The 115343-nt window shown below is 36.6% G+C and carries 97 protein-coding genes, 3 tRNA genes and 2 pseudogenes (2 of these 102 only partly in view); 47 read left to right on the top strand and 55 right to left on the bottom strand.

From position 1 onward, the window contains the following. The 6 genes from IPI15_RS11835 to katG all read right to left on the bottom strand — a co-directional run. Nucleotides 1-183, bottom strand: partial view of an amidohydrolase family protein gene (locus tag IPI15_RS11835; protein ID WP_287403877.1) — the 5' end (the start) only. 279 nt of this gene lie to the left of the window's left edge; only the first 183 of its 462 coding nucleotides appear in the window; its start codon is at nucleotides 181-183; the stop codon falls past the left edge of the window. Nucleotides 184-335: 152 nt separating this feature from the next. After that, complete coding sequence (locus IPI15_RS11830) at nucleotides 336-2441, bottom strand: Tex family protein (protein WP_287403879.1); 2106 nt, start codon at nucleotides 2439-2441, stop codon at nucleotides 336-338. Nucleotides 2442-2955: 514 nt separating this feature from the next. Further along, on the bottom strand, nucleotides 2956-3990 hold the full coding sequence (locus IPI15_RS11825; RefSeq protein ID WP_287403881.1) for a PorP/SprF family type IX secretion system membrane protein: 1035 nt from the start codon (nucleotides 3988-3990) through the stop codon (nucleotides 2956-2958). 110 nt (nucleotides 3991-4100) lie between these two features. Then, nucleotides 4101-6560, bottom strand: coding sequence for a DUF5916 domain-containing protein (locus IPI15_RS11820; protein WP_287403882.1), 2460 nt, complete (start codon nucleotides 6558-6560; stop codon nucleotides 4101-4103). A gap of 251 nt (nucleotides 6561-6811) precedes the next feature. Beyond that, nucleotides 6812-8911: an ATP-dependent DNA helicase RecG gene (recG, locus tag IPI15_RS11815; protein ID WP_287420444.1), complete on the bottom strand. Its 2100-nt coding sequence runs from the start codon at nucleotides 8909-8911 to the stop codon at nucleotides 6812-6814. A gap of 141 nt (nucleotides 8912-9052) precedes the next feature. Beyond that, nucleotides 9053-11326 (bottom strand): catalase/peroxidase HPI, encoded by a 2274-nt coding sequence (gene katG / locus IPI15_RS11810; RefSeq protein ID WP_287420443.1) that lies wholly within the window; start codon nucleotides 11324-11326, stop codon nucleotides 9053-9055. 313 nt (nucleotides 11327-11639) lie between these two features. Between katG and metK the strand changes: the two are divergent. The 15 genes and pseudogenes from metK (at nucleotide 11640) to ftsZ (ending at nucleotide 30662) form a co-directional block, all read left to right on the top strand. Continuing rightward, nucleotides 11640-12895 (top strand): annotated as a pseudogene (gene metK / locus IPI15_RS11805) (methionine adenosyltransferase). 122 nt (nucleotides 12896-13017) lie between these two features. Then, nucleotides 13018-14103: an alpha/beta hydrolase gene (locus IPI15_RS11800; RefSeq protein WP_287420441.1), complete on the top strand. Its 1086-nt coding sequence runs from the start codon at nucleotides 13018-13020 to the stop codon at nucleotides 14101-14103. A gap of 746 nt (nucleotides 14104-14849) precedes the next feature. After that, a complete protein-coding gene (gene mraZ, locus IPI15_RS11795) occupies nucleotides 14850-15320 on the top strand; it encodes a division/cell wall cluster transcriptional repressor MraZ (RefSeq protein WP_287403889.1) in 471 nt (156 codons plus the stop codon). A gap of 2 nt (nucleotides 15321-15322) precedes the next feature. Next, nucleotides 15323-16228, top strand: coding sequence for a 16S rRNA (cytosine(1402)-N(4))-methyltransferase RsmH (rsmH, locus tag IPI15_RS11790; RefSeq protein ID WP_287420439.1), 906 nt, complete (start codon nucleotides 15323-15325; stop codon nucleotides 16226-16228). Nucleotides 16229-16358: 130 nt separating this feature from the next. After that, complete coding sequence (locus IPI15_RS11785; protein WP_287403891.1) at nucleotides 16359-16676, top strand: FtsL-like putative cell division protein; 318 nt, start codon at nucleotides 16359-16361, stop codon at nucleotides 16674-16676. Further along, on the top strand, nucleotides 16676-18847 hold the full coding sequence (locus IPI15_RS11780) for a PASTA domain-containing penicillin-binding protein (RefSeq protein WP_287420437.1): 2172 nt from the start codon (nucleotides 16676-16678) through the stop codon (nucleotides 18845-18847). Before IPI15_RS11785 ends, IPI15_RS11780 begins: the two co-directional genes overlap by 1 nt. A 6-nt stretch (nucleotides 18848-18853) precedes the next feature. Beyond that, nucleotides 18854-20308: a UDP-N-acetylmuramoyl-L-alanyl-D-glutamate--2,6-diaminopimelate ligase gene (locus IPI15_RS11775; protein WP_287420435.1), complete on the top strand. Its 1455-nt coding sequence runs from the start codon at nucleotides 18854-18856 to the stop codon at nucleotides 20306-20308. 240 nt (nucleotides 20309-20548) lie between these two features. Then, nucleotides 20549-21808 carry a phospho-N-acetylmuramoyl-pentapeptide-transferase gene (gene mraY, locus IPI15_RS11770; RefSeq protein WP_287403896.1) on the top strand — a complete coding sequence of 420 codons (1260 nt, stop codon included), beginning with the start codon at nucleotides 20549-20551 and terminating at the stop codon, nucleotides 21806-21808. 12 nt (nucleotides 21809-21820) lie between these two features. Then, the gene (gene murD, locus IPI15_RS11765) at nucleotides 21821-23131 is read left to right on the top strand and encodes a UDP-N-acetylmuramoyl-L-alanine--D-glutamate ligase (RefSeq protein WP_287403898.1); all 1311 of its coding nucleotides are present in this window, start codon (nucleotides 21821-21823) and stop codon (nucleotides 23129-23131) included. Nucleotides 23132-23202: 71 nt separating this feature from the next. Then, nucleotides 23203-24378, top strand: coding sequence for an FtsW/RodA/SpoVE family cell cycle protein (locus tag IPI15_RS11760; RefSeq protein WP_287420434.1), 1176 nt, complete (start codon nucleotides 23203-23205; stop codon nucleotides 24376-24378). Further along, entirely contained in the window at nucleotides 24379-25491 is a 1113-nt protein-coding gene (gene murG / locus IPI15_RS11755) for an undecaprenyldiphospho-muramoylpentapeptide beta-N-acetylglucosaminyltransferase (RefSeq protein WP_287403900.1), read from the top strand. A gap of 3 nt (nucleotides 25492-25494) precedes the next feature. Further along, nucleotides 25495-26865 carry a UDP-N-acetylmuramate--L-alanine ligase gene (murC, locus tag IPI15_RS11750; RefSeq protein WP_287420433.1) on the top strand — a complete coding sequence of 457 codons (1371 nt, stop codon included), beginning with the start codon at nucleotides 25495-25497 and terminating at the stop codon, nucleotides 26863-26865. Then, on the top strand, nucleotides 26862-27662 hold the full coding sequence (locus tag IPI15_RS11745) for a cell division protein FtsQ/DivIB (RefSeq protein ID WP_287420431.1): 801 nt from the start codon (nucleotides 26862-26864) through the stop codon (nucleotides 27660-27662). Before murC ends, IPI15_RS11745 begins: the two co-directional genes overlap by 4 nt. 54 nt (nucleotides 27663-27716) lie before the next feature. Then, nucleotides 27717-29144: a cell division protein FtsA gene (gene ftsA / locus IPI15_RS11740; protein ID WP_287403904.1), complete on the top strand. Its 1428-nt coding sequence runs from the start codon at nucleotides 27717-27719 to the stop codon at nucleotides 29142-29144. Nucleotides 29145-29228: 84 nt separating this feature from the next. Further along, nucleotides 29229-30662 carry a cell division protein FtsZ gene (gene ftsZ, locus IPI15_RS11735; protein WP_287403906.1) on the top strand — a complete coding sequence of 478 codons (1434 nt, stop codon included), beginning with the start codon at nucleotides 29229-29231 and terminating at the stop codon, nucleotides 30660-30662. A 420-nt stretch (nucleotides 30663-31082) separates the two neighbouring features. Here ftsZ and IPI15_RS11730 read toward each other — a convergent pair whose 3' ends face one another. Continuing rightward, nucleotides 31083-31532, bottom strand: coding sequence for a GNAT family N-acetyltransferase (locus IPI15_RS11730; RefSeq protein ID WP_287403907.1), 450 nt, complete (start codon nucleotides 31530-31532; stop codon nucleotides 31083-31085). A gap of 518 nt (nucleotides 31533-32050) precedes the next feature. Then, nucleotides 32051-33052 carry a YpdA family putative bacillithiol disulfide reductase gene (locus IPI15_RS11725; protein WP_287403909.1) on the bottom strand — a complete coding sequence of 334 codons (1002 nt, stop codon included), beginning with the start codon at nucleotides 33050-33052 and terminating at the stop codon, nucleotides 32051-32053. 107 nt (nucleotides 33053-33159) lie between these two features. Between IPI15_RS11725 and IPI15_RS11720 the strand changes: the two genes are divergently transcribed. From IPI15_RS11720 to IPI15_RS11710, 3 genes are all read left to right on the top strand, one after another. Beyond that, the gene (locus IPI15_RS11720; RefSeq protein WP_287420429.1) at nucleotides 33160-34800 is read left to right on the top strand and encodes a peptide MFS transporter; all 1641 of its coding nucleotides are present in this window, start codon (nucleotides 33160-33162) and stop codon (nucleotides 34798-34800) included. A gap of 88 nt (nucleotides 34801-34888) precedes the next feature. Continuing rightward, nucleotides 34889-34965, top strand: a tRNA-Arg gene (locus IPI15_RS11715). A 140-nt stretch (nucleotides 34966-35105) separates the two neighbouring features. Further along, nucleotides 35106-35215, top strand: a tRNA-OTHER gene (locus IPI15_RS11710). Between the two features lie 338 nt (nucleotides 35216-35553). Here the strand turns inward: IPI15_RS11710 and IPI15_RS11705 are convergent. The 3 genes from IPI15_RS11705 to IPI15_RS11695 all read right to left on the bottom strand — a co-directional run bounded on the left by IPI15_RS11705 (nucleotide 35554) and on the right by IPI15_RS11695 (nucleotide 37451). After that, a complete protein-coding gene (locus tag IPI15_RS11705; RefSeq protein WP_287403913.1) occupies nucleotides 35554-35814 on the bottom strand; it encodes a Txe/YoeB family addiction module toxin in 261 nt (86 codons plus the stop codon). Then, nucleotides 35805-36026, bottom strand: a complete 222-nt coding sequence (locus IPI15_RS11700; RefSeq protein ID WP_287403914.1) for a DUF2683 family protein — start codon at nucleotides 36024-36026, stop codon at nucleotides 35805-35807. Before IPI15_RS11700 ends, IPI15_RS11705 begins: the two co-directional genes overlap by 10 nt. A 273-nt stretch (nucleotides 36027-36299) precedes the next feature. Beyond that, entirely contained in the window at nucleotides 36300-37451 is a 1152-nt protein-coding gene (locus tag IPI15_RS11695) for an alpha/beta fold hydrolase (protein ID WP_287403916.1), read from the bottom strand. Between the two features lie 332 nt (nucleotides 37452-37783). On the opposite strand from IPI15_RS11695, the gene IPI15_RS11690 reads away from it, so the two are divergent. Continuing rightward, a complete protein-coding gene (locus IPI15_RS11690) occupies nucleotides 37784-38842 on the top strand; it encodes a 3-oxoacyl-ACP synthase III family protein (RefSeq protein WP_287403919.1) in 1059 nt (352 codons plus the stop codon). Nucleotides 38843-39493: 651 nt separating this feature from the next. Here IPI15_RS11690 and IPI15_RS11685 read toward each other — a convergent pair. Beyond that, nucleotides 39494-40216: a porin family protein gene (locus IPI15_RS11685; RefSeq protein ID WP_287403921.1), complete on the bottom strand. Its 723-nt coding sequence runs from the start codon at nucleotides 40214-40216 to the stop codon at nucleotides 39494-39496. 285 nt (nucleotides 40217-40501) lie between these two features. On the opposite strand from IPI15_RS11685, the gene gldB reads away from it, so the two are divergent. After that, nucleotides 40502-41515, top strand: coding sequence for a gliding motility lipoprotein GldB (gldB, locus tag IPI15_RS11680; protein ID WP_287403923.1), 1014 nt, complete (start codon nucleotides 40502-40504; stop codon nucleotides 41513-41515). A gap of 485 nt (nucleotides 41516-42000) precedes the next feature. Here gldB and IPI15_RS11675 read toward each other — a convergent pair whose 3' ends face one another. Continuing rightward, nucleotides 42001-42759 carry an ABC transporter ATP-binding protein gene (locus IPI15_RS11675; protein WP_287403924.1) on the bottom strand — a complete coding sequence of 253 codons (759 nt, stop codon included), beginning with the start codon at nucleotides 42757-42759 and terminating at the stop codon, nucleotides 42001-42003. Nucleotides 42760-42771: 12 nt separating this feature from the next. Next, a complete protein-coding gene (locus IPI15_RS11670; protein ID WP_287403926.1) occupies nucleotides 42772-43518 on the bottom strand; it encodes an MlaE family ABC transporter permease in 747 nt (248 codons plus the stop codon). 293 nt (nucleotides 43519-43811) lie between these two features. Here IPI15_RS11670 and IPI15_RS11665 point away from each other — a divergent pair, with 293 nt between their 5' ends. Next, nucleotides 43812-44675 carry a PDZ domain-containing protein gene (locus IPI15_RS11665; RefSeq protein ID WP_287403928.1) on the top strand — a complete coding sequence of 288 codons (864 nt, stop codon included), beginning with the start codon at nucleotides 43812-43814 and terminating at the stop codon, nucleotides 44673-44675. A gap of 374 nt (nucleotides 44676-45049) precedes the next feature. Further along, nucleotides 45050-46729, top strand: coding sequence for a hypothetical protein (locus tag IPI15_RS11660; RefSeq protein ID WP_287403930.1), 1680 nt, complete (start codon nucleotides 45050-45052; stop codon nucleotides 46727-46729). A gap of 8 nt (nucleotides 46730-46737) precedes the next feature. On the opposite strand, the gene IPI15_RS11655 is transcribed toward IPI15_RS11660, so the two are convergent. Beyond that, the gene (locus tag IPI15_RS11655; protein WP_287403931.1) at nucleotides 46738-47580 is read right to left on the bottom strand and encodes a WD40 repeat domain-containing protein; all 843 of its coding nucleotides are present in this window, start codon (nucleotides 47578-47580) and stop codon (nucleotides 46738-46740) included. A 211-nt stretch (nucleotides 47581-47791) separates the two neighbouring features. Between IPI15_RS11655 and IPI15_RS11650 the strand changes: the two genes are divergently transcribed. Next, complete coding sequence (locus IPI15_RS11650) at nucleotides 47792-48472, top strand: 4'-phosphopantetheinyl transferase family protein (RefSeq protein ID WP_287403932.1); 681 nt, start codon at nucleotides 47792-47794, stop codon at nucleotides 48470-48472. A 23-nt stretch (nucleotides 48473-48495) separates the two neighbouring features. Further along, entirely contained in the window at nucleotides 48496-48939 is a 444-nt protein-coding gene (locus tag IPI15_RS11645) for a hypothetical protein (RefSeq protein WP_287403933.1), read from the top strand. 22 nt (nucleotides 48940-48961) lie between these two features. On the opposite strand, the gene gldC is transcribed toward IPI15_RS11645, so the two are convergent. The 10 genes from gldC to yihA all read right to left on the bottom strand — a co-directional run bounded on the left by gldC (nucleotide 48962) and on the right by yihA (nucleotide 57915). Then, nucleotides 48962-49333, bottom strand: a complete 372-nt coding sequence (gene gldC / locus IPI15_RS11640; protein WP_287403934.1) for a gliding motility protein GldC — start codon at nucleotides 49331-49333, stop codon at nucleotides 48962-48964. A gap of 23 nt (nucleotides 49334-49356) precedes the next feature. Further along, nucleotides 49357-50574: a glycosyltransferase family 4 protein gene (locus IPI15_RS11635; protein WP_287403935.1), complete on the bottom strand. Its 1218-nt coding sequence runs from the start codon at nucleotides 50572-50574 to the stop codon at nucleotides 49357-49359. A 99-nt stretch (nucleotides 50575-50673) separates the two neighbouring features. Beyond that, nucleotides 50674-51297 (bottom strand): L-threonylcarbamoyladenylate synthase, encoded by a 624-nt coding sequence (locus IPI15_RS11630; protein ID WP_287403937.1) that lies wholly within the window; start codon nucleotides 51295-51297, stop codon nucleotides 50674-50676. A gap of 14 nt (nucleotides 51298-51311) precedes the next feature. Then, the gene (locus IPI15_RS11625) at nucleotides 51312-52793 is read right to left on the bottom strand and encodes a sigma 54-interacting transcriptional regulator (RefSeq protein ID WP_287403939.1); all 1482 of its coding nucleotides are present in this window, start codon (nucleotides 52791-52793) and stop codon (nucleotides 51312-51314) included. Continuing rightward, a complete protein-coding gene (locus IPI15_RS11620) occupies nucleotides 52794-53555 on the bottom strand; it encodes a menaquinone biosynthetic enzyme MqnA/MqnD family protein (RefSeq protein WP_287403941.1) in 762 nt (253 codons plus the stop codon). It abuts the gene before it with no gap. Nucleotides 53556-53578: 23 nt separating this feature from the next. Continuing rightward, the gene (locus tag IPI15_RS11615; RefSeq protein WP_287403943.1) at nucleotides 53579-54190 is read right to left on the bottom strand and encodes a histidine phosphatase family protein; all 612 of its coding nucleotides are present in this window, start codon (nucleotides 54188-54190) and stop codon (nucleotides 53579-53581) included. A 101-nt stretch (nucleotides 54191-54291) separates the two neighbouring features. After that, nucleotides 54292-54966 (bottom strand): hypothetical protein, encoded by a 675-nt coding sequence (locus IPI15_RS11610; RefSeq protein WP_287403945.1) that lies wholly within the window; start codon nucleotides 54964-54966, stop codon nucleotides 54292-54294. Between the two features lie 83 nt (nucleotides 54967-55049). Beyond that, nucleotides 55050-55592: a 3'-5' exonuclease gene (locus IPI15_RS11605; RefSeq protein WP_287403947.1), complete on the bottom strand. Its 543-nt coding sequence runs from the start codon at nucleotides 55590-55592 to the stop codon at nucleotides 55050-55052. Continuing rightward, nucleotides 55593-57329, bottom strand: coding sequence for a 1-acyl-sn-glycerol-3-phosphate acyltransferase (locus tag IPI15_RS11600; protein WP_287420427.1), 1737 nt, complete (start codon nucleotides 57327-57329; stop codon nucleotides 55593-55595). Continuing rightward, nucleotides 57307-57915 carry a ribosome biogenesis GTP-binding protein YihA/YsxC gene (yihA, locus tag IPI15_RS11595; protein ID WP_287403951.1) on the bottom strand — a complete coding sequence of 203 codons (609 nt, stop codon included), beginning with the start codon at nucleotides 57913-57915 and terminating at the stop codon, nucleotides 57307-57309. The genes IPI15_RS11600 and yihA overlap by 23 nt, the downstream gene beginning before the upstream one ends. Nucleotides 57916-58201: 286 nt before the next feature. On the opposite strand from yihA, the gene IPI15_RS11590 reads away from it, so the two are divergent. The 5 genes from IPI15_RS11590 to IPI15_RS11570 all read left to right on the top strand — a co-directional run bounded on the left by IPI15_RS11590 (nucleotide 58202) and on the right by IPI15_RS11570 (nucleotide 65994). Next, complete coding sequence (locus tag IPI15_RS11590) at nucleotides 58202-58837, top strand: outer membrane beta-barrel protein (RefSeq protein ID WP_287403953.1); 636 nt, start codon at nucleotides 58202-58204, stop codon at nucleotides 58835-58837. Between the two features lie 202 nt (nucleotides 58838-59039). Then, nucleotides 59040-62330, top strand: a complete 3291-nt coding sequence (locus IPI15_RS11585) for a TonB-dependent receptor (RefSeq protein WP_287403955.1) — start codon at nucleotides 59040-59042, stop codon at nucleotides 62328-62330. A gap of 251 nt (nucleotides 62331-62581) precedes the next feature. Further along, complete coding sequence (locus IPI15_RS11580; protein ID WP_287403957.1) at nucleotides 62582-64303, top strand: plastocyanin/azurin family copper-binding protein; 1722 nt, start codon at nucleotides 62582-62584, stop codon at nucleotides 64301-64303. A 140-nt stretch (nucleotides 64304-64443) separates the two neighbouring features. Continuing rightward, nucleotides 64444-65250 carry a M23 family metallopeptidase gene (locus IPI15_RS11575; protein ID WP_287403959.1) on the top strand — a complete coding sequence of 269 codons (807 nt, stop codon included), beginning with the start codon at nucleotides 64444-64446 and terminating at the stop codon, nucleotides 65248-65250. A 15-nt stretch (nucleotides 65251-65265) separates the two neighbouring features. Then, nucleotides 65266-65994: a thioredoxin domain-containing protein gene (locus IPI15_RS11570; protein ID WP_287403961.1), complete on the top strand. Its 729-nt coding sequence runs from the start codon at nucleotides 65266-65268 to the stop codon at nucleotides 65992-65994. Nucleotides 65995-66105: 111 nt separating this feature from the next. Here IPI15_RS11570 and fbaA read toward each other — a convergent pair whose 3' ends face one another. The 3 genes from fbaA to IPI15_RS11555 form a co-directional block, all read right to left on the bottom strand. Then, complete coding sequence (gene fbaA, locus IPI15_RS11565) at nucleotides 66106-67173, bottom strand: class II fructose-bisphosphate aldolase (RefSeq protein ID WP_287403962.1); 1068 nt, start codon at nucleotides 67171-67173, stop codon at nucleotides 66106-66108. 60 nt (nucleotides 67174-67233) lie between these two features. Next, the gene (gene trxB, locus IPI15_RS11560; RefSeq protein WP_287403964.1) at nucleotides 67234-68175 is read right to left on the bottom strand and encodes a thioredoxin-disulfide reductase; all 942 of its coding nucleotides are present in this window, start codon (nucleotides 68173-68175) and stop codon (nucleotides 67234-67236) included. Nucleotides 68176-68357: 182 nt separating this feature from the next. Beyond that, on the bottom strand, nucleotides 68358-68897 hold the full coding sequence (locus tag IPI15_RS11555) for a shikimate kinase (protein WP_287403966.1): 540 nt from the start codon (nucleotides 68895-68897) through the stop codon (nucleotides 68358-68360). Between the two features lie 338 nt (nucleotides 68898-69235). Between IPI15_RS11555 and IPI15_RS11550 the strand changes: the two genes are divergently transcribed. From IPI15_RS11550 to IPI15_RS11525, 6 genes are all read left to right on the top strand, one after another. Next, on the top strand, nucleotides 69236-69721 hold the full coding sequence (locus IPI15_RS11550; protein WP_287403967.1) for a DUF1573 domain-containing protein: 486 nt from the start codon (nucleotides 69236-69238) through the stop codon (nucleotides 69719-69721). Nucleotides 69722-69736: 15 nt separating this feature from the next. Then, entirely contained in the window at nucleotides 69737-70039 is a 303-nt protein-coding gene (gene yajC, locus IPI15_RS11545) for a preprotein translocase subunit YajC (protein ID WP_287403969.1), read from the top strand. A 7-nt stretch (nucleotides 70040-70046) separates the two neighbouring features. Beyond that, nucleotides 70047-70973, top strand: coding sequence for a YbbR-like domain-containing protein (locus IPI15_RS11540; RefSeq protein WP_287403971.1), 927 nt, complete (start codon nucleotides 70047-70049; stop codon nucleotides 70971-70973). Nucleotides 70974-71100: 127 nt separating this feature from the next. Further along, nucleotides 71101-72330: an NADP-dependent isocitrate dehydrogenase gene (locus IPI15_RS11535; RefSeq protein WP_353845303.1), complete on the top strand. Its 1230-nt coding sequence runs from the start codon at nucleotides 71101-71103 to the stop codon at nucleotides 72328-72330. A 442-nt stretch (nucleotides 72331-72772) separates the two neighbouring features. Beyond that, nucleotides 72773-74665, top strand: a complete 1893-nt coding sequence (locus tag IPI15_RS11530) for an amidophosphoribosyltransferase (RefSeq protein WP_287403976.1) — start codon at nucleotides 72773-72775, stop codon at nucleotides 74663-74665. Between the two features lie 4 nt (nucleotides 74666-74669). After that, complete coding sequence (locus IPI15_RS11525) at nucleotides 74670-75920, top strand: BaiN/RdsA family NAD(P)/FAD-dependent oxidoreductase (protein WP_287403979.1); 1251 nt, start codon at nucleotides 74670-74672, stop codon at nucleotides 75918-75920. A 77-nt stretch (nucleotides 75921-75997) separates the two neighbouring features. Here IPI15_RS11525 and IPI15_RS11520 read toward each other — a convergent pair whose 3' ends face one another. From IPI15_RS11520 to IPI15_RS11510, 3 genes are all read right to left on the bottom strand, one after another. Next, on the bottom strand, nucleotides 75998-76486 hold the full coding sequence (locus IPI15_RS11520; protein ID WP_287403980.1) for a hypothetical protein: 489 nt from the start codon (nucleotides 76484-76486) through the stop codon (nucleotides 75998-76000). 299 nt (nucleotides 76487-76785) lie between these two features. Beyond that, entirely contained in the window at nucleotides 76786-77526 is a 741-nt protein-coding gene (gene fabG / locus IPI15_RS11515; protein ID WP_287403983.1) for a 3-oxoacyl-[acyl-carrier-protein] reductase, read from the bottom strand. Between the two features lies 1 nt (nucleotide 77527). Beyond that, nucleotides 77528-78538: a T9SS type A sorting domain-containing protein gene (locus IPI15_RS11510; RefSeq protein ID WP_287403984.1), complete on the bottom strand. Its 1011-nt coding sequence runs from the start codon at nucleotides 78536-78538 to the stop codon at nucleotides 77528-77530. Nucleotides 78539-78694: 156 nt separating this feature from the next. Between IPI15_RS11510 and IPI15_RS11505 the strand changes: the two genes are divergently transcribed. Both IPI15_RS11505 and IPI15_RS11500 read left to right on the top strand, forming a co-directional pair. Next, complete coding sequence (locus tag IPI15_RS11505; RefSeq protein WP_353738768.1) at nucleotides 78695-79534, top strand: TerC family protein; 840 nt, start codon at nucleotides 78695-78697, stop codon at nucleotides 79532-79534. Between the two features lie 188 nt (nucleotides 79535-79722). After that, entirely contained in the window at nucleotides 79723-80904 is a 1182-nt protein-coding gene (locus IPI15_RS11500; RefSeq protein WP_287420423.1) for an IS256 family transposase, read from the top strand. A 172-nt stretch (nucleotides 80905-81076) separates the two neighbouring features. Here the strand turns inward: IPI15_RS11500 and IPI15_RS11495 are convergent, their stop codons facing one another. The 6 genes from IPI15_RS11495 to IPI15_RS11470 form a co-directional block, all read right to left on the bottom strand. Further along, nucleotides 81077-81460, bottom strand: coding sequence for a four helix bundle protein (locus IPI15_RS11495; protein WP_287420421.1), 384 nt, complete (start codon nucleotides 81458-81460; stop codon nucleotides 81077-81079). Between the two features lie 188 nt (nucleotides 81461-81648). Beyond that, a complete protein-coding gene (gene ftsY / locus IPI15_RS11490) occupies nucleotides 81649-82602 on the bottom strand; it encodes a signal recognition particle-docking protein FtsY (protein ID WP_287403993.1) in 954 nt (317 codons plus the stop codon). 168 nt (nucleotides 82603-82770) lie between these two features. Next, nucleotides 82771-82941, bottom strand: coding sequence for a DUF4295 family protein (locus IPI15_RS11485; RefSeq protein ID WP_287403996.1), 171 nt, complete (start codon nucleotides 82939-82941; stop codon nucleotides 82771-82773). Between the two features lie 2 nt (nucleotides 82942-82943). Further along, nucleotides 82944-83132, bottom strand: coding sequence for a 50S ribosomal protein L33 (rpmG, locus tag IPI15_RS11480; RefSeq protein ID WP_287403998.1), 189 nt, complete (start codon nucleotides 83130-83132; stop codon nucleotides 82944-82946). A gap of 25 nt (nucleotides 83133-83157) precedes the next feature. After that, nucleotides 83158-83406, bottom strand: coding sequence for a 50S ribosomal protein L28 (gene rpmB / locus IPI15_RS11475; RefSeq protein WP_287404000.1), 249 nt, complete (start codon nucleotides 83404-83406; stop codon nucleotides 83158-83160). 33 nt (nucleotides 83407-83439) lie between these two features. Then, nucleotides 83440-83513, bottom strand: a tRNA-Arg gene (locus IPI15_RS11470). Nucleotides 83514-83928: 415 nt separating this feature from the next. Between IPI15_RS11470 and IPI15_RS11465 the strand changes: the two genes are divergently transcribed. Then, nucleotides 83929-86724 (top strand): alpha-amylase family glycosyl hydrolase, encoded by a 2796-nt coding sequence (locus IPI15_RS11465; protein ID WP_287420419.1) that lies wholly within the window; start codon nucleotides 83929-83931, stop codon nucleotides 86722-86724. A 77-nt stretch (nucleotides 86725-86801) separates the two neighbouring features. On the opposite strand, the gene IPI15_RS11460 is transcribed toward IPI15_RS11465, so the two are convergent. Next, on the bottom strand, nucleotides 86802-87194 hold the full coding sequence (locus IPI15_RS11460; RefSeq protein ID WP_287404004.1) for a hypothetical protein: 393 nt from the start codon (nucleotides 87192-87194) through the stop codon (nucleotides 86802-86804). A gap of 901 nt (nucleotides 87195-88095) precedes the next feature. Here IPI15_RS11460 and tnpA point away from each other — a divergent pair. Continuing rightward, nucleotides 88096-88543 (top strand): annotated as a pseudogene (gene tnpA, locus IPI15_RS11455) (IS200/IS605 family transposase). A gap of 884 nt (nucleotides 88544-89427) precedes the next feature. Here tnpA and IPI15_RS11450 read toward each other — a convergent pair. Together IPI15_RS11450 and nadA are read right to left on the bottom strand one after the other, a co-directional pair. Then, the gene (locus IPI15_RS11450) at nucleotides 89428-90429 is read right to left on the bottom strand and encodes an OmpA family protein (protein WP_287404007.1); all 1002 of its coding nucleotides are present in this window, start codon (nucleotides 90427-90429) and stop codon (nucleotides 89428-89430) included. Between the two features lie 61 nt (nucleotides 90430-90490). Further along, nucleotides 90491-91501: a quinolinate synthase NadA gene (nadA, locus tag IPI15_RS11445; RefSeq protein WP_287404009.1), complete on the bottom strand. Its 1011-nt coding sequence runs from the start codon at nucleotides 91499-91501 to the stop codon at nucleotides 90491-90493. 304 nt (nucleotides 91502-91805) lie between these two features. Between nadA and IPI15_RS11440 the strand changes: the two genes are divergently transcribed. After that, nucleotides 91806-92243: a DUF2147 domain-containing protein gene (locus IPI15_RS11440; RefSeq protein ID WP_287420417.1), complete on the top strand. Its 438-nt coding sequence runs from the start codon at nucleotides 91806-91808 to the stop codon at nucleotides 92241-92243. Nucleotides 92244-92246: 3 nt separating this feature from the next. Here IPI15_RS11440 and IPI15_RS11435 read toward each other — a convergent pair whose 3' ends face one another. Then, nucleotides 92247-93077: a hypothetical protein gene (locus tag IPI15_RS11435; RefSeq protein WP_287420415.1), complete on the bottom strand. Its 831-nt coding sequence runs from the start codon at nucleotides 93075-93077 to the stop codon at nucleotides 92247-92249. A 233-nt stretch (nucleotides 93078-93310) separates the two neighbouring features. On the opposite strand from IPI15_RS11435, the gene IPI15_RS11430 reads away from it, so the two are divergent. Beyond that, nucleotides 93311-93838, top strand: coding sequence for an acyl-CoA thioesterase (locus IPI15_RS11430; protein WP_287404015.1), 528 nt, complete (start codon nucleotides 93311-93313; stop codon nucleotides 93836-93838). A 4-nt stretch (nucleotides 93839-93842) separates the two neighbouring features. Here IPI15_RS11430 and IPI15_RS11425 read toward each other — a convergent pair whose 3' ends face one another. From IPI15_RS11425 to rlmB, 5 genes are all read right to left on the bottom strand, one after another. Further along, nucleotides 93843-94316 (bottom strand): hypothetical protein, encoded by a 474-nt coding sequence (locus IPI15_RS11425; protein ID WP_287404016.1) that lies wholly within the window; start codon nucleotides 94314-94316, stop codon nucleotides 93843-93845. A 32-nt stretch (nucleotides 94317-94348) separates the two neighbouring features. After that, nucleotides 94349-94762 carry a hypothetical protein gene (locus IPI15_RS11420; RefSeq protein ID WP_287420413.1) on the bottom strand — a complete coding sequence of 138 codons (414 nt, stop codon included), beginning with the start codon at nucleotides 94760-94762 and terminating at the stop codon, nucleotides 94349-94351. 141 nt (nucleotides 94763-94903) lie between these two features. After that, nucleotides 94904-95416 carry a gamma carbonic anhydrase family protein gene (locus tag IPI15_RS11415; protein ID WP_287404018.1) on the bottom strand — a complete coding sequence of 171 codons (513 nt, stop codon included), beginning with the start codon at nucleotides 95414-95416 and terminating at the stop codon, nucleotides 94904-94906. A 141-nt stretch (nucleotides 95417-95557) separates the two neighbouring features. Next, nucleotides 95558-96475, bottom strand: a complete 918-nt coding sequence (locus IPI15_RS11410; protein ID WP_287420411.1) for a TraB/GumN family protein — start codon at nucleotides 96473-96475, stop codon at nucleotides 95558-95560. Between the two features lie 390 nt (nucleotides 96476-96865). Beyond that, on the bottom strand, nucleotides 96866-97615 hold the full coding sequence (gene rlmB / locus IPI15_RS11405; RefSeq protein ID WP_287404022.1) for a 23S rRNA (guanosine(2251)-2'-O)-methyltransferase RlmB: 750 nt from the start codon (nucleotides 97613-97615) through the stop codon (nucleotides 96866-96868). Nucleotides 97616-97696: 81 nt separating this feature from the next. Here rlmB and IPI15_RS11400 point away from each other — a divergent pair, with 81 nt between their 5' ends. Continuing rightward, complete coding sequence (locus tag IPI15_RS11400; protein ID WP_287420410.1) at nucleotides 97697-101236, top strand: M36 family metallopeptidase; 3540 nt, start codon at nucleotides 97697-97699, stop codon at nucleotides 101234-101236. 656 nt (nucleotides 101237-101892) lie between these two features. On the opposite strand, the gene rny is transcribed toward IPI15_RS11400, so the two are convergent. The 5 genes from rny to IPI15_RS11375 all read right to left on the bottom strand — a co-directional run bounded on the left by rny (nucleotide 101893) and on the right by IPI15_RS11375 (nucleotide 108312). Further along, complete coding sequence (rny, locus tag IPI15_RS11395; protein WP_287420408.1) at nucleotides 101893-103554, bottom strand: ribonuclease Y; 1662 nt, start codon at nucleotides 103552-103554, stop codon at nucleotides 101893-101895. 128 nt (nucleotides 103555-103682) lie between these two features. Then, nucleotides 103683-103973 (bottom strand): cell division protein ZapA, encoded by a 291-nt coding sequence (locus IPI15_RS11390; protein WP_287404027.1) that lies wholly within the window; start codon nucleotides 103971-103973, stop codon nucleotides 103683-103685. A 3-nt stretch (nucleotides 103974-103976) separates the two neighbouring features. Beyond that, nucleotides 103977-104276, bottom strand: a complete 300-nt coding sequence (locus IPI15_RS11385; protein ID WP_287404028.1) for a hypothetical protein — start codon at nucleotides 104274-104276, stop codon at nucleotides 103977-103979. Between the two features lie 65 nt (nucleotides 104277-104341). Beyond that, nucleotides 104342-106786: a phenylalanine--tRNA ligase subunit beta gene (pheT, locus tag IPI15_RS11380; RefSeq protein WP_287420406.1), complete on the bottom strand. Its 2445-nt coding sequence runs from the start codon at nucleotides 106784-106786 to the stop codon at nucleotides 104342-104344. 335 nt (nucleotides 106787-107121) lie between these two features. Then, entirely contained in the window at nucleotides 107122-108312 is a 1191-nt protein-coding gene (locus tag IPI15_RS11375) for an RsmB/NOP family class I SAM-dependent RNA methyltransferase (protein WP_287420404.1), read from the bottom strand. A gap of 193 nt (nucleotides 108313-108505) precedes the next feature. Here IPI15_RS11375 and IPI15_RS11370 point away from each other — a divergent pair, with 193 nt between their 5' ends. Then, nucleotides 108506-109219, top strand: coding sequence for a DUF4197 domain-containing protein (locus tag IPI15_RS11370; protein WP_287404032.1), 714 nt, complete (start codon nucleotides 108506-108508; stop codon nucleotides 109217-109219). Between the two features lie 10 nt (nucleotides 109220-109229). Here IPI15_RS11370 and IPI15_RS11365 read toward each other — a convergent pair whose 3' ends face one another. After that, the gene (locus IPI15_RS11365) at nucleotides 109230-110387 is read right to left on the bottom strand and encodes an AI-2E family transporter (RefSeq protein ID WP_287420402.1); all 1158 of its coding nucleotides are present in this window, start codon (nucleotides 110385-110387) and stop codon (nucleotides 109230-109232) included. Nucleotides 110388-110700: 313 nt separating this feature from the next. On the opposite strand from IPI15_RS11365, the gene IPI15_RS11360 reads away from it, so the two are divergent. From IPI15_RS11360 to IPI15_RS11350, 3 genes are read left to right on the top strand one after another with little or no spacing between them, the layout of a single operon-like run. After that, nucleotides 110701-111249 (top strand): RNA polymerase sigma factor, encoded by a 549-nt coding sequence (locus IPI15_RS11360; RefSeq protein ID WP_287420400.1) that lies wholly within the window; start codon nucleotides 110701-110703, stop codon nucleotides 111247-111249. A 5-nt stretch (nucleotides 111250-111254) separates the two neighbouring features. After that, entirely contained in the window at nucleotides 111255-111689 is a 435-nt protein-coding gene (locus IPI15_RS11355) for a hypothetical protein (RefSeq protein WP_287420398.1), read from the top strand. 28 nt (nucleotides 111690-111717) lie between these two features. Next, on the top strand, nucleotides 111718-112173 hold the full coding sequence (locus IPI15_RS11350; RefSeq protein WP_287404038.1) for a hypothetical protein: 456 nt from the start codon (nucleotides 111718-111720) through the stop codon (nucleotides 112171-112173). A gap of 100 nt (nucleotides 112174-112273) precedes the next feature. Here IPI15_RS11350 and IPI15_RS11345 read toward each other — a convergent pair whose 3' ends face one another. From IPI15_RS11345 to IPI15_RS11335, 3 genes are read right to left on the bottom strand one after another with little or no spacing between them, the layout of a single operon-like run. Next, the gene (locus IPI15_RS11345; RefSeq protein ID WP_287404039.1) at nucleotides 112274-112663 is read right to left on the bottom strand and encodes a putative periplasmic lipoprotein; all 390 of its coding nucleotides are present in this window, start codon (nucleotides 112661-112663) and stop codon (nucleotides 112274-112276) included. A 35-nt stretch (nucleotides 112664-112698) separates the two neighbouring features. Next, entirely contained in the window at nucleotides 112699-114099 is a 1401-nt protein-coding gene (locus IPI15_RS11340) for a sugar transferase (protein WP_287404041.1), read from the bottom strand. A gap of 5 nt (nucleotides 114100-114104) precedes the next feature. Continuing rightward, on the bottom strand, nucleotides 114105-114971 hold the full coding sequence (locus IPI15_RS11335) for a hypothetical protein (RefSeq protein ID WP_287404042.1): 867 nt from the start codon (nucleotides 114969-114971) through the stop codon (nucleotides 114105-114107). 219 nt (nucleotides 114972-115190) lie between these two features. On the opposite strand from IPI15_RS11335, the gene IPI15_RS11330 reads away from it, so the two are divergent. Continuing rightward, a protein-coding gene (locus IPI15_RS11330) for a PliI family lysozyme inhibitor of I-type lysozyme (RefSeq protein ID WP_287420396.1) crosses the window boundary here: on the top strand, nucleotides 115191-115343 show its start. It continues 492 nt past the right edge of the window; the window shows 153 of its 645 coding nt (coding positions 1-153); it begins with the start codon at nucleotides 115191-115193; the stop codon falls past the right edge of the window.

Genomic DNA, 115343 nt, shown 5'->3' with positions numbered 1-115343 from the left:
TTCCATGCTGACAGCCATACCATCCATTTCAGCAGAAAATTTTATTTCGTCATTCTCAGTTACCTTCATTGAAGATGGAGCTTCGAAAGACAATCCATATTGATCCCATGTCCAGCGAGTCTGAGCATTAATACTTGCTATTGAAGCAATAAATAAAATACTTAGTAGTAGAATCTTTTTCATCTTAATTATTTTGGTTTAAATACACTACAATAATAAATATTTTAATCAGCATTTGACATGATTTCTATATTCTTTGTCCGTAGATACCTGCGAATTGAGCAGGAATGACTATTTTCTGATCGGGAAAGTCATATTTGTTTGAAAAATTGTAATTATCGCGCTTTCTTAATGGATAATTGAATGCGATTTCTGGGAAGATCCAGGTTGATTACCTTTACCATGATTTTCTGATTGATTGATAAAATCTCCGATGGATCCCTTATAAATTTATCGGTAATTTCAGATACGTGGACCATTCCGTCCTGCTTAACACCAATGTCCACAAATGCTCCAAAATTGGTCAGATTAGTCACCTGTCCCGGGATGATCATGTCTACATACAGATCATTTATAGAATAGACTTTAGCAAACTCAAACGCTTCAGCAGTGGATCTTGGATCTACACCTGGCTTTTGCAGTTCGCGGATGATGTCTTTTAATGAAAGTTCTCCATGAGTATCGTCAATATAGCTACTTATAGAAATAGTTTTTAGAGCATCATTGCCGATGATCTCTTCCATAGATAATTTATGGTCTTGTGCAATTTTGGCAACGAGCTTATAAGACTCAGGATGCACACCGCTTGCATCCAATGGATTGTCACCATCTTTGATACGCAGGAATCCGGCTGCCTGCTCATAAACTTTTGCTCCCAATCTCGGCACTTTCAACAATTCCTTACGACTTTTAAAAGAGCCATTTTGCTGCCTATATTTGATGATATTATCCGCAAGGACCGGACCGATACCGCTCACATAGGAAAGTAAATATTTGCTGGAGGTATTCAGGTTAACACCAACATTATTGACACAACTTTCGACCGTTTGATCCAGTTTTTCTTTAAGTCTGGTCTGATTTACATCATGTTGATATTGGCCTACACCAATGCTTTTAGGGTCTAACTTAACAAGTTCTGCAAGCGGGTCCATAAGTCTGCGGCCGATTGAGACTGTTCCTCTTACCGTAAGATCAAGGTCGGGAAATTCTTCACGTGCGATCGTTGATGCAGAATAAATGGAAGCTCCGTCCTCATTGACTAGAAAAATTGGCAGTTCCATCGTATTTTCCCTTATGAATTTCTCTGTTTCTCTGCCTGCTGTGCCGTCACCAATTGCGATGGCGTCCACATGATATTTTTTTATCAGACGATCAATAATTATTGCTGAGCCGGACAGTCGGTTTGATTCATGAATATAAATCAGATCGCTGTCAAGCAATGCACCTTGTTTGCTTAAAACAACGACCTTGCAACCACTTCTAAATCCCGGATCAATAGCCAAAACTTTTTTTTCACCAAGAGGGGAGGCGAGTAACAGTTGTTTAAGGTTTTTTGCAAATACGTCTATGGCTTCCTTATCCGCTTTTGCTTTTAATTCCGTCTTCATTTCAGATTCCAAGCCGGGTTGGATCAGTCTTTTATAACTATCTTCTAAGGCAATATTGACTTGTTCTGCTGCATCAGAATTATTTTTAATAAATGCACGATCGATGCGCATTAGTGCACTTTCCGCATCCGGACCGATGGACATTCTTATGAATCCCTCATTTACTCCGCGGCTTAAAGCCAGAAAGCGATGGGACGGAATTTTTTTAATATTTTCTGAATACTCAAAATAATCTTTGTACTTAGCAGCCTCTTCTAATTTAGTTTTAATGACTTTGCCGGATACTGCACTTTCCTTCGAGAAAAGTTGTCTTAGATTTGCCTTTAAAACAGCATCTTCTGAAATCATTTCGGCTATGATGTCCCTCGCTCCTTGGAGCGCATCATCAGCAGTTTTGATATTTTCATTTTTGAATCTTGTAGCTTCCTCTTTCACATTGAAACTTCTTTGTTCCAGGAGTTTTAGCGCAAGTGGTTCTAGACCATTTTCTTTTGCCACAGTAGCCCTCGATTTTCTCTTAGTTTTATAAGGTGCGTAAATGTCTTCTAATGCAATAAGGTCTTTTGCTTTGTTCAAGGCAGCCTTAAGTGCATCTGTCAATACATTTTTCTCTTCCAGGACCTTTAGGATATAGGTTCTTCTTTCAGAAATATCAATTTGTAATTTATGGGCATTTCGTATTTCGGCTAGTTCTATTTCGTCCAATCCTCCTGTTTTGTCTTTTCTATATCTGGCGATAAAAGGTATCGTGGCCCCTTCAGCGAATAGCTCGAGGACGACTTTGATCTTTTGAAGGGGAATACCTGTTTGATTGGAAATTATTTGTTCGACCATTTTTTATAGGTAATGAGTAATGAGTAATGAGTAATGAGTAATGAGTAATGAGTAATGAGTAATGTGCAATGAGGAAATCGGGTGAAACATTCTAACTTTCTAACCTCTTAACCTTTCAAGCTATTTCACAAAGTCTCCCAAAGAAAAACAAAGTTTCACAAAGACTTAGAGTCATCTTAGGAGGTCATTCTAACTTCTAATTTCTGATTTCTAACTTTTAAGCTATTTTACAAAGCTTCACAAAGAAAAACAAAGTTTCACAAAGACCAAAAGTACCCTATGAATTTCATTCTAATTTCTGACTTCTAATTTCTAATTTTTTTATTTCACAAAGTTTCTCAAAGAAAACCAAAGTTTCACAAAGGCCAAGTGTAATCTTAGGAGGTCATCCTAATTTCTGACTTCTAATTTCTAATTTTTTATTTCAAAAGTTTCACAAAGAAAACCAAAGTTTCACAAAGACCAAGAGTAACCTTAAGATGTCATTCTGATTTCTAATTTCTAATTTCTGACTTTAGAAGGTAGGACAAAGCAAGTCATCATTCACATACAGTCCAAAGTAAGAAACAGTCAGCTCAAATGTGCCCTGATTGCGGCTATAATTAATGATGCTCGGTATTCCAATATCATAACTTGCACCTACCTGCCAGTTGCTTATCTCCACTCCAAATAATAATCCTGCAGAGTCGAAATTATATTTATTATTGACACCTGCAGCGCGACCAAATACTCCCATATGGACAGAAACAAAGTAAACATCTACTTTCAGATTAGCACCCAAAGTGGCCATGTCTTGAATACCTTGACGTTGGTACATAAATCTGGGATGGATACTTGTAAAGTCATCAAGAATAATCCTACCACCTGCGTGAAGTGTGTATTTCATTGGCAATCTGAAGGATGGTGTAGTTTCATCAGAATTTGGATCTCTCTTGTAGAAGGAAGCTTCAGGGCGGGATAAATGCGCTATGGAGGCACCAACATTGAACCCATGTTGATTGACCTGATAGTTGGCATAATTAACCCCGATTCCTTGATCGAAATAGGAGAAATTATTTTCTGCTAAAAGTTCTGCAGTAGGCGCTGTATAACCATCTTCTCCATTAAACTGATCTTCGAATGTCACGTTTGTAAAGTTGGAATTTCTTTGATTTAAACTCAGATATAATCCCCCTGAGAGAAATTGATTCGGCCCTAGTGCTTTGTGGTAAGCTCCGGAAAATCCCATTTCAGTATTGCCAAAATCAAGAATACCAGCTTTATCATGAGCGAAATAAAGTCCTGCCGAGGCGATGTCGTGGACTCTTTTATTCTTCAAACCCAGATTGAAATTGAGATCTACACTACCCGTAAATGTGCTAAATGGCTTTTCAAAGTTCTTAGACCATTGATTCCGGTAAGCCATATTTACTCTATAATTACCCTCAAAGTTTCCTGTCAGAGATGGGTCCAGTGTGATTGGTGCACCGTAGAACTGTGTCAGGTAGCGCTCTTGTGAATAGAGTGAACTTACGGATATGAATAATATGAATAGATATATAATTCTCACTAAGCAAAATATTTGGTTAAGACCTGTATGATAGCCTGTTTAATTTGACAATGTAAAACTAAACATAGAAGTTTAAACGAAGGAATTCTTTTTTAATTATCCATTAATCTCTATGATTTGTGATGCTTAACAAACTGAGCATAATCGAGAAAATAGTTAAATCTGATTGAAATACTATTGCCTTTGATCTTGTTAAGAAAACCGTTATAGGACTTCCAGTAGCGATTGGAATTGTCCGAAAAGTCTGAATTACCGCTATTCCATGCGAGAACAATGTCACTACCCGGTGCAAATCTCCAGTTGGCTCTTGCTTCAAAATTGGTAAATTCAACTACTGAAAACTTATTATTTCCGGTAGGTTCTAGTAAATTTGGTACTAAATATCCATCTAATCCAAGTTTTTCATATTTGTCGAATTTGACCTGAGACCAATAATTTCTGATTCTGAGTGAAAAGTTAAGGTTGGGATTGATGAGAATAATGGGGTTTAAGCCAAGTTCAATTGTTTTAATATCCCGTACACTAAATATAATGTCTCCCTGGTCAAAGAATTCGTTATCGAGTTGATTGGTGTATGCATAACCTACATCATTGAGCAGCTTATTAAATCCAACTGTGCCAAAGATCGAAAAATGATCGTTGAAGCGTATTCTAGGGCTTAGGTCCATGTTGTGTTGTAATCGACCATCTTCATTCCATTGTCTGTAATTGTATGAAGCATCCAATGCAAAAGGCTTCCTGTAGTCACTCGATATAAATGACCTGACCATTATATTGGTGGGATACGTATAATATCTGCTAAAATCACTCCTTCGAGGCTCGTAATAATCATACGTGATGACAGGTTCAGCGCGGATGGTGACCTGCGCGGCATTAAAATTTCTGTCAAGATAAAAATGACCTGTCTCCAAAGCAAAATTTGCAAAAACATCGGGTTTTAACTGGCGATCATATTGGACACTGAAAGAACTTGTAGATTTGTTCCGATATTTACTTTGTACGTAAGTAGAATAAGCAATATTTAGGATCGTAGATCTGTTATTAAAAATGCCCAAGAAGCCCATATCTGTAGGGTCATACCTCTTAGAAATCTCCTGATATAGTAAGTCATAAGTAAAATTTCCACTATTCTTACCTACGTCTATTACATATTTATAACCTGGTTTTGCAATTTCTTTTTCACTTATGTATGAAAAGGAACCATTACCCTTGACAAAATAATTCTGTTTTTTATTTCGGATATCAAAATCTATTCCGGATACATTTGCATCCCGGAATTCCCCTTGACGTATGACGTTGGTATTGATAAAGGAGATATAGGAATTATTCTTCAGGTTTTTATCCAGGACAATCATATTGAAATTAGAAACCGAATTGATCAGTAACTTTTCTGTTTCACCAGTTTCGTTGTCTTTTAAAGTGGCATAGGATCTGCCTTCGATGGCATTGAACACACCAACTCCAAGACCGTCTTTGTCCCGCCCGGTTAGCTTGAAAGCGTTGAGTAGTTTGTTTTTAGTAGGGTAGTCCTGGATTGATTTTCCTTCAGGGACGCCATATTTGTTGAAGTAATTGTTGTCTCCGGCAATCCTTCTAGAATAAAATAATTCTGCCCTGGAAAATAACTCCAGGCCTTCTGTAAAGAATGGTCGTCGTTCTTCAAAGAAAACTTCAAAAGGGCCGAGGTTATTTACCTGCTCGTCAAAGGAAACTTGTCCAAAATCAGGTATGAGTGTAAGGTCTAAAGTGAATGCATCATTGATACCATATTTTAGGTCGAGCCCACCTGATATTTTAAACTCTTTATTGGATTCCGGGGCATAATATGCAGAAACATAAGGGAATAGAGAAAGTCTTAGTGGAGATTGTATGTTTTTCAGCCCTTCAAGGTGGCCGCTTTGATTCAGAAAACCGGAGATAGTTGGGTCAACTTTGACCCATGTGCCTTTTTCCCTGCTTTTTTTCATCTGGCGGACTAGATTGATATTCCAGTTTTGAATGTCTTGTTTTGGGAAACGCAGTTGCGAAAAAGGAATACGCATTTCGATCTGCCATCCATCATTTACTTCTTTGGCAGCACTTTCCCAAATCCCGTCCCAACTATCATCTTCATCCAAAGAAACATATCTTGCATCTAGTTGAAGATTTCGCGGCGATACATAGAAGCCAAATCCATTGGTGCCGGCGGCGTAAGGGTCGAAGATGATGCCAATGAAATCTGTATTGTTGTAATTATCTCTTTGGGCAAGTTCTTTAAGGATGTTCTCCGGATTGTCCACCATTTTTGCATAAACATAAAAAGCTGTATTGTCGTATAACAATTTGAAATATGTAGGCTGTGAAGGTTGTCCGCCAGGGTTGGGCTCCAGCAATGTGAAATCTCCGTATTCTTTGGTGAGATTCCAGACGCCATCGGTTAAATCACCGTCTATTTTAGGTGCATCACCATCATTTATTTTGACAATGGTGCAGGTTTTTTTGACAGAATCTATGGTAGATATTTTGTCTTGAGCGGCGCAAAAAACAGGTAAAAGCAACATTAAAAGTAATAATGGGAAAAATTTAGCCATAGTAATCTTTGATCTTAAATGCGAAGATCGAAATTATAAATAAGTTAGGAAGATTTTATCGCCAAATGGTGTTGAAATGCCGACAGGATTTACAATAATTGAGGATTACTGTTTGACTTTTTGTTTTTTAAGAAGTGTTTACCTTGAAAGTATATTTTCAAATATTAAAATTGATTTGCCTGCTCATCAGATCAGGAAGTTCAGCCCGCTTTCCTCATTTATAATTCACCATTCACCATTCAAAATTTTTATCACCCAATTTTCGACCAGTCCTTATTCTTTCTGAACCTTGTACTTAAAAATTCTCGAAGGCCTTTATTTTGTGGCTTTTCTAACTTAGGATCTTCAGTAATGATCTTCATGGCGGCGTCATTGGCTGCCTTAAAGATTGCTTGATGTGTCAATAAATTGGCCAATTGAAACTCATTACTGCCACTTTGTTGGGTGCCTTCTATATTGCCCGGACCACGCAACTGCATATCGACTTCAGCGATCGTAAATCCATTATCCGTTTCTTCCATTGTCTTAACACGGGTCTTTCCATCTGCGGAAAGTTTAAAACCTGTCATGAGAATGCAATAAGATTGGTCAGCACCACGACCGACGCGTCCGCGCAGCTGGTGCAACTGGGACAATCCGAATCTGTCAGCATTTTCAATGACCATGACTGAAGCATTGGGAATATCTACTCCAACTTCAATGACGGTGGTGGCGACAAGGATGTTGGTCTGATGCTTAACGAAACGTTGCATTTCATGTTCTTTATCGGCTGCTTTCATTCTGCCATGGACGACGGAGATTTGATATTTCGGTGGTGGAAATGAAATGAATAATCTGTCGTAACCCATTTGAAGATTTTCAAGATCGACTTTCTCGCTTTCTTCAATTAAAGGGAAGACGACAAATGCCTGACGACCGATGGCTAGTTCCCGGTGCATCAACATTTCCATTTCTGTTCGTTTCATTTCATTAAAATGAAGTGTTTTGATGGGTTTTCTTCCCGGTGGCAATTCGTCAATAACACTCACATCCAGATCGCCATAGACCGACATGGCAAGCGTCCTTGGGATTGGAGTTGCCGTCATGACTATGACATGCGGGGGCAGGGGAGTGGCTTTACGCCATAGAGCGGCGCGTTGTTCCACGCCAAATCTATGTTGCTCATCTATGATGACGAGGCCCAATTGTTTGAAGATCACCGGAGGCTCGATGACGGCATGTGTGCCGATGAGGAGTTGGATGTCTCCGGACTCGAGTCGCTTAAGCAATTCAACTCTTTCTTTTTTCTTCGTGCTTCCGGTCAGCAATTCAACTTTTAATCCTAGTGGTTCGACGAGTTTTTTGATAGACCTGAAATGCTGTTGAGCAAGGATCTCCAAAGGCGCCATGATACAGACCTGATAACCATTGTCGATGGCGATGAGTGAAGCCATGAGGGCTACAATTGTTTTTCCGCTGCCTACATCACCCTGCAGCAATCTGTTGAGTTGAAAGCCAGAACCACTGTCGATCCTGATCTCTTTAATGACCCTTTTTTGAGCATTTGTAAGTTCGAACGGCAGATGGTCCTTGTAAAACGTGTTAAAGTAATGACCGATCTGTCCGAAAACGTAGCCTTTTATGTTATTCTTTCTGTATAATTTCTGGATCATCAGGGAAGCCTGATTTATAAAGAATTCTTCGAAGATCAGTCTGTCTTTTGCTCTGGCTGCTTCTGCTAGATTCTTCGGAAAATGCATTTGCCTGATAGCATCAATACGCGCAGGAAATTTATAATGATCGATCAACGCATCAGGCAGCATTTCAGGAAATTGATATGGAGTAATGGACTTCATCCAACTTTCCATCAGCCCTCTACGGAACTTCATATCAAATCCGGCACGATTCAAAGGATCTGTAGTAGAATAAATAGGCATTAACACTTCTGAAATAGCATCCTGACTTGTATTAGATTCTAGTTCTGGATGCGGCAAGCTTATTTTGTTATTAAAGACATTGATCTTGCCGTAGATCAGAAATTCTTTTCCAATGGCCAACATGGGTTGGATCCATTTAATGCCCTGAAACCAGACGAGTTCCATGAAGCCGGAACCATCAGTTACAAAAGCAACCAGACGGCCTTTTGAGCTTCCAATCAGATCAAAGTTGGTCACCTTTGCTTTGATCAATACCCACTCATCTGTTGGTTTGATGTTTTTTATCAAGGTAATATTTGTCTTATCGATGTACCTGAAAGGATATTGAAGGATAAGATCACCCACTGTTGTAACACTGAAAGCCTTTTTGAGCAATTCAGCTTTTCTTGGTCCTATTCCTTTTACATATTCTATTGGTTGATCGAGATCAGGCATTTGAGGAATGGTAAATTATAAATTACAAATTACAAATGGTAAATGATAAATTATTCTTTATGAGTAATTAATGACAAAGCTAAAAAAAATAGGTGACCATTTTATTTGACCACCTATTAATTATCATTACTTCGACGAAAATTATTTCAAATCAAAGCGGTCAGCATTCATGACCTTCGTCCATGCAGCAACAAAGTCGGAAACAAATTTATCTCCAACATCGGCACTTGCATACACTTCTGAAAATGCCCTAAGCTCTGAACTGGAACCAAATACAAGATCGGCTCTGGTCGCTGTCCATTTCAAGTCGCCATTATATCTACCTCTTCCTTCAAATAATTCCTGATCATCTGAAGCAGCTTTCCATGTCGTGTCCATGTCAAGCAAATTGACAAAAAAGTCATTGCTTAATACGCCCTTTCTTTCAGTAAGAGCTCCGTGAGAAGATTGGTCAAAGTTGTTGCCCAATACTCGCAGCCCACCAACCAGAACTGTCAATTCAGGTCCGGTAAGATCTAAAAGTTGTGCTTTATCTATCAACATCGCTTCAGTAGCTACCGGATAATTGCTTAATTTATAGTTTCTGAATCCATCGGCTAATGGCTCCATGTAAGAGAAGGATTCAACATCAGTTTGTTCCTGACTAGCATCCATTCTTCCTGGAGTAAATGCAACACTCTTGTCATGTCCACCTTGTTTTGCTGCTTTCTCTACTGCTGCATTTCCAGCTAAGACAATCAAGTCAGCCAGTGAGATTTTCTTGCCATTACCTGAACCATTAAATTCTCCTTGTATTTTTTCAAGAGTATCTAATACCTTGGAGATGGAGCCTGAAGAGTTGATTTTCCAATATTTTTGAGGCGCAAGACGAATTCTGGCTCCATTGGCACCACCTCTTTTGTCTGAACTTCTGAAAGTAGATGCAGAAGCCCATGCTGTAGAAACAAGTTCTGAAACAGTCAAACCTGAAGCATGTATCTTATCTTTTAATGCCGCTATGTCAGCTTCATTCACAAGCTCATGATCTACTGCAGGAATTGGATCTTGCCATATTAGTACTTCAGAAGGTACTTCAGGACCAATATATCTTTCTCGTGGACCCATATCACGATGTGTGAGTTTAAACCATGCGCGTGCAAAAGCATCAGCAAATTGATCCGGGTTTTCCAAAAATCTTCTGGATATTTTTTCATATGCCGGATCTAATCTTAAAGATAGATCCGTCGTTAGCATTGTAGCACGTTGCTTTTTGTCTTTATCAAAAGCATCCGGGATGATCTCCTCACCACTTTTAGCGACCCATTGATGTGCACCTGCAGGGCTTTTTGTTAATTCCCATTCATTTCCAAATAGAATTTCGAAGAAATCATTACTCCATTTTGTCGGTGTGGTAGTCCAAGTTACTTCAAGACCGCTTGTGATAGCGTCACGGCCGGATCCACTGCCAAAACTACTATTCCATCCTAATCCTTGTGATTCAATCGTCTGAGCTTCCGGTTCCTTGCCAACGTGATCAGCTGAAGCCGCGCCGTGAGTTTTTCCGAATGAGTGACCCCCAGCGATGAGCGCTACCGTCTCTTCATCATCCATGGCCATTCTTTTGAAAGTATCTCTTATGTCTTTCGCTGCAGCTATTGGGTCCGGATTGCCATCGGGACCTTCCGGATTCACATATATAAGACCCATCTGAACTGCGCCCAATGGTTTTTCTAAGTCACGACTGTGAATTTGTCCATCGGCATTGTCGTCTGATGAAACAACTCCGTGAGCTTTATCCACTCCATCAGAGCCATGTGCATATCTGTCATCACCTCCTAACCAGGTCGTTTCAGATCCCCAATATACATCTTCATTTGGCTCCCATACATCAGCTCTTCCTCCGGCAAAACCGAAAGTTTTAAAGCCCATACTTTCCAAAGCGACGTTTCCTGCAAGAACCAAGAGATCAGCCCAGGAAATTTTGTCGCCATATTTTTGTTTGATTGGCCAAAGTAGACGTCTTGCTTTATCCAAGCTGACATTATCGGGCCAACTATTAAGTGGTGCAAATCGCTGTTGACCTTGACCTGCACCGCCACGTCCATCAAATACTCTGTAGGTTCCGGCACTATGCCAAGCCATTCGTACAAATAACGGTCCATAATGCCCAAAATCTGCTGGCCACCAATCCTTACTGTCAGTCATCAGTGCATTCAAATCTTTTTTCAGGCCTTCATAATCCAGGCTTTTGAAAGCCTCTGCATAGTTGAAGTCTTCGCCCATCGGGTTAGATTTAGATGAATGCTGTCGTAGAATGTTGATCTTTAATTGGTTTGGCCACCAATCACGAGTGTGTGTTCCCCCGCCACCGACATTGTTTTTTTCTTTAGTAGCAAGATATGGGCACTTGCTTGAATCGTTAGAATTATTGTCCATTATATTTTGTAAATTATTTTTTATATTCAGGTAACGCTAAGATCAAAAAACTGTTCAAATAGAGTATAATAGTATAATAGTATTAGTAGTAATGGTATAATAGTATTAGTATTATAGTAATGGAGTATTTGGGTTAACTATAATAATCTGCTTTTTCTTGAAATCTCTGGTTTTGTTTTTATTACATGGACACCGATTAACTATTACACTGGTTAACTCTAATACTGACATACTGAAATACTGAAATACTCATATCCTTTTAATCTATTTATATTTTTATTACCTTTGCCGCTCAAATTAAAAAAACAACTATATGTCATATTTATTCACTTCAGAATCAGTTTCAGAAGGACATCCGGATAAGGTAGCAGATCAAATATCTGACGCGCTTATCGATCATTTTTTAGCATACGACAAAAACAGTAAGGTCGCTTGTGAAACGTTGGTAACTACAGGGCAAGTGGTTTTGGCAGGTGAAGTTAAGTCTGATGCATATCTTGATGTTCAAGAGATCGCTAGAGAAGTGATAAGAAAGATCGGATACACGAAGAGTGAGTATATGTTTGAGGCAAATTCTTGCGGAATATTCTCTGCGATTCATGAGCAATCTCCTGATATCAATCAAGGTGTGGAAAGAAAAAGTCCAGAAGAACAAGGTGCCGGCGATCAAGGTATGATGTTTGGATATGCAACCAATGAAACAAGCAATTATATGCCTTTGGCATTGGATCTTGCACACAAATTACTTGAAGAGCTAGCTGTAATCAGACGTGAAAATAAGGAAATTACTTACCTAAGGCCTGATGCCAAAAGTCAGGTGACGATAGAGTATGATGACAATAATAAGCCACTAAGGATAGAGACTATCGTAATATCAACACAACATGATGGTTTCGATGATAATGATGAGGCGATGCTTGCAAAGATCAAAGCTGACATCATTGCTGTCCTTATCCCAAGAGTTAAAAATCAATTAAGTACTGAAATTCAGGCTTTATTTAATGACGATATTATTTACCACATTAACCCAACAGGAAAATTCGTAATTGGCGGACCTCATGGTGATACCGGTCTTACTGGTAGAAAGATCATCGTAGATACCTATGGTGGTAAAGGAGCACATGGTGGTGGGGCTTTTTCTGGTAAAGATCCATCTAAAGTGGATCGAAGTGCAGCATATGCTACACGTCATATTGCCAAAAATATGGTGGCTGCCGGGCTTTGCGATGAAGTATTAGTTCAGGTTTCTTATGCTATCGGTGTAGCAAAGCCTTGTGGAGTATATGTGAATACTTACGGCACAGCTAAGATAGACATGACAGATGGCGAGATCGCTAAAAAATCGAGGAGGTATTTGACTTACGTCCATATGCAATCGAACAAAGATTGAAATTAAGAAATCCTATTTATAGCGAAACTGCTTCATATGGTCATATGGGCCGTGAAAACCAGATAGTAACAAAAACTTTCAATAAAGGACGAAAAAATGAACTTTCAATGGAAGTTGAATTGTTTACTTGGGAGAAACTTGATTTTGTAGATAAAATAAAGTCGACTTTCGGTCTGTAAGCTTTGCCCGCGGACATTCTACCAATAATGCATCTATTTAGAAACTTATTCATTAAGTGCTGAATAGATGCATTTTTTAACATATCAATTTGATAAAAAGCCTGACAAAATTCATTCAAAACATGTCATCAACTAATATGGCTTTTAGGTTGACGACGCTCGAAGATGATGGAAGAGAAATCTATGTTTCGGGTTCGTTTAATAACTGGGATCCTACAGATCCCAGATATCGTATGAAAAAAATCGCTGAGGGCAAATACGAGTTGAAAGTAAGTTTGCCTTCCGAAATTTCCTATCCAATAGAATATAAATATGCTAAAGGTAACTGGGAGAACGAAGAAATAACTCGTACCGGACAAAAAACAAAAAACCGCACTCTAACCAAACGGGTGAGAAGCGTTTCAGATAAAGTCGCCAGATTCAGATATAATGGAAATTCCGATTACAATCGTTTTCTTCCAATTATAGAAAAAGTCAATGATTTTTTATTTCCATCCCTACCTTCCAGAAGAGCAATTCAAGTATTATTGCCTTATAATTATTACATTAATCCGGATAAAAGATATAAGGTCTTATATTTAAATGATGGACAAAATCTTTGGGATAAATCAGCCCCTTTTGGGAATTGGAGCCTTGACCAAAAGATTGCCCAATTATCTGCAGGCGGTAAAAATAATGTTATTGTTGTTGCTATAGATCACGGTGGTCAGGAACGAATAAAGGAATTTACACCGATAAATGGGACACGGGTCGGAAAGGCCGATGGTCAAAAGTATCTTCGCGATATAGTGAATTGTGTCAAGCCTTATATTGACAGTAAATACAGAACGTTGCCGCAAAGGGAAAATACCGGAATTGGTGGTTCGTCCATGGGGGGGCTTATTTCTATCTATGCCGGAATAATGTTCCCTGATATTTTCGGAAAATTAATGATCTTCAGTCCTTCATTATGGATCATTCAGAATTCGCATATTGAGACTCTCAGATTTTTCACACCCTTTCACACTAAGATTTATTTATATGCAGGTGGTAAGGAAAGCGCATCCATGCTTCCTTCTATGCGCCGATTGAAGCATAATCTAGAAGCTCAAGATTTCTTTCAAAAAGTGATCGACGTCAAACTTACCATCGATCCAAAAGGTCGTCATACAGAAACAAAATGGGGGAAAGAAGTGGTTTCGGCTGTCACTTGGCTTTTTTATAGTTGATTTTAAGAATCATATCAATTTCAGATTTTTTAACCTATGGCTAAAGTCAAAGGCAATGGAATAATATTCAGTTGAATTTACTCTATATATTAAGAGTTCTTCAATTCTAGCTATAAACATCATGCTTCGCGTTCAATTGTCTCCATCTTTAGATGGTGGCTAATAAGAGCCTACTATTACCCTTTTTCAAAGAATAAAAAGTTATTAAAAGCAAATTAATGCTTGTAATATATTATCAATCAGATATATATAAATAGTCATTTAATAATTTAGTTGAAGCTGATCGCTTTCTTATAGCTTGCTTTTTCAATATTTTGCTTCTCATTGTCCCCTTAATATTGATTTCTTACTCATGTTGCTCTGCTATTGTGCTCTTGATGCTCAATTCTTAACAAATTCTATATTTTCTGGCTTTTAACCAACTGGATTTCGGTTCTTTATAGGGCTTTAATTGTTAAACTCCCACAATTTACCACTACCTTTATGATTTAACTATATCGTAATCTTATAATTAAACTTCATACTTAGATCACTGTTTTACACTATCTTTGATATAGATATAATTAAAATATGTTAATGTGTAATCAAAATAGTGACATTGTAGCATCTTCTTGTTGATATTCATATATGAAAAACAATAATTTGTATAATATTTGAAAATATTTGGGGGAATATGTGGAATAAAGTGGGAGGAAGGTATATTTTTGAGGCATTAGAACAGTAAATGATTTGTTAGAACCTAATTGATGCACCAACTTTACGGAGAATACGAATGTAGCGTCGATGATAAAGGAAGGATTAAACTACCTTCTGCTTTGCTTCGAAACGTGGGTGGAAACCCGCCGTATAAGTTTTTTGTCAACCGTGGTTTTGAAAAATGTTTAATGTTATATCCCGAGAAAGTTTGGGATAGAATAGTAGATAAGGTAAATAACCTCAACTCTTTCGTAACAGAGGAACGAAACTTTATCCGTTATTTTTTTAGAGGACTTAGAGATGTAGCTACAGATTCAGCTGAGCGCATTCTTCTACCAAAGCCTCTTCTGGAATTCGCGGGTATCACAAAGGAAGTTGTTCTGTTTGGTTACATGGATCGTGTCGAAATCTGGGACAAGGCTACTTATTATGAGTGGGCTGATATGGAACCGGATAATTTTGCGCAATTGTCTGATCGACTTTTAGGCAATCGGGACGAATTCTCAGTAGAACAAGAATAGATATGGATGTTTATCATCTTCCGGTGCTCTTGGAGGAAACCATTGAAGCATTAAACATAAATCCTTCGGGTATATATGTTGATGTTACTTTTGGTGGTGGAGGACATAGTAGGGCAATTCTGGAGAAGCTTGATGAAAATGGCCGCATATATGTGCTGGATCAGGATCTGGAAGCAGTTCAGAATGTGTCGGAAGATGAAAGAATGATCTTCATCCATAGCAATTTTAGACACCTAAAGCGAGTGTTAAGAGTGGAAGGAGTTACTCAGGTCGATGGTATTTTAGCGGATATCGGAGTTTCTTCACACCAGTTTGACAAAGGCGAAAGAGGGTTTTCATTCAGATTTCAGGGTGACCTGGATATGAGGATGAATCAGGCTCAAAAGCTCACAGCTGCTGATGTTGTAATGACTTATAGCGAAGACGAGCTTACTGATCTTTTTCAAAATCTTGGTGAAGTCCGAAATACAAAAACACTAGTAAAGTGTATTTGCGAAGGGCGGCTCAAAATGAAGATCAAAACCATTGAGGAATTTATTCACTGTATAGAATCTGTGATAAAAGGCAATAGAGCCAAATATCTGGCTCAGGTTTTTCAGGCACTTAGAATCGAAGTGAATGATGAACTAACGGCCCTGGAGGAAATGCTTAATGATGCCTACGATATTTTAAAAGAGAACGGAACACTAGCTGTCATTAGCTTTCATTCGTTGGAAGATAGGATAGTAAAGAACTTTTTTAAAACAGGCAACGTAGAGGGTGAGTTGGAAAAAGATGATTACGGTAATATTTACAGACCGTTTACGATCATAACAAAAAAGCCAATAGAAGCTTCGCAAGCGGAATTAAAGATCAATAGCAGAGCACGTAGTGCTAAACTTAGAGTAGCGAGAAAGTCTGAAGAGTAAATTTTACCTGAAGATAGTGGAAGTCACAAAGTACCGGGACACAAAGGACTAAGAAAACATTTTTTTATATTTTTTAAAGCAGGCTTTTCTGCTTTAGGGACTAAGGTCTCAAAACTAGAAACTACAAACGATGAAAAAAATTATTAAAGAAAATCGAAATTGGCTCGACGATTTTGGTTTGGACATGCTTAAAAGGAACATTCCCTTCATTTGTTTCCTTTCTTTACTTGGCTTATTTTACATAGCCAATTCTCACAGTGCTGAAAATAAAGTCAGCCGAATAATCTCACTGAAAAACGAAATTAAAGAACTGAACTGGGAATACCTTTCCTTGAAGAGTGATCTCGTACAAAGCAGTATCTATTCTTCCGTTCAACAAAAATTGATCGATCAGGAATTGGGATTAAGAGGAAAAAAACCTGTCCAAATCGTCGTTAACGAGCATTAATGAAGGCCCCTATTGACAATAAAAATGAGGTAGTACGCAATTCAAACATTGTATTGATTGTGTTCGGAGCTTTAGCGGTATTGACCATCGCTCAGGTGATCAATATTAGTGTTGTCAAAGGCAAATACTACAGAGACCTTGGCCGTGAATGGCATATCAAAGCAATAGATATTAATGCGGATCGTGGAAATATTTTGGCTGACAATGGTGAGCTACTTGCCACTTCAATGCCTTTCTATGACGTGTATTTCGATCCTACAGCCTCCAGACAGTATGTAAAAGAAATGAAGGAGAAGGATAAGCATTTTATGAAGAAGGAAGGAGACATTTTTGCAAAAAATATTGATTCTCTTGCTTTCTACATTTCAAAATATCTTAATCCAAATCTGAGTCAATACGAAGTTAAAAGCTGGATACTGAAGAAGAGATCGCAAAATGAACGCTATCTGTGTTTAGCAAAAGGGATTTCGCACTCTAAAATGAAGATGGTTAAAAATTTTCCATTGTTTAGATTAGGAAGAAACAAATCCGGTGCCATCTTCGAGGTGAAACCTCAGAGAGTTAGACCCTACGGGGATATGGCTTTGCGAACTGTCGGTTATATCAGAGACAATACAATGCCGATTGGTATCGAAGGTAAATACAATGAGGATCTCAAAGGAGAGGCCGGGAAAAGAATGGTTCAATACATTGCCAAAAACAGGTGGGTCCCAATAAACGATCTTACTGAAATAGAGCCACGTAACGGTAATGACGTTAGAACAACTCTTAATGTTCAAATGCAGGACATCGCAAGAAGTGCATTACAGGAAGCTCTGGAATATCATAATGCAAGTTACGGCTCAGTCATCGTCATGGAAGTAAAAACCGGAGCAATAAAAGCAATGGCAAATTTGAAAAAAGATGGAGATAAATATCAGGAAAGTTACAACTATGCTGTAGGCGCCAGTACAGAGCCGGGTTCTACTTTTAAACTAGCCTCAATGATGGCAATTCTGGAAGACAAAAAGTTAGACCTTGATTATAAAGTTGATGTCAACTATGGCAAGGCAATGGTGAGTGGCAGAGAGATGAAGGATTCTGAGGGACATGGACATGCGACACTCACCTTGAGAGAAGCATTTGAAAAGTCATCGAACATAGGTATCTCTAAAGCAGTGGTAGCAAGTTATGGTCAAAACAGAAATGATGTATTTCAATATATTAATAGAATAAAGCAGTTTCACCTGGATAAATTGACAGGTATTGATTTGGCTGGTGAGGGAAAACCTTTAATAAAGACACCTTATAATCTAAAACAACTTTGGAGTCGCACATCACTGGCTTGGATGGCACACGGTTATGAAACACAGTTGACGCCACTCCAAATGCTTACATTTTATAATGCAGTTGCGAATGACGGCAAAATGATGCAACCTTACTTGGTGTCAAGTGTATGGTCTCATGGTGAAGAAATAAAATCTTTCCTTCCAAAAGTATTAGAGGAAAAGATTGCAAATGATACTACAATACGCCTTGCAAAAGAACTTTTAGAGGGTGTGGTGTTGAGAGGAACGGCTAAGAAATTTAAAAATGATCTTTACTCCTTCGCTGGCAAGACGGGCACGGCTAGTCTAGATTATGGTGGTGTAAAGAGAGGCAGATACAGAGCTTCATTTATTGGATATTTTCCGGCAGAGAATCCTATTTACTCCATTTGCGTATCGATTACGGAGCCTAGAGATCATGGTTATCATGGATCAGAAGTTGCTCTTCCGGTCTTTAAATCAATCGCCGACAAAGTACTTTCATTCGATCCTCATTTCTTCAATATTTCATCTCCTGGTAAAAATGCAACGGCATTTTCATCTCAACTTCCTCAGGATGCAAGAGGCAATAGAAATGATTTTGTTAGCGTGTTCAATAGATTGGGAGTGCCTGTGTATACTGAAGGTAAAGCTACTGATCTAGTGATCACAAAAAGAGCTGATGCAGAAGTTAATCTGGTAGGTTACATAGATCAAAAAGGCCAGGTGCCGGATGTAAAAGGGATGGGATTGAGAGACGCTTTATTCGCTCTGGAATCGCAGGGCCTCATAGCAGAAGTAAGTGGATACGGTAGAGTATCCGCACAAAATATACCACCCGGTACAAAGGTATCGGGGCAGAAAGTATTTATTAAGTTGCAATAAGTCATCATGAACTTATCCACCTTATTCGACCTCGCCAACATACCTTTCAATGGCTCCAATGGTAACATGACCGTCAGCGGTATTGCCATAGACTCAAGAACGGTTAAAGCGAATTATGTTTTCATAGCCATCGAAGGTAGTACCCAGGATGGACATGAATACATCGATTCAGCAATCAAAGCAGGCGCCATAGCGGTAGTTGTTCAAAAAGCAGCTAACTACAATGAAGAGAGCGTTGATCTGATCAAGGTCTCAGATAGTGCTAAAGCAGCAGGTCTAATAGCCTCAGCTTATTATGGTGCTCCATCTGAAAAGGTTAAACTTGTCGGTATCACCGGTACCAATGGTAAGACGACCACAGTGACATTGTTGCACCAGCTTTTTAGCCTGATGGGAATCAGGGCAGGCTTAATATCTACTGTTGAAAATATAATTGGAACTGAAGTAATTCCTTCCACGCACACGACTCCTGATCCCGTATCTCTGAACGAGCTGCTGGCAAAGATGGCGGATGGCGGCTGCGATTATGTGTTCATGGAGGTTAGCTCCCATGCTGCACATCAGCAGAGGATCAGTGGATTGAGATTTGAAGGTGGCGTATTTACCAATATGTCTCATGATCATCTTGATTATCACAACACTTTTGATGAATACATTGCAGCCAAAAAGTCATTTTTTGATGGTCTTAGAGGAGAGAGCTTTGCTCTGGTTAATATAGATGATAAGAGAGGAATGGTGATGCTTCAGAATACAAAAGCAAAGCAATACACTTACAGTATCCGCAAAAGTGCGGACTTCAAAGGAAAGATCTTTGAAAATACACTTGAAGGACTGGAGATGGAGATAGATCAGGTTCATGTGCACCTTCGCCTTATCGGTGAATTCAATGCATATAATGTGGTCTGCGCTTATGGGGTAGCTTCCTTGCTTGGTTTTTCTAAAACAGAAATACTTACAGGGCTAAGCGCACTGGCTGGAGCAAGAGGAAGATTCGAAACCATTAGAGATATCAATAGAGGTGTCTTGTACATAGTAGATTACGCTCACACACCAGATGCATTGGAAAAGGTTTTGAAAACTATTCATGCAATGGTTACGAAGCAAGCTTCTCTGATATCAGTGGTTGGTTGCGGCGGCAATAGAGACGGGGCGAAAAGGCCTGTGATGGGTGGTTTGGCTGCTAAATGGAGCAAAGAGGCAATTTTTACGGATGATAATCCAAGAAAAGAAGATCCTGTATCCATTACAGATGCCATGCAAAGTGGAGTTGCGGCGGATGATAGAGAGAAAGTACTGATCATAAACGACAGGAAACAGGCCATCCACACAGCATTCAGGCTGGCAAAAAAAGGAGACATCGTTCTGGTAGCAGGCAAAGGCCATGAGACTTACCAGGAGATAAACGGTGTAAAACATGATTTTGACGACCGGAAGGTCATTGAAGATATAATAGGCAATTAAAGTATTGCCACAAGAAGTAGGTTCTATTTTTTAAAAAAGGTTGGAATGGACAGGTTGGTCAGATTTGAGATGGCTACCACATCGGTTCTAGTGTTAGCACATGCATTTTTGCCACCTGTTCACCTTTTTATCTAATAGACTAAGAAACACCAATTTACATTACTGAGAATAACCCACACAAGAAACCTTAAAATAAAGTACGTCTGCGAAGGCGCACTATGACTAAGTTACAAGAGCATTATGCTGTATTATTTATTTGAATATCTGTACAAAGACTTGAATATACCGGGAGCCGGAGTATTCAGGTTTATCACTTTCCGCGCAGGTCTTGCTATTGTATTGTCTCTATTCATCTCTATTGTTTTTGGAAAAAAGATAATCAACCACCTTAGAAAAAAACAAATCGGAGAATCCGTTAGGGATCTTGGCCTCGCAGGCCAAAAAGAAAAAGAAGGTACTCCAACTATGGGTGGGGTGATCATCGTTCTTGCCATCGTCGTTCCATGCTTATTAGTAGCCCGATTGGACAATGTATATGTTATCCTAATGCTCATCAGCACGCTTTGGATGGCAAGCATCGGTTATATTGATGACTATATCAAGGTGGTCAAAAAGGACAAGGATGGTCTCAAGGGTATTTTTAAAGTAATTGGTCAAATTGGTCTTGGACTAATAGTCGCCTTTACAATGCTGATCAGCAATGATGTTACCATCAGAATGACACCACAGGAAGCGCTTGCAGGAGGTTATAAGGTAGTGAAAACGGTGGAGGTTGAGGATCCAAACATGAAAGGTCAAATGGTAGAAATGGTTCATGCGAAAGCTGCAATTACAAACGTACCATTCTTTAAAAATAATCAACTTGACTACGGAAAGCTGTTTGACTTCTTTAATATGAATAGTCAGACTTTATTATGGATCGTGTTTGTCACCTCGGTAGTATTCATTATTACAGCCATCAGTAATGCTGCGAATCTTACAGATGGTATAGATGGACTTGCCACGGGCGTTTCGGCTACGATTGGAGCAGTGTTGGCAGTATTTGCTTATTTGTCCGGCAACTCAGTATTTGCAGAATATCTCAATATTTTCTTTATTCCAAATTCATCAGAGTTGGTGATTTTCAGTGCATGCTTTATAGGAGCTTGTACTGGGTTTCTATGGCACAATTCATTTCCTGCTAAAGTATTCATGGGTGATACAGGGAGTTTGACACTCGGAGGTATTATAGCTGCTCTGGCTATTGTACTGCGCAAAGAGTTATTACTACCTGTGTTGTGTGGAATCTTTGTAGTAGAAAATCTTTCAGTAATAATTCAGAGATATTATTTCAAATATACTAAGAAAAAATATGGTGAAGGAAAGCGTATCTTTTTGATGGCGCCTATTCACCACCATTTCCAAAAACAAGGCTATCACGAGGCCAAAATCGTAACCAGATTTTGGATTGTATCCATCGTACTGGCAGTAATGACAATACTTACATTAAAAATCAGGTAATTAAAATTTATTATGGCATCAATTATTATCATAGGAGGAAAAGAAAGCGGAGTAGGGGCAGCCTTACTTGGGCTTAGCCTTGGCTATGAGGTAATGGTTAGTGATGCCGGTCCAATAATTAGCCCATTTAGGGAAGAATTGAAAAGATCCGGCATTGCATTCGAAGAAGGTGGTCATAGTGAGAATCTGGCTGATACCTTTGATTTCATGGTGGTTAGTCCAGGCGTACCTTCTGATAGTAAGGTTGTGACTGATTTTAGTATTTCAGGTAAAGAGGTTATTTCAGAGATCGAATTCGCATGGAGAAATATCGGTGACGGTCAGATCATAGGAATCACCGGAAGCAATGGAAAAACGACACTTTCTTCACTGATATATCATGTCATGGAGCAAGATGATCAGGATGTAAAATTAGTTGGAAATATTGGTTATAGTTTCGCTCGAACGCTGGCTACATCAAAATCTCCTTACTATGTATGCGAATTAAGTAGTTTTCAATTGGACCAAATTGTACATTTTAATCCAAAAGTTGCCATCATTACTAATATCACACCTGATCATTTAGACAGGTATGATTATGATATGAGCAAGTATGCATTAGCTAAGTTTAGAATTACAGAAAATCAAAGTTCCGAGGATCTGCTTATCCTCAATAAAGATGATCAGGAATCGATGAAATATTTTGGAAAGATTCAGACGAATGCTCAGGTCATTTACACTTCAACTGCGGAGATCAATGAAGAGACATTTACCAGCAATAAAGGAATTACTTACGATATCAGTGAGTGCAATCTAAGAGGTAGACACAATCAATCTAATATTGCTCAAGCTATCGAGGCATTAGAGTCAATTGGATTGAAGAAAAGAGCAGTCGAGAGTGGTATCTCAACCTTCCAGGGATTAGCACACAGACTTGAATTTGTGGCGAATGTGGATGGTGTGGATTATATCAATGATAGTAAAGCGACCAATATCGATTCTGTTTGGTATGCACTAGATGCAATGAAAAAGCCTATAGTATGGATAGTTGGAGGCATTGATAAAGGAAATGACTATTCAATTCTGAGTGAATTGGTCAGAAATAAAGTGAGGTGGATGATATGCATGGGCTTAGAAAATCAAAAATTGATCGACATGTTCGGTCACGAGGTAGAAGGATATGATGAGGCAGGATCTGCTCAGGAAGCAGTTTTGAAAGCGCAGAAGGCAGCTACATCAGGTGATGTGGTATTGTTGTCTCCCGCATGTTCAAGTTTCGATCTGTTCAAGAATTACGAAGACAGAGGGGAACAATTTAAGAAGGCTATTAAAAAATTATTATAAACTTTTGGGCTGAGGACTATGGTCTGGTATCAAAAATTGGTCTTTAGGAAAACTACAACTACAGAATGAAGATGAAGGAATGGTTTAGTACGAATTTCAAAGGCGACCCGATCTTGTGGATCGTGTTGGTCTTGCTCGCTCTAGGCAGCTTACTTGCAGTTTACAGTACCACCGGAGGTTATTCACAGATTGGCAATAGTCATGGGGCCAATAACGAATACTTCCTGTTCAAACAATTAGCCTTTTTAATAGTAGGAGTGGTCCTTGCGTATTTGTGCCATCTGGCAAAATATTCAAAGTACTCAGCCATCGCTTTGCCATTTTTATTTATTTCAATTATGCTTTTAGTTTTGGTTCTATTTTTTGGAATTGAAGTAAATGGTGCAAAGCGATGGTTGCCACTACCTTTTGTTGGCCTTACAATCCAACCTGCTGATATAGCCAAATTGGCCCTCATGGTATATCTGGCCAGGACGATTTCTGGGTCTCAAACTAAAATCAAAAACGATATTAGCGTATTTTGGTCATTGCTCATACCGACACTGTTGGTTTGCATTTTAATTTTGCCAAATAATCTTAGTACAGCGGCATTATTGTTTGCTACTTCTATCATAGTGATGTTCGTGGGTCGTATCCCATTAAAATATATTGGAAGCATATTTGCCATTGGAACGACAATGTTTCTCATCGTTTTCATTATTGGTTACTACCTGCCGACTGCCACGAGGGCGCATACATGGTCAGAAAGAATCTCCACTTTTATGGGTGACGAAGAGTCTTTCCAGTCCAAGCAAGCCCATATCGCTATTGCAAATGGAGGCATCATAGGTACAGGACCCGGCAATAGTATGCAAAGGAATTTCCTTCCATATGCCCATGCAGATTTTATCTATGCTATTATTTGTGAAGAATTTGGATTGTTGGGAGCAGCAGGTGTCATGGGTATTTATCTGTTAATGTTATATAGGTGTATTCGGCTGGTGAAAAAATCGCCGAAGACATTCGGGGCCATGCTAGCCATAGGTCTCTGTATTAACATTGTCATTCAGGCATATGCCAATATTATGGTCAACGTAGGGCTAATTCCTGATACGGGTGTCACCTTGCCGATAATTTCATTGGGTGGTACAAGTTTAATTTTTACATGTATATCATTTGGAATCATTCTGAGTGTAAGCAGATATATTGAATCAAGAGATGAGGCAGCAAGTGCAGTTCAAGTTAATAACGAATTACAAACTGCTTAAATGAATAAAGTCATCATAAGCGGAGGAGGAACTGGCGGACATATATATCCGGCTATTGCTATTGCTGATGCATTGGTGGCATTGAATAAGAATGTTGAAATATTATTTGTAGGGGCAGAAGGTAAAATGGAGATGGACAAAGTTCCACAAGCGGGATATAAAATAGAGGGCTTGCCGATAGCCGGTTTTCAAAGAAGACTGACGTCGAAAAATCTAATGTTCCCGATCAAACTTTTAAGAAGCATGCGCAAAGCAAGAAGTATAGTAAAAGAGTTTAAACCTGACATAGCCATCGGAGTCGGTGGATATGCCAGTGGGCCTATTTTACGGGTAGCCAGTAGAATGGGCATCAAGACCTTACTTCAGGAACAAAACAGCTACCCAGGCATCACTAATAGAATCTTGTCCAAATCTGCTTCATCTATATGCGTGGCCTATGAAGGCATGGATAAATTTTTTCCGGCACAGAAGATTCGGTTCACTGGCAATCCTGTGAGACAAGACATTAACTATTTGGGCGGAAAAAGAGACGAGGGGTATAAGTTTTTCGGCTTGGATCCCAACAAGAAAACAGTACTAGTCATGGGTGGAAGCCTAGGAGCAAAGACACTGAATGATGCATTGACAAATGCTTTCGACTTGATATCAGCCAACTCAGATATTCAGTGGATCTGGCAAAGTGGTAGTTTCTATAAGGGTTTATATGACCATAGTCCTTTGGCTATGTTGCCCAATGTGGTAAATATGTCATTCATCGAAAGAGTCGATCTTGCTTATGCATGTGCAGATTTGGTCATTGGAAGAGCAGGTGCACTTACTGTTTCTGAGATATGTGTTGCAGGAAAACCATCCATCCTAATTCCTTCGCCGAACGTGACAGAAGATCATCAAACAAAAAATGCAATGTCTTTGGTCCGGAGAAATGCAGCGCTTATGCTTTCAGATATGGATGCGCCAAAACAATTGGTGATCAAGACTATAGCTTGCGTGCAAAATAAAGAAGAATTGGATTCATTGGCTGCGAATGCATTGTCTTTGGCAAAACCGAATGCTGCTAATGAAATAGCGAGAGAAATAATGGAATTAATTGGTCACAATATCTCAAATAATTGAGCAATGGATGAATTGAAAGATATAAGATCGGTTTTCTTCTTAGGTATTGGAGGAATTGGTATGAGTGCGCTCGCTGAATATTTCTTTAAAAGAGGCGTGAAGGTTAGCGGTTATGATCGAGTGGAAACTCCATTGACACAGCAGCTTGCATTCAAAGGTGTTCAGATTTCTTATGAAGATAAAGTTCAGAGTGAATACAATCCAGATCTGATAATCTATACACCGGCGATACCTTCTACTTCTCATTTAATGCAACATTTCGCCAATTCTGGTATAAAAATGATGAAGCGTTCAGAAGTTCTTGGCCTTATCAGCAGTTCAGAAAAAACTATTGCAATAGCAGGAACACATGGCAAAACTACTACCACTGCCATGGTGAGTCACATACTTTATTATTCGGGTATTGAAGTTACAGGTTTTGTAGGAGGAATTATGTCCAATTACGATTCCAATTACATTGATAGTGGGTCTGAATATATTGTAGCCGAAGCAGATGAATTTGATAGATCATTTCTAACGCTTACACCTGCTATTAGTGCAGTGTTAAGCATGGATGCTGATCACCTGGATATCTATGGTGGGAGTGAAGAAGTAACAATTGGATTTAAAGATTTTATAAATAAAACAAAAAAGGGAGGTACAGTTTATCTTCATCGATCAGTGATTAAAAACTTTACTTCGAACGAATGGGAAGTAGTTCAGGAAAAATATAAATGTCTGACTTTCGGAGATAAGGATTCAGACATATTTGCATCCAATATCTTACCTCAAAAAGATGGCTCCGTTACTTTTGATTTAAATTACAAGACCCGCTTATATACTGGATTACAGCTTTCTATGCCAGGCAATCATAATGTTTCAAATGCTACGGTTGCTATGGCGATTGCCTTGGAAATAGGCATTCCTATCGAAAAAGTAACAGTTGCATTGGCAGCATTCAAGGGTATAAAAAGAAGATTTGAATATGTAGTCCAAAATAAATTAAACACTTATATAGATGATTACGCACATCATCCTGAGGAACTCCGCAATGCTATAGCTACGGCAAAAGACCTTTTTCAAGGTAAAGAGATATATGGAATATTCCAACCTCATCTTTTCTCCAGAACCAGGGATTTCGCTGATGGATTTGCACGAGAATTGGACCAATTGGATTATCCGATTCTTATGGAAATTTATCCGGCAAGGGAGTTACCAATAGAAAATGTCAATAGCCAAATGATTCTCGACAGAATGACCAATCCCAACAAACAAATAATGTCATTCAAAGAGATATTGGAATTTGTAAATAAAAACAAACCTGAAGTCCTAATGACTCTTGGCGCTGGTGATATCGACACAATTGTCCCAAAGATTAAAATTATTTTATCATGACATTAAATAAAGGAATGAAGGTATTTTTTCAGATTTCAAGCTTTGCATTATTTATTGTTGCAGTTTTTGGTTTGATCAGTGCTACTGATTCGGCAAAGACAGGTAAAATAAATAAAGTAGTTGTTGATATCGAACCTCTTCAAAATGATATTTACCTTATAAAAAATGATGATTTAGCCAAGTTGCTAAATAAATCATATGACTTGAAACTCAAGAATCAGATTGTAGAAAAACTTGATCTGACTAAGATTGAAAAGATTATAGAGAAAAACGATTTTGTTCGCGATGCTCAGGTATATATAGATGCCAGGAATAATCTTAGAATAATGGTCTTACAGAAAAGTCCCATCCTTAGGGTCATGCTTTCAGACAATACTACATTTTTTATTGATGAGTCTGGAAAGAAATTGCCGGTTTCCAAACAAGCTGTACTTCGTTTACCTGTGCTTACAGGAGCATTACCTGCATTTAAAAACGAAATGACAAAGGATAAAAAGAACGTCTATTATAAGGCATTTGAAGTAATTAAAGCTATTTACAAAGATCCATTTATGTCTGCAATGACTGAGCAATTGCTCGTAGACGAAAATAAAGATATCAGTATCATACCCAAACTTGGAAATCATAAAATCATTTTGGGAGATGCCACTGATTTAGAAAATAAATTCAAAAAATTGGCCATATTTTATAAGGAAGGTATGCCGCCGGAAGGATGGAGTTTATACAAGGAGATCAATTTGAAATTTAAAAATCAAGTTGTAGCCAAAAAAGTAGAGGGGGAGCCCATTAAAAACTAGGATTACAATTTTCAATTAAACAATAACTAATTTTTTTACAGAAATCTTATTATTATGGATAGTACATACAAAAACAACAATCCGATCGTCGTGGCTATCGATATCGGAACAACTAAAATTTGCGCAGTCGCAGGTCAAAGAAATTTTTATGGCAAGTTAGAAATTCTAGCTGTTGGAAAGGTAGAATCTGAAGGCGTGCTGAGAGGCGTCGTCAGCAATATTGAAAAAACAGTCAGATCCATCAGTGATGCTATCAGAATTGTAGAGCAAAAATTAAAGAAAACTGTTAAAGTAGTACACGTTGGTATTGCCGGACAGCATATTAAAAGTTTGCAGCATAAAGGTAGCAGACTTAGGGATAATGGCGATGTGGAAATTTCTAAGAATGATATTCAGCAGCTCATACATGACATGTATAAGCTCGTACTTCCTCCGGGAGACAAGATTCTACACGTATTTCCTCAGGAATACACGATAGATAACGAACAAGGTATCATAGATCCTGTAGGAATGTCAGGTGTAAGACTTGAGGCCAATTTTCACATCATAACTGGTCAGATTACTGCTTCTAACAATATCACTAGATGTATAGAGAAGGTGGGTTTGAAGCTTAGTGAGATGACGCTTGAACCAATTGCTTCTGCTGCATCTGTTTTAAGTGATGAAGAGAAAGAAGCTGGAATTGCTTTGATTGACATAGGAGGTGGTACTACAGATATTACTATTTATTACGAAGGAATTATCCGTCATACAGCTGTGATTCCTTTCGGAGGAAATGCCATCACTAAAGATATCAAAGAAGGTTGTAATGTCATGCAAAATCAGGCTGAAAAGCTTAAGGTGAAGTTTGGTTGTGCGCTTGCGGATGAAGTATTTGATGACAAAATCATAACGATTCCTGGTTTGAAAGGACGAGAAAATAAGGAAATTAGCCAGAAAAACCTTTCATTGATTATTCAGGCGAGATTGGAAGAAATCTTCGATTACGTCATGTGGGATATTCAAAGGTCAGGTTATGAGCGCAAACTTACAGGAGGGCTTGTATTGACTGGAGGAGGCTCATTGCTGGCAGGAATAGAAAAACTGGCAAGCTTGCATTGCGGATATGAAACTAGAATTGGTCTGCCTATAGAGCACCTTGCTCATGGATACCATGAAAATGTTTCAAGTCCGATTTATGCTACAGCAATTGGTTTATTGTATGAGGCTAGTCTTCATGCTACAGAATCTGAGGTAGAAGATAGGTTGCCTGATTACAGGGATACAAGCAACATTCCTTTGGAATTAGCACCTACACATTCAACTCCACATTATGCTCGTAAGGAAACTGTGGTAGATGCGCCTAAGGCAACTGCTCAACAAGCTGAAGCCAAGCCTCAAAAAGAGGAGGAAGATGTTAACAAAGTGTCTTGGGGCCGAGGTGTTATGGATAAAATGAAAGAGATGATGAGTAGTAACTGGGAAGATTCTGACCTCAGATAATGTTACTTACATTTCAGCAATAGCTTTGGAATCAAATTTATTTTAAACGAAACCTTTTTATTAATATATTTAAAACTGTACAAAATGCCAATCTTAGAATTTGATCTGCCAACTCCGGATCATTCAATTATAAAAGTCATAGGCGTCGGCGGCGGCGGAAGCAATGCGGTCAACCATATGTATAAACAAGGTATTGTAGGCGTGGATTTTGCCATCTGTAATACCGATAATCAGGCGTTGGACTTAAGTCCGATTCCTACGAAAATACAATTAGGCCCGGGCCTTACTGACGGACGTGGTGCCGGCTCAAGACCGGAAGTAGGTAAACATGCATGCCTGGAATCAATTGAAGATGTCCAGTTGTTTTTATCTCAACATACTAAAATGCTCTTTGTCACTGCCGGAATGGGTGGTGGTACCGGAACGGGTGCTGCTCCTATTATTGCAAAAGCAGCCAGAGAACTAGGTATTCTTACTGTAGGTATCGTCACGCTTCCTTTCACTTTTGAAGGAAAATTACGTCAACGATTTGCAATGGAAGGTCTTGATGAATTAAAAAGAAATGTAGATTCAATCATCATTATTTCTAATGATAAATTAAGAGAAATACATGGCAATCTAGCTATTTCTGAAGCATTCGCTCAGGCTGATAATATTCTTACTACAGCAGCGAAAGGAATTGCGGAGATCATAACTATTGCGGGATATATCAACGTTGATTTTGAAGATGTTAATACTGTAATGCGCAATAGCGGTGTGGCCATCATGGGATCTTCCGTTGCTGAAGGTGAGGATAGAGCCAGACGTGCTGTAGACATGGCATTGAATAGCCCACTCTTAGAAGACAACAATATTAGTGGTGCTCAAAATGTATTGCTCAACATTACTTCAGGCAATAAAGAAGCCACAATGGATGAGATTTCTGAGATCACTGAATTCGTTCAGGAAGAGGCAGGTATCAATACTAACATTATATGGGGTAACTGTTATGATCCTGAATTGGGTGACAAGATCAGTGTCACTTTGATCGCAAGTGGATTCGATAAAGGACGTAAATCCAATGATGCCGGGTCCAACAAGATCACTGTTTCTTTAGATGATGAGAAGGAAGCAATGTTTAGCAGAGATGATGCAAGAATGAACCTGGATACGACCAATCATCAAGTGGTTGATTTCTCTAAGCAAAACATTCTTGATACCGCTGATAGATATGTGGCATCTCATACTTCTGAACCTTTTATGAATAAAGACAAGGAAGGGGCAGAAGATGATCGCAGAAAACAACACGAACAAGAGCAGCTAAAGACAGATTTGAGAAGAAATGTTTCCAGAGTTAGGCTTAATAATGCACATACTATCGTAGAATTGGAAAATACTCCGGCATATGTTAGGCGCAGAGTAGTATTGGAAGAAGTGCCCCACAGCAGTGACAGAAATTATTCCAAATGGACCATCAATGCAGATGACGAATTAGTGATGCGCAACGATAATCCATTTTTAAGGGATCTCGCTGATTAATCGAAAATTGATTGATTCTCTTATCACCTATTTTGTCTATCCATAGACAGACGGGACTTCCTGTGCCTTGTTAGCATAGATCGTTCCGGAAAAATTGTATATATTAGTTAGGTTTATTGTTCTACGGCAGCTCTCTCAGGGCTGCCTTTTTTTATTTGAAACTGAATAATTAATTCTTTTCTCTACATAATAGTAAGATGATCGTTTTATCGGTCAAACTTATTCGGTTCAAATAACAATTATTTCAATTTATAAATTTCTTTAAATAATTTTATTTGCTGGACTCAATCATTGAAGTTTCCCTGCCTTTGTTGCACTTTGTCGGGCAAGCTTCTAACCTCTGAATTCTAACTTCTAATGTTTAATTCTCTAATATCAATAATTTTTGAATTTATTTCTGACGCTGAAAATTCAGTTACCTCAGAAATTAATCGAACAATTCAACCATTCGCCATCAAACACAACATCATATCTTTTATAAAAATTAATTGCCGGCTCATTCCAATCAAGCACCTGCCACATGATGCCATTGAATTTTTTCTCCTTACCTTCTACTATGATTGCATCCATTAGTTTTTTACCGATACCATGACCTCGATATTCCAGATTGACGACGATGTCTTCCAGATACATACGCTGTCCTTTCCAGGTAGAATAACGAACATAATAAAGGGCTATTCCTACTATTTTATCATCTATAGTAGCTACAAATGACCACCAAACAGGGTTAGATCCAAAGCCACTTTCGACAAAATGATCGAATTTAACTGTTACTTCATCTCCGGCTTTTTCGTAGACAGCCAGTTCTTTGATTAATTCCATTATTTCAGGGCAATCTTCTTTCAATGCCTTTCTTATTACTACTTCCATACGGTAAATTTATAAAATTGATGGGAAATCAACGGGTGTTAATTGGTATTAATTATGGATCGCAAAAAGCTTTCGTAATTTTCTAGGTGGAAATGAATTTTTTTCCCTGACTAAAGTCAAGGGCTATTGAACGCAAAGATTTTACGGAAATATTGATTTATGCTAATTACCCTTTACTCATCACTTATTGTCTGAATCACGGATTAAACGGATTATAGGATTTCACGGATTTTTTAAGTGGTAAATTATGAACCCATTACCCATTAACCATTACTTATTGTCTGAATCACGGATTAAACGGATTATAGGATTTCACGGATTTTTTAAGTAGTAAATTTGGAACTCGAAAATGCTTTTTATCCCAATACTCATTACTCATTTTAATAATCATTAGAATCTAAAATCTTTGCCCCAATGCTAGCTCTCATTCAACATCCAACATCCAAAATCCAACATTCGAATTATCGCTATAATCTATAATTATTGCTATAATGCCCGCTCTCATTATTCATTATTCACTATTCATTATTCATTACAATTGACCTCACTATTGCCTTCGCATGTTCCCTACTATTCTCTATAAAGTAACTATGAGTATCCATGCCGCCGCATACCACACCGGCTACATACAAACCTTTGATATTTGTTTCATAGGTAGTTTCATTGTATTCGGGTTTTAGTTGTTCGTCATCACTCAATCGAATACCCGTATTTCTTAAGAATTCAATATTTGGTTGATACCCGGTAAGTGCCAGTACCCAGTCATTTGGCAGTGTTAAGGGACCTTCTGGTGTGCTTATTTCTACAGAATCCTTTTCAATTTTTACTATTTCGCTGTTAAAATAGGCCTTGATCGAACCTTCCTTGATCCTGTTTTCTATGTCTGGCTTCACCCAATATTTTACTCTTGTTCCGATCTCAGAACCGCGAATGACCATAGTAACATCTGCTCCTTTTCGCCATGTCTCTAAAGCGGCATCTACAGCGGAGTTCATTGCTCCAACTACCACGACTTTCTGGAAGGCATACATGTGTGGATCATCATAATAATGCTTAACTTTTGGAAGCGCTTCTCCGGGAACATTCAGTAGATAGGGTAAATCATAAAAGCCAGTTGCTATGATGACATTGTTTGCAGTATAATTACTTTTATCGCTAATTATATTAAAAATACCACTGTCGGATTTCTGGATGGATTCTATTTTTTCAAACAAATGAATATTCAATTTTTTTACATCTGCTATTCTCCTGTAATACTCCAAAGCTTCGTTTCTATTTGGCTTGCTATTGATAGAGACAAAAGGAATATCGTCTAATTCGAGTCTTTCTGAGGAGGAGAAAAAAGTCATATTCCTTGGATAATTAAACAAAGAATTCACGATGGTTCCTTTCTCAATTATCAAGGATTCAATGCCGGCTTTTTGTGCTTCAATTCCGCATGCCAGCCCTATAGGGCCTCCTCCTACGATTATTAAAGGATAATGGCTTTGCACCGTTTTATCAGATATCGAATTCTTCAATTATTATTTCTTTAATAAAAGTAAGGATTGAAAGAGAAAAAAGTTAAATGTTGCCTTTAAATTTATTTTTATATTTTAGTGATTCTAAAAATATTAAAATTCAAAAAATGGCATCAGAAGCAAAACATCCGGCAGGACTCAAGATCATGTTCTTCACTGAAATGTGGGAGCGTTTCGGTTTTTACTTATTGCTCGGCATCTTACAACTGTATCTCACAGACGCGGAGAATGGTGGAATGGCCATGGAGCGTAAGTCTGCTGCGGATATTTATGGTACTTTTATCGCCTTGGTTTATCTCACGCCATTCCTTGGCGGACTTATTGCGGATCGAAAGTGGGGATATAGTAAATCTATCACCATAGGCGGGATTCTAATGGGTTTAGGCTATTTGGGTCTGGCGATTGGGACACTACCCACGTTTTATGCCTCGTTGGGTCTCATAATTATTGGAAATGGTTTTTTCAAACCCAATATTTCCACGCTTGTCGGCAATTTGTATAATAATGATAAGTACAGAGCTAATAAAGATGCCGGATTTAATATATTCTATATGGGTATAAACATTGGCGCATTTATATGTAATTTCTTTGCTGCTTATTTGCGTAATTCGATAGGGTGGGGCGCGGCCTTTGCTTCCGCCGGTATCGGTATGTTTCTGGGTGTGATCATATTTTGGATAGGTAGAAAAACCTATGTGGAAGCAGACGTTATCAAGCCTGCAGAGGAAGGAGATATGTCCATTATGAGAGTTTTTTCTACAGTGATTCTTCCCGCCTTGGTAGCCGGTTTAATTGGATGGTTTGTTCCAGGGAATATTCTTGGATCCGACAGCACTGATGCTTTCTTGTTTGCTTGTCTTCCGGTGTTATACTTTTTCTATTCCTTGTATAGCTCAGCTAATGCAACAGATAAGAAACCGATCGGGGCTTTGCTTGCTATTTTTATGGTGAGTATTATGTTCTGGGCTATATTTAAGCAGAATGGCACGGCACTTACTACCTGGGCTCAATATTATACAGATAGAGAGGTGCCTGCAGCAATTGAAAAGCCTGCAGAAAGTGTTTATTTAGTTCAAAACGTCACAAACAAAACAGAAGAAGTTGTTAAGTATGATGCATTCTTCAGAGTTGTAAAAGAGAACGGTGAGATAGTAAAAGAGCAAGGCAAAGACATTTACCTGCGCAATCTCCAGCAAGAGAAAATGCCTCCTGAGGGAGAGACTATACATGTCTTTAATACAGAATTATTCCAGTCCATTAATCCTTTCTGGGTAGTATTACTCACTCCTGTATTGGTCGGATTCTGGGGATTCCTGCGTTCAAGAAAGAAGGAACCTTCCACTCCATATAAACTTCTAATTGGATTGTTGGTTACTGCCCTTTCCTGTTTGGTCATGGTTGGAGCTGCTTATTTTACGGACACTACTATCAGCAAGTCAAGTGCATGGTGGCTTATCAGCACATATGGAGTAATCACTATAGGTGAGTTATGTTTATCCCCAATGGGACTTTCATTGGTATCCAAATTAAGCCCTCCCAGATTAACAGCATTGCTGATGGGAGGATGGTTTTTAGCGACAAGCATTGGCAATAAGTTGTCTGGTGTTTTGGCTGGATTATGGGAGGTTTTTGACAATAAAATGAATTTTTTCTTAATGAATTTTGGTCTTGTAATGTTTGCATTCGTCATTCTTTTTATAATGGTAAAGCGCATCAGTGCTGTGATGAAAGAACGTGGCATTAAGTAGCCTCAAAAATAAAATACATAACAATAAGACATAATATTGAATAAAATATTATCTTTGCACTCGCTTTGAAAAAAGCAAAATATATTTTGGTTCCATAGCTCAGCTGGATAGAGCAACTGCCTTCTAAGCAGTAGGTCATAGGTTCGAATCCTATTGGGACTACCACACACTTCGGGGGTTTTGGATGTAAGTCTGAAACCCCTTTTTAATTGTGATATGTTTAAATCAAATCTCGGTCGATTTTCCCAATCTGATGGTGTAATGAGTCGCTTTCCCGTTAAGATTATATTTTAGCTTAAACAACAGGTTCCATAGCTCAGATGGATAGAGCATCCCGATCTTCAAATCAGTAAGGTCATAGGTTCCCTGCCTGCCTAAGACGGCAGTCGGGCAGGGAATCCTATTGGGACTACCACACACTTCGGGGGTTTTGGATGTAAGTCTGAAACCCCTTTTTAATTGTGATATGTTTAAATCCCCTTTTTAATTTTGATATAATTACATCAAATTTCAGTTGATTTTCCCAATATGATGTTATAAGAAGTCGCTTACCCGTCAAGATTATATGATATCTTAAATAACAAGTTCCATAGCTCAGCTAGATAGAGCATCCCGATCTTCAAATCAGTAAGGTCATAGGTTCCCTGCCTGCCTAAGACGGCAGTCAGGCAGGGAATCCTATTGGGACTAGACACACTTCGGGGGTTTTGGATGCAAGTCTGAAACCCCTTTTTAATTTATATAAGTCAAGTTTTATAGATAATGGCCTTTCGCTGATAAGATCAAAATCCTATCATCACTTATTTCATAAATAAGCCTATGTTCTTTGTTAATTCTGCGAGACCATAATCCTGTTAATTGGTGTTTGAGTGGTTCTGGTTTGCCAAGTCCTGAGTGAGGGTTTATCTTAATATCATCGATAAGCTGAGTTATTTTTTTTAAAATATCTTTGTTGCCTGTAGCAATCCAAAACTGTAAATCATCTTCAGCGTCCGGTAGGAATATTATTTCCATAATGCATTAAGTTCTTCAACCGTATATATTTTCCCTTTTCCTTCCTTGTAATCTTTGCGGCTTTTTTCAATTTTTGCCACAAAATCCGGATTGTAGGGCTTTTCTTTAGCTGAAATTTCGAACTTGATTTTGAGCGCATTGACAAATGCCGTTAGCGCTTGTGATTGTTCTTCAGTTTCAGGATGTACTATAAAAATATCTTGTGTGCGCATAATTTAAAATTTTGTTGAGTGATTTTAGTTAGCTTTTACAAATTGTAACAAATTTACGTCATCTATAGTTGAAAAACAAATTTAGTAAATTGCTATGCAGCCCTTATCCCACCGCCGGCGCAAGTTTATAACTTATTTCCTTTCGAAGCCAAATCAATAATTTCGCGCTATCACCCGCTCCACAGCGCTGTCGCGAGTTTTTAACTCGTGACCTTTCTAACCAGGCTGGCGCGAGTTTTCAACTCGTGACCATTCGAAGCCAATCGAAAACACTCACTCTACCACCCGCTCCACAAACTCCTCCACCTTACTAAAATACGGCCCGATAATATTATCCTCCTCTATATATATCTCATGCCCTGCATCCTTGACAAAATAGAATGCTATGTTCTTAGCCCTATTCGCAAACTCATATTGACCCTGCGGTTCTACAAATGCATCATGCTCTGCTTGAAACATTAAAATTGGAATTTTTATTTTTTCTACATTTCCCTTGCTAAGCACTTCATGAGTCAGATCTATAAAATTCGCTCCTGCACCCCAGGATGCACCTGTGGTTGGATGCTGACTCAACTTTACAAGCGTGTTGTGCCAATATTGAGCTCTCTCTTTGCAATAAGTAGCTACAAGTGTGGGATTGTATTCCAAGTCTGTTTTCGGATTAAATTTCCTGTGGCCGATGGCATATTCTTTACCTTTGCCCAAGGCGATCATTAGCTTTGTCACAGGTTCGCCGACGAATTCCGGAATAGGATTTTTGATTTTCAGCATTGGAGCATTTAGGATTAATCCGTCCACAAGTTCCGGATTATTTTCAACGGTCAATGCGGCTATAGCTCCTCCCATGGAATGGCCAAATAAAATCGTTTTTAAATCTTTCGAATGTTTTTGTACTGTACCAGTTATAAAAGCATTGAGATCTGACGCAAAATTCTCATAAGCTTCCACATGAATCATGGAGCTATCCGGGCATTCTCTACTGGAAGAACCATGTCCGGAATGATCAAGTATGAAGACCTGATAACCCATCTTAAGAAAGTAATATATGGCCTCTTTGTATTTTTCTTTTCTTTCTATAAAGCCATGTGAAATGACAATATTAGCCTTTGCATCGTCCAAAAGATACATGTTGTAAGCAATCGTATGCGATCCATTTTTAAAGGATCCATTAGTTTGGAGGCTATCCACATAGGGCAGAACGATATTGCTCATGGATCCTTCATATTTTTTTGATTCGATCAAATAGTTACTTTCTTTGTATGATAAATCCAAACCTTTTAATTTTTCCGAAGCGCTGTCACAGTGGTAAGTCCAGGTATAAATAGCTCCATAAACTGCGAATAGTGCTAGGATCGTTAGCAGTGCTACGTATATTCTCTTGAAAGTCTTTGATTTAGCGTTGGTATTCCTTATTTTATGTGCCAATGTTGTTAATTTTTTTGTGATACATGCTTAATTATATTCCTTATTCAAAGTTAGCACTCATTTGGTAAAGCGTTTCTTCGCGCTTCAATTTTACGAACTTAATTTTGAAATTTTCAGTTAATTTTATTTAATATCAATAACTTTTTAGAAAAATTAAAATACTTGTTGAAATTTTAAAGCAATATTTAATATATTTTGTAATTTTAACTAATGATATATGTATCGTTTTTTGATCTTTTGGTTTTTAGTAATATATTCATAGATAATGGACTATTTGAGTCAGAATATAAATCAAACAAAATCAAACACTTTAATTTTTTGCATAGAAAATTATGAATATAAAAATAATTGGTAGTGGTAGTTACATACCTGATTTGATTGTAGACAATCAGAGTTTTGAACACAATATTTTCCTCGATGAGAGTGGAATGTTGCTGAATCAACCGAATACTCAAATTTTAGAAAAATTTTCTGCAATAACAGGTATTAAGGAGAGAAGATATGCTTCTGCTCAATATGTTACTTCTGATCTTGCATTTTTTGCGGCTCAAAAAGCTATTGAAGATGCTGGGATCGATCGTGAAACTATTGATTACATCCTTTTCTCACATAACTTTGGAGATGTAAAGGTCGGGATGATACAGTCTGATATGGTTCCTTGTCTTGCGGCTCGAGCTAAACACAAATTGGGTATTAAAAATCCTAAATGTGTTGGTTTTGATATCATTTTCGGTTGCGCAGGTTGGACTGAATCCTTTATTCAAGCCAATGCTTATATCAAATCTGGCATGGCAAAGCGGATCCTCGTCATCGGTGCAGAATGTCTTTCCCGTGTTACGGACAAACATGACAGGGATTCAATGATCTATGCAGATGGAGCTGGAGCCGTGATAGTCGAAGGTACTAATGATGACTCAGGATTAATCTCACATGAAAGTGCAAGCTACACAGAAGAAGAAGTGAAATTTCTGTTTTTGGGATGTTCTTTCAATGCTGATTCAGATCCAAATACGCGGTACATTAAAATGTATGGACGGAAAATATATGAGTTCGCACTAAACTGTGTTCCTATTGCTATGAAAAGTTGCCTTGATAAGTCTGGTGTTCCCATTGAAAAATTAAAAAAAATACTAATACATCAGGCAAATGAAAAAATGGACGAGGCCATTGTACACCGTTTTTATAAATTATACAAAATGCCAGTTCCAAAGGATATCATGCCTATGACTATTGGGACACTTGGGAATAGCAGTGTAGCCACAATTCCTACTTTATATGATCAATTGATAAAAGGAGAATTGGATAATCATGAAATTGAGAAGGGAGATATACTTTTGTTTGCTTCAGTAGGTGCCGGAATGAATATAAGTGCCTTTTTGTATAAAGTTTGAAAACACTATATCGGGATTTTCTTACCTTTTCCAATTGTAGTTTTATCCAAGGATACGTCTATAATAAGGGGTTTAATAGAATTATATTTTCTCCTAAACTTAGCCTAAACTTAAATAAAAAGCCCAGCCAAAATTCTTTATTTATTGAACTAGTCAAGTTTAGGAAATTCGGCTGGAAACTTATTGAAATTTGGAGATTCTCTATTTAAACAATTGACACACTTACTTAATCCATATTTTATTGGGGCGGAATGATGCAAATTGATGACGCAAAGGTATGTGTTACTTTCTAATATAATATGAAAAGACTCAATAATTAACGTAAATTTATATATAAAATATAATGTAATGTTTAATCATTTTAAAAACAATATTATATAAATATAATAAAATATTAATGTTTGTCAAATGTATTTATTTACCAAAAAATGTATAAAATATAATTTCGTTTAAGGCTGATATGTGATTTTTGAAGATTAAAAAATTATAAAATTAAAAGATTTACAGAATAAAAATTTGGATTAAATGAATTTATTTCATCTAAATTCGAGGATGATAGAAATATTTATAATCAATTGTACTTTTCCATTGAGTTATAAAAAAAGCCGGACGTTATTGACATCCGGCTTATTATTTCATGAATTTCACAATCTAGAACAACACCCCAACCTTTAAAGAGATCAAGTGATTAACTTCTTTGCCGTCACTTGAGCCTCGTTTCTTGGTCATATCAAAAAAGCCTTGATGGTAATACAATCCAAAAAGTATTGCATTTGTCTCGCTGAAATTATATTCAAATCCGCCTCCAAGGCCCCATTGAGCGTTCAGTTGCTTGACATCTTTTTTGATATTCTCTTTATTTACATCAAGATTCGATGCATCTATACTTCCTTTAGCACTTGTCACGGCACTAAGAGTAATAATAGGAATCTCCGCAAAGTACCTGATATATCCATATTCCCTTGTCCTTAACTTAAGGCCTAAAGGTACTTCAAGATAATTCAATTTATAGTTGATCTTAGTATCCGGTTCAAAATTGTTGCGGATTGATTCAGGTACTTCGTCAGACAATAAACTATTAGGTAATAGGTCTCCACCATTAGCAAATTGCAGCTTTCCTCCATGATTTAATCCAAATCCTATTCCTACTGTGAAGAAATAGTTTTCAGCAAAGCCGAACTCAGCTTGTGCACCTACCTTTAATCCGACATCGACTCCTCCACCCAACACTTTAGAGTGATCTGAAGTCATCCAGCTAACAGTCGGACTCAACTGAGCTCCAAATCTCATGTTTTTGCCGGCGTCCTGTCCTATGGCTAAATAGGGTAGGGTACAAACAAGAATAATAAGAAAGTTCAAATTTATTTGTTTCATATACGTTTATTTAATGCTCTTGAAATAGTTGTTTTTTAAAGCGAGAAGTATTCTTTAATAAAATTGTTAGAATACTTATTCAAACATAATGGTTAATTTTGCAAAAAGGTTGAGACTTTAATTGATGCATTTAATGATACATTGAAATTAATGTTTCAAAATTAAGTTTCATCTACCATACTTAACAAAGTTATAATACCTATCGAAAGTTCAACTTCTTTTAATTTATCAAACCTTTATTCCGAAAGGGCTCTATTTTTTACATCATTACAAAGATATAGATATATGATTAAATTTTTTAATATTCTAGTGCTTCTATCTCTATTTCTTGCCTCATGCAAGGAAGAAAGTTCATATGACAAGTTTCAGGAAGTTACTTCTCCTAAAGTTATGGCTTGGGTGCGTTATGAAAAGTTGCTTTCGAACATAGATACAGCCAATATACCTTCTTCTATCAATCAGATCGTCGAAAAGTATCCAGATTTTTCTACGATTTATTTTCTTAGGGTTATCAATGACGCATATAAGCCGGATACTTCTTTCCTGAATATTTATGATTTATATCGTAAAAGCGATTTAATCCGAATGCTGAATGATACTATTCCGAAGCTCTTTGGAAACCTCTCAAGGGAGGAAAAGGATTATGCTGATTGCTTTGCGCGTTTACAGAAATTATTTCCCACTGTTCAGGTACCGGCTGTTTACACATGTTTTACAGAATTTGGAGTAGGAGCTTTTTCCACATCGGACCAATCGATGGCTGTCAGCTTAGAAATGTACTTAGGCAAAGGCAATAAATACTATGACACCGAGACCTGGCCAATTTTTATTCAAAGGACGATGAATCGTGAGAATATGGTTCCAAATCTCATGAAGAATTATATCCGCAATTCTATTCTTCCTGTATTTGAACCTAAGACTTTGCTGGACAATATGATTCAGCAAGGTAAAGAAATCTACATACTCAATCATCTAATTCCTGCGGAACAGGACACGCTGGTCTATGACTACAGCCCATCACAACTTGCTTTTTGTAGAACAAACGAGAAAGAGATTTGGTCGTATTTTCTAGCTGAAAAGTTAGTTTACTCTCAAGACAATAAGAAAATTCAAAAATATGTAAATCCGAGTCCTAATTCGCCAGGTATGCCATCAGATGCTCCGGGAAGAATATCCGCATTCATAGGTTCGAGGATTATTGAAGCATATATGGAGCGTCACGAGAATTTGGATATAAAAAGATTGATTAATAATATGAATGCACAACAAATTTTGGAAGAGGCAAGATATAAACCGTGATTGGTTTGGTTAAAATATTGTTAATCTAAATTTTTGTGTGATATTATTTTCAAGTTTATCAATTCTTAAAGTCTAATAATAAAGGTAGTGTTTGCAAAAATAATAATTAAAAAAATAAAATTATTATTACAATAATAGATAATTATTTACAATATTAATATCGTTTATTGCTATTTTTATTTAAAATATTTCAATCATACATATAATTATTTAAAAAATAACATATTTAAATAAATCATTATTAGTGCCGATAAAATTCTTGGCATTATATTTGCATACCCTAATAGTGTTGGAAATGACCAGCGAAATTCAATATTAATTGAAACAAATCTATTTGAAATAGGGTTAGTATAGTATAGATAAAATATATATATTAATTTTTTAAATATAAAGATATATCGCCGTAGGCGAAAAGAAGTAGTTTTCTTATTTTGAGACCTTAGTCTTCAGGCCCGGGATTGCAAAGGCAATCTACGGGTCTTTTTTTATCTGAACGCTTTCTCTCTCAATCTTTGAAGGAAAGGGGAAGCAAATATAAAATTTTGTAATTGCTCATTATCAGTGTCTAAAACATCTTCTTTAGATCCTTGCCAAACCAATTTTCCATCAGCAAGAAAATTGATCTCTTCGCCTATCTCCATAACTGAATTCATGTCGTGCGTATTAATGACAGTCGTGATGTTTAATTCCTCCGTGATAGACTTTATCAGTTTATCTATGACGATGGAGGTCTTTGGATCTAGTCCTGAATTGGGTTCATCACAGAAAAGATATGATGGACTCAATACTATAGCCCTGGCTATACCCACACGTTTTTGCATACCACCACTAAGTTCTGAAGGATATAATTTGTTAGTACCTGTCAGGTCTACTCTGGCCAAGCAATAATCAACCCTAGCATCTTTTTCTTTTTTAGTCATGTTAGAAAACATGTCCAAAGGGAATCTGATATTCTCTTCAACTCTCATAGAGTCAAACAAGGCAGAGCCCTGAAATAGCATGCCCATTGAATTGCGTAGTTTCCGGTTTTCTTTTTTATTCAACTTAAGGACGTTAATGTCATCAAACCAGATCTCTCCTTGGTCAGGTTGAATTAAACCGACAAGTATCTTAAGTAAAACAGTTTTGCCTGCACCACTCCGGCCAATTATAAGATTGCACTTACCCGTTTCAAAAGTGGTTGTTATTCCTTTTATGACTTCGTTTTCTCCAAAAGCCTTCTTGATATCAACTATTTTGATCATATAATTTCGTGGCTATTGGGTTAATAATAATGCAAGGATATAATCAGAAAGTAAAATTAGAATATCACTAACCACTACCGCCTGTGTGCTTGCCTTCCCTAGCTCAATACTTCCTCCTTTGACATAATATCCTTGATAACATGATACTGTAGTTAGGATAAAAGCAAATACGATCGCCTTGATGAGCATCAGTGCTACATTAAAAGGCAAAAAGAAAGAATTAAGACCTCTTATATATTGCTCATTGGATAGAAGTCCGGTAGGAACACTTGCAAGATAGCCCCCAAGTATACTAATACCGGCCCCAACTGTGACTAGCATAGGAATAACAAAAAGTCCTGCTAATAATTTAGGTCCGATAAGGAAACTGTAAGTGTTGACACCCATTATATCCATGGCGTCTATGTGCTCTTTCTGCCGCATACCGCCTATCTCCGATGCCATATTAGATCCTACTTTTCCAGCCAATACAAGACAAGTGATAGTTGGTGCCATTTCTATAAGAGTAATGTCTCTTACGATATACCCGATATAATATTTTGGAACAAGGGTGCCGTCCAATTGGTAATTGAACTGAATCGCAGTCACGGCGCCAATAAAGATGCAAATAAGAGCAACGATTAAAAGTGATCCAATGCCGATATCATACATTTGTCGAACCAGCTCTTTCCAAAACATAGAAAATCTATCAGGCTTAGAAAATACTAACCTCATCATGTTGATGTATCTGCCGATGTGGAAAAGTGGATTCTTAAACATATTGTGTTTGGCTCATAAACTTGGTCAAATATAAATTCATTTTTACTTATATATATAATTATTTTTCATATTTTTAATAAAAAATTATAAATTATTATATATCAATGATATACGAATGTCTAATATTATTATTTTAGTAATAATTTGAATTTTCTTATGTATAAATGAAAAACCAACGAATTAGCGAAAGGAAACGTTTTTATATGTAATATTGCAATATAGGTGGAATGCATCATTGATAATTCTAAGATCTATTTTACCTCATCTTCCTTCATTCTATTAAATAGTTTTTTATGAATTTAGTTAAATTTTTAGTTCTGAATTTTTTTATCGGTGCATTTTTATTGCCTACCATCGCTATTGCACAATCAGATGTTAAGGAAACTGTACAGATCAACATTGAAGGATCTGAACTTACTAAATTTACAGTTGAAGTTGATGGTAATAATATTCTTATCAATGGCAAAAGTCCTGCGGAGGCCGGAGTTAAACTAAATATTACCAGGCAAAAAACAGGGACGGATGTAAGGAATATATCTGAATATGGCCTTTCAGTCGAAGATAGTAAAAAAGCAAGAAGTATAGCGAACCCTTCCGGACCTATGTTAGGTGCTGTCACTATTGATGTAGCGCAAGGAGTTCAAGTTATAGAGATAAGAAGCGATGGCGCTGCTAGATTTGCTGGCATAAGGGTAGGTGACGTAATCGTTAAATTTGAGGATCAGAATATTAAAAACAATGCAGATCTGGCTGAGTATATAAAATCTAAAAACCCTGGAGACGCCGTCACGGTTGATTACATTAGAAAGGATAACCTCGTAAGTAAAGAAATTGTATTTGGTCTTCGGAATTCCAGAGTAGAAAATGATCGAAGAAGGATAAATAAAGTTGATTCTAATCCATCCTCCCCAAAATCGTTGGGTATGAAATTAATAGAGGATAAGTCTGATAAAGCATGGAGAATTATTGAAATCACCAGACACTCAAGTGCTGAGACTGCAGGTGTTAAGGTCGATGATATCTTAGTCGAATTAAATAATGTTCGGATTAAGAGAGCAGCTGATTTGGAGCGAGCTATGAAAACGATTAATTTTGATGAGCCCATTAAATTGAAAGTTAGAAGAGAGAAATCTATTATTGATCTTGAGATTAAGTAAGATGAAGTAAGTTTTCTATATAAATTTTGAAAAGAAAAATGTGGGGCCTAGCAGAATAGCTCAATTTCAGATGAATTAGATTATTCTAAAAATTTAGATTTTGCAGAAGTTTACGCATAAGCGAATTAGAAGTAAGAATAATTTCACCGGATAGACGATCACTCATCACCTATCACCTTACTTGCACCCTTATGATTTAGGAATCTGCCAAATATAAATCAACTACTATAATCGTATACATCTTTTTATAAATTATTTATTAGAATATATAAGTTGTTGTGTAATAAGTTATACACAAGCTGTATACCATAAGTATTCAGGAAATATTACTTTTATTACCTTGCAGTTCCAAAATAAATATTCACACATCAGTCATGGCAGAAACGTCCTACGAAAAATACCTTTCAAATACGAAATTACTCGTTGGTTTCTTTGTACTTGCTTCGTTATTAATATATGCTCCTGCCTATCATGCGGGTTATTCGAGCGATTACTTCGGATATCTGGATGCCTATAAGAAAAATGAGTGGATGGATATTTTACTCACTTTTCACTACGGTTCCTTATTATATGTACTGCATTATGTAACCTATTTCATTGTTCATTATTTCGGTCCGGAAAATATTTTCTTCTTTCTGATCGCTTCCATATTTCATGGATTTAACAGCTATCTGACTGGGGTTTTCGCCCGAAAATTGTTTAATATTATGAATTTGGAGGTAGGAATGATAGCTATTGGGGCATCGCTCTTGTACCTTGTCAATCCCTATTTGTCTGAAGGCCTGACATGGAAGGCTTGTCTGCATTATCCGATGGTGGTGACCTTTATTTTGTGTGCATTAATAAAATATTGCGATTTTCTCATTGAAGGACGCGCATCGCTTCGATGGCAGGCAATACTCTTTTTTATCATCAGTTGCTTCACTTTAGAATTTGGAATGTTTGTCCCTGGTATTTTTGCTTTATTGCTTTTTTTAAAAGCATACATGGAAAAGTCATGGACATTGGTCAAAAAAGAAGCTTTATGGACCTGGATACCAAGTGGAGCTTTTTTAGGATTCTATTTATTGATGAACAAATTGATTCTTGGCGTTTTTATAGGCCATTATAAAGCTGCAAGTCACCTTGCATTTGGATTTCACAGTTTGACCTATGTGGTAAAAGCATTTATTAAAACTTTATTATTTGCAAGACATTGGCCACATACTATAAAGATGTCTTTTTATGAAGTTTTTCTGAATAAACCTGTTAATACACTAGCTTGCTTATTCCTTATCATTGGTATTGTTTTCATTCTTTTAAATAAAAATCGTTCAAAGCTCATAGTTGGTTTTTTTCTATTATGTGGCTTTGCTTTGTTCTTTGCACCCGTATGCAATTCTTATTTTGTAATGTTATCCTGGTTTGAAGTTGACAGATATGTATTCATTTCACTTACATTTTTTGTCATCCTCTACATGTTGCTTATTTCAGTTTTTCCTAAATGGATACAGATATCCCTATTTGGTATCTTCTTTTGTATATCTTCCTATTTTCTGACAATGCAAATAAAAATGCTTGGTGATTCTGCTGTTTCATCAACCAGAATTATGGATAGCGGTTCAGAATTATATAAATCTTCGAAAAATTTTATCTTACTTAACGTACCTGACAGCTATAACGGCTTTTGGATGTACACTAATTTCTCAGATGATGTTCCTGCTTTGACTGAGGGTTTGAGTCTGCTGAGAGATAGCGAAATGGATATCAGGAAGAATAAGCGCTTACTTGCATTTGTTATGCTCAATGCTAATGATTCATTCAATATAGAAAGGATAGAAACAAATAAATGGAAGATGTCCATGGGCCAATGGGGAAGTTGGTGGATCAAAAATGGCGTCGGCACTACAGGTTTTGAAAATGATTCGATGAAAGTCGAAATTGACAATATCCAAGCGGTAATCACCCTAAAAAAAGATATGAAAAATCTCGATTTTTGGTTAATGAATAAATCAATTCTTACAAAAGTAAATGGAATGAAATACGAAGAGCCATCTCTTCCTAAGATGGAATAGAGGCAATACTAATCAATTTGCCATGTTTTTATTTTCTTATCATCACTACAAGAAATTAACAATTTCGCATGGTCATTCCATAATAGTTTATTGACAGATCTTAAATGACCAGAATGGAGGTATAGGTCTATTACTTTCAATAATTCCAATGTTGCTGCCTGCCACAGACGGATGCTTCCATCTCTGCAGGCCGAAGCAATGATGTCTGAATCACCAAGCATACAGATTGAATTGATTGTACTATTGTGTGCTTGAATTTCATCAATTTTTTCCAGTTTTTTATTCCAGGCGATGATCTTGCCATCTTTTCCTGATGAATAGATAAAATCTTCAAATCCCAAGAGAGAAAAGACAGATCCGCTATGACTGCTATTAGATACAATTGGTTCGTTTAGTCTTAATGGGTCTATTTTATAAATTTTACCCTCAGTAACTCCTGCATACATATATTCATTAATGTTGCACAGGGCCCTGCACCTGCTATGAGAGATTTGCAGGCCTCTAAAAGGTTGGTATGTTTTTTCATTGATTTGACTTACAGCACCGTCATCGCCAACCATGAAGCAACCTGTATCATTTTTTATAAAATCAAAGATTCCGCCTTTCATTACCTTGTTTCTATATAATAAACTGTGGTCCTTAGTATCTATCACTGTTAGATGTCCGTCTAGCGAACCGACAAGTAATCTATTATATTGCTCATCCAGATATAAACACATTACCTGACCCATCGAACGAGCTATCATGATGCCCTCATCTACGATGGCATTTGGCCAATAAATTATATTACCATCACCTCCGGAGGAATAAAACCCTATTCCTGTGAGATCATTGCACAAAGCAAAAAGCATGGATTGGCTACCTGCTCTTGTATTTTGATAAGTGATATTAAGAATTTCCTTCAGGATCAGTTTTTTAGTGTTATAAATATGGAATAGGATTTGATAGACTTTTATTAAATGTTTAAGGTGGGATTAAGTTTTGCAATAAATTTAAACTGTAATATATGTACTTTTGACGTTGATGATGCCTTTTGGTCAGTTTAATGACTCATTTCAGTTTATGCCAAATATTTTAATACCATCGTTAACTAATGATCTTAATCTCTACCTTTGGGAGATAAATGAACCACTTGAATGGTTTGAGCCGCAGGTGAAATTAACTTCTGATGAAGATCTAGAATATTCCTCAATATTGGGTAAGCGTAAATTCGAATACATTGTACAGCGGTTTTTACTGCAAAAATATCTATCAGGCGCAAACCCATTGATGAAAAAAACATCAAATGGGAAGCCCTTTCTTATAAATCATAATGAGAAAATTTCTATTTCTCATTCAAAAAATATGCTTTTATTGAGCACTGCATCGTTAGATCATGGAGTCGATCTGGAGTGGATTGATAAGCGGATTCTAAGATTAACATCAAAATTTTGCAGCATTGAAGAGATGAAAGTTCCTGAGGGTATTGATCCGGTAATATGGTTTACACTGATTTGGTCGAGCAAGGAATCTCTTTACAAAGTGGATGGGTTGGGTCAACTGGAATTTAGAACACAAATTGCTGTAAACTTTACTGCTGAATCCTTTAATCAAGGGTGGGGAAGGGGTATCGTCGAACGTGGAGATACTATATTATTTTTTAAAATAAATTTTTCTATCATTAATGGATTTGTCGTAAGTTGGGCATATCCAGCTATTATAGTAAAAGATCGAAATGCCTATATTGAAACAGATTTTAACTAAACCTTGAAAAATAAGTCTAGACAATGAAATTATATTTCTTCTGTTTACTATTATTGATATGCTCTTGTAAAAAAAATACCGGATCAATTTCCAACGTACATCAGCTACCTAAAGATTTTACTCAATTTTATGATAAATTTCATGATGATAGTTTATATCAAATGGAACACATTATTTTTCCGCTGGAGGGTATGCCGGCCAGTGAGGGTAAGTTGACAGATCCTGACTTCAAATGGATGAAAGAAGATTGGCAAATTCATAAACCTTTTACAGATCCAAACGGTGACTATACAAGAGAATTATTTGCAATGGATTCTTCCATCGTCATTGAAAAAATTAGACTAAAAAACAATGAATTTGGTATGGAGAGAAGATTTGCTAAAAGCAATGATGAGTGGTACCTTATCTATTATGCTGCAATGAATCGATTGGTCAAAAATAATTCCATTGATTCAAATATGGAATAAGGTAATCATTTTATCTAAATTACTATTCAGGAATAAGGATACCTGTTTTTTCACCAAAATACTTTGTAAACTGTCTCATATCATTCGCTAGGGCATCATTTTGTGTAGATTTATGATAAGTATCGCACATCGCTCTGAAAGTCTGATAAAAAAATCTATCCATTTCCATTACTTGAAAATCCTTGGTCCACAGATCGATCTTTAAAGTATCTTTTGTCTCACTGTCAAACATGGATAAAAAAAATGCTTTGACTTGCTTTTCTCCGGCTTCATCATTTCCAGAGGCTTCCCATGAAAGCGACTCTGGCATTTTGTCAGCATCTAATCCTACCTGTATTTTTATCTCATATTTATGTTCTTCCATAGCTTGTTTTTGCGCCTTTAATACATTCATAAATGCCAAAGGTAAATAAATAACTAGGTTGTAATTAGTTCTTTTTTCATTCTGTAAAAGGATAAGAGTTCTTTACCTATCTCCAGATTGTCATAGTTTTTAGCTGCAAAGACCTGTGCTCTATGACTTATGTTTTGAGTTTGGATTGGATGTTCAAAGCAAAATTCTACAGCTTTTACAAATTCTTCAACCGTATCAGCCACAAGGACCTGATTCTTATGTTGTGCATTGATTCCTTCAAGTCCAAGTGAAGTGGTGATCACAATCCGTCCCAGGAACATTCCTTCTAAGATCTTAACTCTCATGCCGCTTCCAGACAATAAAGGCACGATAGTGATTGGATGATTATTGATAAATGCTTTGGCATCCGGCACTTCACCATAGAAAAATACATTTGGCTCTTTTCTTTCTATTAGAGAATCCGGCATGTTTCTGCCGGCTACATGGAAAGTAAGTTCAGGATATTTTCTGATCAATTGAGGCCAAATATCTTTTAAAAACCATTCTAGTCCTTCAATATTTGGGATCCAATCTAAGGAGCCTATAAAACTCAAAGTCGGCGTACTGTATATATTTTTATCTACTGCAAGATAATCGGAAGTATCCAAACCTACTGGAACTATTTTGGCTGACTGAAGATATCCATAAGACCTGAAAGTCTTGAGATCTCTTTGAGTGATGGCAAGCAAAAGATCAATGTGTTGAATTTGTTTTAATTCAAAACGCTTCAATTTTTTTGTCAAATAAGACATATAATGTTTTTTGACAAAACTTACCTGATTTTCAGATAGTCTTTCCCAAATTTCAAATTCGACATTGTGTGAGCGCAATACAATAAGGGCTTTACTATGTTCCCGAATGGTATCTATGAATTGCGTAAGGTATAAGGTCTCAAGATGAATTACATCAAAGGTTTCCCTTTGAAGTAATTCAATCAATTTTTCTTTAAACTGACGGGATCTGTAGCGACTTATATGATAAGAATCCCTACTGAAAAGATTCTGAAATGCCCCCTTAATATTAATTTCATTGTTGACATCTACATAATGTATGTCTGCATAATGTGACAACTCTTTAGGTAAGACGACCGGTATATCGTAATAATGTTTGGAGGTATTCATCGTCAAAAGTGTGATCTCACAACCTAGTTCAGCCAATGACTTACTTAGGTAGTTTACAGCCAACGACTCTCCATCTATCATCGGATAGGGAAACTTTTTACAAAGTTGTAAAATCTTCATATAACTATTTCAGGATGCAATTTAATTACAATATTTGTCACTTTCTTGGAACGAAAGAAATGTTATTTACATTGTTTGCCAAATAATATATTTAAATATTTAATCTGTTTCAACACTTCCCTTACCCTCACGAATCACGATCGGTTCATCAGAAGTAAGATCTATGATCGTACTTTGCTCTAACAAACCAGGTCCTCCATTTATAATGACGTCAACAAGGAGTGAATAGTCAGAAAAAATCTCCTCAGGATCCAAATAAAATTTATTTTCATCATCCTGATCAATTGCTTTTAACGAGCTGGACAATATTGGACGTCCTAATGCCTGGATCAAAGCTGTTGAAATTGGATGATCAGGAATCCTAAATCCAAACGTTTTATTTTTTACATGAAGAAGTTTTGGCAAGCTATTAGTAGCCGTCATAATAAAAGTGTATGGCCCGGGAGTATGATCTTTTATAAACCTGAAATTACTGTTTGATATCTGATTGGCATATTCAGACGCCATAGATATGCTATCACACATAAACGTCAGTGGTGTTTTAGCAGGATCAGAATTTTTTATCTGGAACATTTTCTCTACCCCTTTTTTACTGTTTGGGTCGCATCCCATGGCGTAAACACTATCTGTAGGGTAGATAATTACTGCTCCGTCTTTCATTTTTTCGATCACGCTATTGATCATCCTTGTATCCGGGTTGTACGGATTTATTTCTATCATCATATTTTTATTTTTTATTAAAAATCTAAAGAGGAATCATCGTCATTTAATATATCATCAAACATGTCAGCAAGAGCATCATTAAAGCTGATTTTGTCATCAAGCATTTCTCTCGATATAATGTTTAATTCGGCAAGACCATGCAGCACGATCTCCATAAGTAATATAGATTCATTCTTATTTTTGATCTTTTCTACGACAAGATCATGCAATCCATCTATGGCGGATAGTTTTTCTAAAATTACATCATCCGTGTCGTTGTACCAAAATTCTACAGAATTTCCTTTGCTAAACCATTTTTTAACAGGTAGGTAAACATCGATTTCAGTTTTTTTCAAGTTCTTTTCCGGATCAGGGAATATTGCCAAAAATTCTACTTTTAATGCAGATCCAAATAAGTTTAAAGCCACATTGTATGGCCCTTCCTGTTCACCTTCGTATACCAACTCTACCTTACCGGTAATAGAAGGGATCACACCAATGAAGTCAACAATTCGGATCAAGGTTGAATCATGTTTTGATTTCAAAAGCCTTCTATATGCTGAGCTGTATAAATTTTCAAGTCCGGAAATACTTAGTCTGGCAGAAACTCCACTGTGCTCATCCACATATTCACTTTCCCTGGCTACGAATGAAATTCTTTCAAGCAAATTATGAGCAAAAGAAGATAGATAAACGCTTTCCTTTACGTCAGCGGGAATCCTTGCTTCTTGTAATGTAATCAATTTGGCTACACTTATCTGGTCAGGATAATGAGTCAGGATCTGACTGTCTATTCTGTCTTTAAGTGGTGTAATTATGTTACCTCTATTTGTATAATCTTCAGGGTTGGCAGTAAAAACAAATTGAATATCAAGCGGCAAACGCAACTTATATCCTCTGATCTGTATATCACCTTCCTGAAGAATATTTAAAAGTGAGACTTGTATTCGGGCTTGCAGATCTGGCAATTCATTCAAAACAAATATGCACCTATTAGATCTTGGAACCAACCCAAAATGAATAGATCTTTCGTCTGCATAACTCCACTTATTGTTTGCAGCTTTTATTGGATCAATATCTCCGATCAGATCGGCGATGCTTACATCCGGTGTCGCAAGTTTTTCTAAAAAGCGATCGGAACGATGTAACCATTCAATGGGTAGATCATCACCTAATTCTTTTATAAGTTGTTTAGTTTGGTTAGTGAGAGGATGCAATGGGTCTTCATTCAATTCACTTCCTTTTACTATCGGAATATATTCATTGAGTAAATTGACAGTAAGTCTGGCGATCCTTGTTTTTGCCTGGCCTCTAAGTCCTAATAATAAAATATTGTGACCTGAAAGAATAGCTCTTTCCAAATCGGGAAGTACAGTGTCTTCAAAACCATAAATGCCGTCAAATACCTTTTCGCCATTTTTGAGTTTGGTGATGAGGTTATTCCTAAGTTCCTGCTTTATTGTCGTATATGTATATCCGGAAGCTTTTAAAGCTCCTAGTGTAAGTATTTCCTTCATTTAATTAGTTGTGGTTGAGTCAATGGTATGACGGGTCAATGATAAGAATAAATCAAGTGCTTTTCTTTTATCCTTGTTAAGGACATAGCTTATGTTTTTGGTATAATACTCATCCAGATCAAAATGTTTTCGAGTATTGGCCATCAATTGTACCAACTGGTCAATTCTTGAGATGCCACGTGCTTGAGCGTCATTAAAATCTGAAATAAAAGTTGGGTTCAAATGACTCTTACTAACCCAGACTGCAAAGACAAAAGGCAAGTCATGCATTTCTTTCCAAGCTCTTCCAAGATCATAAATGTAGGGTGATCTCAATTCCTGATCCAGTGCCTTATCGCCTATGATCAGACCTGCAGCTCTGCCGCTTATTTTGCTTTCGAAGCCCTCCGGTCCGGGAAGATAGATTACGTCTTTTTTCCAATAATGCTTTAAAAGATATTGAGCTAAAAGGACTGAGGTTTTGGAATCAAAGTCGAGAAAAACTGTTTCAATTTCTTCCATCGGTACATCGCTATACAAACATACTGTCCTGACATCACCATCGGTGCCGATGCAATAATCTGAAACAATATCGTAGTCCTCAAGTCCATGCAATGCACCCACAGGCATAAGTGCGATATCTACCTTATTGTGAATGAATTTTTCAGCACAAATAGAAGGAACATCAAGTGACAGATCGATATGCTCATACACGGGATGATTAAAAATCCCGTATAACATAGGTTTGGTATTAAGGTAGCTTACTGCAGAGACCTTTATCATAGTTATTTATAGAATAAAGTATGTTATGGAATAAGATGTGTAATGTCATCTTTCACAGAGCATGTCCATTTGCCATTTTGAAATAAGAATCTATATAATCCGAGGTTTTTGTGGCTCACTTCTTCCATTCTGCTAAGTGGTTTTTCCAAAAGTAAACAGACCAATGCTCTAATTGTTCTTCCATGTGAGCAAATCAATATATTCTTTCTTTCTACTTGCTTTAACCAATCTATAGTAAAAAGGCATCTCTGTCCAAGTTCTTTGGCACTTTCACCTCCTTCAACCCTTTCGTCCAGATTACCATTTTGCCAACTAGATACTGCGTGATTATATCTAAGTAATACTTCCTCTGAAGTAGCTAAACCTTCATTGATACCCCAACTGATCTCTTTCAATGTAGTTAATTCTACGCCCTGTATTGGTTTCGTCAGAAAGTGTTTGATTGTTTGTTGAGAACGGATTAAATCTGAATATAAGACAAGGTCAAAATCCTCCTTTTTATAAAACTCCCAGAATAATTTTGATTGATGTATTCCTTTTGAGTTCAGAGGCTCATTAATGCCTTGACCTTGAACTATGTTTTTTGCATTTAGTGCTGTCTCACCATGCCTTATAAGCCAAATATTTTTATCCAAAATAGTTTATTCTTGAAAGATTGAAAGTGAGACCAAGATAAGGAAAAATTTATGACATAAAAAAAGCGCCCGGAGACGCTCTTATTTTTACTTTGAGAAAATTACATTCCCGGCATTTGCTTTTTGAAATCTGTAAAATTAACCTCCTTATAAGTACCTGTCGGTGGAGTCATTTTGGCCGTATCAAAGGTCTTCTCGAATTTTTCAGCAGTAAAGGTCATCTTAGCTCCCATTGCCTCCATAGAGTATTCAAGCGGGTATCCATCAAATTTTACACCTTCCATTCCTTGAATATTGTTGGCTTTAATCTTGATATCTTTAGTTACGTACAATATAAAATTCATTCCATCACCATTGCTAATGTTAAATCTATTGCAGTTGAATCCAAGGATTGTTTTTGTATCCCCAGGGACTTCAACAATTTTAAAGTCTGAACCTTTCTTATCATTTTCTGATTTAAATGAAGTAAGTTCAGCAGCTGTCGGAACTACTTTCATTTTATTACCCATCATATCCATGTACATTATAAATTCATCTGTCTTAGGGTTGGTAAAAGTACTCATTACGACCATTCCACCCATCATATTGACATCTGTTCTAACCTGGTCATCATTCGCAAATGTTTCCATTTTCATTGTTTTTAGCGTGCCTTCCATCTGTTGCTGCTGTTCAGCATTTTCGGCTTTCACGGAGCTAACGCCCATTTTAATATATTGACTAAAAGAGGCTGTAGACATTAAAGCTACTAAACAAATAATTAGATTAATTTTTCTCATGTATGTATTATTTTTTTAAAAGCAAGTGCTTTTCTATAATGATTAACTCAATTTATTTCGATTCAAAAAGCAAATATAGCTTGTTAAAGTTCCCAATTATCAAAATGTTTTATAAAAAGTTTTGTTAAATTAAAGGCGTCATTGATCGCTCTATGCTGTTGACCTTCAAAGTCAATCTCTTCTCTTTCTATTGCTTTTTTTAAACCAATTTGTTTATTCATACCAGTTAATATCTGATAAGAAGGTTTTAGATTGACGCAATTCTTTAGCCAGGAATGTTCAATATTATATAATTCGCAATCTTGTCTAAATAGCTGCTTGTCGTTTTCTCCCCACGAAATTAAATAATATTCATCTTCATCATACCCAAACCATTCCATGAATTCTTCGATAATTCTGTCAAATTTATAGGCAGTATCGACGTTATGCTGTTGAATACTTGTCAGTTTTTTGCAAAAACCAGATAGGGTAGGGTTATGAACCGGCTTTACGTATTCACTGAAAATTCCTACTACTTCGCCATATCCATTCACTTTGTATGCACCAATCTCTATGATCTCATTATTGCCTACAGGGGGTCTACCTAACCAACACGTTGCCTCAAGATCATATAATATGTAATGCATTTAATCTACTTGATATATTACGGGTAAGATATTCCACTTGATCTCTGACTGATAGCCATAAGATTCCAATCTATTGTTATAAAAATAAAGAAGGCGGAAATCCTGACTATAAAAGTCTCCATTTTTATGGACGGTGATTGGGCGACTTGAATGAAAAGTCCCTATTTGGGCAATTCCGTCAAGTACAATATCAATCGTATCTTTTATAAAAATCTCCGGGAGTTTTAAGAGCCCTTGGGAAGCCTTTTCTTTAAGAAGTTCAATTACAATCCTGGATTGCTCTACAAAGCTATCCCTTGAAAAGAAATATTCATCTTCAGGTAAGCTAAGTAGTGCAAAAAGATCCAGATTCTTATTTGCTTCTTTGAACAGCTGGAATGCGACATAAGAAACAAGATGGCTACTCAGCACTATATTTTCTGCCTTATACCTTTCAACTATTTTGTTTCCAAGGTTTTTAGTGTATTCGGATTCCCGTTGATGGTTGGTTGACAATTTGCCATCACTTATGAAATAATCCTTTATATCTATGAGATTCCCTCTATTGTCTAAACTATGGCCATCATTATCAACAAAATTGCCGATACAATCCATTGGTCTTCCGAAAGACATAGTGATATCACTTCCTTTGGAGATAAACTGATAAATAAACTTAGTCCAACTGCGAACAGAAGTAAATTCATTTCTGGATTTTGTATATCGCTCTTTTCCTGTTTTTTTAAGGAAATCTTCAATAAGATTTTTTGCTTCAAGCACGAAATGATAAGAAAGCACCAACGGAACGACAAATACTTTGTCTTCTCTTCCTTCATCATAAATACTGCGTTGTGCTTCAATAACAGTGCTTAACAAGCCAAGTTTTAATTTATCTTCTAATTCCCCGGATCTTGAACGTGTTCCACCCGGAAAAAATAATGAGTTAGTTCCTTTTTGAATTGAAAGCTTCGACATACCTGCCAATGTAGAGAGGTAAATTGCGTTTTTCTTTCTTCTGTCCACCCTGTAAGCACCTAATCTATTCATAAAATATGCTGCAGGGCCAAAATTATACAGGTTTAAACCTGCTCCATAGGCAGGTCCCGGTAGACCTAATTTGTAGTCCATCGTATATCCAATAAGAATGGAATCAAGGTTGCTGGAATGAGTAGGAAGTAATATCACAGTTCCTTTAGTGGCGATTGACCTTATTTGTTCAATCGGACCATATATCATCAGCTTGTCCAGGAGGACTTTATCAGCTTTTTGTGAATTAATATTAATTCCCTTATTCAATAATCTTTTAAAAAGTGAAGTCAGAACAGTTCGAATCAATTTAAAGGTTTTCACATTGAAGGTACCTACAATTTCTTCGGCATATCTGTGAATGACCATTTTCAGGGCTTCCTGTATATTATTTTGTTTTTCTGAGGGAGAATCAATTTCAGTAACGTCTATCTTTTTCCTTACCCTATTCCAAAATATTCTGTCGTTGGGTGGATCTATCCGCCAAGGTTCTTCTTTCATCCGGATCTTTTCCTGAAAAATTGTTTTCTGGATTAGTTCTTTTATAAAGTCAGGTGACTTACGATTTAGGTTCTGCAGTGTATAGTATTCGAGCTCTTTGACGAAAGTGTCCCTATCTTCAGTCAATTTATTAATTGGCCAATCAGAGATCTGTTCAATCAAAGGGGGAAAAGTTTGTTTTTTTTCCGGCGTAATAGGGTTTCCTATATTATTATTTTGCTCTATGTTGCTCATTTATACTGTCAATATAATCAAGGATCTCATCCCGACCGGTTTTATTTGATGACGAAGTAATGAATTGTTCAGGTAATGTATTCCACGAAAGTAACAGGACTTTTTGAATTTCAGCCAGTTGTTTATTTAATTGATTAAAAGAAGATTTATCCGCTTTCGTATATATTATTACAAAAGGGATATTCTTCTGACCACAAAATGCCATAAATTCCATGTCAATCTTTTGAGCTGGAAGTCTGCTATCCAAAAGTACGAATAAAATGGAAAGGTTGTCCCGGCCTGTGAGGTATGAAGTTACCATCTTGCTCCATGTCGCACGGTTGGCCTTTGAGGATTTAGCATACCCATATCCTGGAAGATCCACAATATTCCATTGACCATCTATGTCAAAGAGATTGATGTGTTGAGTCTTTCCTGGTGTATTAGATACTTTGGCAATGTGTGTTTTTCCTGATAACATGTTGATCAATGAAGATTTACCTACATTAGACCTACCTATGAATGCAAATTCAGGAAACTCAGATTTAGGTACCTGGGATAGCGCGGTAAAGCTTCCTATGAATTTTATATTTAATTGTGTTGACAAATTGTTTTCCTTGGTTGGAATATTTATTGAGGGACAAAAGTATTAAATTTTTTTAACACCTTTACTTGATGTCATAACATACATGCTTATACAAGATATTCCTATCCCAAACGTTTAATAACAAAATTGGTTTTTGGGGTCTGTTTCGAATATTTGAATGATCTCTTTTTGATATTAAAGAAGAAATTAATCTTTTTTGACAAATAATTTGTCAGATTAATTAAAAGATATAACTTTGCTATAACATGTAATATATTACTATCCAACTATTTAAATTAAAACTAACATGAGGTCATTATTTCTGATTTGTGCTCTTGCATTTATCTCATTGAATCTCAGTGGTCAAGGGGTTGGCTTCAAGTTTGGAATAAAAGTTGGTTTAAGTCAAGCAGATTACGGCATAAAGGAATTGTTGATCAGTGACCCAAATTCATTCAAGATAGATATTACAAACACTGAAGTTGGATTTCATGGTGGCATCACGCTTCAGCTTAAGATCAATAAGCTGATAATTCAACCGGAATTTTTATTAAATTCTTCTAAAGTCAATTATAAACTTTCAGGAAATTTACCTAATTCACTTGATACTTTGCTCGCTAGTGAAACATTCCGAGATCTGGATATACCGTTGATGATCGGTTTTAAATCTGGAGCATTAAGATTGAATGTAGGTCCAGTGGGTCACTTACATCTCAATAGTACATCTGACCTTACTAAAATAGATGGCTATGAAGAAAATTTCAAAAAGTTACTTTGGGGGTGGCAGGCCGGAATGGGTTTTGATTTTTGGATCCTAACTATTGACTTAAGGTACGAGGGAAATTTCTCAAAATTTGGCAATCATATCAAATTTGGCAATAAAAATTATTCATTTTCAGATAATCCACAGCGTCTTATCGCTTCTCTTGGGGTGGCTTTCTAGTGTTAATTGAAGCCCTGAATTTTTCCCACAATAATCTTTGCAATTTTATAAAGTATTTATTTTAATGTAATGTATACTTAGCATATGTTCAGTATATTGGCATATATATGAAAATTATGTATAGATTATTTAACAATAACTTAACTTAAATATATATTTTTGGGAAAATTTATTGCTTTTTTTGAACCAAAATTAGTAAATCATGAATATTAAAAGTACAATTTTATTTTTGTTAATGATCTGCACTTCCGGTTTGATGGCCCAGGTCACAACCTCCGGAATTACAGGCGTAGTCAAAGATCCATCCGGCGCGACCATGATCGGTGCGACAGTGGTTTTAACTCATGTACCATCCGGTACAGTTTATGGAACAGTTACTCAGACTGATGGGCGTTATAGCCTAGTCAATCTTAGAGTAGGAGGACCATATACTTTGGAGGTAACTTCTGTAGGGTCTGAATCCAACAAGACTTCAAACATTTATCTTGCTCTTGGAGATGTATTGGTTAATAATGTAGTTTTAGCTGAGACTTCAACTCAATTGGACGAGATGGTCATCACAGGCAACAGAAATGCCATAATCAATGGTGATAGAACTGGTGCTTCCACAAACATTAACCGACAGACCCTTGAGAGGCTGCCGACATTGAGCAGAAGTTTGACCGATTTTACAAGAATCACTCCACAGGCAAACGGAAACAACTTTGCAGGACGTGATGGAAGATATAACAATATACAGATCGATGGAGCTAACCTAAATAATGCTTTTGGATTAAGTGGAGACCCACTTCCAGGAGGTGGAAATCAGCCTGTTTCATTGGACGCTATTGAAGAAGTCCAAGTCAATGTCGCACCTTACGATGTGCGTCAGACTGGTTTTACAGGAGCTGGGATCAATGCTGTAACCAGAAGTGGTACTAATGAACTACATGGTTCAGCGTATGCTTATTTCAGACCTAAATCATTTACAGGGTTGAAAGTGGAAGATTTTGAAATTAATGAAAATGCACGTTCATCCTCCACAATATATGGAGCCAGATTAGGAGGTGCAATTGTTAAGAATAAATTACTATATTTTGTAAACTTTGAAACAGAAAACAGAGAAAGTAATGGAAATGCTTGGGTGGCTGACAGAGGTACTAATACCGGACAGCCAAATGTTTCCAGAACTACAGCAGTAGACTTAGACAGAGTATCTTCTTACCTAAAATCTAAGTATAATTATGATCCGGGAGCTTATGAAAATTATGCTCCAACATATAACAATCAGAACTATAAGGCTCTTGCCAGGTTAGATTGGAACATCAATGATAAGAATACCCTGACTGCAAGATATTCATTCATGCAAGGAACAAATGACCAGGGCACTAACAATAACTCAGGACCAAATCCGCGCTCAGGTAACAATAGGATCTCAGATAAATCCATAGCTTTCGAGAATGCAAATTATTCTTTTAAGAATACGGTGAGTTCTGTTGCAGCTGAACTGAATACGAGACTTTCCAATAATTTAAGTAATCAATTGATCGTGACATACAGTAAAATTCAGGATACAAGAAGTACTCCCGGATCATTGTTCCCATTTGTTGATATAGGAGATGGAACTACTACTTCATCTAGTTTTAGCAACTATATGAGTTTTGGAACAGAGTTGTTTTCTTATAATAATGATGTGATCAACAACAATATAATTGCCACAGATAACCTTACATACCTTATGGGTAAACATACATTTACTGCAGGGCTAAGTTATCAATATATGGATTTTGCCAACAGTTATCAAAGACTTGCATCTTCTTATTACAGATACAACTCTGTTGATGATTTTGTCAATGATGCAGCACCGATATCATACGGTACTACATACTTGTATGATGGACAGGATCAATATGCACGGGTAAAATTTGGTCTGGCAGGGATTTATCTTCAAGACAAAATAGCAGTGACAGACAGATTTAATGTTACCGTTGGTATTAGAGCAGATATGGCATTATTTAATGATACGCCACCTTCTAATCCTGTTGTAGACACGCTGAATTTTAGAGGTCCTGATGGCAACGTGACTCAATATACTACATCAAAATGGCCTAAGTCAGTTCCATTATTTTCACCGCGTCTAGGTTTGAATTGGGATGTATTTGGTGACAGAATGTTGCAATTAAGAGGGGGTACAGGTATTTTCACAGGTAATATTCCTTTTGTATGGTTTACAAATATGCCAACCAATGCTGGAGTTATTCAAAACACTTTTGAGCCGGTTTCATCTTCAGTTTTGGCAAAAATCGACCATTTTGAAGCTGATCCTAATTTCTGGCCAAATGCATTGCCTGAGAATTTCCCTAAGACACCAAGCACTAAAGCTCCGGGTGGTCTTGCGCTTATCGATCCTGACTTTAAAATGCCACAGATTTGGAGATCTAACTTTGGAGTTGACTTCAAGGTTCCTTCCACTCCTTTAGTATTGACAGGAGATGTAATCTATTCTAAAGATCTTAATGGAGTAATGCAGTATAACGTAAACAGAAATCCGGCAACGCAAAAATTAGCATATTCAGGTGATAACAGAGATTATTGGGGTAGTTCTGCAAATGCAAAATTCAATAAGAATACTTCTCTAAATAATATTGTTCCACTATTGACTAATACAGATGAAGGATATTCACTTTCTGCTACCATTGGTGCTAATATCAATAATGTACGTGGATTTTCTGCAGGTGTATTCTATAGCTACACTGAATCAAAAGATATTACCGGTAATCCTGGATCATCTGCCAGCTCTGCATGGAGTAACAACTATTCTGTCAATGATCCAAATGAATCTTTGATCGGTTTATCACAATATGCAGTGCCAAATAGAGTAGGAGGTAATCTTTCTTACAGAGTAGAGTATGCCGGATTTTTAGCTACTACAATAGGTTTATATTATAATGGATCGAATGCATTCAGATATGCTTATACTTATAGTGGAGATGTCAATGCAGACGGTGTTTCACTGGATCTGTTATATATCCCACAAAGCGCTTCAGAATTAACTTTTGTTGACCTAAAAGTTGGTGACGTTACTTTCTCTGCAGCTGATCAGGCTGCAGCATTTGATGCTTTTGTGAATAATGTACCTGAACTTAAAGAAGCTCGTGGTGGCTATGTGGAAAGAAACTCTGGTATATTCCCTTGGGCAAATCGCTTTGACCTTAAATTCTTACAGGATTTTTCAATAGGTGGTAAAGATGGCAAGAAGAAACATACATTGCAGTTAGGTCTTGATATTTTCAACTTAGCTAATTTGATCAACTCTGATTGGGGTATTTATCAGGAGCTAAATGCTGGTTCACAATATAATTATGCACTTCTGAAAGTGGTGGATAATAAGACGACCGTTCCTACTTTCCAAATGGCTACAGTCAATGGCAAACTTGCTACGACACCATTCAGAAACAACAATTCAACTTCCAGTACTTGGGGTATGCAAGTAAGTGCGAGGTATATTTTTTAATTAATAAAAGTAAATTATAAAGAGGCTACAAATGAAAATTTGTGGCCTCTTGCTTTTTAGAACATCTTTGTTTCATTCACTATTGATCTTATTCGGCTTTATTTTGATAGCTAATTTTTTGTTTGAAAAAAAATTCTTAATTTTACCTATCAAAATAACAACTGCACCTTTTCTAAATGCTTGAAGCATTCTTGAATTAACATCAGTTTTAAGGCTTACCATTTGCTATCAATTCTAAAAACATATTTCTTATGAAAAAATTATTTACTTCTCTTTTCATTTACTTATTCATGATCGGAATGGCTTCTGCCCAAAATTCAATAGTCATTTCTGAGATCATGTACAATCCGCCTGAATCAGGCGACGATTCTCTTGAGTATTACGAGATCGCAAACACTTCCGGTACAGACTATTCACTTGCGGGACATATTATGACCTCCGGAGTCGTAGATTCCTTTGGTGTCAATGATGTAGTTCCTGCACATGGATATTTTGTATCTGCGAAAAAAGCATCATCTTTTAAGATCGTCTTTGGTTTTTTGCCGCATCAATGGAAAAGTGGTAGTCTTAATAACGGTGGTGAAACATTAACTTTAAGTAATGGAGCAGGAGGTATTGTTGCCACTGTTGCATTTGGAGATTCCGGATTAGGTTGGGTGCCGGAAGCTGATGGGGAAGGGCCATCAATGGAATTGTGTGATCTCTCAGGAGATGTAAATGCTCCTTCCAGTTGGGGGATAGCCACTACCGGAACAGGTATTATCGTGAATGGATATGAAGTTTTTGGAAGTCCAGGAACTGACAATACTGCAGAATGTGGATCTGTAGTAGATCCAAATACTGTAATTGTGGCTAATTTTCAATTTACACCTGCTGACATTACCATCAATGAAGGAGAGAGTGTAAAATGGAAGTTTGAAGAAGGTATGCACAATGTTAATGGCAATCAAAATATTTTTCCTGCTAATCCTGAATCATTCAGAAGTGGTGAACCAGCAGATGCGCCATATGAATATAGTCATCAATTTAATATACCGGGTGACTATGATTATCATTGCGATCCCCATGCCCCGGGAATGAAAGGCAAGGTGCATGTAATCGCAAAACCACCTGCTGTCACTTATCCTATCAGGACCATTGGTCAGGTAGATGATTTGAATGTTGATGGAGGAGCAGATTCTCTTGGAAAAAAATGTGAAGTAAGCGGAATAATCTATGGCGTTAATATGAGAGCCTCTGGTTTGAGTTCTACGATCATTGATGGTGCTAGGGATGGAATTGGCATCTTTAACCCAAGCAAAACTTTTGGGTATACAGTCAAAGAGTCTGATAATGTTACAATAAGAGGAACCGTAGATCAATTCAACGGACTTACACAAATATTAATAGATACGATCTGGGTCAATAGCACCAATGCCTCATTGCATGATGCACGAGAAGTGCTGGCCCTGGATGAATCTGCAGAGTCTGACCTTGTTGTGTTCACAGATATGTCACTTAAGACGCCTTCAGAATGGGTTAAAGGATCAACTTTCAATGCAACAATAACTAACGGATCCATAGATGTTCTTCTAAGGGTGGTCAATACTACGACGCTTTCTGCGCAAGATGCCCCTGTAGGTACATTCAGTGTGAAAGGAATAGGAGGTCAGTTTGACAGCAGTTCTCCTTATACAGAAGGATATCAGCTATTGCCAAGAAGAAAGGAAGATCTTGATCTCTTTGCTTCTACGAAAGTAAATGATATAGCTAAACAGGTTGATATTTATCCAAGTCCTGCTCAGAATGATGTATTTATTAGGACCAGTCTTAAGATAAAACAAATCGAAGTAATAGATGCACAAGGCAGAGTACTGACTAAACAACTGAATCAGCTTAATAGTGTAAATATTTCTGCTCTGTCTCCAGGAGCTTATTGGTTAAAGATCACTACAATTGATGGCAGCGGTGTGAAATCCTTTCAAAAAATATAAACTTATTTGATCAAAATTGAAGCCACATTCATTTATTTTAAATGGGTGTGGCTTTTTTTATTTATAAGTTAAACATTTCAAAATAATTAAACTTTTCAACAATTCTTCTATTAAAGAACATAACTAATTATTCTTTGATCATGAGATCAATACTTTTTGTTTTACTTATCAATACTGTAGCTCTCAATGCTCAGAAATTGGAAACAATTATTTATTATGAAAAAGAAGGGAATGATATCGTTTATTACGCTGACAATCTAGAATTAGGTACTATATCTTTATTATTTGAAGCAGAATTAATTGAAATGGAGTCCTCAGCCGGAAAGGATTTTTTCATAGTTATGCCAGGTTTAAGTAAAAGAAATTTTGTAACAAAACTAACTGCAATAGGAAATAGAAAAATGTCTTTTAAAGTAAAGACAAAGGCGGTCTATGGGGATCTTGGAAAAACTAAATACGATAATCTCTTACTTGATCTTCCTTTTAAATCTGGATTGAGCTATAAAATATTTCAAGGTTATAATGGGCGAGAAACTCATAGAGGTGAAAATTCTTTAGACTTTGGACTGAAAATAGGTGATGAAATCCATGCTGCTTTTGGTGGCAAAGTAGTCAAGATAGAACAAGGGAATTCTGGCCGGTGTGCAAGACCTGAATGTGCTGAAAATAATAATTATGTCGTGATAGAGCATCAAGATGGTTCATTTGCTGAATACGTCCACATTATAAAGAACGGTGCAAGGGTGAAAATCGGAGAAGAAGTAAAGGCTGGTCAATTAATTGCTATCAGTGGCGATGTGGGTTATGCTACAGGACCTCATCTGCACTTTTCTGTCTTTATTCCTGACAAGTCAGGAAGGAAGACGATCAAAACAAAATTTAAGATCAATGATGGAAATAAAAGCGAATTTCTGGACGATCAAAAAACATATTTAAAAAATTATTAATATCAATAAAATATCATGAATACATTCCGTATATTTCTATTACTTTCAGTAACATATTCTTTGTTCAGTTGCGCCACCGGCCAAAAGCCTGCCTCCTATGTATTGTCTCCTAAAGAATTTAATGAAAAAGTATCCACCGAAGAATCACCGATTATCATTGATGTGCGCACGCCAAAAGAGTATTCTAGCGGGCACTTAACCAATTCAAAAAATATAAATTGGAACGATGATAATTTCGAGAATAATATCTCAGAAATAGATAAATCAAAACCGGTATATGTTTATTGCTTGAGCGGAGGTAGGAGTCATGAGGCTGCAGAAAAAATGCGTTCGGATGGCTTTACTACTGTCTATGAAATGGATGGAGGCATGCTTAAGTGGAGGAATGCAGGACTTCCTGAAGAAGGTGACGTAAAGAAAGCGGAGCCAAAAGGAATGTCAAAAAATGACTTTGAGGAATTATTGGAGAGTGATAAGCTTGTAGTAGTAGATTTCTATGCGGAATGGTGTGGTCCATGCAAAAAAATGAAGCCTTATCTTGAAGAAATGGAAAGTAAAATGTCAGACAAGGTAAAATTGGTTAGAATTGATATCGATGCTAACCCAGGACTTGCAAAATCAATGAAAATTGATGCTATACCGGTTATCCATTTTTATAAGAACAATCAATTAAGTTTTTCCAATATAGGATTTATAGATAAAAAGGGTTTTTATAAAGAACTAGAAAAGGAAGGTGTTAAATAACTGAAGTTTCGGCATAATGAATAAATGTTAAAAGTATTGCTATTACTCAATCTAAGGTAGAAATTAGAAATGAATAAAAAATCCCATCCAAAATTTTGGATGGGATTTTTCTTAATTTCTATTCAAACAATTCAGATCTTCAAATGCACCTTTAAGTCTTGATACAAAGTTGGTCTCTGCTGAACGAATCCAAACTCTCGGATCATAGTATTTTTTATTAGGCTTGTCAGCACCATCAGGATTTCCTATCTGGCCTTGCAGATAAGCTTTATTCTTTTCATAATAATCACGAATACCTTCCCAATATGCCCATTGCATATCTGTATCTATATTCATTTTAACTGCACCATAGCTTATGGCCTCGCGAATCTCTTCTCGGCTTGATCCACTTCCTCCATGAAATACAAAGTTGATCGGTTTCGGGCCGGTATTGAATTTTTGCTGGACATATTCCTGTGAATTATGCAGGATGACCGGTTTTAATTCTACATTGCCTGGTTTGTATACTCCATGTACATTGCCAAATGCTGCAGCGATGGTAAACTTGTCACTAACTTTTAACAAAGACTCATATGCGAATGCCACTTCTTCAGGTTGCGTATACAGTCTCGAACTATCAACGTCACTATTATCAACGCCATCTTCTTCACCTCCGGTTACACCCAACTCTATTTCAAGTGTAATCCCAATAGCGGCCATTCTTTTTAGATAACCAACACATATCTCAATATTCTCTTCAATAGGTTCTTCAGAAAGATCTATCATATGTGAGCTATAAAGGGCATGGCCATTTTTTTCAAAACTACGTTCGCTGGCTTCTACCAGACCATCGATCCATGGAAGGAGTTTCTTAGCGCAATGATCAGTATGTAGAATGACAGGAACTCCATATGCTTCAGCTAGGACGTTGATGTGAGCTGCACCTGCAATGCCTCCTAATATAGCTGCTTTCTCGCCATCATTCTTAATACCTTTACCTGCATTGAAGACGGCTCCACCATTTGAGAACTGTATGATAACAGGTGAATTCACAGTCTTTGCAGTTTCTAAAACAGCATTGATGGAACTACTCCCGATTACGTTAACCGCAGGGTAAGCAAAGTTATTATCATTTGCATGTTTTAAAGCTTCTGTAACTTCATCTCCATGTAATACTCCCGGTCTAAATATAGCTGACATTATTTTAATTTTTATTTATTGAAATTTATATTTGGATGAAAGAGATTTTACAATATTCATCTACTCGACTCCAATGTCCACAAGGTATTTTTCAGCTTCAAGCGCAGCCATACATCCTGTACCAGCGGATGTCACAGCCTGGCGGTAAACGTTGTCCTGTACATCACCGGAAGCGAATACTCCTGCAATATTTGTGGCAGTCTTGCCAGGTATAGTTACAATATATCCACCTTCTTCCGTGGTGATGTAATCTTTAAAGATATCTGTGTTTGGCTTATGTCCAATAGCTACAAAGAAGCCTTTGAGGGCTATCGTAAATTCTTCGTTGCTTAAGTTGTTTCTAAATCTAGCGCCTTCAACTTCCTCTCCACCTAATATTTCTAGAGTTTCGGTATTAAAATGTACTTGGATTTTAGGATTTGTAAATACCCGTTCCTGCATGATCTTAGAAGCTCTAAGTTGATCTTTACGTACGATCAAATGTACCTTTGGACAAAGCTTAGATAGATAAATTGCTTCTTCCGCTGCGGTATCACCTCCCCCGACTACTGCCACATCAAGACCTTTGAAGAAAAAGCCATCACATACAGCACATGCAGAAACGCCTCTGTTAGTAAGTCTAAGTTCGCTTTCAAGACCGAGCCATTTTGCATCAGCACCTGTTGAAATAATAACTGTATGAGCTTCTATTTCTTTGCCGTCTTCCGTCCAAACCTTGTGTATAGGTCCGGTAAAATCTACTTTCATAATATTCTCATAGTGCATCTCAGTATTAAAACGTATCGCCTGCTTCCTGAATAGTTCGACTAATTCCGGCCCTTGTACTCCATCAGGGAATCCGGGATAATTCTCTACATCTGTTGTGATGGTGAGTTGACCACCGGGATTGCTTCCTGTATAAAGTACAGGATTCATTCCTGCCCTTGCGGCATAGATGGCTGCAGTATAGCCTGCAGGCCCACTGCCAATGATAAGACATTTTAAAGGCTGGGTTTGCTCCATTGTGATTTTATTTTTATTAATAGTAAAATAATATTCAGGCCAAATTGTTGATTTAATAATAAACAAAGTCCTTTAGTTTGAATTCTATGAGCCATAAATTGCCATAATTATTGAATTCACCGCCAAAGATGCATAATACAACTTTATTTATTACATATATGGTAAGAAAATAATTGTATTGGTTATTTCCTGGAATCTTCTTCTATCATTGAGACCAGTTTTTCAATCACCTGATAATCGTATCCAACATTTTCCAATCTTAATTTGGCTTTCTCAAACTCTGGAAGCCTTAAGTCATACATAGCTTGCAGCTGCAATTCCAATTGGTTGCCCTTCATAGAACTGATTAGAGGTCTGTCATCCTGCATATCCTTAAGCCTTTCGACTATTTCGCTCACTGATGTTTCGAGCCAAATAGTAGTGCCATTGTCGTTCATGTAATCCATATTGTCATTAAAAGCGGGAGTGCCGCCTCCTGTAGAGACAATTACGTTGTCCATTCCATCGAAATTCAATGAACGAAGATATTTTTTCTCAAGCTCCCTGAATCCTTGTTCTCCCATTTTTTTGAAGATCTCATTGATGGAAAATTTTTCTGATTTTCTAATATAATCATCGAGATCTATAAAAGAAAAATCTAATTTCCTGGCTGCACCAAGTCCTATCGAAGACTTGCCGACTCCCATCATTCCTATTAAGTAGTATACTTTTGTTTCAGGCATCCAATTTTTTTATCTTTTGTAGAGTAGTAGGTTTAGTGTTGCAAAATAACTAAATATTATAACATTTAGTTTGCCAATTAGTGATATATAATAATACTATGAGTCAAGATGAGTCAAGATGGTAAAAGAAATTAAGCTATATTGACCTTTAATTTTTCTATAGATATTCAATTTACAAAAGTGGATTGTTTTCTATTTCATAATATTCCTGAGATATATGAAGAACTAGATTGAGTTTAATTAACTTACTCATGAACCAAAATTTACTACCTTTGTTTTGATGGTTTTATAATTGGGTTGTAAAAGTTCCAAAACTGTTTTTCAAAATAATTTATCGAATGAAGTTTTTATTTTTTCTTCTTTTCACATGTGTAATGACATTTTATTCTTGTAAAAATGATCCTAAAGTTGATGAGAAGAAGGTTGAACAAATCCTTGGCGACGGCAAAGACTATCAGGATCTAATTAGAAATCCGATTACGGCAGATGAAAATGCTGATACTGTCAATGTAGCCCTGGCAAGATTTGAAGAAGTGATGCATGATTTTGGTCAACTTAAAGGCGCGCAAATAGTGAGCCACACATTTAAATTTGAAAATATAGGGAAAGTGCCCTTGATAATCAAAGATGCTACATCTACCTGCGGCTGCACTGTTCCTGATTTTCCAAAAGAGCCCATACAGCCAGGTGAAAAATCTGAAATTACAGTTAAATTCAATACAGAAAATAAGGAAGGATATCAATCGAAACCGGTGACAGTTATCACTAACGGATATCCTTCAAAATATACACTTACAGTCACAGCAGAAATAACAAAAAATTAAAATAATCAGATAAATATGGATTTCTCAGCAATTTCTTCACCATTATTATTGATAGGTATGGTCGGTGTGATGTACTTTTTTATGTTGCGTCCTCAGATCAAAAAGCAAAAAGAACAAACTAAGTTTAGCGAATCTTTGGCTAAAGGACTTGATGTAGTTACTGCCAGCGGCATTATTGGCCGTATCAATAAAATAGATAACAATATAGTAACTTTACAGATCGATCCTAAAACCTATATCAAGGTAACAAAAGGGTCCATTTCAAAAGAATTGACTCAGGCAATGGAAGGATCCATCACTGATTCTATTAACTCATAAAGTATAGGTGAATAAAATCAATAAGGATAGATGGATTTTTATTGGTTGTGTTGTAGTTGCTACGACCTTCTGGGCAATGCAGAAGCTCTCCAATAACTACAAATTTATCCAAAGGTATTCTGTAAGGTATACTATTCCAAACGGAAAGGTTTTCAAAAGGCAACCAACAAGCACTGTAGAGGTGACTTTGGTGGGACTGGGTTGGGATATTGTCACTAAATCAGCTAAGAACATAGGTGATAAAATAGAGGTTGAACTAAGTGCTGACAATAATCAGCTAATTCCTTCAAGTGCTATTGCGGAAAAAATAAATTCTTTATTGGCATCTAATGAAATTTCAGTTTCACAGATTAAGCCTTCCAATATCAATATTTTGCTGGAGGATCAGGCTAATAAAAAGGTTCCTGTGGTTTCTAAGATGAATATTGAATTTCTTCCAGGTTTTTTTATTAAGAATGAAATTCGTTTTACACCTGATTCAGTTGTCTTGACAGGCTCGCAGCAGCAGCTCAAGGATATAAATCAATGGAATACTGAAATAGTCTATATTTCAAAGTTGAATAAAAATATAGTTGAAATGCCAGTAGCTTTGGAAAGCCCTAAATCTGAAATGCTGAGACTCGATGAGAGCATGGTCAGAATGAATCTGGAAGTTGAAGAATACACAGAAAAGATATTTACTGTGCCACTTCGTGTTAAAAATTCTGATAGTAAAGTGAAATCTATCCCGAATAAAGTTGAGGTAAGATGCGTAGTTGGATTAAGTAAATTTGATTTACTCACGGAGGAGGATGTTGAATTGTACATAAATCTGGATGAAAGCCTCATTAAAAGAAATGTCAACATCGCTCCAATAAGTATTTCGAGGCTACCATCGTTTGTAAGACATATCTCTTATGAGCCTGCTGCAGCTAAGTTTTTTGTATTGAAATAAAGTGGAGATTTTTAGATAATAATTCTACTAAATTTCTGAAATAGTAGTAATAAGGCTGTTGTTTTACAGGCAATTTTATATTTTTGCCTTTTTATTACAAATATTTAATTCATAATTCAAAATCAATATATTGGAAAAAATTAAAGTAGCAAATCCTGTTGTAGAACTGGATGGAGATGAGATGACACGTATCATCTGGAAGTTTATAAAAGACAAATTGATCCTACCTTATGTGGATCTTGATATAAAATACTTTGATCTTGGGGTTGAATACAGAGATGAGACAAACGATCAGGTAACCATTGATGCAGCAAATGCGATAAAGGAGTATGGCGTTGGAATCAAATGCGCTACAATTACACCTGATGAAGAAAGAGTTGCAGAATTTTCTTTAAAGCAAATGTGGCGATCACCTAATGGAACTATCAGGAATATATTGGATGGAACTGTTTTTAGAGAGCCTATTGTGATGTCCAATATCCCAAGATTAGTACCAAACTGGACTGCTCCTATCTGTATCGGTCGTCATGCTTTTGGTGATCAGTACCGTGCAACTGACTTTGTTACTAAAGGAAAAGGTAAATTAACTATCAAATTTGAAGGCGAGGATGGAACAGTTCAGGAATTTGAAGTTTACAATTTTAAAGGTGATGGTGTAGCTTTGGCTATGTATAATACAGATGAAAGCATCATGGGCTTTGCCAGATCTTGTTTTAATCAGGCTTTGAGTAAAGGTTGGCCATTATATCTTTCTACCAAGAATACCATACTTAAAAAGTACGATGGCAGATTTAAAGATATCTTTCAGGAAATCTTTGAAAATGAATTTAAGGCTCAATTTGATGCTGCAGCTATTACATATGAGCACAGACTGATCGATGACATGGTAGCATCTGCATTGAAGTGGAATGGCAACTTTGTTTGGGCTTGTAAAAATTATGATGGTGATGTACAGAGTGATACAGTAGCTCAAGGATTTGGATCGTTAGGTCTGATGACTTCGGTTTTGATTACTCCTGATGGTAAAACTATGGAAGCGGAAGCGGCGCATGGCACGGTCACCAGACACTATCGCGAACATCAGAAAGGAAGGCCTACATCTACCAATCCAATAGCTTCTATTTTTGCATGGACCAGAGGTCTTGAATTTAGAGGTAAACTAGATGGTAACCAGGCATTGATCGACTTCTCTCATGCACTCGAAGCTGTATGCGTTGAGACTGTGGAAAGTGGCAAAATGACAAAGGATCTTGCAGTTTGTATCCATGGTAATAAAGTAAACCATGGGGAACATTATCTATATACAGAGGAATTCTTGGAAGCATTGGATCAAAATTTACAAGCTAAATTGAATTAATCAGATAAATAACTTAAGTTTCGGTAGTCAAATTTTCCTTTTTAAAGAAGAATTTTAGATTTTAATAAAATGTTAGATGTTAGAAGGCAGATTGTAGATGGCCCTTCATCAATCACAAGGATATTTTTCTATTAAACCTATTAAAGAAAAAATATGAATCAATTGACTAAAATCCCCGCCGTCACTTTGGCTAGTCGGGCAAGCATCTAACATCTAACATCAGCCATCTACCTTTGTTTTTTAACTGCCGAAACTTTAGTAAATAATGTCATAAAATTGCTGTCTTTTCTTGTGAGGAGAGGCAGCATTTTTTTTATAATAAAATCAATAAGGTTCAGTATTATTTCAGGTTACTAATCTTTTAACCTTTCCTGTTAAACAATATGGTGAATAATATATTATACCGTTACATTTGCAACATAATTAAAGGAGATACTCGTCCATGAGCGACCAAATAAAGCATGAGTGCGGCATAGCACTTATCCGACTTTTAAAGCCATTAGAATACTATCATCAAAAGTATGGCACCGCCTTGTACGGTATTAATAAACTCAATCTTTTGCTTCAAAAGCAAAGAAACAGAGGGCAGGATGGAGCCGGTCTGGCTACCATTAAAATAGACCCTTATCCTGGCACAAGATACATTTCCAGAAAAAGAAGCAATGCATCAAATTACCTTGATGATCTATTCCAGGGAGTTTATCAACATTTTAATGAGCTCAGTGAAGAACAGTTGGCTGACCCGGCATGGTTGAAAAAAAATATGCCATATGCAGGAGAGGTTCTTATGGGGCACTTGAGATATGGCACTCATGGTATCAATACCATTGAAACATGCCATCCATTCCTCCGACAGAATAACTGGATGAGTCGCAATCTGGTCATGGCCGGCAACTTTAATATGACCAATACTGATGAGTTGTTTGAAGAACTTATAGAGCTGGGGCAATTCCCAAAAGAGCGCTCGGATACAGTGACCATGATGGAAAAAATAGGTCATTTTCTGGATGATGAAGTTCAGCAATTATTCGATCATTTTAAAAGAGTTGGATATACGAATCAAGAGATAAGTGAAAAAATAAAAGATGATCTCAATGTCAGTAATGTCATCAGAAGAGCTTTCAAGAAAGTTGATGGAGGCTATGCCATGATGGGCATGATAGGCACAGGAGAAGCATTTGTGGTAAGGGATCCTCATGGTATTCGGCCTGCATTTTACTATCAGGATGATGAAGTGATTGCTATAGCCAGCGAACGTCCTGCACTCCAAACAGCTTTTGGGGTTAGATTTCGGCATATAAACGAAGTCCCTCCAGGACATTCTCTAATCATTAGAAAGAGCGGTCAACTGGAGGTCACGCCATTTACTGATCCTGTAAAGAGAATTGCATGTTCATTTGAGCATATTTATTTCAGCAGAGGAAATGACAAGACCATATATCTAGAACGAAAGCAATTAGGGGAACAATTATCTGAGCCGATTTTAAAAATGGTCAATTATGACTTTGAGAATACTGTATATGCCTATATTCCTAATACAGCAGAAACGGCTTTCTACGGTCTTGTAGAAGGTCTAGAGAAAAAATTGAATAAGATAAAACGGGAACGCATCATGGAATTGGGTCCTAATCCCAATGCGGATGCCGTGGACAGGATCCTGGCTATGCGTGTTAGAACTGAAAAGTTGGTAGTAAAAGATGCTAAAATAAGAACTTTTATTGCAGATGATTCCAGTAGAGGAGATCTCATGTCGCATGTGTATGATGTGACATATGGCATCGTAAGAAACGATGAAGATACAGTCGTGTTATTGGATGATTCTATCGTAAGAGGAACAACATTGAAAGAATCCATCATCAATATCTTATCAAAACTTTTTCCTAAAAAAATAATCATAGTATCATCCGCTCCACAGATCAGATATCCTGATTGTTACGGTATAGATATGTCTGTAATGAAGTCTTTCGTTGCTTTTCAGGCTATGATCGAGCTTTGCGAAGAAATGGGCAAAGAAGATTTTATCGAGGAAATTTATGAAAGATGCAAAGCTCAGGAAGATCTTCCTAAAGAAGAAATGGTTAACCATGTCAAGGAATTATATGCCATGTTTACTGACAAGCAGATAAGCGATAGAATAGCTGCCATCGTCCGTCCGGCTAATCTTAAATATGAATTGGAAGTTTTGTTCCAAACTATTGAAGGCTTGCATCTTGCATGCCCTGAGAATTTAGGTGATTGGTATTTTTCAGGTGATTATCCAACACCAGGTGGTACTAAAGTGGTCAATAAGGCATTTATTAATTATATGGAAAAGAGCTCAGAAAGAGCTTATTAATTCAATGGCTTCAAAAATCTTAATTGTAGGTGGCGGAGCTTCTGGTTATATGGCCGCGATTACTGCTGCAGCAATAGATAGAGATCTCCAAGTACTGATAGCTGAGAAAACCCTTAATACGCTTTCCAAAGTCAGGATCTCAGGTGGAGGAAGGTGTAATGTCACACATCAGCCTTATGAAGTTGATGTCTTTGCTCAAAATTACCCGCGTGGGCATCGCTTCTTAAAGAAGATTCTTTATGAATTCGGACCTGATGATACTATACAATGGTTTGAGCGTAGGGGAGTGGCCTTAAAAACAGAAACTGATGGAAGAATGTTTCCAGTATCAAATAAATCTGAATCAATTATAAATTGCCTTCAGCAGGAAGTGAGTACTTTGGGGGTCGAAGTGAAGACAAAGTATGGTGTGGAGCATTTTGAATTGGAAAAGAAAAACGGTATAAACTCATTTAAGGTAACTTTCTCAGATGGAACTATTGGATCTTTCGATAAAGTTTTAATTGCCACTGGCGGTTATCCTAAAGCATCAGGTTTTGATTGGATCAGATCCCACGAACTTGAGATTTCAGATCCAGCACCTTCCTTATTCACCTTTAATAGTCCTTCGAACCCAATCTGTTCATTGTTGGGAGTTGCTGTCTCGGAAGCTCGTATCAAGATACTAGGAAGTAAATTGGAATGGGCAGGCCCTTTGTTGATTACGCATTGGGGTTTTAGTGGACCGGCTATATTGAAATTGTCTGCCTGGGGTGCCAGAATACTTAAGGAGAGGGACTATAACTTTGAAATTTTAATTAATTGGATATCAAATATTGATAAAAAGGACATCAGGGAGGAGCTGACCCGGCTAAGAGACAACAAGTCAAAAGCTTTGGTTTCGAGTAATTCCAAATTTAACTTACCAGGACGTCTTTGGAAGTTTCTTGTCATAGAAGCAGGTATTTCAGAAGAAAAAATATGGGCAGACCTATCCAACAAAGCTCTTGAGAGTCTTATCATTAAACTGACAGAACATAGACATCAGATCAAAGGCAAAACAACGTTTAAGGAAGAGTTTGTCACTTGTGGAGGAATTTCACTTTCTGAGATTGATCACAATACAATGGAAAGTAAAAAGATCAAAGGATTGTACTTTTCCGGCGAGGTGATCGATGTGGATGGAATAACGGGTGGTTTTAATTTTCAGAATGCATGGTCCACAGGTTTCACAGCGGGTAAGGCGATGGCTAGTGAAAAAAGTCTCAGCGATTGATCAGCTAACAAACAACAAACTTCAAACTTCAAACCTCAAACCTCAAAGAAACCTCAAACCTAATTGCCGTGATCCTCTCAGATATTCTTCATCCAAAAGCTCCCCTTTGGTTTAATAAAATCTGTTCTCATTGTTTCTAAGTCAGGGATCAAAGTATCATAGAAAAGGGTATCGTCGTTGATCTCACCAGAAGCTATTTTTTCTTGCATCTGATCCTTTCTGACAAGGTGGATCTGATTGGAATCATCTATGTACACAAATGATTGTCTATCAAGAAAGTCAATATCAAAATCAATCTGTAAGGTCTGTATAAATCTCATGGCTGTATCAATAGAGCAACCACTGGCTAGCGCCAAAGAATTATCTACAACCATGATTATAAACAGATTATGTAAGACAAATGCAGTTGATTTTAATTGATTGTTGTGGCTTGCCCATGACTTTGTAAACTGATTTAATTTATCAGTGATTGCAGTAACCTCAGATGCAGTCATGACACGATTGGCTGTAAATATCCATAATTTGCTGTCTGAAGCATATTGATCAAGATCCCGCATTGTACTCATACATATTTTGTTTTACTGGAGTTTCGGAGTAAGGTTAAATATTAATAAATATAATTATATATCGTAATAACTTGGTGTCAAATTGATTTTCCCAACAATTGATATTTTAATTAATTTGTCTGACCAAATGTCTGCACTGCACAGCATTCGAAGTCATATTCTAACTTCTAACTTCTGATTTCTAATTTCTAACTTCTGATTTCTGACTTCTAATTTCTGACTTCTCACTTCTCACTTTAAGGCAAAAGATACCAACGATTTCAAAGAAATTTATTGACTCGAAGCTTCAGTTATGTTATTTAAACACACATACCACCGCAGACATTTATTACTTGCCCCGTGATATAGGATGAGAGATCTGATGCAAGGAATAATGCTGCATTAGCGATCTCATTTGCATCACCTAGCCTTTTTAAAGGAATGTTAGATAGAAATGCATCTTTTGTATTTTCTTCCAGCACATGAGTCATCTCAGTAGCTATAAATCCTGGGGCAATTGCATTGCATCGGATATTTTTACTTCCTAATTCTTTTGCCACTGACTTACTGAAACCTATTATGCCAGCTTTAGAAGCAGCATAATTAGCCTGACCAGCATTCCCAAAGACACCAACTACGGAGCTCATATTGATGATACTTCCACCAGTTCTTAACATTGGCTTGACTGCATATTTAGTCAGATTGAAGACTGACTTTAAGTTGACATCAAGCACGCTATCCCACATCTCTTCTGTCATTCTTAACAATAATCCATCTTTAGTAATCCCTGCATTATTTATTAAGACATCTAATTTGCCAAAATCTGCAAGAACATCCTTAATCAACTGCTCTGCAGCTGTCATAGATGCGGCATCAGATTTGTAAGCTTTTATTTTTATTGTGCTTGATAGCTCTTTCACTATGGCTTCAGATGCTTCGGCTGATGACGCATAGGTAAAGGCGATATCTGCACCATGTGCTGCAAATAATTTAACAATAGCAGCACCGATTCCTCTGGAGCCACCTGTAATCAATACGGTTTTTCCCTGTAATAACATCATATTATTTTACTATAAATTTTCCGTAACCAAATGAATTATTATCTCCAATTAATTTGAATAAATAAAGACCCTGACTTAATTGATCAATTTGGATCGTAGTTTTGTTTTTAACAATTCTAACAGGTGTTTTATTGACTAGCTGACCATTTTCATTAAAAATCTCAATGCTTTGTGGTTTGAAATTATCATTTTGCCAATCGATATTTAACGTGGAGACAACAGGATTAGGGTAAGAATTAAGTTTGATATTATTAAAATTGACATGGCTGATAGATGCACCAGGCCCTATTGCAGTTATCTCCGCCTGCAATATTTCTGTTGAAGTATTCGATTGAAGGAAACTTATTAGGTTGTAATCATTGTAGTTTGAAACAGGATAATCTATTTGCCCAAAGCTATAAGATATAACATCACCTGCATTAGCTCCTGCAGGAAAGCTGATTTGTATACCATCATTGCTCTCATCCAAAAATTTTCTAAATACATCATAATGATGTTGCTCCCCATTTGGAGCATTGTATTCGAGATCTTTCTCAGTAAGCGCAACGTAAAGCTTAATTGAGGCTCCAGAAGGAAGTGAATTAAGTGTTTTAATCTCCATCCTGACTTGGCTGGGGTTCGGATCAATAAACTTCAGTTCATAATTCGCAGGTTTAGAAATTGCATTCATATATTCTGCTTCAGAAGGTAGATTTGATCCGCCAGATTTACCATCAAGATATGCAGTTGGAGTGCCGAATAAGTCGTAATTATTTTGGCGTGCTGAATTGCCCGGAACATTAGCTAGGTATAGTGCACAGCTACTATAAGGGACAGATGGATGGATAGAGATATGAATAGCATTCTCCTTATATTTATTGTATCTGGTATAAAAACCTGGATTGTTTGATTTGCAAATAGGACATTTAGTATTCGTAAAATGCTCAACAAGAACCTTTCTATTTTGTGCTTCAGAATTTATATTTCCTACAAGAAACATTAGAATAAAACAAGTTTGTACTATGAACTTCATATCTTAAAATATTTTTTTGGACAAGCTTTGTTTGTCAAAGACATTGATAGGCAAATGTAAGTAAACTTAAAAAATTAATTGTTAAAATCTAATAATTGAAAAAATTAAAACAACTTTGTGGCCTCAAATAAAAAAAGTATGCTTTCTGCAATTTTAATGCTACAATTTCCGGATTTTTCAAATCCAACAATTTGGATAAGCCTTTTGACTCTAACATTTCTTGAAATCGTATTAGGAATAGACAATATCATTTTCATTTCAATTGTCGCTAGTAAGCTTGAAAGAAAAGATCAAGCAAGAGTAACAAATATTGGAATGTTGTTAGCTATGGCTTTGAGAATATTACTATTGCTTGGTATCACTGTATTGATATCAATGAAGGAACCTTGGTTTTCTATTGATTTCTGGATTTTCAAAGGGGCTTTCTCCGGGCAAAGTATCATATTAATACTTGGAGGAATTTTTCTACTTTATAAAAGCACCTCTGAAATACACCACAAGTTGGAGGGTGAGGATGAAATGAAAACTGAAAAAGGTGGATCAAAAAATATAGCTGGTGCTATACTTCAAATGACATTGATAAACATCGTATTTAGTTTCGATTCAATTCTTACTGCTGTTGGAATGACAACTGGAATTCAAGGAGCTTTGGTCATAATGATTGCGGCTGTAGTAGTTTCTGTTTTAATCATGATGTTATTCGCAGTTCCCGTTGGCCGTTTTGTCAATAATCATCCCACGATTCAGATGCTCGGTCTTTCTTTCTTGATCCTAATTGGATTTATGTTAATTGTCGAAGGTGGACATATGGCACATTTTATGGCAGGTGACGCAGAAATAGGGGAGGTTCCCAAGGGCTATCTATATTTTGCAATTGCATTTTCTTTGCTTGTCGAATTTCTCAATATCAAGATGCGTAAGAAACAGCAACCTGTGAAGTTGAGAGGTCCACATGATGAGTATGAAAATCAGTCGTCAGTGAATAGTGGTCAGTGATCAGTGGTCAGTGGTCAGTGGTAAGTGGTAAGTAGTCAGTGTTTCGTGGTTAGTGATGGCATGTATGGATTGAATTAGAACTTTAGATCAATGTCCATTAATTATTGGTATTCATATGAAGGAGGACAGACCTTTTTAAGCCATGAGACTGTTCAGAAAAGTGTGTCAACAAAATGACATATTTGTAAATGAAAAAGGAAGTTAACAAACAATCGAAAAAAGTAGAGCCATTCGATTACGCATCATTTGAAAAAGAGGCGATTAATGGATTGTATGAAGGCAAGGGTCTGATTGGAGAAGATGGTATATTCACAAAATTGATGCAGCGCTTTATAAATGCTGCATTGGAAGGTGAAGTTACAGCGCATATTAAGGAGGATAAAAAAGTTGGTCGTCCCAATCGTCGTAATGGTTACACACATAAAAAAATTGATACAGATCTAGGAGAAGTGCACATCAGCCCACCACGTGAAAGGACAGGAGAGTTTGAACCTCAAATTGTTGGCAAATGGTCCAGACAATTGGGCGGAGGACTAGATAAGCACATTCTAATGATGTATGCACATGGTAATAGTTACTCGGATATTAAAAGACAAATACGGGAAATATATGGTGTTGACTATAGCGAATCATCTATTAGCGAGGTAACAGAACAGGTGTGGGGCGAGGTAGTGAATTGGCAGCAGCGACCATTATTGTCATTATACTGCGTTTTGTTTTTGGATGGCATGTATTTTACAAGCCGGGAAGGCGGTAAATCTACAAGAAAGGTATTGTATTCAATATACAGCATAGATGCCAATGGTGAACGAGATATACTAGGTATATATATCAAGGAATCTGAAGGGGCTCATGAATGGGGCAGAGTGCTTGAAGATCTGAAAAGGCGGGGCATTGAAGATGTGCTGTTCTGTTGTGTTGATGGACTGAAGGGCTTTTCTGAAAGTATAGAGCAAGTGTTTCCAAAAGCGATCGTACAGAGATGTATAGTCCATATGGTCAGAAGCAGCACCAAATATGTTTCCTACCAATATATAAAATCGGTATGTTCTGATCTTAGAAAAATCTATTCAGCAGTGGATAGATCAGGAGCGGAAATGGCGCTGGAAGCATTTAAAGAAACTTGGAATGCCAAGTATCCGGAAATTGCAAAACAATGGGAAGCAAACTGGACAGAGTTAATGGCATTTATGGATTATGGAAGCGGTATCCGTAAAATGATTTATACAACGAACTCAGTAGAAGCATTACATCGACAGATCAGGAAAGTAACAAAGACCAAAGGTTCCTGGGTAAACGACAAGGCGCTAATTAAGCAACTATATCTAATATTGATGTACGGAAGTAAGAGCTGGAATAAAAGGTATTAGGGTGGTTAAATATATCAAAGGATTTGAACCAACATTTTGGGAAACGTTTTAGTGAGCATGAACTGGAATAAAACACAGAACTCGTTTTCAACAATTTTAACACCTTGAAAAAGCTTGAAAATCGAATTGGTTATTTTCCGCTTTTTAGGAATTAAAATATTGAAAACGGTGACTATAGAATTTTAAAACTATTTTTATAACATGACACACTTTTTTGAACATTCCCTAAGCCATTTATAATTTTACAAACTTCTTCACAATCTTTTATAAGCGTAACAGCCAATTCTTCTTTAATTAGATGCAGTCTTGGGGCTAAATATAACATCGATTTAACTTCACTTCCCGAAGAGACAGAAATATTTAAAAATCTGACAAACTCTTTTTTACTGCTGCGATCAAAACCTTCGGCAACATTATTTGATATAGAAATTACATCTCGCTGAATTTGATCTTTAAAACTAAAGTCCTTGATGTGTGCAAAATTGTTGTAAATAGCTACAGCCAAATCCTGAGCTTTTTGCCAGGCAATTAATTGTTCAAACTTGTTGGTAGACATGGTGGTTAGATTTGAAGTAAAAATTAAAATTAATCCTTTTTTCAAAAATTTTTATCAAAAATCAACTAAATAATAAATATTAAATTTCCGAACACTTAAAAATTTACCAAAACTTACTAAAAGACACCAACAACTCATGTCTGAAGTCTAATAAACTGCCGGCATTCCGACTGACGACTGACCACTGTTTACTTCCTAAACATCGACTCCACAAATGCCCTTTTATTAAAAACCTGCAGCTGTTCAATTCCTTCCCCGACTCCTAGATAGCGAATTGGAATTTTAAAGAGATCGGAAATGCCTATAGCTACACCACCTTTGGCAGTGCCATCAAGTTTAGTTAAAGCAAGTGCTGTGACATCTGTACTTTCCGTAAATTGAGTAGCTTGTTCAATAGCGTTTTGACCAGTAGTGGCGTCTAATACGAGAAGGACATCATGGGGCGCACCTTCCAACCTTTTTCCGGCAGATTTCTTGATCTTGGTGAGTTCGGTCATCAGGTGGATTTTGTTGTGCAATCTACCTGCAGTGTCGATAATACAGACATCACAATCGTTTTTAATAGCATAATCAACGGCTTCGTAAGCTACTGCAGCCGGATCTGTATTCATGCCTTTTGAGTAAAAGTCGCAACCGACACGATCTGCCCAGATCTTTAATTGATCTACTGCGGCAGCTCTGAAAGTATCACCCGCACCAAGCACGACTTTGTAACCTTTCTTCTTGAATTGAAAGGCTAGTTTTCCAATGGTTGTGGTCTTTCCAACACCATTGACGCCGACGACGAAGATGACGTAAGGTTTTATATTTGGAAGTTCAAAGTCTTCGAGTTCGACCGTATTGTTGTCTGTGAGTAATTGCATGATTTCCTGCTTAAGGATTTCATCCAATTCATTGGAGTTGAGATATTTATCTTTGGCAACTCTGGCCTCGATTCTCTCAATTATCTTGACGGTGGTATCGAGGCCTACATCTGAGCTAATGAGTATCTGTTCGAGTTCATCAAGTACTTCCTCATCCACAGAATCTTTTCCGGCAACTGCCTTGGTGATTTTGGAGAAGAAAGATTCTTTAGTTTTGGACAAACTATTATCAAGATCTTTTTCTTTGTCTTTGGAGAAAAATTTATTGAAAAAACTCATAATGCTCTATGCTTGGTTGATTAATTTGAAATAAAACAAAGACATAACAACGGTGGGGTTGATTAGTTCCTATTATAAATTGATTGGTTGATACAAAAAGGAAAAGGCCTTTTCTAAAAATAGAAAAAGCCTTGTATATCAGCCAAAAGAAATGTCTTACTTATAAAATTAATTAAAGTAATCCTTTGCTTTTTCTTTGTGGATCATAGCTTCTTTATAAGAGTAGTGACCTGTGACAGGATCTTTTACACTTTTAATTACTTTTACAAAGTCACGACCTGAACCTACGTTCGCGGCACGTTGAGCTACTTTTGCGTTTTTGGATACTTTCTTAGCCATGGTTATTTAATTTCTTTGTGAATAGTCATTTTCTTTAAAACAGGATTGAATTTCTTCAATTCTATTCTGTCAGGAGTATTTTTCCTATTTTTTTGAGTTACATATCTAGACGTACCAGCAAGACCTGTTGCTTTATGCTCGGTACATTCCAATATGATCTGGATTCTATTGCCTTTGCTTTTCTTAGCCATTGTTCAATTAGTTGTAAATGGTGGTTTAATAAAAAATGTTGATGGTATCACCTGTGTTACCAAGTTTTTTCAAATAAGAAGAGATACCCAGTTTATTGATTGAACGGATAGCACTTGTAGAAACTTTCAAAGTGATCCACACACCATCTTCCGGTATGAAGAAACGTTTCTTCTGTAAGTTTGGTAAGAATCTTCTTCTAGTCTTCGCGTTAGAGTGAGAGACGTTGTTGCCCGTGATCGGACGCTTACCTGTTAATTGACAAACTTTTGACATGTTAATATTTTTTCTTCTGTCTAATATTATTCGTGACCTCGGCAGGATTCGAACCTGCAACCTTCTGATTCGTAGTCAGATGCTCTATCCAATTGAGCTACGGAGCCTGCTTCTGAAATTCAGAGTGCAAAGGTACTATTAGTTTTTGGAATAGAAAAGTGTTTTATATGATATTTTTATAAATTTATTTTACGGTAAGTCAACATTCAAATTTTGGGAAATATTTGACATTGTAATGGATTCAATGAATAGGATTACAATATAGTTGATTTCTTTTCCCATTAGGTAAAACTAAGGGCAATTGAACTCGAAGATGAGTATGTTTCCTTCACATTTAAATGATCGCCTGCACCAATGATCTTGGATAAAGTCCTACTCTCATTTGTAATTTATAATTTAACATTCACAATTTACAATTCCTCTTTTCATTCTTCATTATAAAAGCTATCTTTGTTTGCGTACCTTCTACATTATCTATTTGACCATCACTTTGATCACAATTTATAATTAAATATTCCTGCCATGCGCTTAATTTTTACATTTTTACTTTTGATCACTCTGAATATAACACACGCTCAAATATCAGTAGATCCTGCATTTCCAACTCCAACATCAAATATCACTGTTTATTTTGATGCTACTCAAGGCAATGCGGCGTTGGCTAATTGTAATTGCATTGTATATGCTCATGCGGGAGTCATCACGGATAAAAGTACTGGTCCAAGTGATTGGAAATATGTACAGGGCAACTGGGGTACTGACGACCCAAAAGTTAAGATGACAAAAGTCTCAGACAATCTTTATTCACTTACCTACAATATTCAGACATTTTACAATGTTCCCGGTGGCGAAGTTATCAAGCAATTGTCATTTGTCTTCCGCAATCAAAGTGGAACTGTGGTGGGTAGGACTGCTACTGGTGGGGATATCTATTATAATTTTCCTGATCCAAATGCTGGACTTCAATACATTATCGAGAAGCCAAGTTTGGAGAGTAGAGTAGTATCCCTTGGATCGACACTTGATTTTAAAACCATTACCTCAAAACCGGCACAGATTACACTCAAACTGAATGATATGATCATAGCTGAAGCTATGGATGCCACAGAATTAAGCCATCAGATGACCTTAAATACAATACAAGCTTACAATTATAAACTTTTTATTCTCGCAGGCACAGATGGCGTGGATACTTCGTTTACGTGGACAGTAGGAGCTCCACCTGAGGTTAATGCAGTGCCTGATGGTATGAAACTTGGCTTTAATTACTATGATGTTCATGAAGGGTTAGTAGTGCTAGAAGCTCCGGGTAAAAGTGTCGCTTTCCTGGTAGGAGACTTTACAAATTGGACCGCCCAACCAACTTTTCAAATGAAGCAGTCTCCCGATGGCCAATACCTCTGGACTAAGTTCGATACTACAGGAATGAAAGGTAATTTCAATTATCAGATCTGGATGGGTGATGGTCTTAAAATCCCCGATCCTCTAAGCTTTGAAATCCTTGATCCTAACAATGATAAATTTATTGAGGAAGCTACATATCCGGAATTGCCTGCGTATCCATATGGCAAAACCAGCGGACTTGTATCTCATGTAAATATGTATGATAATTATCAATGGCAAAATAACTCATTCGTTCGACCTGAGAAAGGCGCTTTAGTTATTTATGAATTGTTGATGCGCGATTTTCTTCAATCTCATGATTACAATGATTTGGTAGATACGCTGACTTATCTCAAACGTTTGGGTGTCAATGCTATAGAGCTGATGCCTCCAAGTGAATTCGAAGGAAATATCAGTTGGGGTTACAATGTATCCCTTCATAATGCTGTGGATAAATATTATGGCAGCCCCGAAAAACTAAAATATTTTATTGACCAAGCGCATGGCATGGGGATGGCAGTGATCTCAGACGTAGTCTTTAATCATGCCTTCGGACAAAATCCTATGGTTCAATTGTATTGGGATGCTGTCAATAATAAACCTGCCCCTAATAACCCATGGTTTAATCCTGATGCTCGACATCCATACAACGTTGGATATGATTTCAATCACGAAAGCCCTTCCACGAAAAGATACGTCAAGCAGATCTTAAGTCATTGGTTAACAGAATATCATATAGATGGATTCAGATTCGATTTATCTAAAGGTTTTACCCAGACTAACAATCCGAATGACGTCGGTAAATGGGGGCAATATGATGCTTCCAGAATAGCCATAATAAAGGGTTATGCTGATCAGATAAAGTCTGTGTCACCCGATGCATATGTGATTTTGGAGCATTTTGCAGATAATGCGGAAGAAAAAGAACTTTCAGACTATGGTTGCATGCTTTGGGGCAATATCACACACGGTTACCAGGAGGCAGTGATGGGCTTTTCTTCAAATTTCAGCGGAGGTTATTTTAAAAACAGAGGTTGGAATCAGCCGGGCTTAGTTTCATATATGGAAAGCCATGATGAGGAAAGGCTTATGTATAAGGCTAAATCCGGTGGAAGTGCTGCGGGTAATTATAACGTCAAAGATCTTGCAACAGGTTTGGATAGGGTAGGAATGGCAGCTGCATTTTTCTACACAATCCCCGGTGCAAAAATGCTTTGGCAATTTGGGGAACTTGGCTATGATTATTCAATTAATACATGCCCCAATGGCACCATAAGCGATAATTGCCGGACGGATCCAAAGCCTATTAAATGGGATTATTATTACCAACAGAAAAGACTTGAATTGTATGCGATTACTTCAGGTTTAATTCATTTGAAGACGCAGTTTGATGTATTTAATGATGGAACCATCACTTATGATTTGGGTGGCGGAATGAAATCAATCAATTTGGATAATGACGAACTAAAGATGGTTGTCATAGGTAATTTTGGAGTTGTAGAAAACAGCAAGGCTATTACTTTTCCAACATCAGAATGGTATTATAATTATCTTGGGACAGACAGTATACAAGGTTTTACGTCCCCGAAGATGTTGACATATAAGCCCGGAATTTATAAAGTATATCTCAATAAAAAGGTTGTAAATCCGAGTATTTCTTTGTCGTCAGATAATCTCAGTTATAATAAATTGAATGTAAAAGTTTATCCAAATCCGGCAAGTGATCTAATTTATATTACTATTCCGGAGGAGAATTCAAATGGGAAGACGGAGCTGTCAATATATGATCTTAAAGGTAAATTGCTCCAAAAAAGGCAGGTTGAGAATGCAAGTTTTATTGAAATGTCAACTTTTGATTTGAACAATGGGATGTATATATTGAGAGTGTCAAACAAAAACAATGCAGGCCTATTGAAGCTGTTGATTCAAAAATAGTGAAGTTTTATAAAAAAAATGACCACTGAAATACATTTATCAGTGGTCATTTTTTATAATTATTCAATAGCTGAATATTAATTCAATTCATATTCTTCTCTGGTGATCTTTTCACCACCACTTGCCGTTGGTATTTTTGATTCTTTTATGGAGAAAACTAATTTTGCCTTAGTGTAACCTTTACTGTCGCTGATGATCTTCATAGGTTTACCTTTTTGGTAGACTGTTTCCCTGCCTTCAAGTTCTGCCATCATCTTTGTAAAATAGAAACCTGTTTTTGAGAAATTTACTATTTGGGTTTCGTGCGCATTGATGACGACCATACTGTACAAAGTGCTTTTCTTGCCTTTTCCTTCCATTAATTTAACAAACATTTTACGATCGGAGTCGTTTTCGATCGTTAAGTTGGCTTGACAGTTGGCTTTGAGTGATAGTCCTGTAAATATTAATAAAAATAAAAGTGATCTCATGGTGATTAATTAAATGATGATAATTTTAGTCAGATTGATTCTTCTTGAACTTTACCGAATTCACAAATAAAGATAACTTTTTTAATTAAAAGCTAAATAATTCTGAAGGCAAAGCTAGTAATACATTCTGAAATCAATTTATTTTAACTCAATAACTTCAAATTATTTTGTGGGATGAGAATAATTTTAAACAAATAATAGAATTGAAATTCAACCCCATCCGGGTTGGTAGATCCGCAATGATGCACCCTGGGTTTCACCCGAGGCTACTATTGTTCAAGCCCTCCGGGCTTAGTGCATAGAATGAAGGAATCTATTAATCGTTCTGACTAATTTAACTTAAATATTAGGATGAAATTAATGGGAATAGTTTCTTAAGCTTTAAAACAAAGAATTTAATCGCCATTACTAGTAACCCCGGATGGGGTTTAATAACATTAGGCCCGGGTGGAACCCGGGGATTAAAGTAAATAGGTTCCAACCCCGGATAGGGTTGAATAATAATAAAATGTCGTTACGTTCAACCCTATTTAGGGTTGGTAGATCTGCGATATTTAACCAGGGTTTCACCCGGAGCTATTATTGTTGAAGCCTTTCAGGCTTAGTGCATAGAACGAAGGTAGCTATAAATAGCGTTGGCAAATTTTATTTATAATATTACGATGATCTTAATGCGAATAGTTTCTTAAGCTTTAAATATAAAGAATTTAATCGTCTGTACCAATAACCCCGGATGGGGTTAAACAACATTAACCCCGGGTGCAACCCGGGGAATAGGAACAACGTGCAACCAACCCCGGTTGGGGTTGAATATTTAATTCTATATATATCCTTTAATTCAGAAATAAATCTTATTTTTGGATTATTATTTCACCCATTCTATAACCCAAATCAACCCATTATGAGAACTTATACCCAAATTCTTTATCAGATTGTCTATTCAACAAAATATCGTAAAAAGACATTGAAGTCTGACATCAGAGCATCACTTTTCAAATACCTTTATGGTATCTTGAAGAATAAAAAATTGTTTTGTATACCAGATTAATGGTGTTGAAGATCATATCCATTTTTTAATATCCTTACACCCATCTATTTCCTTAGCTTCACTTGTGAAAGATCTCAAATTAGGAGCTTCGAGTTTTATATCTAGAACAGATTTATTTGAAAATTTTGGTGGTTGGCAGGATGGCTATTCTGCTTTTACTTATTCTATTAAAGAAAAAGAAAGATTGGTTAATTATATTAAAAATCAAGAAAAGCATCATCAAAAAAAGTCTTTTAGAGAGGAATTGATAGACCTATTGTATGAACATGGTATTGAATTTGATGAAAAATATCTTGACTGAAAAGTGATGATATTCAACCCCATCCGGGGTTGGTAGATCCACGATAATAAACCCGGGTTTCACCCGAGGCTACTATTGTTCAAGCCCTCCGGGCTTAGTGCATAGAATGAAGGAATCTATTAATCGTTCTGACTAATTTAACTTAAATATTAGGATGAAATTAATGGGAATAGTTTCTTAAGCTGTAAATACAAAGAATTTAATCGCCATTACTAATAACCCCAGGTGAGGTTGAATAATAATAAAATGTCGTTAAGTTCAACCCTATCCGGCGTTGGTAGATCCGCAATGATGCACCCTGGGTTTCACCCGAGGCTACTATTGTTTAAGCCCTCCGGGCTTAGTGCATAGAATGAAGGAATCTATTAATCGTTCTGACTAATTTAACTTAAATATTAGGATGAAATTAATGTGAATAGTTTCTTAAGCTTTAAATACAAAGAATTTAATCGCCATTACTAGTAACCCCGTATGAGGTTGAATAATAATAAAATGTCGTTAAGTTCAACCCTATCCGGCGTTGGTAGATCCGCAATGATGCACCCTGGGTTTCACCCGAGGCTACTATTGTTCAAGCCCTCCGGGCTTAGTGCATAGAATGAAGGAATCTATTAATCGTTCTGACTAATTTAACTTAAATATTAGGATGAAATTAATGTGAATAGTTTCTTAAGCTTTAAATATAAAGAATTTAATCGTCTGTACCAATAACCCCGGATGGGGTTAAACAACATTAACCCCGGGTGCAACCCGGGGAATATCGTGCTGCTCTACCAACCCCGATGGGGTTGAACATTTAAAATATTTAATTAAAAATCTTTCCTCTCTAAACTAAAAAAGGATACCAATTCATGATATCCTTAATTATTTTACTGATTAATTTTTTATTCTATTGATTTCAGCAACACATCCAGTTTCGGAGTAAGAATTATCTCAGTTCTTCTATTTACCGCGCGAGCCTCCTTTGTGCTTCCGGAATCAATGGGTAAATACTCTCCTCGGCCTTGAGCCGAAATTCTCAATGGTGACACACCGGCAGATGTGAGTGCCTTGACTACTGAAGTCGCCCTTACTACACTTAAATCCCAGTTGTCTTCAACCAAGGATCCAGCAGTCTTAGCCTTATAAGGAACATTGTCAGTATGTCCTTCCACAGCGATATTGATATCAGGATTGGACCTTAAGATGGTCGCTAATTGATTGATGGCATCTTTGCCATTTGATTCTATATTTTTACTTCCAGACTTGAATAATAATGCCTCAGGAAGTAAAACATAGACCTTGCCATCACGCTCAACGACTGTCAATCCAGAAGCCTTAAATCCGACCAAAGCATCTGATACTTTGCGCTGTAATTCTTTAACAGCAGCATCTTTCTTATCTAATGCCATCTGCAGGTCTCTTATTCTACTTTCTTTTTCCCCCAAAGCGCCTTGAGCTTTATTGAATTCTGCCTGAGTCGCCTCAAATGCTGCCTGCTTTTTATCTAATTCCTCCTTCTGTATTCTCAGATCCTCTTTCTGAGCCTTTATCTGGTTTAATAATCGGTCATTCTCACTAAGATTTACATCCAGGATCCTATCCGTAGTTTTGCTCAATTGGTCCATCCTTTTTTTATTCTCCGCATCCAACTGCACATATGAGCGAAGGCTGGCATTGACGTACGACGTGTCTTTTTTAAGTTGGTCAACTAGTTTAGTCAGGCGAGTTCTGGTTTCTTCGGTAGAATCCATTCTTTGCTTCATAATATCATACTGCACTTGCATTTCAGTTCTGGCTTTATCAGCCCTTGCAGTTTTCGCTCGTTCATCTTCTAATGCGCGGTATGATGTACAGGATGTAAAACCAAAAGTTAAGATGATACATAGAATGATAACTGATCTCATTTGATAATTCATTTCGTTTATTTTTGTTTCAATGATTCGGATTGAGTATGTTTATTTTTGTTTAGATTAGGCCAGCTGCTTTCGATATTTCAAGCATCCTGTCGATTGAAGCAACTCCTTGATCAATTACCCATTGAGGAAGGATAATTTCAGGCAATTCGTATTTCATGCTGATATATAATTTCTCCATTGTGTTTCGCTTCATATGCGGACACTCATTACAGGCGCAATTAGTTTCGGGTGGCGCAGGGATAAATAATTTGCTAGGACTACTTTTCTGCATTTGATGGATGATGCCTGGTTCTGTTGCTACAATAAATTCATTAGCAGGATTATTGATAGTGTAATTTAGCAGGCCTGTCGTCGAACCTATAAACTGAGCTTGTTGTAAAATATGGTCTTCACATTCAGGATGTGCTATCAAAACTGCTTCAGGATGTCGTTCCATTAGTTTGACGATCTTTTGATGAGAGAATATCTCATGCACCATGCATGCTCCATCCCATATGACCATATCTCTTCCCGTTTTCTTCATAAGGTATGCGCCCAGGTTTTTATCAGGAGCGAAAATAATATTACGGTCTTTTGGTATGCTTTCAATGATCTGTACAGCATTTGTCGATGTGCAACAAATATCAGTAAGTGTCTTTAACTCTGCGGTGCAATTAATGTAAGAGACAACTATATGCTCAGGATATTTTTCTTTAAACCTTCTAAATAGTGGAGCAGGACAGGAGTCTGCAAGAGAACAACCAGCTTTTAGATCCGGTAATACCACCTTTTTATTTGGAGACAGCATTTTCGCAGTTTCTGCCATGAAATGTACTCCTGCGAAAACAATCATGTCAGCTTCCGTTTCTGCTGCTTTTTGAGATAATCCAAGTGAATCTCCAATATAATCAGCCACATCCTGGATTTCCGACTCTTGATAGTAGTGTGCCAGAATGATGGCATTTTTTTCTTTCTTCAATTTATTAATCTCATGAACGAGATCAAGTGTTGGATCTAATTCAATATCTAAATAACCTTTAAGAGGAAGTTTGTCGATAAGTTCCTGTGGAATACTAGTCATATATGTCAAATTTTTTTCACTGTTCAAGGCGTTAATTTATAATAATACCAACACTTTTTCTACAAAATTAGTTTTATTGGATCATTTTATGACAAACTAGATAAGTTAAAACTTTATAAACTCAATTCTCAGTTCATGTTTTGTATCTTATTAAAAAGACAAAGATTAGCGTACTTTAAATTCATTTTATAGTCTGGATATCAAACTCATCAATAATATTTTAATTGTATTATTTTAATTTACTTTTATTTGCTTGAGTCATTCTATTTAACTTATCTTAGTTTAGACGCTTAATTTGTAAAAAATGCGCTTAGTTATTCTATTCACAATATTTGTTTTTGCGAACTTAAAAGCTTTTTCTCAAAATACAATTGGGGACAAGATCCTTGGTGTATGGCTTAGTGAAACAAAAGAAGGAAAAATTCAAGTTTACCGTGTTGGAAATAAATATTTTGGTAAATTAATTTGGAGCAATCAAATGTTTGAAGCAGATGGACAAACCTCTAAAAAAGATTTGAAGAATAACGACATAAAATTAAGAGGACGAAACCTAAAAGATCTCGTCCTACTTAATAATTTAATCTATGATGATGGTGAGTATACCGGCGGAAATATTTATGATCCCAAGAACGGTTCTACTTACAAGTGTTATATGGTGCTAGAAGGAAATAGACTTAACATTCGCGGATATATTGGTATCTCTTTAATTGGGAGGACATCCGTTTGGACACGCGTGCCTTAGCAATTATCGTAGTTTGATGATTTTGGTTACTCCATTTACAGTAACTGAAGCTAAGTCATCACAGTTACCATCTCCATAATTGATAATCCTTTCTTTGAATTCATTATTTAGTGGCATGATTCGTATAATGCCTTTTGTGATATTGCTGCAGTTTAATGCCACTGTAAGTGGTTCCTGAATAGTCGCGGTGAAGCCATTTCCTTTAGAATTAGCGACAGAACCAGAGCCGGAAATACTGTATACATCATCCCAAATATTAAAAGTCGATTCACCTTCGGTCCAAGTTCTGATTCTTTGAGAGATGTAGGTAAATATTAGTCCATCAGTTAAGGTGACTTTTCCTTCATCAGTAACGGTGAAGGTTGTCTTTCCATTTTGATCAGCCCCTGTATTTGTTACATTTCTAGTTCCTTCTAAGTGATTATCATTTACAAAGTAATCAACAAAAGTAATTGTATGCGTTGAGTTTATAGCTCTGTATCTACCTTCAAAAGTGGTAATAATTTTCCCTCTTCTATAACGTCCATCCCGCCCAAGGCAGTTAGAGTTTCCAAAATCAATCGTGATGGTCTTCATTGAATTAGAAGTGTCTAAAGTCACAATAGCACAATTGTGTCTTATTTCCATCTCATCAGAAGTCAAGTCACTTGCAATTGTTCCTGTATTATATGCCTCATCAGAAAAGTTGGTTGCCTGATCCAACTCATGTTCTATGACCGCATTTGTTTGTTCCATCAATTGATCATCATTCTTAGTTTCATCTTTAGAACATGATGTAAATGTTGAGCCGATTAGTGCTACAAATAGCAAATTAAATAATACTAATTTTTTCATACTTATCTATTTTTTTATCTTTTGACCAAACCTTTACGGAATGGTTTAATGATTAAACTGTGATTTTCATTTTTTATTGTTTTTCAATCGAATGTCATTGATCTGAAGTTTTCACCCTATCACCCTATAACTTTCTCACCTTCTCACCTTCTCACCTTCTCACCTTCTCACCTTCTCACATCTTCACTTTCTCAGCAAATAAAACTACCTTCGCGGCTTCAAAATCAGAAATAATGGGTCAATTGGAAATTGAAGAAAAAAAAGTGATAGAGTCAAGGACTACAATGACAGAGCTAGTTATGCCAAATGATACCAATCCTCTTGGTAACTTGATGGGAGGGAACTTGATGAGGTGGATGGACATCGTGGCAAGTATTTGTGCAGGAAAGCATTGTGTTGCTCATGTAGTCACCGCAAGTGTGGATCATGTTTCGTTTACACATCCTATTAAAATGGGAGAAGTGGTCACCATTGAGGCACAGGTGACTCGTGCATTCAACACTTCAGTAGAAGTCCATGTCCAGGTCTATGCGGCAGACTTCAAAGGGAAGCATCCCAAACGAAGTAATCATGCCTATTTTACATTTGTGGCGTTGGAAGACGTGACATTAAAGCCAATGGTCGTGCCACATGTACTTCCATTGACTCAAGAAGAAATAACCTTGTATGATAATGCAATTAAGAGACGCGAACTAAGGTTGGTCTTAAGTGGCAGAATGAAACCTCAAGAGGCTCATGAATTAAAAGGAATGTTTGAATAATAATTTATTTTAGGAGAAGTATTTTTTGATCCATTTGGTCCATGAATGAATGATACTTTGTTGGTACATTGGACTGCATTTTATCCATCAACCATGAGCGGTGTCTTATTCCATCATTGTATTCGATATAGTATCCACCCCAATCTCCGGCATCCGGCATCCCAATGATACTGTCATTTTCACTAAAAAGTTCCTGAGGGAAATGATCCATCAAATCTTTGGTTAAATCAAATTTTTCTTGACTCAGAGCAATGAACGTTCCATTGTAGAATTGTTGGCCCGGATACTGATCAGTAGTATCTTCACTCAATTCTGAATTAGTTAACTTAAATATTTCAATGCATTCTTCCCCTTGACAGAAACCATAATATTGACCGAAAGTGAGTGTAGCTGAATTAGACTTTGGGTCATGATCTTCTTCTTTATTGCAAGACACAAAAATTAATAGACTGATTAATACCATCAAGAAAGACTTCATAAAATGTATTTTAAATGAATTAATTTTTAATCTTAATCGTGTTTCGTAACGAAAATAGTGGCTTTATACTCACTTTGTGAGATTACTTTTGTGCTTATTGGGTAAGGGTCCAATTTAATAAGTGAAATGGTAAAAGTACCAATTGTAGTGTCTTTGGAAGCCAGATTGGTATGAAGAATAATAGGATGAATTCCAAGAGCACTGTTAAAAACTAAATTAACCTCAGCATCGCCCTCCCAAACACATTCCACATCCGATGGACATCTAGAATCGTTTGCGACTGATACCATTTGTAGGCTAATATTTTCCTCTAAATTATTTTTGGTAGAACCATTTTCAATAACAAATTCTTTATTTAATGGAAGATCGGAACCTAAGTTGTCAATAATTTTTTTATCGCAACTAGCGAATAAAAAAATAAGAATTATAAAAGCAAAATATCTCATTTTGTTTGATTTAATTTTGAATTGAATACTCTTTTTGAAAAGCGTTATAACTCAATAAACGAAATTTGATTGGCAATAGTTAGTTGATGGGATGATATTTATTGATAAGAAATTAAAATTTAATTGGACTGTGGTAAACAATTATTTCATCCAACTCGAATACATGACATAATTATCAGCAATTCGACGGATATTATGTTCAAATACCTCAGGTTCAAGTTTTTTAACTGCTTTTGCAGGGATCCCTGCATAAATCATACCTGATTCACATATAGTATTTTCTAAAACAATAGCACCTGCTGCGATCAATGTATTGGAATGTATGACGGCATGATCCATGACGATTGCGCCCATTCCTATGAGTACATTGTCTTCAATAGTGCAGCCATGAACGATAGCGCGATGACCGATAGAAACATTGTTGCCTATATTTAAAGGTGCTTTCTGGTAAGTACAATGGAGGATAGCCCCATCCTGAATATTGACCTTGTTTCCGATTTTAATGTAATGGACATCACCTCTTACTACTGCCTGAAACCAAACACTGCATTGATCACCCATAATAACATCACCGGTGATTGTCGCATTTTCTGCTATAAAACAATCACTTCCCCATTGTGGTGTTTTTTCATTCACTTTTAAGATTAGTGGCATAGGTTAGTATTAGAGTATGATAGTTTTATAGTAATCGAGTATAATAGTATTAGAGTATGATAAAATTAGAGTGGATAGTATTAGAGTATGTGGTATTGTATAAAAGTTTATTGGATAATAACCGTTCCCATTACCCATTACTCACATCTCCACAACCGCGCTAACTTTATACCCGGCCTCTCTTAAAAGATTGATGACACCCTCTTTTCCTCCTAAATGTCCGGCACCCACTGCAAAGAATGTAGGATTCTCAACCATCATTTTCTCCATTGCCGGAATCCATTTTTTGTTTCTGGTACTAAGTAGGGAGTTCATCATGTCTTTATCTTTTGCCTCAGGACTATCATTGATATAAGTATTAAGTCCTTCAACGTCTTGTTCAAGATATCTTTTTACCATTTCGTCATAGCCACTGGAAGCATCTGTACTTTTAAGTGACTCTACAAGCATCGCTGCCTGATCTTTCAATGAAATACTATCTATGACAGCAAGTTGTTCATCGATAGTTTCTAATCCACCAATTTTTTTGCCTTGTTCCTTAGCTTTCTCTGATAGTTCTACTTCATAGGAAATCATATCTCCATCTCCTCCCATTCCTGCATCTCCTCCCATTGCAGATAGAAACATGGGTTTAATTCCTTCTAAAAATGCTGTTGGCAATCCTTGTTCAGCAAATTTATCTGTAAATAATTTATAATCCTCAGGTGATAATAAATCTTTGATAGTGACGCCATCGGGCATTCTTATCTTACTAAGGATACCAAACATTTGGGTGAAATCATTCATTACATTCATGTCTATTTCGAAGACAACGTTTTCAGAATTGCTAAGTGCCTGATTCATTGAATTATTGAATAGGAACTTAGAACGAGGGATCAGGTGTATCGTGCCAAACAGATAGCTGGGAGCTTTGAGATCCTTTCCTTCTATCTTCCAAAGAAGAGACTTTTGCTGTTCAACCTGTATAGTCTTTTTAATTAGGGTCTGCCCGATTGAAGGAGTTAAATTAAAAGAAATCAGAAGAAAGCAAGAGAATAAAACTTTATTTACAAATGACATATACGTTCTTAATAAATTTTGTTGAGCATTAAATACAGAATAAATAACATCATTTATTATAAATAGTTACTCAATTTTCGGTAGTCAAATTTTATTTTTTGAAAGATAAATTTAAATTTAAATAAAATGTTAGATGTTAGAAGCTTGTCCGACAAAGCTATGGCGAAGGCGGGGTAGATTTTAGTCCCGCAACTGCGGGATCCATCAATCACATGGATATTTTTTCTACTAAACTTATTAAAGAAAAAATATGAATCAATTGACTAAGCTCCCCGCCGTCACTTTGGCTAGTCGGGCAAGCATCTAAAATCTAATCCCGCGGCTGCGGGACCATCTACCTTTGTTTCTTAACTGCCGATAATTGAGATAGTTATTATCAAATTTTGAATATTAAAGTCCATATTTTCTTTTCAAAATTGACTGATAAACAACTATTCCAGCGGCGACGCTGACATTATATGAATCTAGCAGGTCATTTTGAGGTATTGAAAACTGTACGTCCGCTCTACTTAAAATAGCTTTAGAAACACCAAGTTTCTCAGATCCCATGACTACGCAGCAAGGGGATTCCAATTCAATTTCGTGAAGCATTTTACTTCCTTCCATACTCGATGCGAAAATCATGATATCTTGCTGAGCCAGGTGATCAGCAGCATCAGATAAGTTAGAAACTTTACAAACCGGTATTTGAGCGAGGGCTCCAGCTGAAGCTTTCATTGCATCACTGGTCACACTGACGCTATTGGAGGCAGGAATAATAATACCTTGACAGCCTCCTAATAGTGCTGATCTTGCTATTGCGCCAAAGTTTCTTACGTCTGTCATTTGATCCAGCATAAATAAAAATGGTACTTCATTATTGATTTTAATCTTTTGCAAGATCTCATCCATGGTGAGGTATTCATATGAATTGACCACAGCCAGGATACCTTGATGATTCCCTGCTGTAAGCCTATTCAGCTTTTCACGCGGTACATAAGCAAGATCAATTTCTTTATTTTTGATAGAATTTCGCACTTCTTTTTCGAACTCTCTGTCACCACCCGCAAGCAGGAAGATCTTTTCAATTTGAAGATTTTGACCGAGTGCTTCCAGAACAGGTTGGCGACCATATATATGAGAAGTAAAATCTTTGTCCATGTAATATTATGTTGTCTAAAAAATGGAAATAATATATATCTTTGGCAAATTATAATAATTACTAACAATATATACTAAAAAATGAGTCAGAAGAACTTTACAAGTTATTTTGCATTGTTTCTATTCAGCATTTTAACCTTGAATTTATCAGGTCAAAATGTTGTAATTGAGGCAAAGGTAAAAAATGAAATCCTACAAAACTCGGATAAATACAATTTATCTCATAATGATGCTCAGCATTTATTGATTCTCGATCAGTATACTGATGACAAGAGAGGTATTTCGTACATTTATATAGGGCAGAAATTAAATGATATCCCAATTTATAATGTTCAGACTACATTTTACATAAGTAAAAAAGGTCAAATTGGGACAGTTTCCAGTGGATTTATCAGTACTGACAAATTTCAGGTATCCGGATCAAGAAGTGCTATCATAAGTGCAGAGCAAGCCATTGAAAATGCCGCACTAAATGTTGGGGTAGTCAACCCAAAGACACAATTGAAAGAAAAGAGAGGAGATAATCCTGTTTTTGAGGCAAGTAATATTTCTCAGTTGCCAATTGAACCACAAATGACCTATTTCAAAACATCAGATAATGAACTATCTTTAAGTTATGTGTTGCAGATCAAAAAGATCAACAGCATGGATTATTATCAGATCGTCGTTGACGGCGTGACTGGTAAGATCTTGAATAAAGTTAATTACACCCTTTCATGCAAATTTGATGGCCCTGATCAATTTACAAATCACAGCAATTGTGAAAGTCATGATCATATTAATATCATCTCTACTAATGAGCAATCAGCACCTCCGCCCCCTTCAGCAGAAGTAAGTTCATACAGGGTATTTGAATTACCGTTGGAAGCACCAAATTTTGGAGCGTCTAAATTAATTACAAGTCCAGCAGACCCAATTGCCTCCCCTTATGGCTGGCATGATCTTGATGGCACTGAAGGTGTTGACAATACGACACTTCAAGGAAATAATGTGCATGCATTCAATGATAATAGCGGCGATTATGCTCCAGATTCAGAAGTAGATGGTGGCACTGAGCTTTCATTTGACAAAGTATTTGATACAGCGCTTGAACCGCAGATGTCAAAAGATGCAGCAGCTGTCAACTTGTTCTATATGATCAATAAAATGCATGATTTTTCATATAATTATGGATTTGATGAGAAGGCTGGAAACTTCCAGTTAGATAACTATGGCAAAGGTGGCCAGGGTGGTGACTATGTATTAGGAATGTCACAATTCGGAAATGGTGAAGGCGATTTTAAAAATAACGCGGATTTCTCTACTCCAGGTGACGGAGGGAATGGTTCTATGAGAATGTTTCTATGGGATAGTGCCACTGATAAATTCCAAATATTGAGCCCTGCTTCGATAGCCGGTGGATACGAAGTGGGAGATCCTGGATTTGGACCTGCCATATCTTCCACTCCTGTGGAAGCTGAAGTGGTGTTGGTCGAAGACAAACTTGGAAATAAAGGTTTCTTCTGTGAAGAGGCAAAAAATGCCGATAAATTGGTAGGAAAAGTAGTAGCTATCAATCGTGGTGGATGCGATTTCTCGCTTAAGGTATATAATGCACAACAGGCGGGTGCTGTTGCCGCAATAATAATGAATTTTGAGGAGCAAGTAATTGGAATGGCTAGTGGATTGAATGGAGGAAGTGTTACGATACCGTCTGTGTTTGTTGCAGCTTCTACCGGTAATCTAATCAAAGGGCAATTAACAGCTGGCGAAACAGTTGTTTCAAGAATGGTTGTACCTGAGAATAGCGGTCCATCTTTATTGGATGCTTCGTATGATAATGGTGTAATAGCGCATGAATTCGGACATGGAATATCTAACAGATTGACAGGTGGTCCTTCGAATTCTGGTTGCTTGAATTCAGCAGAACAAATGGGCGAAGGATGGAGCGATTTTATGGCATTAGTAACTTCTAAACGTCCTGGCGACAAGGCGACTGATGGCCGAGGAATCGGAACTTATGTTCAAGGACAACAAACTAATGGTAGTGGAATCAGAAGATTTCCATATTCAACGGATATGACTATTTGTCCTAATACCTTTGCTGATGTTGCCACAGTTACTGGTCCTCACGCAATAGGAGAGATCTGGTGTGATATGATCTGGGATCTTTACTGGGCAATGATCCAAAAACATGGAGATGATGGGCTTCTTTATGGCGGCACAGGTGGAAATAGCCGTGCTATCGAATTGGTATTCCAAGGAATGAAATTGCAACCATGTGGTGTAGGGTTTCAAGATGGAAGAGATGCTATTTTAGCTGCTGATAGACTATTATATGATGGAGAGAACGAATGTTTGATCTGGGATGTATTTGCAAGGAGAGGACTTGGGTTTAATGCTTCTGGAGGTTCTGCAAATTCAATTTCTGATAATATCGTTGACTTTACACCGAATCTTTTTTGTTTGAATAAAGTACAAATGCAGAAACTTGTAACTAAGGAAGTCGATCCTGGTGAAGAAATCACCATCACTCTAAAACTTAAAAGTTATAAATTAACGACTGCAAAGAATATACATATTACTGATATTGTCCCTGAGCATAGTACTTATGTAGCGGGGTCAGGTGGTTCTTTCAGCAACAATGTGGTAACTTTCAATCTTGATTCATTGGTTACTGCAGATGAACATGAATTTCAATATAAAGTCCAGGTAGATGCGAATTATAAATCAGTTTTAATGTATCAGGAAGACTTTAATACGGAATTTGATTTCCCGGATGGTGACTGGTTTACCAATCTTGAGGATGGAGAAGTTTTCTTTGAATTTTTTGACGGAGCAGGAGAGGATGGATCAGGAGCTTATTCTATCTCATCAAAAGATGGTGATTATAAAACTTCTTTCCAAAAAACTGAAAAGTTAACTATAGCAGGAGAGAACCCATATTTGATCATGGCGCACAGATACAATACACAAGGTAGTATCGATGGCGGAAATATCCGGTACTCAAATGATGAACTCAACTGGTTTACGTATGATCAGGAAGTAGTGAGAGGTAAGTACCCTGGTAAACTCGCATATGCAAGTTTGACTATTCCCAACCTTCCTGCATTTAGCGGTAATTCTAATGGCTATGTGCATTCATTTGTGGATGTCAAAGCACAGGATACTGAACAGTTATTCTTAAGTATCTATTATGGAGCTTCAGATGGCAACGCTACTTATGATTCATGGGATATCGACAATTTTGAAATGGTTGACGCTAAGTTTTTGAACAGTGAAGCTTGTATCACAGTCGATGGAGATGCTGAAGAATGTCTTGAAGCAGTTGAATTAGGTACATATGTAAAACATGATGGTATTCTTTCAAGTAAAAAAGCTACCCAGGCGAATTTCGAAAGCGTAATTTACCCAAATCCAGGAAATGGCAGTTTGAACATTTCATGGAAGCAAGTAAGTAATGAATCAATGGAGATTAAAGTGATGGATGCATCTGGTAAAATTGTTGCTAAAGGCAAAAAGCAAAGTAATGCAGGTGTTAATTTTGCTAATCTTAACTTAAATGCGCTTCAAAGTGGACTTTATATGGTCCAGTTGACTACTGCATCAGGTTCAGTGACACACAAGTACGTTAAAATGTAAAATTGCTATTAGCAGTTTATAATAGAAAAGGAGATCAGCTATTGGTCTCCTTTTTTTTAGGTGATGGATGTTTGTTGTTTGGAGTTTGGTGTTTTTTAGTTAACTAGAATGATGTGGAACGTCGTTTGATGCCTTCAGGTCATCTGACGTTTTTGTTTGGGATATTGATAAAAATACGAAAACATCCGACGACCCAAAGATTGAGGGAAGCTATTGCATAGAGCTGAAGAATATAATGGGAATAATGCGTCGGATGGCGTGAACAACAAATATTATCTTATAAGAAAGGCAAATAAATGAGTCCAAAATTTTGCCTTAGAATACCGGATTTTACAATGCCGAGTTGGGTTTAGTTTTGGGTTGCTATAGCATAGCAAATTAGGAAATCCATTCTGAATAGAGTTTCGTTTTGAGTTGCAATAGCAGGACAATTAGTAAACGCTATTCGGTATGATAGTCGTTTAGGCCATTTTTAAGGGTCTATTACGAATTTCCATTCCGTATTAATTGAATTTGACTAAAAATTAATAAAAAAAGGATGCTCAATTGAGCATCCTTTTTTATAAATTCCCCTGGTATTATTTATTTCGAAACGATACTACTGTATAATTCAGGAGATAAATTTTCGAATAGAGTAGTGCTAATGAAGGGTTTAATTACCTTGCAAAATTTGTTGCTCTTTTCTCCCTGATCACGGTAACTTTTATCTGACCCGGATACTGCATCTCATTCTGGATCTTTTGAGAGATCATAAATGAAAGATCATCCACATAAGCATCAGAAACTTTTTCACTTTCTACTATGACTCTTAATTCACGGCCAGCTTGCATTGCAAAGGCTTTCTGAACACCTTCGTACGCCATAGCCAGTTCTTCAAGTTCACCGATGCGTTTCATATAACTTTCAAGGATCTCTCTTCTTGCACCTGGTCTTGCACCTGAAATGGCGTCACAAGCCTGAACAATAGGCGATATAATATTGTCCATTTCAATTTCATCGTGATGCGCTCCAATAGCATTGATAACATCTTTGATTTCATTATGCTTTTCAGCTATTTTCATACCCAAGATGGCATGAGACAATTCGCTTTCTTCTTCTGATACTTTTCCAATATCGTGTAACAATCCGGCTCTCTTGGCCAGTTTGATCTGCTTAGGATTCAGCCCTAGCTCAGAAGCCATGATAGAACATAAATTAGATGTTTCTATTGAGTGCTTGAGCAAGTTCTGTCCATAAGATGATCTAAATCTCATTCTACCAACCATTTTGATAAGATATGGATCTAATCCATGAATATCAAGATCGATAACGGTCCTTTCCCCAATTTCGATTATTTGTTCTTCAATCTGTTTTTTAGTTTTTGCAACTACTTCTTCTATTCTGGCAGGGTGGATTCTGCCATCCGTAACAAGTTTTTTAAGGGATAATCTTGCGATTTCTCTTCTTATTGGGTCAAAACTAGATATAACGATAGCCTCAGGAGTATCATCTACAACGATCTCCGCCCCAGTAGCAGCTTCAATAGCACGAATGTTACGTCCTTCTCTACCTATTATCTGTCCTTTAATATCGTCAGATTCTAGATTGAAAACAGTCACGGTATTTTCAATTGTGATTTCTGCTCCCATTCGTTGAATAGATTGGATGATGATCTTTCGCGCCTCTTTGTTTGCTGTGAGTTTCGCTTGCTCTATAGTATCTTTCACTAAGGACATTGCCTCATTTTCTGCTTTCTCAGTCATAGCGCGGATGAGCTGCTCTTTAGCTTCCTGTTGGGATAATTTAGAAATACTTTCTAGTTCTTTAATTCTGATCTCATTTGCAGCATCGAGTTCTTCTTTTTTCTTTCCAACTATTTTTAGCTGTGTATCAAGATTTTCGCGTATAGCCTTTAGTTCAGTTTCTTTAGAATCGTTGTTATCTTTTTGTTGCTGGATTGATTGAAGGGCTTGTTTAAGATCAGTCTCTTTTTTTACTACATCTATTTCCCTTTCTTTTAATTTGGAGTAAAATTTGTCTTTTTCTCCTTCAAAATTTGACTTTAGCCTTTCAAAATTATCTTTAGCCTCACTGATTTTTTGTTGCTTTCTTCTTTCATTTTCACGTTCAGCTTTACTAATGAGCTTCTCTGCATTGACTTCAGCATCATCGACCAGTCTTTTAGCTGTTAACCGAGCCTCTTGAATAGCAAGGTCAGCCTTGGCATTCATTTCGTCAATGTGATTTTGAGATTTTTTCTTAGAAAAAAAATTGACCAGAATGAATCCGATCACGATGCCTCCTATGGCACTTACAATACCTATGGTTAATGTATCCATGATTCTTTTTTTAACTGACTGGTTCAGAGATTCAAGGGATAAATCTTGAATGAAATGAAATCAATCAATTGATTTACAATATTTTGTTAAAAAAAGTGAATCATAATTCGAAAGGAGGGGAAATTGAATTATTTTAACAGGTCGTCGATATAACTTTCTACCTGTGAAAATTTTTGAACTAATTTGGCGTCACTAAATGTTTTTTCCGCCTGATATTTTTCTATCGCATATGAAAGTATTGCCATAGAAAGCCAGTCTTGTTTTTCTCTATTTGGATAGGCTTCCTGATATTCTCTGATACGTCTATTCACTTCTTCTGCGATAGACATAATCACCTCTTCCTCATTTTCTTTGATCTTAAGTGGATAGCCTCTACCGGCTATGATCACAGAAATTTGCTTACTTTCCTCATCAGCCATTTCTTATAGATTTTCTAAAAGTTCTATACAATGTTCAATTTCCTTAATATATTTATCTATAGTAATTTTGACCTCTTCATCATGCTGTGTTTTTTCACTAACAGATTTAAGATCGCTACTTGTTTTTGATAAATCACTCCCCACTACTTCTAATTCAGCTTTATGTTTTCCTGCATTTTGCTTGAGGCGGATGTTCTCCTCCATTAGCATAATGTTTTCTTTTTTTATTATCTCATATTTTTGCGCGAGTTTTTTCACCTTGTTATCAATCGCTTCCAATCTCTCTGCTAAGGTTTTTATCATATCCTAACGGTGCAAAAAATATTTAATTTGTTATAAATTTTCTATTCAAAAACAAAACTACGATTTTATTTTCTAATAAAAGCATCTACTTTTGATTCAAGCGTCTCTATCAGCTTTTTCATCATATCCTCTATTTCCTTTTCTTCAAAGGTCTTGACGGAATTAGTAAAATAAAATGCGATGCTCATACTCCTTTTTCCCTTACCTAATTGTTCCTCATTACTGTAAATATCGAATAATTTCATATTTGTCAAGTAATTAGATAATGTTTTGTTTGCCAATAACCTTATCGATTCGTAGGTAACTTCGGCACCGACTATGACTGCCAAATCCCTTCTTACGACAGGGAATTTGCTGAATTCCTTGAACTTAATCGGTTTGTTGTTTATCATTTCGATGACCTTTTCCCAATAAACTTGTCCAAAAGTCATGTTTCCTTTAATTCCAGATGCTTTAAGCCATGATTTACTTACTTCACCCAGAACAGCAATTCTTCTAGGTCCCATTGTCAATTCTATTGCATCTTCAAATCTTGGATCACCGGTAAGTTTTTTTTCTTGAAACTTAGTGACATTCAGCCGCTTTAAGAGATTTAAAATTGTGGTCTTTAGATAGAAACTATCAAAGCTATCTTTAGTTTTTATTGCCCAAGACTCATCCCAGAGGCTGCCTGTGCCGAATATAGATATATATTCATCCTCCTTATATTCTTTTTGATCAGTGACATTGTAAGACCTTCCATACTCGTACATTCTTATGTCGTTCTGCTGGCGAGACTGATTATGAGCTACTACTTCAAGAGCTGTCGCAAGCGCTTCAGGTCGCATCAAATCTAGTTGAACATTGGATGTATTATTAATCCTTACACCTTCAAAATTTTCATTTTTGGTGATCTTCGACCATTGAGTGCTATTAATGATAGATAGTCCCATCGCTTCGCTATATCCTGAATCTGCCAGATATTGCATCGCTATTTGTCTTGAGGTCATAGAATCATTTGCCAATTGTTCTGGCATTGAAAAACTAAATTTTTTGGCGGATTCAATATTATTCAAACCATATATTCTCACTATTTCCTCTATAATATCTGCTTGCCTATGGACATCTGTTTTATAGCTTGGAATAGTAATCTTCCATTTATTTTCATCAACCTTATCAATGATCATTGATAAAGACTCAAGAATCAATTGAATCTCTCGATTAGGAATAGATTTGCCGATAAGTGATCTTACTTTCTCAGTATGAATTTCTGCCACAGCTAATGGGAGAGGATTGGGAAAATTGTCAATATATTGAGAATTAGAATTCGCTCCTGTTATTTCAGTGATCATTAATGCTGCTCGCAATAATGCTTCCAGACATTGATGCTGATCCGTTCCCTTTTCGAAATGTGCTGCTGATTCCGTCCTAAGATTGTGCCTGAATGATGTCTTTCTAACTGGCGTAGGACTAAAATAAGCTGATTCTAAAAAGATGTTGGTTGTGTCTTGGCTGACACCTGAGTCCAAACCTCCATACACACCAGCGATGCACAATGGCCTGTCAGTGCCATCACATATGATGAGGTCATCTTTGTCAAGTGATTTTACAGAGCCATCTAATGCAGTAAATTCGGTTCCCTGGGGTAGATTTTTTATTTTTAGATGTTGGCCATCAATTTTATCTGCATCGAATGCATGAAGTGGTTGGCCTAGCTCGAACATAACATAATTCGTGATGTCCACAATATTGTTTACAGGTCTTTGACCGATACTTTCCAGTCTTATTTTTAACCAATCTGGAGAATCCTGGACCCTTACATTTTCAAGCACAATTCCTGTATACCTCTTGCAGCTTTCAGTATTTTCAATTGTGACCTTGAATGGGGAAGCAACTTTACCTTCTATACTCAGTATTTTTGGCCGTGCGAGGGAAGTATCATATCCTTTATGAATATTAAGCGCTGCCCATAGATCTCTAGCCGTCCCAAAGTGAGAGTTGGCATCTGCTCTATTTGGGGTCAATCCGATTTCAAATACTTCATCAGAATCTATATTGAAGTATTCAGAGGCTTTGGTCCCGACCACAGAATCCTCAGGAAGAATCATTATGCCTTCATGACTTTTCCCTAAACCAAGTTCGTCCTCGGCACAAATCATACCTTGGGACAATTCCCCTCTTACCTTAGCTTCTTTAATGGTAAAAGCGTCGCCTTTTTCGTCATAAAGCTCGGTGCCTACTGTTGCTACCAATACTTTCTGACCTGTTGCTACATTTGGAGCACCACAGACGATAGAGAGATTTGTGTGACCGCCTATATTAACTGTGGTCAATGATAGTTTGTCTGCATTTGGATGTTTTTCACAAGTCATTACTTGACCGATAATAACACCTTTTAATCCACCTTTTATTGATTCTACTATATTGACACCTTCGACTTCAAGTCCAATGTCTGTAAGTGTTTCAGAAATTATTTCTGTAGTAAAATTATGTGGCATTAATTCCTTAAGCCAGTTATGTGATATCTTCATATTATAAAAATTGCGCAAATATATGTAAAAATGGGAAGTATGAGCAGACACACAATAGTATCTTGAAAGAGTGGTGCAATTAATTTATTGGAATTGACATGTTTGTTTTAGTTAAGGCTAATCCCTTTCATCATTTAAAAGTATGTTTTTTCAAAACTTAATCGATGTGATAATCTCATTGTTTTTGCATTATAGGGGAGCTACTTGCTCTAAAAATACTGGTATCATTGGTTCATCGTAATATTGCAATATTACAATTAAGCTGAACTAAATTCCTCTTTTTAATCATGAAGATTCTCATCCTCGCTGGAATGCAATTTTTCCAATAATATTAATCAGCTCCTCATCATACTGCACATATAGAAACCATCATGGCCGCCTGATTCCGGAAACAATTGTACCGCTTCTAATTTTTTAAAATCAGGGTTTGATGTAAGAAATTGATTAACCTGATCCTCGTTTTCCATAGGGAATACACTGCAAGTAGAATATACGAGCTTGCCACCGGGTTTAACCCACTTTGAAGCATCAGACATAATTTGTCTTTGAGTCTCCAGCAGATGATGAATTTTTTCTTGAGTCAGCCGCCATTTTTTATCTATTTCCCTGCGCATCACACCTGTGGCACTGCAGGGAACGTCACATAGTACCAGATCTGCTGAAGCTTGAAGCGATTTAATTTTTTCATCATCGGAATAATTGGAACTGCCAATGATATCTGCACCAGCTCTCCTTGCCCTGATTTTCAAATTGGCCAATCCTTTTTCATTGATATCCAAGGCTAGTATTTGACCGGTATTTCCCATTAATGAAGCCATATGAAGTGCTTTGCCACCACTTCCCGCACAAGCATCTATGACAAACGAATTAGCATTTGGGTGAGCAAAATGTCCTATGCTCTGTGAACCCATATCTTGTATCTCAAACCATCCTCCTTGATACGCTATATCGTTAAGAAGATTAATTCTTTGTTTTAATAAAATACAATCTTCTGACAAAACTTCGTGGTCAATACCTAATGAAGAAAAGTAATTGACTACTTCCTGCATATTGGTCTTGATAAAGTTGATCCGTATATAAATAGGTGCCTGCTCCACAGATATCTTTCTAATATCCTGCCATTTTTCTCCAAGTGATGCCGTCCCTATTTCATCCATCCAAAGTGGCATGGAGTAAAGTAAATGAGGTATGTCCTGAATGGCTTTCTTTCGTTCAGCCATCTCATTTATATTGCTTTTTTTCCAGTCTGGACCATCCGGAGCATCAATACCCTGTTCAAATAAATAAGCATTAATAATGTCTTCATCTATATCCTTATGATCAGATAGCCCCTTAGCCAAATACTGATAATAACTAAAGTTCTTAACTATCGTAAAAAGAGCTTCAGAAATAAATTTCCTATCCTTAGAACCTTTATTAGGGGAAGAGGTGTATTTTTTTACAATAAATTCTGCGTGCTGCCCCTGATTCATGATCTCAAACAAACCATTTTTTACATCAATGCAATGCCTCCAACGTGCTTTCAAATATTTAAGATTTTATTTGTGTCTTTTTAAGTAAAAATTATGTTACTTATTGTGATTATAAAAGTCACAATATCGTTTAAATAATTAATTCTGTAAAATGATTGTTGTTTGATCAGATCCTATAATGACTTAATTTCAATCAACAGTATTTTTATCTTTACTTTGTGAATCTTAAAAAACTAAATCAATATCTATGAAATATGTAATATTCTTGACTATTTTCTGCTTAACTTTTACAGGCTGTGCAGAATTGCAACAGATTTTAAGTACATCCGGAATCAATGAGCCGACAAGTGCTGAAGTGTCAAGTGGCCTTAAAGAAGCGCTAAATATTGGGATATCAAAAGGTGCTGACCAACTTTCTGCAAAAGATGGCTATTTCAAAAGTGCTTACAAAATTTTGCTACCACCGGAAGCCAGAAAAGTAACTGAGAGATTGAAAGTTATCCCTGGTTTTTCAGATGTAGAAAATGTGATTCTAGAGAAAATTAACAGAGGTGCAGAAGATGCTGCGACCAAGGCCAAGCCGATATTTATCAGTGCTATCAAAAGTATAACTTTAAACGATGTATTTAATATATTGATGGGAGCGGATGATGCTGCAACTCAGTACTTGAAAAATGCAACTTACAGTTCCCTTTATAGTGAATTCAATCCTGTAATAGTGAACTCATTGAATAAGTTTAATGCAATTGAATATTGGTCCAAAGCCACCAACGCATATAACAACATTCCTTTGGTACAGCACGTCAATCCGAAGCTAGATGATTATGTGACTAATCAAGCATTAGATGGACTTTTTAAAATGGTCGCCAACGAGGAAAAAGAAATTAGAAGGAATCCCGTTAAAAGAATTTCAGAATTGCTAAGAAAGGTTTTCGCCAAACAGGATAGTAACAGAAACTAATATCTACATGCTATTTTGTTGAAATGTCTTCAGTTTGGCCTTGGTCTGCGGGAGATGTTTCCGTAGCTTTTCTGATTCCTGCAGTAATTCGCTGGACTACCTTAAATTCTATTAGAAATACTCCTGCCAAAACCCTTAATATTGTATACATCGGTATAGCAATGATCATGCCTACAAGGCCTCCGATTTTAGCACCGAGAAGGACGACGATGAAGATCTCCAATGGGTGGGCAATGACTCTATTCGAAAATACCATTGGTGATATTAAAAAATTATCGATCAGTTGAGTAATGCCGAATACAGCTGCCATTTGTATAAGCATAGGTAATATTTGTGTGGTAAAATCCATGTCCACATTTGCAGTTATGGTCATTAATACCCCAAATCCTGCCCCGATCCATGGTCCTAAATATGGTACGATATTGACCATCCCGGCAAAAAAACCTATCAGCCATGCATTGTGAAAACCCATGATCGACAAAGTTGTAGAAATAATAAGCCAGATCGAACACGATTGAATGATCAATCCACCGAAATACCTAGATAGCATGGTTCCAATATCGCTTATTGCTTTTGTGATAGCTTCTTCATATTTGTCAGGAACAAATGATCGGATTGAGCTTTCAAATAAACCCTGATCTCTGATAAAAAAGAATCCGATGAAAAGGATTGAACCAATTGCAATGCCTATACTAGCAATGGTATTGACAATACTACTAAAGAAAACTGTTACTTCTGCTGGAACTAATATGTTTTTTATTTGAATGGATATTTCCTGTAGCAAGGAAGCAGAATCCTGCAAAAAACCAATTTTTTTCAGATATGCTTCCACAGAAGCTAGAGGTGCTTGTAAAGTAGTTGCTATTTTGTTGTAATCAACGGTAGTTAATACATTAAATTGTTCGCCTAAGATCGGTATGAAAATAGTTAGAATGATAATAATGAATGACATGAATATCAATAAAGTTAAAATAGAAGCAATGACATTTCCGCCCTTTAACTTATGTAACCTGGTGGTACTTAAAATTATTTTTTTGATTGGAGTTCCAATCAGTGCCAATACCCATGCGCCAACAATGTAGGTGACCAGGTCGCTAAAAAAATAGGTGATCGCCACAAGGATTAAAATCGACAATAATAAGAGCAAGTACCTGCGTTGAAATAACATACTAAATATTTTTGCAAAGGTACTAAGTTGTTGTTATAATTGAAGATAAATATTACATATAAATTTAATGGATTAGTTATATTTTCTATTGATTTGAAAATTTGGGTCCTTGAGCATCGTCTGGCATCCTGTTGTATTATTACAAAATCAAATTAAGGCTATATCAGCTTAAAATCAATGGAATTAGTCTTGATCCAACTGCTTGTTAAAAATAAAATTTCCTTGAATAATTTTAAAATATTATGTTGTGACATTAAACCTTTTATGCTATAAAGCATCAAAAGAATGAGAAGCAAATAAACTAAACTCAATATTGACAGATCAGGAATTAATTTCTATGTTGCTAAATCCGGCGGAAAGCGAGAAAGGGTTTCGACTGCTGATAAGTCAATATAAAGAACAAATATATTATGTGATCAGAAGAATTGTTTTGGTGCACGAGGATGCAGACGATGTATTTCAAAATACAATGATTAAAGTCTTTAAAAATATCAAAAACTTTGAATTCAAGTCTTCACTTTACACTTGGGTATACAAGATTGCTACCAATGAATCTCTTACGCATTTGCGAATTAGAAAACGTCTTGGAAATTTTGACAATAACATTCCGGAAAACATTTCTGATAATTTACTTACTTCAGATGAATATTTTGAAGGTGATAGATTGCAATTAGAATTACAAAAAGCCGTGGCAGCATTGCCTGAAAAGCAAAAGGAGGTATTTAATCTTAAGTATTATGAGGAGATGAAGTATGGTGATATGAGCAAACTCTTGAATACAAGTGAAGGAGCGCTGAAGGCTTCTTATTTCCATGCAGTGAAGAAAATTGAAGCGTTTATTAAGAAATCAAATATTATATAAAGAATATGGAAAATAATCATTTTTCAAAATTGAACAAAGAAAATTTCAAAGTCCCTGAAGGGTATTTTGAAGGACTCGAGGATAAGGTTTTGGCTAGGTTGGAATCCAATATGATTGACCCAAAAGTGATAAATATTGGCCAGCATACCGGAGGCCGCAAGTTGTGGAGACGTATTGTGATCGGAGTTACAAGCGTGGCAGCTTGTGCAGCGTTTTTCGTTTTTTATAATAGGGGAGAAGTGTATCAAGAATTCAACCTATCCAATTTAAAAGATACTGAAATAATTAATTATCTGAATGAAAATGCAGATGAAATAGAATTGGACCTTTTAGTGGATGGGAGCCAGTATAATGGAAATGTTCTTGATCTGATCGATACAGAAAACAATATAAATCAAGATGATCTTCTCGATGAAATTAATGTCGAGGAATTGTTTTAAATTTTAAATAATATTCAACAAATAAATCATGAAATTGAAATTTATTGCAATAATGCTGTTTGCATTTGTCTATTCCTTAACAGGCGTTCAAGCACAGCAAGGAAACAAAAAAGGTCAGATCGGTGACAGGATCCAGGCTCAGATGGTAGCATACCTGACCTCGGAACTTTCTTTAACCCCACAAGAAGCAGAAAAATTCTGGCCTTTATATAACGAGTATAAGAATAAAGAAAGGTTGGTAAAAAGAGGCCAAATCCCTTCCAAAGCTATTGATCTTATGAATGAAGGTGAAGCATCAGCATTCTTGAACAATACTCTTGAGGCAGAAGAAAAAGAGCTTGAATTAAAGAAATATTACACAAAAGAATTTAGAAAAGTACTTCCTGCGACTAAAGTTGCAAAATTGCAGCAAGCGGAAAGAGGTTTTAAGAAGGAACTAATCAAAAAGATAAGTAAACAAAATAGAAACGAAAGGGGCGATTAGATCAATTTTTTTCATTAAAAAGGGTACAAGAAAATATTCCTGTACCCTTTTTTTATTTATTGGATCTAGTACGAACCCCAAATATACATGAGACCAAAATTTATTCCTGTTTGGAGATAATCCTTTGTGCTGTACTCATTCTTTTCTCAAGAAAACCGTTATATGTATCCAGGTCCTTACCCGTTAGTTTAGCGCCCATTTCATCTTTTTTCTTATCCAATTCTGTGATTTTGGCTTTCAGTTTCATGATTTCTGCCTTATCATTTTTAGCGTCTGCTAATACAATTGCATTCAGTACATCGTCGTACTCTGTTGCGTAAGTAACTGCATCCTGATCAGCCAATTCAATAAGTTTTGGTTGCTCAGCGATTACAGGTGCTTCTTCAACTTTGATAGAGTCGGTAGTGTTGACGGTGGTTTGGGTAGTTTCATTTTTCTTGCAAGCAGTAATACTGATTGCAGCTAAAAGAATTATAAGTAATTGCTTCATAGATAAATAGTTTAAAATTAATGAACGATAATAATTTATTTTCCTTTTCCCTGGAATAATACCAATAAGGTATAAAACATGATTTTAAAATCCAGAGAAAGTGACATATTCTCAATATACAATATATCGAATTTTAGCCTTTGTATCATTTGATCCACGTTGGACGCATAGCCATATTTGACCTGACCCCAGGAAGTTATTCCCGGTCTCACCTTAAGTAAGTGCTTATAGTGGGGGGCTCTGGCCATGATGCGGTCTATGTAATATCTTCTTTCCGGGCGTGGTCCCACGATTGACATTTCACCTCTTAGTACATTGAAAAATTGCGGCAATTCATCCAGCCTCCACTTTCTCATCACGCCACCCCAAGGTGTGCATCTGTTGTCATTCTCGTTACTTAGTTGAGGTCCATCATCCTCAGCATCCAGATACATGGACCTGAATTTATATATATTGAACGGACGGTGATTAAGTCCAATTCTTTCTTGTTTAAATATAGCATCACCGGGAGATGACAATCTTACTCTGATCCAGATATAGAGGTAGAGTGGTGAAAGTATGATCATTACAATGACACTTATGATGACATCAAGCAGTCGCTTTACAATTATCTGCCATTTGGGCATCATTACTTGTTCTATTTCAATAAGAACAGCACCATAGACGTGATTCATCTTCACGCTACCCAGCATGATATCATACATACTTGGAATAACTTTGATCAAAATGTTATTGCCAAAATCAAATAAGGTATTCAGGATCTCTCTCAATTTATCGTGCTCCTGAGTCTCTATAGCTATTATTACTTCCTCTATTTTATATTGAACGATGATCGCCGCAAGGTCATTAAGTTTACCCAATAATTTCAGTTCAGATGTTAGTAGGTTTTTTGAATTGCCATTACTGTCTATGAAACCAATGAAGTTATAGCCTAGTCCTTTCTGCCTGCTTTTGATCTCTGAATACAATTCAAGTGCGTTTTCATCTCCTCCGATGATTAGTGTATTAAATGTGACAGCACCCGATTTTAACCTTCTGCTGGCCCTGGTGAGCAGGATCATTCTCGATACGGTGGTTAACGTAAAATGAATGCTGAAATATTTAAAAAACAAAACACTTAGATGATTGTCCATTAAATCATCTCCCAAAAGTATGATTACAATGCATCCTAATGCTGAGATAAAAAATGTTCTGGTGAATGTTGTTAGCCTGGATTGTCTGTAAAGATCGTTGTAGCAATCGAATATAACATAAAGTAATAACCACCCGGTTAAAATGAAAATTGAAATCCCAACAGATTGTAGATTTATATTTTGAGCCAATACATATCCGGATTTGTCAAGTTCCAGATTTGAAAAATAGGCCCATGCAATGACTGCCATTATTGCATCTACTATCCCATACAATAATAAATCTCTCTTCCTTGTACTATTCATCAGCCTTAATAATGTACTAATTTAATATTGTCAAGATATAAGAATCCCTTTTCAGTGGAAGAACCTCCAGGATGTACCAATCTGAATGCTATTCTGTAACCATCCTCTGCATTGGACTCCCTGATAAGGTCAGTCAAATTGATATACATTTTTTTCCATTCGGGAGATAAATAAATACCAAAATTATATACAGGGTCAGCACCTAAAATCTTGGCATCAAGGCCGACTGCAAAATTGAGATTGCTCTTATAATTGAATTCAAGGAATACATCTCTTGAATCCAATGGTATGTCAGTATAGTATAAAGGCGTTGTGATTTGATTATCCCTATTGACTTCATCTACATTTAACATCAATGAATAATCACCTTCGAATACATTAGTATTTTGTATTGTAGCACTTGTCAAATTGGAACCATCCAGGTCCTCCGTGAATGAATTGTTGGATTCAAAATCTTCAATAAATGAAAACTTTGCTGTGGGTTTATATTTAAATAATGGTTGAATATCTATAACCTCTGCGCATGCACACAAATCCAATGAACTTCTAAAAGGTTCTAAAAATGGATAAATAATTGCATTGTCCCTAATACCATTGACCCTTATCCCAGGGTGGATAGATAGATCTTTCATGCCTTCACCGATGACTGGAGCAACCTGTCCGGGACTAAATACTCCAAGCAAGTCATTTCCTACATATAACCAATAATCTTCTACATTCTGCTTGGTGCTTCCTGTCGCGGGTACGAATTCAATTATTGGTGATTTTAGAGATAGGAACGTAGGAATTTCGCTTTTTTCATTGTTGCAGCCACCTAGGAAAAACGCTAGGGTCATCAAACAAGAACAACAAAGTCTATAAAATTTATCCATCCTTTCTAAAAATCGCAAAAGTATAAAAAATAAGTTCTAACTAGTATAAAAATTACTTTTATAACGTTTGCAGAATTGAAATGTATTATTAGCGCTTCAGATTCTGTATTTTTGCAGTCTAAATGATGCTGTAAAGGTATTTTAACAACCAAACGCATTTTGGTTCGTTATTTTTCCTTACGTATCTAAAAAAATTATAATCTGGTTAAAATGTATTCAATGAATTTTTCCGGAATGTTTACATTTCTGTGTTTGTTCCTATTGCTTTGTTTCGCCTCCTGCAAATCTGACAATAATACAGAAAATGTCCAGGTTGAAAGCTCCCAAATTTCAGACAGCCTAAGTTTACCTTTAAATATAAATGAAGAGGAA

Origin of the sequence: Candidatus Brachybacter algidus (assembly GCF_016707225.1) — a bacterium.
GTDB lineage: Bacteria > Bacteroidota > Bacteroidia > Chitinophagales > Saprospiraceae > Parvibacillus > Parvibacillus algidus.
The sequence above is the reverse complement of the archived record's forward strand: the minus strand, read 5'-3'. Positions and strand labels throughout refer to the sequence as shown.

Excerpts from the sequence above, each read along its gene's own strand:
- IPI15_RS11830 (WP_287403879.1), bottom strand. The coding sequence starts at position 2,441 with ATGGTCGAACAAATAATTTCCAATCAAACAGGTATTCCCCTTCAAAAG.
- IPI15_RS11820 (WP_287403882.1), bottom strand. The coding sequence starts at position 6,560 with ATGGCTAAATTTTTCCCATTATTACTTTTAATGTTGCTTTTACCTGTT.
- recG (WP_287420444.1), bottom strand. The coding sequence starts at position 8,911 with ATGCCTGATCTCGATCAACCAATAGAATATGTAAAAGGAATAGGACCA.
- katG (WP_287420443.1), bottom strand. The coding sequence starts at position 11,326 with ATGGACAATAATTCTAACGATTCAAGCAAGTGCCCATATCTTGCTACT.
- IPI15_RS11800 (WP_287420441.1), top strand. The coding sequence starts at position 13,018 with ATGTCATCAACTAATATGGCTTTTAGGTTGACGACGCTCGAAGATGAT.
- mraZ (WP_287403889.1), top strand. The coding sequence starts at position 14,850 with ATGCACCAACTTTACGGAGAATACGAATGTAGCGTCGATGATAAAGGA.
- rsmH (WP_287420439.1), top strand. The coding sequence starts at position 15,323 with ATGGATGTTTATCATCTTCCGGTGCTCTTGGAGGAAACCATTGAAGCA.
- IPI15_RS11785 (WP_287403891.1), top strand. The coding sequence starts at position 16,359 with ATGAAAAAAATTATTAAAGAAAATCGAAATTGGCTCGACGATTTTGGT.
- IPI15_RS11780 (WP_287420437.1), top strand. The coding sequence starts at position 16,676 with ATGAAGGCCCCTATTGACAATAAAAATGAGGTAGTACGCAATTCAAAC.
- IPI15_RS11775 (WP_287420435.1), top strand. The coding sequence starts at position 18,854 with ATGAACTTATCCACCTTATTCGACCTCGCCAACATACCTTTCAATGGC.
- mraY (WP_287403896.1), top strand. The coding sequence starts at position 20,549 with ATGCTGTATTATTTATTTGAATATCTGTACAAAGACTTGAATATACCG.
- murD (WP_287403898.1), top strand. The coding sequence starts at position 21,821 with ATGGCATCAATTATTATCATAGGAGGAAAAGAAAGCGGAGTAGGGGCA.
- IPI15_RS11760 (WP_287420434.1), top strand. The coding sequence starts at position 23,203 with ATGAAGGAATGGTTTAGTACGAATTTCAAAGGCGACCCGATCTTGTGG.
- murG (WP_287403900.1), top strand. The coding sequence starts at position 24,379 with ATGAATAAAGTCATCATAAGCGGAGGAGGAACTGGCGGACATATATAT.
- murC (WP_287420433.1), top strand. The coding sequence starts at position 25,495 with ATGGATGAATTGAAAGATATAAGATCGGTTTTCTTCTTAGGTATTGGA.
- IPI15_RS11745 (WP_287420431.1), top strand. The coding sequence starts at position 26,862 with ATGACATTAAATAAAGGAATGAAGGTATTTTTTCAGATTTCAAGCTTT.
- ftsA (WP_287403904.1), top strand. The coding sequence starts at position 27,717 with ATGGATAGTACATACAAAAACAACAATCCGATCGTCGTGGCTATCGAT.
- ftsZ (WP_287403906.1), top strand. The coding sequence starts at position 29,229 with ATGCCAATCTTAGAATTTGATCTGCCAACTCCGGATCATTCAATTATA.
- IPI15_RS11730 (WP_287403907.1), bottom strand. The coding sequence starts at position 31,532 with ATGGAAGTAGTAATAAGAAAGGCATTGAAAGAAGATTGCCCTGAAATA.
- IPI15_RS11720 (WP_287420429.1), top strand. The coding sequence starts at position 33,160 with ATGGCATCAGAAGCAAAACATCCGGCAGGACTCAAGATCATGTTCTTC.
- IPI15_RS11705 (WP_287403913.1), bottom strand. The coding sequence starts at position 35,814 with ATGGAAATAATATTCCTACCGGACGCTGAAGATGATTTACAGTTTTGG.
- IPI15_RS11700 (WP_287403914.1), bottom strand. The coding sequence starts at position 36,026 with ATGCGCACACAAGATATTTTTATAGTACATCCTGAAACTGAAGAACAA.
- IPI15_RS11690 (WP_287403919.1), top strand. The coding sequence starts at position 37,784 with ATGAATATAAAAATAATTGGTAGTGGTAGTTACATACCTGATTTGATT.
- IPI15_RS11685 (WP_287403921.1), bottom strand. The coding sequence starts at position 40,216 with ATGAAACAAATAAATTTGAACTTTCTTATTATTCTTGTTTGTACCCTA.
- gldB (WP_287403923.1), top strand. The coding sequence starts at position 40,502 with ATGATTAAATTTTTTAATATTCTAGTGCTTCTATCTCTATTTCTTGCC.
- IPI15_RS11675 (WP_287403924.1), bottom strand. The coding sequence starts at position 42,759 with ATGATCAAAATAGTTGATATCAAGAAGGCTTTTGGAGAAAACGAAGTC.
- IPI15_RS11670 (WP_287403926.1), bottom strand. The coding sequence starts at position 43,518 with ATGTTTAAGAATCCACTTTTCCACATCGGCAGATACATCAACATGATG.
- IPI15_RS11665 (WP_287403928.1), top strand. The coding sequence starts at position 43,812 with ATGAATTTAGTTAAATTTTTAGTTCTGAATTTTTTTATCGGTGCATTT.
- IPI15_RS11660 (WP_287403930.1), top strand. The coding sequence starts at position 45,050 with ATGGCAGAAACGTCCTACGAAAAATACCTTTCAAATACGAAATTACTC.
- IPI15_RS11655 (WP_287403931.1), bottom strand. The coding sequence starts at position 47,580 with ATGCTTTTTGCTTTGTGCAATGATCTCACAGGAATAGGGTTTTATTCC.
- IPI15_RS11650 (WP_287403932.1), top strand. The coding sequence starts at position 47,792 with ATGCCAAATATTTTAATACCATCGTTAACTAATGATCTTAATCTCTAC.
- IPI15_RS11645 (WP_287403933.1), top strand. The coding sequence starts at position 48,496 with ATGAAATTATATTTCTTCTGTTTACTATTATTGATATGCTCTTGTAAA.
- gldC (WP_287403934.1), bottom strand. The coding sequence starts at position 49,333 with ATGAATGTATTAAAGGCGCAAAAACAAGCTATGGAAGAACATAAATAT.
- IPI15_RS11635 (WP_287403935.1), bottom strand. The coding sequence starts at position 50,574 with ATGAAGATTTTACAACTTTGTAAAAAGTTTCCCTATCCGATGATAGAT.
- IPI15_RS11630 (WP_287403937.1), bottom strand. The coding sequence starts at position 51,297 with ATGATGATAGAAATAAATCCGTACAACCCGGATACAAGGATGATCAAT.
- IPI15_RS11625 (WP_287403939.1), bottom strand. The coding sequence starts at position 52,793 with ATGAAGGAAATACTTACACTAGGAGCTTTAAAAGCTTCCGGATATACA.
- IPI15_RS11620 (WP_287403941.1), bottom strand. The coding sequence starts at position 53,555 with ATGATAAAGGTCTCTGCAGTAAGCTACCTTAATACCAAACCTATGTTA.
- IPI15_RS11610 (WP_287403945.1), bottom strand. The coding sequence starts at position 54,966 with ATGAGAAAAATTAATCTAATTATTTGTTTAGTAGCTTTAATGTCTACA.
- IPI15_RS11605 (WP_287403947.1), bottom strand. The coding sequence starts at position 55,592 with ATGCATTACATATTATATGATCTTGAGGCAACGTGTTGGTTAGGTAGA.
- IPI15_RS11600 (WP_287420427.1), bottom strand. The coding sequence starts at position 57,329 with ATGAGCAACATAGAGCAAAATAATAATATAGGAAACCCTATTACGCCG.
- IPI15_RS11590 (WP_287403953.1), top strand. The coding sequence starts at position 58,202 with ATGAGGTCATTATTTCTGATTTGTGCTCTTGCATTTATCTCATTGAAT.
- IPI15_RS11585 (WP_287403955.1), top strand. The coding sequence starts at position 59,040 with ATGAATATTAAAAGTACAATTTTATTTTTGTTAATGATCTGCACTTCC.
- IPI15_RS11580 (WP_287403957.1), top strand. The coding sequence starts at position 62,582 with ATGAAAAAATTATTTACTTCTCTTTTCATTTACTTATTCATGATCGGA.
- IPI15_RS11575 (WP_287403959.1), top strand. The coding sequence starts at position 64,444 with ATGAGATCAATACTTTTTGTTTTACTTATCAATACTGTAGCTCTCAAT.
- IPI15_RS11570 (WP_287403961.1), top strand. The coding sequence starts at position 65,266 with ATGAATACATTCCGTATATTTCTATTACTTTCAGTAACATATTCTTTG.
- fbaA (WP_287403962.1), bottom strand. The coding sequence starts at position 67,173 with ATGTCAGCTATATTTAGACCGGGAGTATTACATGGAGATGAAGTTACA.
- trxB (WP_287403964.1), bottom strand. The coding sequence starts at position 68,175 with ATGGAGCAAACCCAGCCTTTAAAATGTCTTATCATTGGCAGTGGGCCT.
- IPI15_RS11555 (WP_287403966.1), bottom strand. The coding sequence starts at position 68,897 with ATGCCTGAAACAAAAGTATACTACTTAATAGGAATGATGGGAGTCGGC.
- IPI15_RS11550 (WP_287403967.1), top strand. The coding sequence starts at position 69,236 with ATGAAGTTTTTATTTTTTCTTCTTTTCACATGTGTAATGACATTTTAT.
- yajC (WP_287403969.1), top strand. The coding sequence starts at position 69,737 with ATGGATTTCTCAGCAATTTCTTCACCATTATTATTGATAGGTATGGTC.
- IPI15_RS11530 (WP_287403976.1), top strand. The coding sequence starts at position 72,773 with ATGAGCGACCAAATAAAGCATGAGTGCGGCATAGCACTTATCCGACTT.
- IPI15_RS11525 (WP_287403979.1), top strand. The coding sequence starts at position 74,670 with ATGGCTTCAAAAATCTTAATTGTAGGTGGCGGAGCTTCTGGTTATATG.
- IPI15_RS11520 (WP_287403980.1), bottom strand. The coding sequence starts at position 76,486 with ATGAGTACAATGCGGGATCTTGATCAATATGCTTCAGACAGCAAATTA.
- fabG (WP_287403983.1), bottom strand. The coding sequence starts at position 77,526 with ATGATGTTATTACAGGGAAAAACCGTATTGATTACAGGTGGCTCCAGA.
- IPI15_RS11510 (WP_287403984.1), bottom strand. The coding sequence starts at position 78,538 with ATGAAGTTCATAGTACAAACTTGTTTTATTCTAATGTTTCTTGTAGGA.
- IPI15_RS11505 (WP_353738768.1), top strand. The coding sequence starts at position 78,695 with ATGCTACAATTTCCGGATTTTTCAAATCCAACAATTTGGATAAGCCTT.
- IPI15_RS11500 (WP_287420423.1), top strand. The coding sequence starts at position 79,723 with ATGAAAAAGGAAGTTAACAAACAATCGAAAAAAGTAGAGCCATTCGAT.
- IPI15_RS11495 (WP_287420421.1), bottom strand. The coding sequence starts at position 81,460 with ATGTCTACCAACAAGTTTGAACAATTAATTGCCTGGCAAAAAGCTCAG.
- ftsY (WP_287403993.1), bottom strand. The coding sequence starts at position 82,602 with ATGAGTTTTTTCAATAAATTTTTCTCCAAAGACAAAGAAAAAGATCTT.
- IPI15_RS11485 (WP_287403996.1), bottom strand. The coding sequence starts at position 82,941 with ATGGCTAAGAAAGTATCCAAAAACGCAAAAGTAGCTCAACGTGCCGCG.
- rpmG (WP_287403998.1), bottom strand. The coding sequence starts at position 83,132 with ATGGCTAAGAAAAGCAAAGGCAATAGAATCCAGATCATATTGGAATGT.
- rpmB (WP_287404000.1), bottom strand. The coding sequence starts at position 83,406 with ATGTCAAAAGTTTGTCAATTAACAGGTAAGCGTCCGATCACGGGCAAC.
- IPI15_RS11465 (WP_287420419.1), top strand. The coding sequence starts at position 83,929 with ATGCGCTTAATTTTTACATTTTTACTTTTGATCACTCTGAATATAACA.
- IPI15_RS11460 (WP_287404004.1), bottom strand. The coding sequence starts at position 87,194 with ATGAGATCACTTTTATTTTTATTAATATTTACAGGACTATCACTCAAA.
- IPI15_RS11450 (WP_287404007.1), bottom strand. The coding sequence starts at position 90,429 with ATGAGATCAGTTATCATTCTATGTATCATCTTAACTTTTGGTTTTACA.
- nadA (WP_287404009.1), bottom strand. The coding sequence starts at position 91,501 with ATGACTAGTATTCCACAGGAACTTATCGACAAACTTCCTCTTAAAGGT.
- IPI15_RS11440 (WP_287420417.1), top strand. The coding sequence starts at position 91,806 with ATGCGCTTAGTTATTCTATTCACAATATTTGTTTTTGCGAACTTAAAA.
- IPI15_RS11435 (WP_287420415.1), bottom strand. The coding sequence starts at position 93,077 with ATGAAAAAATTAGTATTATTTAATTTGCTATTTGTAGCACTAATCGGC.
- IPI15_RS11430 (WP_287404015.1), top strand. The coding sequence starts at position 93,311 with ATGGGTCAATTGGAAATTGAAGAAAAAAAAGTGATAGAGTCAAGGACT.
- IPI15_RS11425 (WP_287404016.1), bottom strand. The coding sequence starts at position 94,316 with ATGAAGTCTTTCTTGATGGTATTAATCAGTCTATTAATTTTTGTGTCT.
- IPI15_RS11420 (WP_287420413.1), bottom strand. The coding sequence starts at position 94,762 with ATGAGATATTTTGCTTTTATAATTCTTATTTTTTTATTCGCTAGTTGC.
- IPI15_RS11415 (WP_287404018.1), bottom strand. The coding sequence starts at position 95,416 with ATGCCACTAATCTTAAAAGTGAATGAAAAAACACCACAATGGGGAAGT.
- IPI15_RS11410 (WP_287420411.1), bottom strand. The coding sequence starts at position 96,475 with ATGTCATTTGTAAATAAAGTTTTATTCTCTTGCTTTCTTCTGATTTCT.
- rlmB (WP_287404022.1), bottom strand. The coding sequence starts at position 97,615 with ATGGACAAAGATTTTACTTCTCATATATATGGTCGCCAACCTGTTCTG.
- IPI15_RS11400 (WP_287420410.1), top strand. The coding sequence starts at position 97,697 with ATGAGTCAGAAGAACTTTACAAGTTATTTTGCATTGTTTCTATTCAGC.
- rny (WP_287420408.1), bottom strand. The coding sequence starts at position 103,554 with ATGGATACATTAACCATAGGTATTGTAAGTGCCATAGGAGGCATCGTG.
- IPI15_RS11390 (WP_287404027.1), bottom strand. The coding sequence starts at position 103,973 with ATGGCTGATGAGGAAAGTAAGCAAATTTCTGTGATCATAGCCGGTAGA.
- IPI15_RS11385 (WP_287404028.1), bottom strand. The coding sequence starts at position 104,276 with ATGATAAAAACCTTAGCAGAGAGATTGGAAGCGATTGATAACAAGGTG.
- pheT (WP_287420406.1), bottom strand. The coding sequence starts at position 106,786 with ATGAAGATATCACATAACTGGCTTAAGGAATTAATGCCACATAATTTT.
- IPI15_RS11370 (WP_287404032.1), top strand. The coding sequence starts at position 108,506 with ATGAAATATGTAATATTCTTGACTATTTTCTGCTTAACTTTTACAGGC.
- IPI15_RS11365 (WP_287420402.1), bottom strand. The coding sequence starts at position 110,387 with ATGTTATTTCAACGCAGGTACTTGCTCTTATTATTGTCGATTTTAATC.
- IPI15_RS11355 (WP_287420398.1), top strand. The coding sequence starts at position 111,255 with ATGGAAAATAATCATTTTTCAAAATTGAACAAAGAAAATTTCAAAGTC.
- IPI15_RS11350 (WP_287404038.1), top strand. The coding sequence starts at position 111,718 with ATGAAATTGAAATTTATTGCAATAATGCTGTTTGCATTTGTCTATTCC.
- IPI15_RS11345 (WP_287404039.1), bottom strand. The coding sequence starts at position 112,663 with ATGAAGCAATTACTTATAATTCTTTTAGCTGCAATCAGTATTACTGCT.
- IPI15_RS11340 (WP_287404041.1), bottom strand. The coding sequence starts at position 114,099 with ATGAATAGTACAAGGAAGAGAGATTTATTATTGTATGGGATAGTAGAT.
- IPI15_RS11335 (WP_287404042.1), bottom strand. The coding sequence starts at position 114,971 with ATGGATAAATTTTATAGACTTTGTTGTTCTTGTTTGATGACCCTAGCG.